The sequence below is a fragment of the Microbacterium sp. NPDC056003 genome, from assembly GCF_042274785.1.
Classification (GTDB): domain Bacteria; phylum Actinomycetota; class Actinomycetes; order Actinomycetales; family Microbacteriaceae; genus Microbacterium.
This window is the reverse complement of sequence record NZ_JBHJXQ010000002.1, coordinates 449,012-561,167: the sequence shown is the minus strand read 5'-3', so window position 1 is coordinate 561,167 and position 112,156 is coordinate 449,012. Positions and strand designations below refer to the sequence as shown.

General features: G+C 69.2%; 114 protein-coding genes (2 of these 114 cut by a window edge). 88 read left to right on the top strand and 26 right to left on the bottom strand.

Annotated features, from left to right (window positions below):
- The 3 genes from ACFC1W_RS12020 to ACFC1W_RS12010 form a co-directional block, all read left to right on the top strand.
- Positions 1-4, top strand: partial view of a cation transporter gene (locus tag ACFC1W_RS12020; RefSeq protein WP_375992715.1) — the final stretch only. It extends 572 nt beyond the left edge of the window; only the last 4 of its 576 coding nucleotides appear in the window; its start codon lies off the left edge, out of view; the stop codon is at positions 2-4.
- A gap of 64 nt (positions 5-68) precedes the next feature.
- A complete protein-coding gene (locus ACFC1W_RS12015; protein WP_375992712.1) occupies positions 69-428 on the top strand; it encodes an ArsR/SmtB family transcription factor in 360 nt (119 codons plus the stop codon).
- Complete coding sequence (locus tag ACFC1W_RS12010; protein ID WP_375992711.1) at positions 425-2,329, top strand: heavy metal translocating P-type ATPase; 1,905 nt, start codon at positions 425-427, stop codon at positions 2,327-2,329. The genes ACFC1W_RS12015 and ACFC1W_RS12010 overlap by 4 nt, the downstream gene beginning before the upstream one ends.
- A gap of 73 nt (positions 2,330-2,402) precedes the next feature.
- Here the strand turns inward: ACFC1W_RS12010 and ACFC1W_RS12005 are convergent, their stop codons facing one another.
- The 3 genes from ACFC1W_RS12005 to ACFC1W_RS11995 form a co-directional block, all read right to left on the bottom strand.
- On the bottom strand, positions 2,403-3,383 hold the full coding sequence (locus ACFC1W_RS12005; RefSeq protein ID WP_375992707.1) for an arsenic resistance protein: 981 nt from the start codon (positions 3,381-3,383) through the stop codon (positions 2,403-2,405).
- A gap of 32 nt (positions 3,384-3,415) precedes the next feature.
- Positions 3,416-3,727 (bottom strand): hypothetical protein, encoded by a 312-nt coding sequence (locus ACFC1W_RS12000; RefSeq protein ID WP_375992704.1) that lies wholly within the window; start codon positions 3,725-3,727, stop codon positions 3,416-3,418.
- A gap of 258 nt (positions 3,728-3,985) precedes the next feature.
- Positions 3,986-4,318, bottom strand: a complete 333-nt coding sequence (locus ACFC1W_RS11995) for a hypothetical protein (protein ID WP_060958844.1) — start codon at positions 4,316-4,318, stop codon at positions 3,986-3,988.
- A gap of 311 nt (positions 4,319-4,629) precedes the next feature.
- On the opposite strand from ACFC1W_RS11995, the gene ACFC1W_RS11990 reads away from it, so the two are divergent.
- The 19 genes from ACFC1W_RS11990 (at position 4,630) to ACFC1W_RS11900 (ending at position 21,732) form a co-directional block, all read left to right on the top strand.
- Positions 4,630-5,052 carry a hypothetical protein gene (locus tag ACFC1W_RS11990; RefSeq protein ID WP_375992701.1) on the top strand — a complete coding sequence of 141 codons (423 nt, stop codon included), beginning with the start codon at positions 4,630-4,632 and terminating at the stop codon, positions 5,050-5,052.
- A gap of 90 nt (positions 5,053-5,142) precedes the next feature.
- Positions 5,143-5,808 (top strand): DsbA family protein, encoded by a 666-nt coding sequence (locus ACFC1W_RS11985; protein ID WP_375992901.1) that lies wholly within the window; start codon positions 5,143-5,145, stop codon positions 5,806-5,808.
- 11 nt (positions 5,809-5,819) lie between these two features.
- Positions 5,820-6,827 carry a flavin-containing monooxygenase gene (locus tag ACFC1W_RS11980; RefSeq protein ID WP_375992698.1) on the top strand — a complete coding sequence of 336 codons (1,008 nt, stop codon included), beginning with the start codon at positions 5,820-5,822 and terminating at the stop codon, positions 6,825-6,827.
- 13 nt (positions 6,828-6,840) lie between these two features.
- A complete protein-coding gene (locus ACFC1W_RS11975; RefSeq protein WP_375992695.1) occupies positions 6,841-7,557 on the top strand; it encodes a copper resistance protein CopC in 717 nt (238 codons plus the stop codon).
- Entirely contained in the window at positions 7,554-7,829 is a 276-nt protein-coding gene (locus ACFC1W_RS11970) for a zf-TFIIB domain-containing protein (protein WP_045246902.1), read from the top strand. The genes ACFC1W_RS11975 and ACFC1W_RS11970 overlap by 4 nt, the downstream gene beginning before the upstream one ends.
- Before the next feature lie 77 nt (positions 7,830-7,906).
- Positions 7,907-8,443 carry a signal peptidase II gene (locus ACFC1W_RS11965; protein ID WP_375992692.1) on the top strand — a complete coding sequence of 179 codons (537 nt, stop codon included), beginning with the start codon at positions 7,907-7,909 and terminating at the stop codon, positions 8,441-8,443.
- Positions 8,440-8,775, top strand: a complete 336-nt coding sequence (locus tag ACFC1W_RS11960) for a DUF6804 family protein (RefSeq protein WP_060958837.1) — start codon at positions 8,440-8,442, stop codon at positions 8,773-8,775. Before ACFC1W_RS11965 ends, ACFC1W_RS11960 begins: the two co-directional genes overlap by 4 nt.
- A complete protein-coding gene (locus ACFC1W_RS11955; protein ID WP_060958836.1) occupies positions 8,772-9,371 on the top strand; it encodes a TlpA disulfide reductase family protein in 600 nt (199 codons plus the stop codon). Before ACFC1W_RS11960 ends, ACFC1W_RS11955 begins: the two co-directional genes overlap by 4 nt.
- Complete coding sequence (locus ACFC1W_RS11950; RefSeq protein WP_375992688.1) at positions 9,368-10,135, top strand: cytochrome c biogenesis CcdA family protein; 768 nt, start codon at positions 9,368-9,370, stop codon at positions 10,133-10,135. Before ACFC1W_RS11955 ends, ACFC1W_RS11950 begins: the two co-directional genes overlap by 4 nt.
- Complete coding sequence (locus ACFC1W_RS11945) at positions 10,116-11,804, top strand: cytochrome c biogenesis protein ResB (RefSeq protein ID WP_375992686.1); 1,689 nt, start codon at positions 10,116-10,118, stop codon at positions 11,802-11,804. The genes ACFC1W_RS11950 and ACFC1W_RS11945 overlap by 20 nt, the downstream gene beginning before the upstream one ends.
- Entirely contained in the window at positions 11,801-12,739 is a 939-nt protein-coding gene (locus ACFC1W_RS11940; protein ID WP_375992683.1) for a cytochrome c oxidase assembly protein, read from the top strand. The genes ACFC1W_RS11945 and ACFC1W_RS11940 overlap by 4 nt, the downstream gene beginning before the upstream one ends.
- A gap of 3 nt (positions 12,740-12,742) precedes the next feature.
- Positions 12,743-14,362 carry an apolipoprotein N-acyltransferase gene (gene lnt / locus ACFC1W_RS11935; protein WP_375992681.1) on the top strand — a complete coding sequence of 540 codons (1,620 nt, stop codon included), beginning with the start codon at positions 12,743-12,745 and terminating at the stop codon, positions 14,360-14,362.
- A gap of 56 nt (positions 14,363-14,418) precedes the next feature.
- Positions 14,419-15,762: a M23 family metallopeptidase gene (locus ACFC1W_RS11930; RefSeq protein WP_375992678.1), complete on the top strand. Its 1,344-nt coding sequence runs from the start codon at positions 14,419-14,421 to the stop codon at positions 15,760-15,762.
- 118 nt (positions 15,763-15,880) lie between these two features.
- Positions 15,881-16,660, top strand: a complete 780-nt coding sequence (locus ACFC1W_RS11925; RefSeq protein WP_375992675.1) for a M23 family metallopeptidase — start codon at positions 15,881-15,883, stop codon at positions 16,658-16,660.
- A 72-nt stretch (positions 16,661-16,732) separates the two neighbouring features.
- On the top strand, positions 16,733-17,743 hold the full coding sequence (ccsB, locus tag ACFC1W_RS11920) for a c-type cytochrome biogenesis protein CcsB (protein ID WP_375992672.1): 1,011 nt from the start codon (positions 16,733-16,735) through the stop codon (positions 17,741-17,743).
- Positions 17,744-17,788: 45 nt separating this feature from the next.
- Positions 17,789-18,481 carry a DUF3105 domain-containing protein gene (locus ACFC1W_RS11915; RefSeq protein WP_375992669.1) on the top strand — a complete coding sequence of 231 codons (693 nt, stop codon included), beginning with the start codon at positions 17,789-17,791 and terminating at the stop codon, positions 18,479-18,481.
- The gene (locus ACFC1W_RS11910) at positions 18,478-19,161 is read left to right on the top strand and encodes a DUF305 domain-containing protein (protein ID WP_375992666.1); all 684 of its coding nucleotides are present in this window, start codon (positions 18,478-18,480) and stop codon (positions 19,159-19,161) included. The genes ACFC1W_RS11915 and ACFC1W_RS11910 overlap by 4 nt, the downstream gene beginning before the upstream one ends.
- Positions 19,162-19,307: 146 nt before the next feature.
- Positions 19,308-21,305, top strand: a complete 1,998-nt coding sequence (locus ACFC1W_RS11905; RefSeq protein ID WP_375992664.1) for a cytochrome c oxidase assembly protein — start codon at positions 19,308-19,310, stop codon at positions 21,303-21,305.
- Between the two features lie 19 nt (positions 21,306-21,324).
- Complete coding sequence (locus ACFC1W_RS11900) at positions 21,325-21,732, top strand: DUF4307 domain-containing protein (RefSeq protein WP_375992661.1); 408 nt, start codon at positions 21,325-21,327, stop codon at positions 21,730-21,732.
- A gap of 4 nt (positions 21,733-21,736) precedes the next feature.
- Here ACFC1W_RS11900 and ACFC1W_RS11895 read toward each other — a convergent pair whose 3' ends face one another.
- Positions 21,737-23,773 carry a heavy metal translocating P-type ATPase gene (locus ACFC1W_RS11895; RefSeq protein WP_375992659.1) on the bottom strand — a complete coding sequence of 679 codons (2,037 nt, stop codon included), beginning with the start codon at positions 23,771-23,773 and terminating at the stop codon, positions 21,737-21,739.
- Between the two features lie 78 nt (positions 23,774-23,851).
- On the opposite strand from ACFC1W_RS11895, the gene ACFC1W_RS11890 reads away from it, so the two are divergent.
- The 10 genes from ACFC1W_RS11890 (at position 23,852) to ACFC1W_RS11845 (ending at position 35,280) form a co-directional block, all read left to right on the top strand.
- Positions 23,852-24,181, top strand: coding sequence for an ArsR/SmtB family transcription factor (locus ACFC1W_RS11890; protein WP_375992657.1), 330 nt, complete (start codon positions 23,852-23,854; stop codon positions 24,179-24,181).
- Between the two features lie 594 nt (positions 24,182-24,775).
- Positions 24,776-25,135 carry an ArsR/SmtB family transcription factor gene (locus ACFC1W_RS11885; RefSeq protein WP_375992655.1) on the top strand — a complete coding sequence of 120 codons (360 nt, stop codon included), beginning with the start codon at positions 24,776-24,778 and terminating at the stop codon, positions 25,133-25,135.
- Positions 25,132-27,036: a heavy metal translocating P-type ATPase gene (locus tag ACFC1W_RS11880; protein WP_375992652.1), complete on the top strand. Its 1,905-nt coding sequence runs from the start codon at positions 25,132-25,134 to the stop codon at positions 27,034-27,036. The genes ACFC1W_RS11885 and ACFC1W_RS11880 overlap by 4 nt, the downstream gene beginning before the upstream one ends.
- A 131-nt stretch (positions 27,037-27,167) precedes the next feature.
- Complete coding sequence (locus ACFC1W_RS11875; RefSeq protein WP_375992649.1) at positions 27,168-27,602, top strand: signal peptidase II; 435 nt, start codon at positions 27,168-27,170, stop codon at positions 27,600-27,602.
- A 91-nt stretch (positions 27,603-27,693) separates the two neighbouring features.
- Positions 27,694-28,296 (top strand): cadmium resistance transporter, encoded by a 603-nt coding sequence (locus tag ACFC1W_RS11870; protein ID WP_375992647.1) that lies wholly within the window; start codon positions 27,694-27,696, stop codon positions 28,294-28,296.
- Between the two features lie 468 nt (positions 28,297-28,764).
- Positions 28,765-32,241, top strand: coding sequence for a MobF family relaxase (mobF, locus tag ACFC1W_RS11865; RefSeq protein ID WP_375992644.1), 3,477 nt, complete (start codon positions 28,765-28,767; stop codon positions 32,239-32,241).
- An 82-nt stretch (positions 32,242-32,323) separates the two neighbouring features.
- Positions 32,324-32,674 (top strand): sulfate permease, encoded by a 351-nt coding sequence (locus ACFC1W_RS11860; RefSeq protein WP_375992641.1) that lies wholly within the window; start codon positions 32,324-32,326, stop codon positions 32,672-32,674.
- Between the two features lie 317 nt (positions 32,675-32,991).
- A protein-coding gene (locus ACFC1W_RS11855; RefSeq protein ID WP_375992638.1) for an IS3 family transposase occupies positions 32,992-34,184 on the top strand; the annotation gives its coding sequence in 2 pieces (ribosomal slippage) (positions 32,992-33,276 and positions 33,279-34,184; 1,191 coding nt in all).
- Positions 34,185-34,241: 57 nt separating this feature from the next.
- Complete coding sequence (locus ACFC1W_RS11850; RefSeq protein ID WP_375992636.1) at positions 34,242-34,853, top strand: ATP-binding protein; 612 nt, start codon at positions 34,242-34,244, stop codon at positions 34,851-34,853.
- Positions 34,854-34,926: 73 nt separating this feature from the next.
- Positions 34,927-35,280 carry a hypothetical protein gene (locus ACFC1W_RS11845; protein ID WP_375992634.1) on the top strand — a complete coding sequence of 118 codons (354 nt, stop codon included), beginning with the start codon at positions 34,927-34,929 and terminating at the stop codon, positions 35,278-35,280.
- Between the two features lie 59 nt (positions 35,281-35,339).
- Here ACFC1W_RS11845 and ACFC1W_RS11840 read toward each other — a convergent pair whose 3' ends face one another.
- Positions 35,340-36,455, bottom strand: coding sequence for an SRPBCC family protein (locus ACFC1W_RS11840; protein ID WP_375992632.1), 1,116 nt, complete (start codon positions 36,453-36,455; stop codon positions 35,340-35,342).
- 110 nt (positions 36,456-36,565) lie between these two features.
- Between ACFC1W_RS11840 and ACFC1W_RS11835 the strand changes: the two genes are divergently transcribed.
- Positions 36,566-37,159 carry a TetR/AcrR family transcriptional regulator gene (locus ACFC1W_RS11835; protein ID WP_375992629.1) on the top strand — a complete coding sequence of 198 codons (594 nt, stop codon included), beginning with the start codon at positions 36,566-36,568 and terminating at the stop codon, positions 37,157-37,159.
- Between the two features lie 126 nt (positions 37,160-37,285).
- Here ACFC1W_RS11835 and ACFC1W_RS11830 read toward each other — a convergent pair whose 3' ends face one another.
- The 3 genes from ACFC1W_RS11830 to ACFC1W_RS11820 form a co-directional block, all read right to left on the bottom strand.
- On the bottom strand, positions 37,286-37,720 hold the full coding sequence (locus tag ACFC1W_RS11830; RefSeq protein ID WP_375992626.1) for a hypothetical protein: 435 nt from the start codon (positions 37,718-37,720) through the stop codon (positions 37,286-37,288).
- Positions 37,721-38,098: 378 nt separating this feature from the next.
- The gene (locus ACFC1W_RS11825) at positions 38,099-39,676 is read right to left on the bottom strand and encodes an MFS transporter (protein ID WP_375992624.1); all 1,578 of its coding nucleotides are present in this window, start codon (positions 39,674-39,676) and stop codon (positions 38,099-38,101) included.
- Positions 39,677-39,786: 110 nt separating this feature from the next.
- Complete coding sequence (locus ACFC1W_RS11820; RefSeq protein WP_375992622.1) at positions 39,787-40,410, bottom strand: methyltransferase domain-containing protein; 624 nt, start codon at positions 40,408-40,410, stop codon at positions 39,787-39,789.
- Between the two features lie 143 nt (positions 40,411-40,553).
- On the opposite strand from ACFC1W_RS11820, the gene ACFC1W_RS11815 reads away from it, so the two are divergent.
- The 4 genes from ACFC1W_RS11815 (at position 40,554) to ACFC1W_RS11800 (ending at position 43,716) form a co-directional block, all read left to right on the top strand.
- Entirely contained in the window at positions 40,554-41,186 is a 633-nt protein-coding gene (locus ACFC1W_RS11815; protein ID WP_375992619.1) for a helix-turn-helix domain-containing protein, read from the top strand.
- 30 nt (positions 41,187-41,216) lie between these two features.
- Complete coding sequence (locus ACFC1W_RS11810) at positions 41,217-41,663, top strand: DUF2809 domain-containing protein (RefSeq protein ID WP_375992617.1); 447 nt, start codon at positions 41,217-41,219, stop codon at positions 41,661-41,663.
- Positions 41,664-41,707: 44 nt separating this feature from the next.
- On the top strand, positions 41,708-42,661 hold the full coding sequence (locus ACFC1W_RS11805) for a L,D-transpeptidase (protein WP_375992615.1): 954 nt from the start codon (positions 41,708-41,710) through the stop codon (positions 42,659-42,661).
- A 68-nt stretch (positions 42,662-42,729) separates the two neighbouring features.
- A complete protein-coding gene (locus ACFC1W_RS11800; protein WP_375992613.1) occupies positions 42,730-43,716 on the top strand; it encodes an aldo/keto reductase in 987 nt (328 codons plus the stop codon).
- Positions 43,717-43,727: 11 nt separating this feature from the next.
- On the opposite strand, the gene ACFC1W_RS11795 is transcribed toward ACFC1W_RS11800, so the two are convergent.
- The 5 genes from ACFC1W_RS11795 to ACFC1W_RS11775 form a co-directional block, all read right to left on the bottom strand.
- Positions 43,728-44,201, bottom strand: coding sequence for a DUF1294 domain-containing protein (locus tag ACFC1W_RS11795; protein ID WP_375992610.1), 474 nt, complete (start codon positions 44,199-44,201; stop codon positions 43,728-43,730).
- Positions 44,202-44,437: 236 nt separating this feature from the next.
- On the bottom strand, positions 44,438-46,318 hold the full coding sequence (locus ACFC1W_RS11790; RefSeq protein ID WP_375992608.1) for an adenylyl cyclase: 1,881 nt from the start codon (positions 46,316-46,318) through the stop codon (positions 44,438-44,440).
- A 208-nt stretch (positions 46,319-46,526) separates the two neighbouring features.
- On the bottom strand, positions 46,527-46,928 hold the full coding sequence (locus tag ACFC1W_RS11785; RefSeq protein ID WP_241110898.1) for a hypothetical protein: 402 nt from the start codon (positions 46,926-46,928) through the stop codon (positions 46,527-46,529).
- 106 nt (positions 46,929-47,034) lie between these two features.
- Positions 47,035-47,640 (bottom strand): GNAT family N-acetyltransferase, encoded by a 606-nt coding sequence (locus tag ACFC1W_RS11780; RefSeq protein WP_375992605.1) that lies wholly within the window; start codon positions 47,638-47,640, stop codon positions 47,035-47,037.
- Positions 47,641-47,821: 181 nt separating this feature from the next.
- Complete coding sequence (locus ACFC1W_RS11775; RefSeq protein WP_375992603.1) at positions 47,822-49,345, bottom strand: DUF222 domain-containing protein; 1,524 nt, start codon at positions 49,343-49,345, stop codon at positions 47,822-47,824.
- Between the two features lie 187 nt (positions 49,346-49,532).
- On the opposite strand from ACFC1W_RS11775, the gene ACFC1W_RS11770 reads away from it, so the two are divergent.
- The 4 genes from ACFC1W_RS11770 to ACFC1W_RS11755 all read left to right on the top strand — a co-directional run bounded on the left by ACFC1W_RS11770 (position 49,533) and on the right by ACFC1W_RS11755 (position 51,560).
- Positions 49,533-50,345, top strand: a complete 813-nt coding sequence (locus ACFC1W_RS11770; protein WP_375992601.1) for a glycosyltransferase — start codon at positions 49,533-49,535, stop codon at positions 50,343-50,345.
- Between the two features lie 62 nt (positions 50,346-50,407).
- Positions 50,408-50,833 (top strand): SRPBCC domain-containing protein, encoded by a 426-nt coding sequence (locus ACFC1W_RS11765; protein WP_375992599.1) that lies wholly within the window; start codon positions 50,408-50,410, stop codon positions 50,831-50,833.
- 25 nt (positions 50,834-50,858) lie between these two features.
- Positions 50,859-51,251 (top strand): hypothetical protein, encoded by a 393-nt coding sequence (locus ACFC1W_RS11760; protein WP_375992596.1) that lies wholly within the window; start codon positions 50,859-50,861, stop codon positions 51,249-51,251.
- A 9-nt stretch (positions 51,252-51,260) separates the two neighbouring features.
- Complete coding sequence (locus ACFC1W_RS11755) at positions 51,261-51,560, top strand: DUF1905 domain-containing protein (protein ID WP_241110891.1); 300 nt, start codon at positions 51,261-51,263, stop codon at positions 51,558-51,560.
- A gap of 69 nt (positions 51,561-51,629) precedes the next feature.
- Here the strand turns inward: ACFC1W_RS11755 and ACFC1W_RS11750 are convergent, their stop codons facing one another.
- The gene (locus ACFC1W_RS11750; RefSeq protein ID WP_241110890.1) at positions 51,630-53,297 is read right to left on the bottom strand and encodes a GspE/PulE family protein; all 1,668 of its coding nucleotides are present in this window, start codon (positions 53,295-53,297) and stop codon (positions 51,630-51,632) included.
- A 262-nt stretch (positions 53,298-53,559) separates the two neighbouring features.
- Here ACFC1W_RS11750 and ACFC1W_RS11745 point away from each other — a divergent pair, with 262 nt between their 5' ends.
- The 13 genes from ACFC1W_RS11745 (at position 53,560) to ACFC1W_RS11685 (ending at position 65,039) form a co-directional block, all read left to right on the top strand.
- The gene (locus tag ACFC1W_RS11745) at positions 53,560-53,934 is read left to right on the top strand and encodes a type IV pilin protein (protein ID WP_375992593.1); all 375 of its coding nucleotides are present in this window, start codon (positions 53,560-53,562) and stop codon (positions 53,932-53,934) included.
- A 71-nt stretch (positions 53,935-54,005) separates the two neighbouring features.
- Positions 54,006-54,413, top strand: a complete 408-nt coding sequence (locus ACFC1W_RS11740) for a prepilin-type N-terminal cleavage/methylation domain-containing protein (protein ID WP_375992591.1) — start codon at positions 54,006-54,008, stop codon at positions 54,411-54,413.
- Complete coding sequence (locus ACFC1W_RS11735; RefSeq protein WP_375992588.1) at positions 54,410-55,030, top strand: hypothetical protein; 621 nt, start codon at positions 54,410-54,412, stop codon at positions 55,028-55,030. Before ACFC1W_RS11740 ends, ACFC1W_RS11735 begins: the two co-directional genes overlap by 4 nt.
- On the top strand, positions 55,021-56,586 hold the full coding sequence (locus tag ACFC1W_RS11730) for a hypothetical protein (protein ID WP_375992585.1): 1,566 nt from the start codon (positions 55,021-55,023) through the stop codon (positions 56,584-56,586). Before ACFC1W_RS11735 ends, ACFC1W_RS11730 begins: the two co-directional genes overlap by 10 nt.
- On the top strand, positions 56,583-57,404 hold the full coding sequence (locus tag ACFC1W_RS11725; protein ID WP_375992582.1) for a prepilin peptidase: 822 nt from the start codon (positions 56,583-56,585) through the stop codon (positions 57,402-57,404). Before ACFC1W_RS11730 ends, ACFC1W_RS11725 begins: the two co-directional genes overlap by 4 nt.
- A gap of 31 nt (positions 57,405-57,435) precedes the next feature.
- Complete coding sequence (gene pilM / locus ACFC1W_RS11720) at positions 57,436-58,488, top strand: type IV pilus biogenesis protein PilM (RefSeq protein WP_375992580.1); 1,053 nt, start codon at positions 57,436-57,438, stop codon at positions 58,486-58,488.
- Positions 58,488-59,132 (top strand): hypothetical protein, encoded by a 645-nt coding sequence (locus ACFC1W_RS11715; protein WP_375992577.1) that lies wholly within the window; start codon positions 58,488-58,490, stop codon positions 59,130-59,132. The genes pilM and ACFC1W_RS11715 overlap by 1 nt, the downstream gene beginning before the upstream one ends.
- Entirely contained in the window at positions 59,129-59,830 is a 702-nt protein-coding gene (locus tag ACFC1W_RS11710) for a hypothetical protein (RefSeq protein ID WP_375992574.1), read from the top strand. Before ACFC1W_RS11715 ends, ACFC1W_RS11710 begins: the two co-directional genes overlap by 4 nt.
- Before the next feature lies 1 nt (position 59,831).
- Positions 59,832-60,971, top strand: coding sequence for a type IV pilus twitching motility protein PilT (locus tag ACFC1W_RS11705; protein ID WP_375992571.1), 1,140 nt, complete (start codon positions 59,832-59,834; stop codon positions 60,969-60,971).
- Complete coding sequence (locus ACFC1W_RS11700; RefSeq protein WP_375992569.1) at positions 60,971-62,209, top strand: type II secretion system F family protein; 1,239 nt, start codon at positions 60,971-60,973, stop codon at positions 62,207-62,209. The genes ACFC1W_RS11705 and ACFC1W_RS11700 overlap by 1 nt, the downstream gene beginning before the upstream one ends.
- Positions 62,210-62,307: 98 nt before the next feature.
- Positions 62,308-63,318 (top strand): YihY/virulence factor BrkB family protein, encoded by a 1,011-nt coding sequence (locus ACFC1W_RS11695; protein WP_375992566.1) that lies wholly within the window; start codon positions 62,308-62,310, stop codon positions 63,316-63,318.
- Positions 63,315-64,013 carry an NAD(P)H-hydrate epimerase gene (locus ACFC1W_RS11690; RefSeq protein WP_375992565.1) on the top strand — a complete coding sequence of 233 codons (699 nt, stop codon included), beginning with the start codon at positions 63,315-63,317 and terminating at the stop codon, positions 64,011-64,013. The genes ACFC1W_RS11695 and ACFC1W_RS11690 overlap by 4 nt, the downstream gene beginning before the upstream one ends.
- A 54-nt stretch (positions 64,014-64,067) precedes the next feature.
- Positions 64,068-65,039 carry a calcium/sodium antiporter gene (locus ACFC1W_RS11685; protein WP_375992563.1) on the top strand — a complete coding sequence of 324 codons (972 nt, stop codon included), beginning with the start codon at positions 64,068-64,070 and terminating at the stop codon, positions 65,037-65,039.
- 7 nt (positions 65,040-65,046) lie between these two features.
- Here ACFC1W_RS11685 and ACFC1W_RS11680 read toward each other — a convergent pair whose 3' ends face one another.
- Both ACFC1W_RS11680 and glgP read right to left on the bottom strand, forming a co-directional pair.
- The gene (locus tag ACFC1W_RS11680; protein ID WP_375992560.1) at positions 65,047-65,778 is read right to left on the bottom strand and encodes a glutamine amidotransferase; all 732 of its coding nucleotides are present in this window, start codon (positions 65,776-65,778) and stop codon (positions 65,047-65,049) included.
- A gap of 155 nt (positions 65,779-65,933) precedes the next feature.
- Complete coding sequence (gene glgP / locus ACFC1W_RS11675) at positions 65,934-68,486, bottom strand: alpha-glucan family phosphorylase (RefSeq protein WP_375992558.1); 2,553 nt, start codon at positions 68,484-68,486, stop codon at positions 65,934-65,936.
- Between the two features lie 117 nt (positions 68,487-68,603).
- Here glgP and ACFC1W_RS11670 point away from each other — a divergent pair, with 117 nt between their 5' ends.
- Both ACFC1W_RS11670 and ACFC1W_RS11665 read left to right on the top strand, forming a co-directional pair.
- The gene (locus ACFC1W_RS11670; RefSeq protein ID WP_241110874.1) at positions 68,604-68,837 is read left to right on the top strand and encodes a response regulator; all 234 of its coding nucleotides are present in this window, start codon (positions 68,604-68,606) and stop codon (positions 68,835-68,837) included.
- On the top strand, positions 68,824-69,471 hold the full coding sequence (locus ACFC1W_RS11665; RefSeq protein ID WP_375992555.1) for a CYTH domain-containing protein: 648 nt from the start codon (positions 68,824-68,826) through the stop codon (positions 69,469-69,471). The genes ACFC1W_RS11670 and ACFC1W_RS11665 overlap by 14 nt, the downstream gene beginning before the upstream one ends.
- Positions 69,472-69,571: 100 nt before the next feature.
- Here ACFC1W_RS11665 and lpdA read toward each other — a convergent pair whose 3' ends face one another.
- Together lpdA and ACFC1W_RS11655 are read right to left on the bottom strand one after the other, a co-directional pair.
- On the bottom strand, positions 69,572-70,969 hold the full coding sequence (gene lpdA, locus ACFC1W_RS11660; protein WP_241110872.1) for a dihydrolipoyl dehydrogenase: 1,398 nt from the start codon (positions 70,967-70,969) through the stop codon (positions 69,572-69,574).
- Positions 70,970-70,979: 10 nt separating this feature from the next.
- Positions 70,980-71,675: a copper resistance protein CopC gene (locus ACFC1W_RS11655; protein ID WP_375992552.1), complete on the bottom strand. Its 696-nt coding sequence runs from the start codon at positions 71,673-71,675 to the stop codon at positions 70,980-70,982.
- Positions 71,676-71,782: 107 nt separating this feature from the next.
- Here ACFC1W_RS11655 and ACFC1W_RS11650 point away from each other — a divergent pair, with 107 nt between their 5' ends.
- Entirely contained in the window at positions 71,783-72,184 is a 402-nt protein-coding gene (locus tag ACFC1W_RS11650; RefSeq protein WP_375992549.1) for a hypothetical protein, read from the top strand.
- Between the two features lie 9 nt (positions 72,185-72,193).
- Here ACFC1W_RS11650 and ACFC1W_RS11645 read toward each other — a convergent pair whose 3' ends face one another.
- Positions 72,194-72,541 (bottom strand): hypothetical protein, encoded by a 348-nt coding sequence (locus tag ACFC1W_RS11645; RefSeq protein ID WP_375992547.1) that lies wholly within the window; start codon positions 72,539-72,541, stop codon positions 72,194-72,196.
- A 168-nt stretch (positions 72,542-72,709) separates the two neighbouring features.
- Between ACFC1W_RS11645 and ACFC1W_RS11640 the strand changes: the two genes are divergently transcribed.
- The 3 genes from ACFC1W_RS11640 (at position 72,710) to ACFC1W_RS11630 (ending at position 74,569) form a co-directional block, all read left to right on the top strand.
- Entirely contained in the window at positions 72,710-73,219 is a 510-nt protein-coding gene (locus ACFC1W_RS11640; RefSeq protein ID WP_375992544.1) for an FHA domain-containing protein, read from the top strand.
- The gene (locus ACFC1W_RS11635) at positions 73,219-73,911 is read left to right on the top strand and encodes a MerR family transcriptional regulator (protein WP_375992541.1); all 693 of its coding nucleotides are present in this window, start codon (positions 73,219-73,221) and stop codon (positions 73,909-73,911) included. The genes ACFC1W_RS11640 and ACFC1W_RS11635 overlap by 1 nt, the downstream gene beginning before the upstream one ends.
- Positions 73,912-74,023: 112 nt before the next feature.
- A complete protein-coding gene (locus tag ACFC1W_RS11630; protein WP_241110866.1) occupies positions 74,024-74,569 on the top strand; it encodes a MerR family transcriptional regulator in 546 nt (181 codons plus the stop codon).
- A gap of 76 nt (positions 74,570-74,645) precedes the next feature.
- Here ACFC1W_RS11630 and ACFC1W_RS11625 read toward each other — a convergent pair whose 3' ends face one another.
- Complete coding sequence (locus tag ACFC1W_RS11625) at positions 74,646-75,857, bottom strand: trans-sulfuration enzyme family protein (RefSeq protein ID WP_375992539.1); 1,212 nt, start codon at positions 75,855-75,857, stop codon at positions 74,646-74,648.
- Positions 75,858-75,959: 102 nt separating this feature from the next.
- On the opposite strand from ACFC1W_RS11625, the gene ACFC1W_RS11620 reads away from it, so the two are divergent.
- Entirely contained in the window at positions 75,960-76,451 is a 492-nt protein-coding gene (locus ACFC1W_RS11620) for an Lrp/AsnC family transcriptional regulator (protein ID WP_375992536.1), read from the top strand.
- Between the two features lie 19 nt (positions 76,452-76,470).
- Here ACFC1W_RS11620 and ACFC1W_RS11615 read toward each other — a convergent pair whose 3' ends face one another.
- On the bottom strand, positions 76,471-77,280 hold the full coding sequence (locus tag ACFC1W_RS11615) for a ParA family protein (protein ID WP_056119365.1): 810 nt from the start codon (positions 77,278-77,280) through the stop codon (positions 76,471-76,473).
- A 73-nt stretch (positions 77,281-77,353) separates the two neighbouring features.
- Here ACFC1W_RS11615 and ACFC1W_RS11610 point away from each other — a divergent pair, with 73 nt between their 5' ends.
- From ACFC1W_RS11610 to ACFC1W_RS11600, 3 genes are read left to right on the top strand one after another with little or no spacing between them, the layout of a single operon-like run.
- Entirely contained in the window at positions 77,354-80,761 is a 3,408-nt protein-coding gene (locus ACFC1W_RS11610; protein ID WP_375992533.1) for a pyruvate carboxylase, read from the top strand.
- Between the two features lie 54 nt (positions 80,762-80,815).
- Complete coding sequence (locus tag ACFC1W_RS11605) at positions 80,816-82,354, top strand: MinD/ParA family protein (RefSeq protein WP_375992530.1); 1,539 nt, start codon at positions 80,816-80,818, stop codon at positions 82,352-82,354.
- A gap of 8 nt (positions 82,355-82,362) precedes the next feature.
- Positions 82,363-82,854, top strand: coding sequence for a peptide deformylase (locus ACFC1W_RS11600; protein WP_375992527.1), 492 nt, complete (start codon positions 82,363-82,365; stop codon positions 82,852-82,854).
- A gap of 154 nt (positions 82,855-83,008) precedes the next feature.
- Here the strand turns inward: ACFC1W_RS11600 and ACFC1W_RS11595 are convergent, their stop codons facing one another.
- Complete coding sequence (locus ACFC1W_RS11595) at positions 83,009-84,835, bottom strand: AMP-dependent synthetase/ligase (protein ID WP_375992525.1); 1,827 nt, start codon at positions 84,833-84,835, stop codon at positions 83,009-83,011.
- A gap of 152 nt (positions 84,836-84,987) precedes the next feature.
- Here ACFC1W_RS11595 and ACFC1W_RS11590 point away from each other — a divergent pair, with 152 nt between their 5' ends.
- From ACFC1W_RS11590 to ACFC1W_RS11580, 3 genes are read left to right on the top strand one after another with little or no spacing between them, the layout of a single operon-like run.
- Positions 84,988-85,923 carry an ROK family glucokinase gene (locus ACFC1W_RS11590; RefSeq protein WP_375992522.1) on the top strand — a complete coding sequence of 312 codons (936 nt, stop codon included), beginning with the start codon at positions 84,988-84,990 and terminating at the stop codon, positions 85,921-85,923.
- A gap of 2 nt (positions 85,924-85,925) precedes the next feature.
- Entirely contained in the window at positions 85,926-86,612 is a 687-nt protein-coding gene (locus tag ACFC1W_RS11585) for a lysophospholipid acyltransferase family protein (RefSeq protein ID WP_375992520.1), read from the top strand.
- Positions 86,613-86,663: 51 nt separating this feature from the next.
- Complete coding sequence (locus tag ACFC1W_RS11580; protein WP_375992517.1) at positions 86,664-88,001, top strand: class II 3-deoxy-7-phosphoheptulonate synthase; 1,338 nt, start codon at positions 86,664-86,666, stop codon at positions 87,999-88,001.
- Positions 88,002-88,041: 40 nt separating this feature from the next.
- On the opposite strand, the gene pknB is transcribed toward ACFC1W_RS11580, so the two are convergent.
- Positions 88,042-89,982, bottom strand: coding sequence for a Stk1 family PASTA domain-containing Ser/Thr kinase (gene pknB / locus ACFC1W_RS11575; RefSeq protein WP_375992514.1), 1,941 nt, complete (start codon positions 89,980-89,982; stop codon positions 88,042-88,044).
- A 69-nt stretch (positions 89,983-90,051) separates the two neighbouring features.
- Entirely contained in the window at positions 90,052-91,134 is a 1,083-nt protein-coding gene (locus ACFC1W_RS11570; RefSeq protein WP_375992511.1) for a LysM peptidoglycan-binding domain-containing protein, read from the bottom strand.
- Positions 91,135-91,428: 294 nt separating this feature from the next.
- On the opposite strand from ACFC1W_RS11570, the gene ACFC1W_RS11565 reads away from it, so the two are divergent.
- Positions 91,429-91,779: an Rv2175c family DNA-binding protein gene (locus tag ACFC1W_RS11565; RefSeq protein WP_375992509.1), complete on the top strand. Its 351-nt coding sequence runs from the start codon at positions 91,429-91,431 to the stop codon at positions 91,777-91,779.
- Between the two features lie 9 nt (positions 91,780-91,788).
- Here the strand turns inward: ACFC1W_RS11565 and ACFC1W_RS11560 are convergent, their stop codons facing one another.
- Positions 91,789-92,883, bottom strand: a complete 1,095-nt coding sequence (locus ACFC1W_RS11560; RefSeq protein WP_375992506.1) for a polyprenyl synthetase family protein — start codon at positions 92,881-92,883, stop codon at positions 91,789-91,791.
- 64 nt (positions 92,884-92,947) lie between these two features.
- Between ACFC1W_RS11560 and ACFC1W_RS11555 the strand changes: the two genes are divergently transcribed.
- The 10 genes from ACFC1W_RS11555 (at position 92,948) to ACFC1W_RS11510 (ending at position 103,901) form a co-directional block, all read left to right on the top strand.
- On the top strand, positions 92,948-93,313 hold the full coding sequence (locus ACFC1W_RS11555) for a DUF3040 domain-containing protein (protein ID WP_375992504.1): 366 nt from the start codon (positions 92,948-92,950) through the stop codon (positions 93,311-93,313).
- 198 nt (positions 93,314-93,511) lie between these two features.
- Positions 93,512-93,943, top strand: a complete 432-nt coding sequence (gene mraZ, locus ACFC1W_RS11550) for a division/cell wall cluster transcriptional repressor MraZ (protein ID WP_241110851.1) — start codon at positions 93,512-93,514, stop codon at positions 93,941-93,943.
- A 105-nt stretch (positions 93,944-94,048) separates the two neighbouring features.
- Complete coding sequence (gene rsmH, locus ACFC1W_RS11545) at positions 94,049-95,002, top strand: 16S rRNA (cytosine(1402)-N(4))-methyltransferase RsmH (protein WP_375992500.1); 954 nt, start codon at positions 94,049-94,051, stop codon at positions 95,000-95,002.
- A complete protein-coding gene (locus ACFC1W_RS11540) occupies positions 94,999-95,613 on the top strand; it encodes a hypothetical protein (protein ID WP_375992497.1) in 615 nt (204 codons plus the stop codon). Before rsmH ends, ACFC1W_RS11540 begins: the two co-directional genes overlap by 4 nt.
- Positions 95,614-95,617: 4 nt before the next feature.
- Positions 95,618-97,399 carry a peptidoglycan D,D-transpeptidase FtsI family protein gene (locus ACFC1W_RS11535; protein ID WP_375992494.1) on the top strand — a complete coding sequence of 594 codons (1,782 nt, stop codon included), beginning with the start codon at positions 95,618-95,620 and terminating at the stop codon, positions 97,397-97,399.
- 25 nt (positions 97,400-97,424) lie between these two features.
- Complete coding sequence (gene murF / locus ACFC1W_RS11530) at positions 97,425-98,840, top strand: UDP-N-acetylmuramoyl-tripeptide--D-alanyl-D-alanine ligase (protein WP_375992491.1); 1,416 nt, start codon at positions 97,425-97,427, stop codon at positions 98,838-98,840.
- On the top strand, positions 98,837-99,949 hold the full coding sequence (mraY, locus tag ACFC1W_RS11525) for a phospho-N-acetylmuramoyl-pentapeptide-transferase (protein ID WP_241110846.1): 1,113 nt from the start codon (positions 98,837-98,839) through the stop codon (positions 99,947-99,949). The genes murF and mraY overlap by 4 nt, the downstream gene beginning before the upstream one ends.
- Positions 99,946-101,499, top strand: a complete 1,554-nt coding sequence (murD, locus tag ACFC1W_RS11520; RefSeq protein ID WP_375992487.1) for a UDP-N-acetylmuramoyl-L-alanine--D-glutamate ligase — start codon at positions 99,946-99,948, stop codon at positions 101,497-101,499. The genes mraY and murD overlap by 4 nt, the downstream gene beginning before the upstream one ends.
- Positions 101,450-102,718 carry a putative lipid II flippase FtsW gene (ftsW, locus tag ACFC1W_RS11515; RefSeq protein ID WP_375992484.1) on the top strand — a complete coding sequence of 423 codons (1,269 nt, stop codon included), beginning with the start codon at positions 101,450-101,452 and terminating at the stop codon, positions 102,716-102,718. Before murD ends, ftsW begins: the two co-directional genes overlap by 50 nt.
- Positions 102,719-102,815: 97 nt before the next feature.
- On the top strand, positions 102,816-103,901 hold the full coding sequence (locus ACFC1W_RS11510) for a glycosyltransferase (RefSeq protein WP_375992481.1): 1,086 nt from the start codon (positions 102,816-102,818) through the stop codon (positions 103,899-103,901).
- 6 nt (positions 103,902-103,907) lie between these two features.
- Here ACFC1W_RS11510 and ACFC1W_RS11505 read toward each other — a convergent pair whose 3' ends face one another.
- Positions 103,908-104,279 (bottom strand): GntR family transcriptional regulator, encoded by a 372-nt coding sequence (locus ACFC1W_RS11505; RefSeq protein ID WP_375992478.1) that lies wholly within the window; start codon positions 104,277-104,279, stop codon positions 103,908-103,910.
- A 156-nt stretch (positions 104,280-104,435) separates the two neighbouring features.
- On the opposite strand from ACFC1W_RS11505, the gene murC reads away from it, so the two are divergent.
- The 10 genes from murC to ACFC1W_RS11455 form a co-directional block, all read left to right on the top strand.
- A complete protein-coding gene (gene murC / locus ACFC1W_RS11500) occupies positions 104,436-105,854 on the top strand; it encodes a UDP-N-acetylmuramate--L-alanine ligase (RefSeq protein ID WP_375992476.1) in 1,419 nt (472 codons plus the stop codon).
- Between the two features lie 6 nt (positions 105,855-105,860).
- Entirely contained in the window at positions 105,861-106,859 is a 999-nt protein-coding gene (locus ACFC1W_RS11495; protein WP_375992473.1) for an FtsQ-type POTRA domain-containing protein, read from the top strand.
- 167 nt (positions 106,860-107,026) lie between these two features.
- The gene (gene ftsZ / locus ACFC1W_RS11490) at positions 107,027-108,169 is read left to right on the top strand and encodes a cell division protein FtsZ (RefSeq protein WP_191766252.1); all 1,143 of its coding nucleotides are present in this window, start codon (positions 107,027-107,029) and stop codon (positions 108,167-108,169) included.
- Positions 108,170-108,199: 30 nt separating this feature from the next.
- A complete protein-coding gene (locus ACFC1W_RS11485) occupies positions 108,200-108,907 on the top strand; it encodes a YggS family pyridoxal phosphate-dependent enzyme (RefSeq protein WP_375992470.1) in 708 nt (235 codons plus the stop codon).
- 32 nt (positions 108,908-108,939) lie between these two features.
- Positions 108,940-109,401: a cell division protein SepF gene (locus ACFC1W_RS11480; RefSeq protein ID WP_191766594.1), complete on the top strand. Its 462-nt coding sequence runs from the start codon at positions 108,940-108,942 to the stop codon at positions 109,399-109,401.
- A 9-nt stretch (positions 109,402-109,410) separates the two neighbouring features.
- Positions 109,411-109,710 carry a YggT family protein gene (locus tag ACFC1W_RS11475; RefSeq protein ID WP_375992467.1) on the top strand — a complete coding sequence of 100 codons (300 nt, stop codon included), beginning with the start codon at positions 109,411-109,413 and terminating at the stop codon, positions 109,708-109,710.
- Between the two features lie 135 nt (positions 109,711-109,845).
- Positions 109,846-110,442 carry a DivIVA domain-containing protein gene (locus ACFC1W_RS11470; RefSeq protein WP_375992464.1) on the top strand — a complete coding sequence of 199 codons (597 nt, stop codon included), beginning with the start codon at positions 109,846-109,848 and terminating at the stop codon, positions 110,440-110,442.
- Positions 110,443-110,451: 9 nt separating this feature from the next.
- Entirely contained in the window at positions 110,452-111,066 is a 615-nt protein-coding gene (gene lspA, locus ACFC1W_RS11465) for a signal peptidase II (protein WP_375992461.1), read from the top strand.
- A 1-nt stretch (position 111,067) separates the two neighbouring features.
- A complete protein-coding gene (locus ACFC1W_RS11460) occupies positions 111,068-111,988 on the top strand; it encodes an RluA family pseudouridine synthase (RefSeq protein ID WP_375992459.1) in 921 nt (306 codons plus the stop codon).
- Positions 111,989-112,089: 101 nt separating this feature from the next.
- On the top strand, positions 112,090-112,156 hold the 5' portion of the coding sequence (locus ACFC1W_RS11455; RefSeq protein ID WP_375992899.1) for a GNAT family N-acetyltransferase. 455 nt of this gene lie beyond the right edge of the window; the window shows 67 of its 522 coding nt (coding positions 1-67); it begins with the start codon at positions 112,090-112,092; its stop codon lies off the right edge, out of view.

The window sequence follows — 112,156 nt, the reverse complement described above, 5'->3', positions numbered from 1 at the left end:
ATAAACTTGACCCGATTGTCGCCTCCGGGGCCCGCGGGTTTGTACATCGTTGGGTGTATAGTCATCGTATGCTGACTATTGCCGATCGACTCGACGTGATGAACCGGCTCGGACGGGCTATGGCCGACCCGACCCGCTCCCGAATCCTCCTGACCCTCCTGGCCGGCCCGAGCTACCCTGCCGTGCTGTCCCGGGAGCTGGGGCTGTCGCGCTCGAACGTGTCGAACCATCTGACGTGCCTGCGCGGGTGCGGGATCGTGGTGGCCGAGCCCGAGGGTCGGCAGACCCGCTACGAGGTCGCGGACCCGCACCTGACCCGCGCGCTGACCACGCTCGTCGACGTGACCCTGGCCGTCGACGAGAGCGTGCCGTGCATGGACCCCGACTGTGGGGTTGAGGGCTGCGTGGTGGGGGAGGCGAGCGCGTGAGCACGGTCACGGGTTCGCAGGTCGAGCGTGTCGACCTCGACGATGACGACGACGACGACCGGCCCTGGTATCGGAGTCCAAGCGTCCTGATCCCCATCGCCTCCGGCGTCGCGTTCGCCGCCGGCCTGATATGCGAATGGACTGGCGCGGAGACCGCCGGCCTGGTGCTGTTCTGGATCGGTCTGCTGCTGGGCGCGTACACGTTCGTCCCCGGTGCGCTGCGCAAGCTGTTCACCAAGGGCAAGCTCGGCATCGGACTCCTGATGACCATCAGCGCCACTGGCGCGGTGATCCTTGGCTACGTCGAGGAGGCCGCTGCGTTGGCGTTCCTGTACTCCATTGCGGAGGCGTTGGAAGACAAGGCAATGGACCGCGCCCGCGCAGGGTTGCGGGCACTGTTGAAGCTCGTACCCGACACCGCTCTGGTCAAGCGCGGCGACGCCACGGCCGAGGTCGAGGCGAAGGAGCTGCGCGTCGGTGACGTGCTCGTGATCCGGCCGGGCGAGCGGATCGCCACCGACGGCATCGTGCGGGCTGGCCGAAGCAGTCTGGACACGTCCGCGATCACGGGCGAGTCGATCCCGGTCGAGGTCGAGCCCGGTGTCGACGTGTCAGCCGGGTCGATCAACACGACAGGCGTCCTCGAAGTCGAGGCGACCGCCGCCGGCACCGACAACTCGCTCACCACGATCGTGGAGCTGGTCGAGCAGGCCCAGGCCGAGAAGGGCGACCGTGCCCGCCTGGCCGACCGGATCGCCCGCCCGCTCGTGCCCGGCGTGATGATCCTCGCCGTGCTCGTCGGCGTACTCGGCTCGCTGCTGAGCGGCGACCCCGAGCTGTGGATCACCCGCGCCCTGGTGGTACTCGTCGCAGCCTCCCCGTGCGCTCTGGCGATCGCCGTCCCGGTCACGGTCGTCTCCGCGATCGGTGCGGCGTCGAAGTTCGGTGTGGTGGTGAAGTCCGGGGCCGCGTTCGAGCGATTCGGCGGCATCCGCCACCTTGCCGTCGACAAGACCGGCACGCTGACCCGCAACGAGCCCACCGTGGCCCGCGTCGTGACCACTGCGGGCGCGACCGAAGATGAAGTGCTGGCGTGGGCGGCGAGCCTCGAAGGGCACAGTACGCACCCGCTGGCCGCCGCGATCACCAACGCCGCTCCCGACGCGCCGACCGCGCAGGAGGTCAGCGAGACCGCCGGGCACGGCATCGCCGGCACCCTCGACGGTGTCCGTGTCGCTGTCGGGAGCCCCCGCTGGCTCGCCGCCAGCACACTGGCCGACGAGGTGACAGTGATGGAATCCGAGGGGATGACCGTCGTCATCGTGTACCGCGACGACCGGCCGGCCGGCGCGATCGGGGTCCGGGACGAGCTGCGCCCCGAGGTTCCCGAGGTCATCGCCACGCTCAACCGCCGCGGAATCGGGGTGACGATGCTCACCGGCGACAACGCCCGCACCGCGGCGGCCCTGGCCGCACAGGCAGGTATCAGCGACGTGCGCGCCGAGCTGCGCCCCGAGGATAAGGCCAGCGCCGTCGCGGAGCTGTCCGCATCGCAACCCACGGCCATGATCGGGGACGGCATCAACGACGCCCCCGCCCTGGCGGCCGCGGACCTGGGAATCGCGATGGGAGCCAAAGGCGCGGACGCGGCGATCGAGTCCGCCGACGTCGCGTTCACCGGCCACGACCTGCGCCTCATCCCGCAGGCCCTCGCCCACGCCCGCCGCGGCCGAAGCATCATCAACCAGAACGTCGTGCTGTCCATCGCGATCATCGCGGTTCTGCTGCCGCTGGCGATCACCGGCATCCTCGGGCTCGCGGCAGTCGTGCTCGTGCACGAGGTCGCGGAGGTCATCGTCATCCTCAACGGGCTCCGCGCAGCTCGGCGCCCGCGCGCTTGACACGCGCGTCCCGCTGACGAACCGACCGTCGACGGCGAGAACACGGCAGACCGCATACCGAGGCAGATCGCTCCTAAGCCACAGCGACCACGGGATGTCTGTTCGGGATGAGCCGTGGGATGAGGCGGACGAACGCGACCATGACCAGGAGCTCGACGAGGGTCTGGGTGACCACGACGAGCGGCGCGAGGTCGAACGCGGGCGGCAGCGCAAGGACGAGCGGGAGGACGACGAGCGAGTTGCGGGTCGCGCCGCTGAATACGACCGCTCGACGGCCGGGGACGTCGAGTCGGGCGACGCTGCCGGCGAGGGCGCCGATCGGGATCATGAGGGCGGCGAAGAGCACGTAGACGGGGATCGTGAGCAGCAGCGATGCGATCTGCTGGCCGACGCCGGCGATCTGTGAGGCGACGACGACGGCCAGGGTGAGCATCATCAACGGCACCATCGCCCCGAGTACGGCGTCCTGCAGCCGTGCACCCCACGGGGTGCGGGCGGCGAGCTGTGTGAGTCCCGCCGCGATGAGCGGCAGCACGACGAGCAGCAGGAACGCCTCGACGAACGGGGCGAGGTCGACGCTTGAGACGAACTCGGCGCCGACGAAGAGCCAGAGGTAGAACGGCAGCAGCAGCATCTGGGCGATCATCAGCAGCGGCGCGGCCGCGAGCAGGCGGTCCTTCGCGCCGCCGGCGATCCCGGTGAACACGATCACGTAGTCCACGCACGGGGTGAGCAGCACGAACAGCACGCCGACGAGCAGCACCTGATCGTGGGCGACGATCCGCGACAACAGCCAGACCACGACCGGCACGAGGACGAAGTTGACGATCATGACGGCGGTGAGGAATCGCCAGTCACGGAACGCGGTGCCGATCTTCGCGAACGGCACACCGAGGAAGGTCGCGTAGAGCAGCAGCCCCAGCACCGGGTTGATCGCGAGCTCGGCCGGGTGGGCGACCGCGGGGATGAGCAGCCCGACCGCAGCTCCCAGGGCAAGGGCGGCGAGGTAGAGCAGCACCTGGTGTCGTTCCATCCACTCGACGCTCGCTCGCATCGTCCCATTCTCCCGGACGGCGGGATCGGGTCTCAGCAGGCGCAGTTCGCGTCGCCGCACCCGGATCCGCCGGCTGCGGCGCGTCGCTTCGCGATCTGGCGTCGGCGCAGCCACCACATGCCCAGGGCGAGAGCGGCAAGTCCCGCGGCGGCCGCGATGAGCGTCTGCTGCAGGACCGCGGCGCCAGCGCCGGTGACGATCCCGGCGACGATCAGGTACGGGAGTGCGCAGCAGCCCACGCAGGCCAGCAGAGCGAGCAGTCCGGCCACCTTCGTGCGCGTCGGCACGCCCTCCTCGGTGAGTGCCTTGCGCGCGCAGCTTGTCGTGGTTTCGGGGGCGCTCATGCGGGTGCTCCTTCGGGGTGCGCGATGTCGACATAGGGGATCGGGCAGTCGGCGCAGGTGCAGCCGGTCAGGCTGTCGCAGCGGGCTTCGACCACCTGCTGCAGCGACGCGCGGATCGCGGTGAGGTCGGCCAGTTTCTGCTCGATCTCGTCGATCTTCTCGAGCGCGCGGGTGCGCAGGTCTGGGGTCGCGGCGTCCGGTGTCGAGCAGCTCGGCGACCTCTTCAGAGCGAACCCGAGCCGTTGCGGAGCATCGTCGTCATCGCGCCGAGTCGGCGAGGCTCGTGAGCGCCGTGAGCACGTCGGCGTACTGCTCGGGAACCTCAATCGTCATCACGGCGCTGCCCCCGACCGGACTGGTCGTGAACGTGAAGAACGAGCAGCACGCCGTCTCGCGCTCCGCGAGATCTCTCGCCGTCGCCAGCGACTCCAGCGGAAGGGTCACCACCGCCCGAGTCAAGGAGGAGCGGGCGACGGTCTCCGTCGCGGTCGCGAAGAGCTCGGCGAACTCGGAGACCCGCAGCGGACGGTCCACCGTGGGCAACGTGCATGCTTCGGGAGCCTGCTCGAAGAGTTCCAGAAAATCGGTCATGCGCCAACGGTAAACCCGTACCCAAGTAGGGAATGCAACCCCTGCCGACCAAGGCGGCTCGGCCGGGATGAAGGTTCTCGATAGGAGTTGCAAAGTCCACGCGCTCTTTCGAGCAAGTTGCGAATTTGAACTTTGACGGGGCGCACCGGTGCTCGGATCGGACACGAATCATGGGAAGTGTCGGAGCGAGAGTTGTAGTTTCAGGTGAAGATGGCGTTGCCCAAGGGTCGACGGAACCCGGCTCAGAGTGGCGCTTGGGCGCGCACGGTAGGCTGTTGGCGATGGTCTCTTCGGCCCAGACTCCGCGCTCCGTGACGCTGAATGAGCAGTTGTTGATAATGAGGCTCATTACCAGCGTCGGTTTGGCGTTGCTGCTGATGCTGGGTCTGGCAGCGACTGGCCACACGGAGGCGGACGGTTCGTCTCCTGTCCCGCTGGTGATATCTGGGTTGATGGACCCGCACGTCGAGCCCGTGGCAGATGCCCCGGCCGAGCATGAAGCAGTCGCCGGTGGCGTCGCTTCTGGGCCGAACGCGTTGGTGGGCGCTGCGCTGTGCATGCTGGGCGTGTTGTGCGGGTTGACGTTCATGGTGGTGCTGCGGGGATTGTGGCGTCGGCGGATGCCTCCGGTTCTCGGTGACCGACCACGAAGGCCTTCGCTGCTTCCGGCGCCGGCCGCTCGTGCTCACCCGATTGTCTTCTCGTTGACGCAGTTGGGTCTTTCCCGAACCTGACATTTGGCACGCCGCCCTTTCGGGTGGCGCTTCGTCCCGGGTTGCGTGCCCGGGTTCTGTCCTGTGCCGTGTCTTGGTTTGGAGTACCCGATGAAAACCCCTGTGAAGGCGACACTCGTCACCATCGCCGTTGTGGTGGTGCTGGTGGGCGCCGCGTTGATCTACGTCCTTGTCAATCAGAGCCAGACCGCTCCACCATCTGGGGGCGGTGACGCATCCCCGCAGGTAGTGCGGGAGAGCTCGCATGTCCTCGACGACGGCGGGGAGGGCGCTGTCACCCTGGTGGAGTTCCTCGACTTCGAGTGTGAGGCGTGTGGTGCGTTCTTCCGGATCGTGGAGGATCTGCGGGAGCAGTTCGCGGGGGAGATCACGTATGTGGTCCGTTACTTCCCGCTGCCGGGCCATTTCAACTCGAAGAACGCGGCGGTCGCGGCGGAGGCGGCCGCGCAGCAGGACCGGTTCGAGGACATGTATGTCCGGCTGTTCGAGACGCAGGCGGAGTGGGGTGAGGCGCAGGAGTCTCGCGCCGACCTGTTCCGTGGCTTCGCGGAGGAGATCGGTCTGGACATGGCCGCCTATGACGCCGCCGTGGCGGACCCGGCCACGACGGAGCGGGTGGAGCTGGACTTCGAGGAGGGCCAGGCGCTTGGCGTGAGCAGCACCCCGACGTTCTTCCTCGACGGTGAGCTGCTCGAGCTGCAGGAGTGGGACGACCTCGAGAACGCCATCCAGGCTGCGGTGAACGGTGGCCAGTGATGAGGGCGGGTTTGACGCATCGGCGGGCGATCATCGTCGGCGCCGGGCAGTCCGGGCTCGCGGTTGCCGCGGCTCTGAGCGCGGAAGGGCTGCGGCCGCAGCACGAGTTCGTCGTGATCGACGCCGCCAGCACGGGGCAGCGTTCCTGGTCCTCACGGTGGCATTCGATGGAGCTTCTCAGCGACGCCCGGCATAGCGCGCTGTCTCCGCGGCGGCTGCTGGGTGACCAGCGCCGGCATCCGCGAGTGGACGAGATGGCGGACTACCTCACCTTCGTGGAAGCCGGGCTGGGCGTGGAGACGGTCTGGGGCATCCAGGCGACCGGGGTGGAGCACCGCGGGAACGGTTCGACTTTGCTGCTGTCGACGACGGCAGGGGAGGTGCAGACCCGCAACGTGATCTGCGCGACTGGCGCGGCCGCGCACCCGCGGATTCCGGAGTGGGCTTCTCTGCTGACGGTGCCCGGGGTGGTGCTGCACAGCAGCGAGTACCTGTACCCGAAGCAGATCCCCGTCGGCGACGTGCTCATCGTGGGCGGCGGGAACAGCGGTGTGCAGCTGGCCCGCGAACTGTCCGCGTCGCACACCGTGACGCTGTCCGTGCGAACCCGGCGGCAGCATCGCCCCGCGATGAGCTATCCCGTCGCGGCGGGGGAGAGGGTGCCGCTGTTCTCGCGGGAGCGTCGCCCCGAGCCGGTCTTCGGCGACAGCTATGAGCAGCTGCGCCGCGTCGGGGTCACGATCGCAGCTGCGGTGGAGGACGCTACCGGCGACGTGGTGATCTTCGCTGACGGCACGCAGGCATCCCCCCGGTCGGTGATCCTCGCCACCGGCTACACGCCCGGCGACGATTGGCTCCCGGAGCCGGCCCGCGTCGACCGGCCGCGGCGCACCCTGACCGGGCTGCCCGGGCTGTTCGTGGCGGGGATGCCGCAGTACGGCGGCCGCGGCTCCGACACCCTCGCCGGGGTGTGGAAAGACGCGACGACGATCGCCCAGCACATCATCAACCGGCCCTGAAAGGACCACCGCTTTGACCACGGTCACCGACCACGAACACCCGCACCGATCCGGCTCATGGAGACGCGTCCTCCTCCTGCCCGCTCTGACGGCGCTGCTGCTGGCCGCCGGGCTCCTGTTCGCCACCGCGGCGCCCGCAGCCGCGCACGATGAGATCGTCTCCTCGTCTCCGGAAGCCGGATCCACGGTCAGCGTGGTCCCGGGGGAGATCTCGCTGACGTTCAGCGGTGAGATCCTCACCGATTTCAGTGCGGTGATTATCGAGGTGGTCGCCGCGGACGGGCAGAACATCGCATCGGGGGATCCGGTCATCGACGGGACCACGGTCACCCAGGCTGTGCAGCCGGGTCGGACCGGGGTGTTCACGGTGCGGTGGCGGGTCGTGTCCAGCGACGGGCACCCGATCAGCAACGAGTACCAGTACACCGTCGAAGCGATCACCGTCCCCACCAGCGCCCCCACCCCCGAAGCGACCGAGGAGCAGACACCCGACCCGTCTCCGACGTCCACCGACACCACCGGGAACCCCGGTCACGGTGAGCCCTCCGGGGGTGGGGAGCTTCTGCCGATCTTGACTGTCGCCAGCGGCGTGATCGTGCTGGGCGGCGCGCTGGTGGTCGTGCTCATGGTGGCCAGAGAGCGTCGTCGCCGCGACCGAGCAGCCGCAGCCGCAGCCGCCGCGGATGGTGGACCCGCCGACGACCAGCAACAGAAGGAGAACCCCTCATGAAATGTCCGGTCGACGGGACCGCCCTGCTGATCACGGAACGCTCCGGGGTAGAGATCGACTACTGCCCGCAGTGCCGGGGCGTCTGGCTGGACCGTGGCGAGCTCGACAAGATCATCGACCGTGCCGCCGACCTCGCCGGCGGCGGCCGGCAAACCAGCACCGCCCCCTATCCGCGGGAGGGCGACCACCGTTCTGACCGCGACAGGGATCATCACGGTCGCTCCGGGCGTCGGCGGAAGGAAGGGTTCCTCGGTGACCTCTTCGACTTCTGACACCAAAGGTCTCTTCCTGATAGCCGGTCTGATGGCCGGGGTATCAGCGACCGCCGCGAACGCACGAGGAGCCGCTGATGGTTCGTGAGCAGACCCGGCGGTTCGCGGTCGCGTGCCTGGCCGCCGCTGTGGTGGTCCTGGTCGACCAGGCGACGAAGGCGGCCGCACTGGGAGGGTTGAGTCAGGAGGAGCGGATCCCGCTGCTGGGGGATCTGCTCGGGCTGCAGCTCGCGTTCAACCCCGGCGCGATCCTCTCTCTCGGAGCCGGGGTCACCGGGCTGCTCACTCTCCTCGGGGTCGGTGCCGTGGTGTTGCTGGTTGTGGCCGCCGCGCGGGCGCGGACCGGATGGTGGGCGATGGGGATCGGCCTGATCCTGGGAGGCGCGATCGGGAACCTGATCGACCGGCTGTTCTCCCCCCCTGGGTTCGGGGTCGGGCACGTCACCGACTTCCTCGCCTACGGGAACCTGTTCATCGGCAACCTCGCCGACGTCGCCCTCGGCGCCGGCGTCATCGTCCTCGGCCTGAGCCTGTGGGTCCGTCACCGCCGCGCCCGCGCGAGCGCGGCAACCGGTGCGTCGCCTGCGACGGGCTCCGTAGGGAGCGGGTCATGATGGCGAAGCAGCGGACTCCGTCCGTGTACCAGCGCAATGCGTTTGCGCCGGGGCTGCTCGCGGCGGCGGTGTTGTTCCTCGCGCCGGTGCTGATGGGTGGGGACTGGTTCACGGTGGTGCTGTTTGTCGCGGCGATCTTCGCGGTCATCGTGGGGTGGTTCGCGATCCAGGCGCGGCAGTGGTGGTGGCTGCCGGTGTTTGCGGTGATCGTGGTGATCTGGAACCCGGTGTTCCCGTTCCCGTTTTCCGGCCCGGTGTGGACTGCGGCGCAGCCGGTCGCGGCGGTCGTGTTCCTGGTCGCCGGCGCCCTGATCAAGGTCAAGCGCGCATGATCCGGCGCCGCGTCCTTGTCGCTGTGACGCTGGTCGCGGCGCTGCTGCTGGCCGGGTGCACGTCCAGCGATTCGCTTGCGCAGCAGTACCGGGACGGGAACGAGAAGGGCTACATCGCTGGCGACTTCCAGGTCGTCGAGATTCCGGATCCCGACCGCGGGGAGCCGGTGGTGTTCGAGGGGGTCACCGAGACCGGCGAGACGGTGTCCAGTGACGATTACCGCGGCGGGGTGCTGGTGGTGAACTTCTGGTACGCCGCGTGCGGGCCGTGCATCGTCGAAGCGCCCCTGCTCGAGGAGGTCTGGCAGGAGTACCAGGATCAGGGCGTCGCTTTCCTCGGGGTGAACACCTACGACCAGCCCGCCACCGCACTATCGTTCGCGAGAGACAACAACGTCACCTACCCGAGCGTGATCGACGTGAACGACGGACGGGTCAAGCTCGCGTTCGCGCAGGTCACCCCGATCCAGGCCACCCCCACCACTCTGGTCATCGACCGGGAGGGGCGGGTCGCGGCGCGGATCATCGGGCAGCTGGCCAGCGCGTCGATTCTGTCCACCCTGGTCGCCGATACCCTCGCCGAGGACAGCTCGTGAACCCGGGCCAGGTGATCGTCGACGGTGCCCTGTGGGTCGCGATCCCGGTCGCGATTCTCGCCGGGCTGGTCTCGTTCGTGTCCCCGTGCGTGCTGCCGTTGGTGCCCGGCTACCTCGGCTACCTCGGCAGCACCACCACGACGACCGCGGCCCCCACGGTGGACGGGGGGCGCACGGTGACGGCGGAGCGCGCGCGGCTGCTGCTGGGCGTGACATTGTTCATCGCCGGGTTCACCGTGGTGTTCGTCGCCGTCACGATCCTCGGCGGCACCTTCGGGTACCTGCTGCTGCAATACGCCAATGTGCTCACTCGCGTCTTCGGGGTCGTCATCATCGCCCTCGGCCTGGTGTTCCTCGGCTTCTTCGGCATTGCCCAGCGCACCCTCCGCCCTCGCGCCCAGGGTAGGACCGGGCTGATCGGGGCGCCGCTTCTCGGGTTCGCGCTCGGCGTCGGCTGGACCCCCTGTATCGGCCCGACGCTCGCAGCGATCATCTCTATGTCGTGGAACCTCGGTGACCCCGCCCGCGCGGGCCTGCTCGGGCTCGCGTACTCGCTGGGCCTGGGCATCCCGTTCCTGATCCTCGCGGCCGGATGGGGGTGGGCGTCCCGATCGGTGACGTTCCTGCGCCGCCACATCCGCGCCCTGAACATCATCGGCGGGGCCATGCTCATCGCCCTCGGCCTGCTGATGGTGACCGGGCTGTGGACGGCGCTGATGTCGCAGCTGCAACAGGTGGTGATCAATGTCCCCCTCCCGCTCTGACACCGGCATCGACGTCACCGCCGACCCGCTACGCCCCGGCGACCACGCCGACAGCGAATCCGCGACGGAGATCACCCAGCCGGCGCTGGGCATCACCGGGTGGTTGCGGTGGGCATGGCGGCAGCTGACCAGCATGCGCACCGCGCTGGTGCTGCTGCTGTTCCTCGCGATCGCCGCCGTCCCCGGGTCCCTGTTCCCGCAGCGCAGCGCCGACCCCAACGGTGTCATCCAGTGGGAGCGGGACAACCCCGACGTGTTCCCCCTCGCCGATGCGGTCGGCCTGTTCGACGTGTACCTGTCGCCGTGGTTCTCCGCGATCTATCTGCTGCTGTTCACCTCCCTGATCGGCTGCGTGATCCCGCGCGCCAAGCACCACTACAAGGCGCTCCGCTCCCGCCCCCCTCGCACCCCGGCCCGGCTGTCGCGGCTCTCGGAGTACCGGGAACTGACCTTGCCGAGAGAGGAAGGGAGGACCGACCCGGCCGCGCACGCGATCGACGTCGCGGCAGAGCAGCTGCGCAAGGCCGGATACCGGGTGGAGCGATACGACGCCCGCGGAGCCGCGTCGGTGTCGGCCGAGCGCGGCTACCTGCGCGAGACCGGCAACCTGATCTTCCACGTCGCCCTCGTCGGCGTGCTGGTCTCGGTCGCGATCGGCGGGTCGTTCGCGTATACCGGGCAGCGGGTGGTGGTGGAGGGCACCACGTTCGTGAACGCGCTCAGCGACTACTCCTCGTTCAACCCCGGCCGTTTCGTCGACGGCACGGGCCTTGCCCCCTACTCGCTCACCCTCGACGACTTCCAGGTCTCCTACCGGCTGCCCGGCACCCCCGGCGCAGGCCAGGCCGGAGACTTCTCCGCCGACATCACCATCCGCCAACCCGGGCAGGACGATCGGGCGCAGAGCGTGATCGTGAACTACCCGATCACCGTCGACGGCGATCGCATCTACCTGCTCGGCAACGGCTACGCCCCCACCCTCACGATCCGCGACGCCGCCGGCGAGGTGGTGTACAGCGAGTCGCAGCCGTTCCTGCCGCAGGACTCCAACATGACCTCGCTGGGGATCATCAAGATCCCGGACGGGCTGCCCGAACAGGTCGGGCTGGTCGGGTTCTTCTACCCCACCCAGGGGGTGTTGCCCTCCGGCGCGTTCACCTCCGTCTACCCGGACGTGGTCAATCCGGTGCTGACTCTCAACGTGTTCAGCGGGGATCTCGGCATCGACGACGGCACTCCGAGGTCGGTGTACACGCTCGAGGTCGACGGGCTCACCCAGCACACCGGCGGCGACACCGCCGCCGACTCCCTTGAGCTCACCCCGGGCGCCACTGTCGACCTGCCGAACGGGTGGGGCACGATTACGTGGGAGGAGGTTACGGCGGAGGAACCGGTGAAGCGGTTCGCGTCGCTGCAGATCCAACGCGACCCCAGCAGCGGCTGGGTGCTCGCGTTTTCCGTGCTCGCCACCCTCGGCCTGTTCGCCGGCCTGTTCGTGCCCCGCCGCCGGCTCTGGGTGAAAGCCCGCACCACCCCGGATGGTGTGCACGTCGAATACGCCGGCCTCGCCCGGGGCGAAGACCCCACACTGGCGCGCGCCGTCGACGAACTCGCCACCCGCCACGCGCAGGCCCTCGGCGTCGAGCCACCGGTGAAAGGCACCCCGTGAGCGTGTGGATCCCGGACGCCCCGCCGACTCTCGGCGGGTTCCTCACCCCGGCGCCGCTGCCGGCCCCGCTGCTGCCGATTCTGGCGGGGCTGCTCGCGGTCGCTTACCTGGCCGGCGCGATTCGCATGTGGGTGCGCGGCCGCCGATGGCCGATCTGGCGGACGAGCAGTTTCCTACTCGGATGCGTCGCCCTCGCGGCCGTCACCGGTCTGGCCGTGGAGAACTTCGGGTACGCCCTGTTCTCGGTGTTCATGTTCCAGCAGCTCACCCTGATGATGGCGATCCCTCCGCTGCTGGTCCTCGGCTCCCCCGGCACCTTGCTGCTGCGCGCCACCCCACACCACGGCCCCGGCCTCCTACTACTCCGCGTCGCACATGCCGGGCTGCGCAGCCGGACGGGACGGTGGCTGCTCAGCCCGTGGCTGGCGGTGCCGCTGTATCTGTTCGCGTTTTACGGCCTCTACCTGGCGAACTTCGCCGATCCGATCCTTGCGACCGTCACCGGCCATACCCTCCTCGAGGTCGGGTTCCTGGTCGCCGGGATGCTGTTCACCATCCCGATCCTGTCGTCGGACCCGCTGCCGGTGCGGATGAGCCACGGCGGCCGCGCCCTGGACGTGTTCGCCGAGGCCGCCCTGCACGCCTTCTTCGGCGTCTTCCTGATGATGGCCACCACTACCCTCATCGACGGGTTCGCCGGTCCGACGAGCGCGCTGGGCATCGACCCGATCGAAGACCAGCGCCTCGCCGGCGGGCTGGCCTGGTCCTACGGCGAGGCCCCCACCTTGCTGATGCTCATCTACGTCATGCACCGCTGGTTCCGCGACGACACCGCCCAAGCGGTCGCCGCCGACCGTCGCGCTGACGCGCACGGCGACCCTGAGCTCGACGCGTACAACGACTACCTCACCCGACTCCACCAGAAAGACACCTGACCGATGCGCACGCCTTTGCCGACACCCGCCCCGGCCGCCGCGCCGGAGCAGGAGACGCCGCGCCGCACCGTGGCGGCATGGTCGCTGCCGGTGTGGGCGGCGGTGCTGGCATCCGCGGCCGCCGGCCTGCTGCTGGATCTCGCCTCCGCACCGGTGGGGTGGTGGCCGTTGACGTTCGTGAGTGTCACGGTCGCCCTGGTGGCCCTGATCGGCCGCAGCATCGGCGGGGCGCTGCTGGTCGGCACTGTGTTCGGCGCCGTGTTCTACACGACCCATCTGGTGTGGGTGGGGGAGTTCCTCGGCCCGGTGCCGTGGCTTGCCCTCGCCGGGCTGGAAGCGGTCCTGTTCGGCGCGGGCGCGGTGCCGATCGCGCTCGCCTACCGGTGGACCGCCCGCTATCCGGCCCGCGGCCTCGTGCAGCTGCTCGCGGTACCGCCGCTGATCGGGGTTCTGTGGACGGCCCGTGAGGTGGTGATGGGTGCGTGGCCGTACTCCGGGTTCCCGTGGGCGCGCCTCGGGATGACCCAGGTGGGCGGCCCGCTCGCGGAGGCCGTGTCGTGGACGAGCGTGACCGGCCTGTCCCTGCTGATCGTCATTCTGTGCGCCTCTGTGGTGCAGTGGATCCGCGCCGGCGGCATCCGCTTCATGCTCGGGCTGCATCCTGCTGTGAGCGTCGCCGCTCTCCTGGTGATAGCGCCGCAGTTCCCCACCGCGCCGGCCGGGGAGTTCCGCGTGGGATGGGTGCAGGGCAACGGCCCCACCGGGTACTTCGACGACAAGGCGCCCGGCGATGTCCTTGCCGCGCAGACCGCCGCCACGGTGCCGCTGTACGGGCAGCCGATGGATCTGCTGGCCTGGCCGGAGGGCGGCGTCGACGCCGACCCGCTCAGTGATCCCGCCGCCGCCGAGGCGTTGGACCGGGTCGTGCGCTCGGCCGGGGCGCCGTTGCTGATGAACGCCGCCACCATCCGCGGCGCCGATGTGTTCAACACGTCCCTGTTGTGGACCGCGGATCCCACGGGCCGGCAGTGGCACGACAAGGTCAACCCGGTCCCGTTCGGGGAGTACGTGCCGGACCGGTGGTTCTACGAGCTGATCGTCCCCGACCTGGTCGGACTGATCCAACGCGAGTACACCCCGGGCACCAACCCGCCCATCGTGCAGGTCGGGGACGTCGGGGTGGGGTTGGCGATCTGCTTCGACGTGATCTACGACGCCGTGATCTGGGACGCCGCCCGCGTCGGCGCAGAAGTGTTCGTATTCCAGACCAACAACGCCGACTTCCGTGGAACCGATGAGAACCTGCAGCAGCTCGCGTTCGCCCGGATGCGCGCCATCGAAACCGGCCGCGCGGTCGTCAACGTCTCCACGGTAGGCACCAGCCAGGTCATCGCCCCGGACGGCACCACCGTCGACAGCATCGGTGTCGACACCGCTGACGCGTCGATCAGCACAGTCCCCCTGCGGACAGGCCTCACACCCGCCGTGATCCTGGGACCCTGGCTCACCGGTCTCATCGTCCTCACAGCAGTCGGTGGTCTCGCTGCTGCGGGTTTTTCACACGGTGCCCGCACTCGTGCTGGCCTCACAGATTGCTTGATTGATCGGGGGAGACGTTCGTGAAAACCTCAAGGTGGAGGTCTGTCAGGGGTCGCCTTGCCCCGGCGGTGGGAACGCAGGTGGCGGAAAGCAATGTGCCGGTTGTCGGTGAGCCACTGGCTGAGGAACGCGGATGCGCGCCGACGCCCGCCGAGAGCAGGACCTTCGGATACGGGGTGAGTCGACGCACTCTGCTGACGGCGGGGACAACGAGCCTGGTAGCGGTTGTGGTCGGCGGCCCAATGCTGCCGGCCGCATTCGCGGCGACCTATCCGTCGTGGGAGGACGTGCAGGCTGCGAAGGCCAACCAGGCGACCAAGGCCGCCGAGGTGCAACGCATCCAGGGCCTCATCCAGAGCCTCACCGGGCAGGTGGCGAGCACCCGAGCCGCCGCAGAGCAGGCGGCCGACGCGTTCTACACCGCCCAGCAGGAGTACTTCGACGCGTCCATCCGCGCGGACGCGTTGCAGGCCCAGGCCGATGAACAAGCAGCGAATGCGACTGACGCGGCGAACGAAGCCGGACGGGTCGCCGCGCAGCTGTACCGCGATGGAGGCGACAAGACCACCCTCGAGCTGTTCTTCGCAGGGTCGGCGGATACAGCGGACGACCTGCTTTCCCGGCTGGGCGTGATGGACAAGCTCCTCGAACGGAACCAGGTGGTCTACGCTGCGGCACTCACTGCTCGCGATGCGGCGCAAAGCCTCACCGATCAAGCCGTGGTGGCCCGTGAGGAGCGCGACCGGCTGAAGCAGACCGCCGAGCAGAAGATGATCGAGTCGCAGCGAGCCGCCGAAGCGGCGCAGGCCGCGCTGGACGCTCAGACACTTCACCTTGACGAATTGCGAGCACAACTGGCTGCCCTCGAGGACACGACGGCGAAGACTATCGCCGATTATCAGGCCGGGGTGGAAGCCGCCCGTATCGCCGAGGAGCGGCGGCGAGCGGCACAGCGCGCCGAAGCGGAACGGCTCGCGGCATCGGGCGGAGGTGGAGGTGTGGTCGCTTCCGGATGGGCGCGGCCGACATCCGGGCGGCGCACGTCCGGGTTCGGGCCGCGCAGCTCGCAGTGCGGCAACGGGTACTGCTCAACCAGCTATCACTACGGCGTCGATCTGAGCGGCGGCTGCAACTCAGGGATCTACGCCGCCGCAGCGGGCACCGTCGTCTACGCCGGCTACAACGGCGGCTATGGAAACTACATCAAGATCGACCATGGTGGCGGAATCGGCACCGGATACGCGCACATTCGTAACGGCGGGTTCCACGTGCGATATGGCCAACGAGTGAACGCGGGCGACCTGATCGGCAGCGAAGGCAATACCGGCAACGCGTTCGGCTGCAACCTGCATTTTGAGGCCTACGTCAACAATGCGCCGGTCAACCCGGTGCACTTCCTCGCCGCCCGCGGCGTCTCCATCTGACCCCGAACCGAAGGAGGAATTAGTGACTGAACCGATTACCCAGCGAGACGGCGCCCAGGCTCCGACGCCCCCCACGCGCCGCAGCCTCCGCCGCGCCCGACACCTGCGACCCACCAGCATGACCACGGACCCCGTGCGCAGGGTGCCGGCGGAGGCGCTCGCCCGCCGCAAGAGCATCGTGCTACGGCCGGTCCGGTCCCTGGCCGCTCTCGCGGCGGTCGCAGGCCTGGTCACGGCCTTCGCGCTCCCCGGATATGCTGCCTGGCAGCCCGCGGACGTCGAGGTCTCGACGCTGCAGCAAGTCGCGTCCGATAACGCCCAATCCTTGGTCGTCGCCTCCGACTCAGTCGAGACACAACTCACACGGGAGAGTTACGCGGCCACGACTCAGGCGGAGATCGACCAGAAGAAGGCGGCAGAAGCAGCCGCAGAGCGTGCGCGGGCCTCTGCAATGGTCGCCTCGGTGCCGTTCGACTACAGCATTGTGCCGCCAGGCAACGGATCAGTGCGGTGGCCGGTGGGCGGCCCGTTCACAGTAACGGACAGGTTCGGTTCTCGAGGCGGCGCGCATATGGGCACCGACATGGTTGCCGCTGGCGGAACCCCCGTCTACGCGTCGCTCGACGGTGTCGTGCGGATCTCGCAGGACAGCTATGGCGGCTACGGAGTCACCGTTGTCCTGGAGTCCGTCCTGAACGGGCAGCGGGTGAGCACGGTCTACCCGCACATGCGGACCGGAAGCCGGCAGGTCGTACCTGGCCAGGTTGTCGCAGCCGGGCAGCTGGTTGGACTCGTCGGCAGCACCGGACGCTCCACCGCGAACCACCTGCACTTCGAGGTGTACATAGACGGCACCGCCGTCGACTCTCTCGCCTGGCTGGAAGCGAACGCGGGCTGACCATGTCGTGGACGAAATCGTCGCGCGATCACGCCGATTCCTTGAGCGCAACGACGAAGTGGATGACTTCCTATGACCGGAACTGACGTGCTCTCCCTCGACGGCATCTCGCTGCTGCTGGTGTGGACGGCGATCGCCACCTACCTGTTCGCATTCATCGCGTACGCCGTCGATCTTTCCCAACGATCGGTCCCTGCCAGCACCCCGCGGCGGGAGCCGGCTCTGGTCGGCGCCGCTGCAACGGCGAGCCCCCAGACCGAGGGCACACGGAGTGGTCAGGTGGATAGCGTTCGCATTCTGCCCGCGCAGCGACCGCGGCTGCTGTGGGCGCGGATCGGGACGTCACTGACGGTCCTCGCGTTCCTGTTCCACCTGGCCGGAACCATCTTGCGCGGCGTCGCAGCTGAGCGCGTGCCCTGGGCGAACATGTACGAGTTCGCCCTCACCGGCACCGTCCTGATCGTCGCCGTCTACCTGCTGGTGCTGCTCCGCTACGACCTCCGCTTCCTGGGCGCATTCCTGATCGGAATGATCGTGCTGCTGCTGGGCGGGGCTACCATCACGTTCTACGTCGACGTGGTCCCGCTGATGGACCCGCTCAAGAGCGTCTGGCTGGTAATCCACGTCTTCGTCGCCTCGCTAGCCACCGCCCTGTTCGCGATCGCCTGCGGCCTCGCGGTCACTCAGCTCATGCAAACCCGCCGGGAACGGCGCGACCACGCAACCTCGGCTCGTGCCCGTGCCCCCCGTTTCCTGGCGACGCTACCGGCCGCGGACACCCTCGAGGCCCTCGCGTACCGGTTCGTGATCGTGGGTTTCGTGTTCTGGACCTTCACCCTGATCGCCGGCGCGATCTGGGCCAACGACTCCTGGGGACGTTACTGGGGCTTCGACACCAAGGAAGTGTGGACCTTCGTCATCTGGGTGCTCTACGCGGGGTACATCCATGCCCGCGCGACCAGAGGCTGGCGCGGCACCCGCTCCGCTTGGCTGTGCATCATCGGCTTCCTCACCGTGCTGTTCAACTTCACCATCGTGAACATGTTCTTCAAGGGATTGCACGCATACTCCGGCCTCAACTGAGTCCTCCTCCCTATTCCGCCCGACCCCCCGAACGAAAGCGCAAGCATGACCCCGAACGACTCGAATCCGGCCAACCGACCCCAGCAGGGCCAGCTGACCGTCAAGCAACAGCGCGAGCAGAAGCGCCAAGCGAAACTGGCCGAGTACCAGAAGCAGATCGCCAAACGCCGTCGCAGCAAGCTGGTTTGGTGGGTCGTCGGATCCACGTCAGCGGTTGTGATCATCGGCCTCGTTGTCGCCTCCGTTGTGCTCGCCCCGTCGCCGCCAAGACAGTACGAGGCGGGAAGCGAGGGGGCGACGATCGAAGGCGTCGAAACCTTCGAGAACACGGCTGAGCACGTCGAGGGTGTTGTCGAGTACGAGCAGAGCCCTCCGGCGGGCGGTCCACACAATGCTGTCTGGTTGAACTGCGGCATCTATGACCAACCGGTTCCGAACGAGAACGCTGTCCACTCCATGGAGCACAGCGCCGTGTGGGTGACCTACGACCCCGACGAGGTGGCGGGCGAGGAGCTCGCAGCGCTGAAGAGCCATCTGCCCTCCACCTATGTCGTGCTCTCCCCATATGAGGGGCTGGATGCGCCGGTAGTGCTGTCCAACTGGAACCAGCAGCTGAAGGTCGACTCGGCGGACGACGAGCGTATTGGCGCCTTCTTCGAAGAGTACTGGCGCAGCCAGAACGCCCCCGAGCCGAACGCCGCCTGCACCGGGGCGTACGACGCACCGGGAAAGCAATGAACCACATCGAAGACATCGACGCGTCCGCACCCCGGCGGTGGCGGCGGTGGGGAGTCGTCCTTCTCATCCTCATTGCGGTCGGCGCGCTGACCTTCGCTGTGGGACGCTTTTCGACCTTCGGATCGCAAGGCGCGGCCACGCCGGGTACCGACTCTCCCGAGGCGGGCTTCTCACGCGACATGCAGGTGCATCACGCGCAGGCCATAGAAATGGCCATGGAGATCTACCGCAAGACGACCGATGACGAACTGAGGATCCTCGCGTATGACGTCGCCACCGGGCAGGCTGGCCAGCGCGGCGAGATGTACGACTGGCTCGTGCAGTGGGGCCTGCCGCAGTCCGGTGGTCCGATGATGCAATGGATGGATGCCTCTCCAAGCGGCAGCGGCCACACGATGTCCGATGGTGCAGCCATGACGGAGGAACAGGCACGCATCGAAATGGGCATGGCGTCAGCTGACGAGATCGCCGCCCTCAAGGGTGCGACCGGGCCGCAAGCCGACTGTCTATTTCTCGAGCTGCTGATTCGTCACCACGAAGGCGCCATGCCGATGGCAGCGGCACTCTCCGAACTCGGCTCGGATCCGCGTGCCTTGGCTGTCGCAGAGAGCATCGAGAAGGGACAAACAGCCGAGATCAGCGCAATGAAGTCCATCCAGGCGCGAATGGGCTGCGAATAGCACCCGAGTCCACTCGCCTGCGGCTGGTGCAACGATCCGCGTGACCCCGTATGGCCCAGAACGGAAGAACAACCTTGACGACAACGCCGAAAGAGCATCGAAGACTCGTGGGTGGCGGGCAACCCGGTACACGCCGCGCCGACGTGATGCCGCGCAGCAATGAGGTGAATCACCGCACGCTGCGGGTTGCGGGGCCGATGATCCTCGTTGGAGCGGCACTCGTCTCCCTGGTCGGCGCACTAGCACTCGGTGGCGGCGCGGCGCCGCTTCCGCTCGGCGATGCCGGTCCGTTCGTGCGATGGGGGCTTCCGGTCGCGAAGCTGCTGGTGAACCTTGCCGCCGCCGGAATGGTCGGCGTTCTCGTGACGGCGCTGTTCGCACTCCGGTCCGGAGAGCGCGAGTTCGACGTCGCCCTCGATGCCGCTTCGATCTCCGCCGCCGTGTTCACCGTTGCGGCGGGCGCGACCGCGTTCCTCACGTTCCTCAGCGTGTTCAACCCTGCGATCGACGTCGGACCGCAGTTCGGTGCCCAACTCGGACAGTTCCTCGTGGAACTGGAAGTCGGCAGGACGTGGCTGATTACCACTGTCGCGGGCGCTGCACTCACTGTGCTGATCTTCGCGGTGCGGTCCTGGGTCGGAACGCTTCTGGTCGCCCTGCTGGCGGTGGCGTCGCTCGTGCCGATGGGGACGCAGGGGCACTCGGGTGATGACGCTCTTCATCACGAGGCGATGATGGCCCTGATCCTGCACATCATCGCTGCTGCGGTGTGGCTGGGCGGTCTGCTCCTGCTCGTCATCGTCCGTCCGGTCCTCGAGCGTCCCCGCGTTCCCGATGTGATCGCCCGATACTCGAGCATTGCCCTGGCAGCGTTCGTGCTCGTAGCCGTCTCCGGCACAGTACGCGCAGCCATCGGCCTGCAGGAGTGGTCGGACCTGCTGTCTCCCTACGGGGCGATCTTGACGGTCAAGGTCGTCGCGCTCATCGGGCTCGGGCTGTTCGGCGCGTGGTACCGCACGCGTTTAATCGTTGGCATGCGCCGCACTGACGCCGCATCTCGCCCGTTTTGGACTCTGGTCGTGTTCGAGCTCGCGTTGATGGGCGTCGCAAGCGGCGCCGCCGCGGCGCTAGCCCGCACCCCGCCGCCCAACCCGGCCGCGCCTCCCGAGGTCCCCTCGCCAGCCGAACGGCTCACCGGTGCGCCGCTGCCTCCGGAGTTGACGCCTGATCGCTGGCTCACCGCGTGGAACATCGACCTGCTGTGGGCCGTCGCCGCCGGGTTCGGCGTGTTCTTCTACCTCGTCGGCGTGTGGCGCCTGCGCCGCCGCGGCGACCGGTGGCCGATCTACCGCACGATCATGTGGGTCGCCGGCCTTCTGCTGCTCGTGTGGGTCACCGGCGGCGTGATCAACGTGTACCAGGACTACCTCTTCAGCATCCACATGGTCGGTCACATGCTGCTGACGATGGCGATCCCCGTGCTACTCGTGGCGGGCGCGCCCGTCACGCTCGCCGCACGCGCGATCCGCAAACGCGACGACGGCACGCGGGGCGGACGCGAATGGATCCTCTGGGCGGTGCACTCGCCGGTGGCGCGCGTGCTCACCAACCCCTTCGTCGCCGCAGGGCTGTTCATCGGGTCGCTGTGGGTCTTCTACTACACCGATCTCTTCCGCTGGTCGCTCTACGACCACCTGGGGCACGAGTTGATGGTGGCGCACTTCCTGTTCACCGGCTATCTCTTCGCGTTGACGCTGATCGGCGTCGACCCCATGCCCTACCGGCTGCCCTACCCGGGCCGCCTGTTGCTCCTCATCGGCATCATGGCCATGCACGCCTTCTTCGGCATCGCGCTCATGATGCAGTCCGGGCTCATGGTCGCGGAGTGGTTCGGCTCGATGGGGCGCACGTGGGGGCTGTCGCCGCTCGAGGACCAGTACCTCGGGGGTGGTGTCGCGTGGTCGATCGGCGAGATCCCGACCCTGATCCTCGCCATTACCGTCGCCATCCAGTGGAGCCGCACGGACGCGCGCGATCAGAAGCGGCGCGACCGCCACGCCGACCGGACGAACGACGCCGAGCTCGAGGCCTACAACGCCCACCTCGCTGAACTCGCGAATCGGGACGCTCCCGCTCGCGGCTGACCGTCCAAGGAGACCCCCCATGACGACGAAGAAGGAGCTCGACGAGCGCTACGGTCGTTCTCGGCGCCCCGTCCGCCGCCGCGTATTCTGGACCGTTGTCGCGGGCGCGGCGGTATTTTCCGTAATCGCTCTTTCGTGGCTGACCATTTCCAACTCACTCGACGAAGTCGGATTCGACGAGACGGGCTTCGAGGTGGTCGATGCACGGACCCTGACCGTGTCCTTTCAGGCCACCCCACCCGCCGGAGTTGCGTTCGCGTGCGCTGTCCAGGCGTTGGACGAGGACTTCGGCATCGTGGGCTGGCGGGTGGTTGAGTATCCGGCGTCGGAGGCGACCACGCGGGCCTTCGTTGAAACGATCCCGACCGTCGCAGCGGCGACGACCGGGACCGTTCATTCCTGCTGGGTCGTGTCCGCCGAAAGATAGCCGCTCAAGCGTTCGGCCTGTCCTCGTGGTCGATGCCATGGTGCTCCTTGTCCCGCTCGAAGTTGAGCAGGCGAAGTGCGTTGGCCACGACGATCAGGGTGGAGCCCTCGTGGATCAGCACGACGGCGCCGATGTTCAGTCCCAGGAAGGTGGCGAGGATGAGGAAGGCGACGATCGCGAGGCTGGCAATGAGGTTCTGCCGGATGATGCGGCTGGTCGCGCGGCTGAGTCGAAGGGCGAACGGGACGCGGCCGAGGTCGTCACTCATCAGGGCGATGTCGCAGGTTTCCAGTGCGACGGTCGAGCCCGCCGCACCCATCGCGATGCCTACGTCGGCGCGAGCCATGGCGGGGGCGTCGTTGACGCCGTCGCCGACCATCGCAATCGGTCGGTGGGATTCAGCAAGGCGGGTGATCTCGGCGACCTTGTCCTCAGGGAGGAGTTCGCCGATTGCCGTGTCGACGCCGACTTCCCGGCCGACCGCATCCGCGACGCGCTGGTTGTCTCCGGAGATCATCACGAGCTGCCCCACGTTCGCAGCCCGGAGTGCGCTGAGTACCTGAGCGGACTCGGCACGTGAGGCATCCATCACTCCTACGATGCCAAGGAATCGTTCACCTCGGCGGACGATCATCAGCGTCTGCCCGGAGTCCCGCGCCTCCGTGTACGCGTCGGCGAGACCGCCGGTAAGCGTGAGCTGTTGCTCGTCGAACATGCGCAGGTTGCCGACATCGACCCGCTCGCCGTCGATCGTCGCCGTAACGCCCCGGCCGACGACCGCGTTCAGGTCTGTCGCGGTGAGACGCTCGGCCGGGGGGACACGGGGCTCGAGGTCGCGGACGATCGCCTCGGCCAGCGGGTGATCGCTGAGCGCTTCGACGGCGACCAGAGTGCGGATCAGCTCCGTCTCTGGAACGTCGGTGGCAGGCGTGACGGACGTCACCCGGGGGGCACCCCAGGTCAGGGTGCCGGTCTTGTCGAACGCCATCGCCTTGACCCGTCCGAGCGTCTCGAGCGGCGCGCCGCCCTTGACGAGCACGCCGGCACGCGCAGCACGGGCTACACCCGCCAGCACCGCAGCCGGTGTCGCGATCGCGAGAGCGCAGGGGCTGGCGGCGACAAGCACCGTCATGGCGAGGTAGAACGCGTCGGGGAACGGTTGCGCGAACGCGAGCCAGGAGATCAGGAGCGTGACGGCGACCCCGAGGATCACGGCGGGCACGTACCAACGCTGGAACCGGTCGATGAACTGCTGTGTGGGGGAGGCGGCCTGGTCGGCGGAGCGGACGAGCTCGACGACCTTGCTGAGCGTCGAGTCCGCGGAGGTCGCGGTGACCTCGACCTCGAGCACGCCGGACCCGTTCACGGTGCCGGCGAACACGCGGTTGGCGGCGGGCAGGGTGTCGACGGTGCGCATCGCCCGCTCCGGGTCGGCGACCGGCTCCTTTTCCACCGGGATCGACTCCCCGGTGACCGCGGACTGATCCACCGCGGACACCCCGGAGATCACGAACCCGTCGGAGGGGATGCGGGAGTTCGGGCGGATGACGACGATGTCGCCGACGACGATCTCCTCCACCGGCACCTCTACCGGCTCGTCCCCGCCGCGGCGCACCAGGGCGCTGCGGGGGGCGAGCTCGGCGAGCGATTCGATGGACTTGCTGGCACGGCTGAGGGCGTACTCCTCGAGCGCGTGGCCGAGGCTGAACAGGAACAGCAGCACCGCCCCTTCCGCCCACCGGCCGATGAGGGCGGCGCCGATCGCGGCCACCAGCATGAGGAAGTCGACCTCGAACTTCCCTCGCATTGTCGAGGCGATCGCGGTGCGGAACGTGAAGAACCCACCGAAGAAGTAGGTGGCGAGGAAGAACACCAACGGCCACCCAACCATCGGCAGCCCCAACGCAAACTCGGCGATCATTCCGCCGGCGTAGGTCACGCCCGCGGCGATCGCGAACCACAGCTCCCATCGGGCCGAACCGTGGGAATGGTTGTGCGTCTCCGCAGCGGGCGCGGTAGTCGTCGGAGAGGAAGCAGTCATGTCAACAAGATACATCATAAGATCATGATATATTGTACTTGTGAATGATTATCGTGATCGGAGGGCACAATGGTGAGCATGGCCGGTACTGAGACGCGTCGGGAAGCGAGCTCCTTGTCCGTGGCGGATGCTGAGCGTCTCGCCGAGATCATGCAGGCGCTGGCCTCGCCTGTGCGGCTGCGCATTCTGAGCGCGCTGAGTGTTCAGCCGAGTACCGTGACCGACCTCAGCGAACAGCTGCGCATCGGCCAGACGACCACATCGAACCATCTGCGGCTGCTGCGGCATCTGAGCCTGGTCATTGGCACGCGCGACGGCCGGCACATCCACTACTCGCTCTTCGACGACCACGTCTCCGAATTGCTCGAGGAAGCTATCGGGCACCTCGAGCATCTGTCCGGGGTGTGAAAAGTCCGCTCCCGCCTAGGACTTCCGTTCGCGGAGCGTGTTCGAACACTGCAGCCGTCTACTGCGGCGCATCATCGCGGAGTCGGAGTGCGATCCAGAGGCCGCATCGACGGCATACGAAGCCAGCGCCGCCATTCAGCGCATGCACCTTGCGTCGCGGCAGAACTCTTCCGCAACAGGAGCACTCGACGGTCGTGTCATCGTTCACGGGAGTCGATCGCATCAATGAGCTGTTCAGTTGTGGGCAGTCCCGCCGGGCCTGTTGGTGTGGCGTAGACCCGGCATGCAAGATTGGATGTTCTACCATTGCCAGGAAACAGATCCTCACCGTCTCGAAGGATCGTGGGTGACCCAGCGAACAGCACGCGCTCAGCATCCTCCGGACCATTGACCCGTCGGTAAACAATCTCAGTCTCGTGGAAGCCGCAGGCGCGCAAAGCGTCCTGCAAGCGTCTGCCGGCTTCGACCCAGCTGGGGCAGTCGTCGATGTGAAGGACAACGAGATGCACACTGCCATGATCCTCCGATGTGTGATCCTCCGCACCTCGTGTGGCCCAGTACAGGACTATACATCGGTGGATGTATAGTCATCGGATGCTGACTATTGCGGATCGTCTCGACGTGATGAATCGACTCGGGCGGGCGATGGCCGATCCGACTCGCTCTCGCATTCTCCTGGCGCTCCTGTCGGGACCGAGTTACCCTGCGGTGCTGTCCAGGGAGTTGGGGCTGTCGCGTTCGAATGTGTCCAATCATATGACGTGTCTGCGTGGCTGCGGGATCGTGGTCGGCGAGCCCGAGGGCCGGCAGACCCGCTACGAGGTGGCTGACCCGCACTTGGCGCGCGCGTTGACGGCGCTGGTGGACGTGACTCTCGCTGTCGACGACAGTGTGCCGTGTCTGGATCCCGACTGCGGCGTCGAGGGATGCGTGGCAGGGGCGGCACGAGCATGAGCGCTGTCACGGGTTCACAGGTCGAGAACTCCGACCTTGATGACGACGATGATGACGATGACCGGCCGTGGTACCGGAGCCCGGGCGTTCTGATCCCGATCGCGTCCGGCGTCGCGTTCGCAGCTGGCCTGGTCTGCGAGTGGACCGGCGCGGAGACCGCGGGGCTGGTGCTGTTCTGGATCGGTCTGCTGCTGGGGGCGTACACCTTCGTACCCGGAGCGCTGCGCAAGCTCTTCACCAAGGGCAAGCTCGGCATCGGCCTTCTGATGACGATCAGCGCGACCGGGGCGGTGATCCTCGGCTTCGTCGAGGAGGCGGCCGCGTTGGCGTTCCTGTACTCCATCGCGGAGGCGCTGGAAGACAGGGCCATGGACCGCGCCCGTGCAGGGCTGCGGGCGCTGCTGAAGCTCGTACCCGATACCGCACTCGTCAAGAGGGGTGACGTCACGACGGAGGTCGAGGCGAAGGAACTGCGCGTCGGCGACGTCCTCGTGGTCCGGCCGGGTGAACGGATCGCCACCGACGGAACCGTCCGCGTCGGACGGAGCAGCCTGGACACGTCCGCGATCACCGGCGAGTCCATCCCGGTCGAGGTCGACCCCGGCACCGACGTGTCGGCCGGGTCGACCAACACGACGGGCGTCCTCGAGGTCGAGGCCACCGCCGCCGGCACCGACAACTCGCTCACCACGATCGTCGAACTCGTCGAGAAGGCGCAGGCGGAAAAGGGCGACCGCGCCCGTTTGGCCGACCGGATTGCCCGTCCCCTCGTTCCCGGCGTGATGATCCTCGCCGTGCTGGTGGGCGTGCTCGGGTCGCTGCTGAGTGGCGACCCCGAACTCTGGATCACCCGCGCCCTAGTCGTGCTCGTCGCCGCCTCGCCGTGCGCTCTGGCAATCGCCGTGCCCGTCACGGTCGTGTCCGCAATCGGCGCGGCGTCGAAGTTCGGCGTGGTCGTGAAGTCCGGGGCCGCGTTCGAGAGGTTCGGCGGCATCCGTCACCTCGCCGTCGATAAGACGGGCACCCTCACCCGCAACGAGCCCACCGTCGCCCGCGTGGTCACCACCGGTGCGAGCGAGACCGAAATTCTCACGTGGGCGGCGAGCCTGGAAGCTCACAGCACCCATCCCCTCGCCGCAGCGATCACCAACGCGGTGCCCGCCGCCACCGTTGCGCAGAACGTCACCGAGTCGGCCGGGCACGGCATCACGGGCACACTGGACGGCGTTCGGGTCGCGGTCGGCAGCCCGCGCTGGCTGGACGCCGGGACGTTGGCCGAGCAGGTGCACGCGATGGAATCCGAAGGGATGACGGTGGTGATCGTCCACCGCGAAAACGCCCCGGCCGGCGCAATCGGGGTGCGGGATGAGCTACGTCCCGAGGTTCCCGAGTTCATCGCGACACTGACGCGCCGCGGAGTCGGGGTGACGATGCTCACGGGGGACAACGCGCGCACCGCTGCCGCGCTGGCTGCACAGGCCGGCATCAGTGACGTGCGCGCCGAGCTGCGCCCGGAGGACAAGGCCTCGGCCGTCGCCGAGCTCTCCAAGACGCAGCCCACCGCCATGATCGGCGACGGCATCAACGACGCCCCCGCTCTCGCGGCCGCCGACCTCGGGATCGCGATGGGCGTCAAGGGCGCGGATGCCGCGATCGAATCCGCAGACGTCGCGTTCACCGGCCACGATCTTCGCCTGATCCCGCAGGCCCTCGCTCACGCACGCCGCGGCCGCAGCATCATCAACCAGAACGTCGTGCTTTCGATCGCGATCATCGTGGTGCTGCTGCCGCTGGCGATCACCGGAATCCTCGGTCTTGCCGCCGTCGTCCTCGTGCACGAGGTCGCGGAGGTCATCGTCATCCTCAACGGGCTCCGCGCGGCGCGGCGCACGAACGTATGACCGCTCCGGCAAACGGCCCCGCTCTGACCCCGGGAAACGAAAACGCCGTCAAAATGAGGTCCCCCGGCCCAGCGGCCCAGCGCGGTCGGGCCCGGCTGCTCCTTCTCGCGTGTGCTGTCGCAGTTGCAGCAGTGCTGATCGACCAAGGCTCCAAAGCACTTGCACTCGCGCAGCTCACCGAACGAGAGCGCATCCCACTCCTGGGAGACTGGCTCGGCTTGCAGCTCGCGTTCAACCCCGGCACCGTGATGTCGCTCGGTTCCGGTTCGACCTGGCTGCTCACCGTCATCGCGACGGTCGCATCTGTGGTACTGCTCATCGCCGCGACGCGCGCGCGCACCGCACGATGGGCGGTCGTGATCGGGCTGCTCTGGGGCGGCGCGGTCGGCAACCTCCTGGACCGGCTGTTCGCCCCACCTGGATTCGGCCGCGGCCACGTCACCGACTTCCTCGCCTACGGCAACCTGTTCATCGGCAACATCGCCGACGTCATCCTCGGCGTCGGCGTAGCCCTCGGCCTCCTGCTCTACCTCCGAGGCTCCCAGCACACCGGCGACGGGGGATGATGGGTCTCGAGCACCAAGTTCGCACGAATGTCGCCGACGCATGGTGGTCTGACATGAGGTCCGCGGGATGCGGTTGCCCGGGGGTGGGCGCATGATTCTCTCGTCGATCCTTCAGGCAATCGGTCTGTTCATGGCGACGAACATCGATGACATCATCGTGCTCTCGCTCTTCTTCGCCCGCGGCGCCGGCCAGCGCGGGACCACAGCCCGCATCCTGTTCGGACAGTACCTCGGGTTCGCCGGCATCTTGGCTGCCTCCGTCCTGGTTGCACTCGGCGCCGGGGCGTTCCTGCCCCCAGGGGTCATCCCCTACTTCGGGCTCATTCCCCTGGGATTGGGTTTATGGGCGGCATGGCAGGCCTGGCGCGATCGGCATGATGACGACGATGACGACGCGAAGTTCGAGGGCAAGAAAGTCGCCGTGTGGTCCGTTGCCGGAGTGACCTTCGCCAACGGTGGCGACAACATCGGGGTCTACGTCCCCGTCTTTCTCAATGTGGGCACAGCCGCCACGATCGCGTACTGCATCGTGTTCCTGGCTTTGGTCGCCGTGCTGGTCGGCCTGGCCAAGTTCATCACGACCCGCAAGCCGATCGCGGAGCTCCTCGAACGCTGGGAACACATCCTGTTCCCCATCGTGCTGATCGGCCTGGGCGTCTTCATCCTCATCAGCGGCGGTGCCTTCGGACTCTGACGACAAACGCGGCTGCAGTGCCACGAAACGAGTCGGACGTAGCGGGCAGCGGGCGTCGTCCGGCGCTTGGGACGTCGTGACTGCCGTCGCGCAGTAATGCTCCTACTGCGCTGGGATGTGTTCCCACGAGACGCTGTACGCGCGATGTGACTCTTCGATGTCTCCGAAGAAATACCGGCCCTGGTCACGGCTTGGTGAAGATCCGCTTGTCCCGCCGCCCCCACTGTCCGTGATGGTCCGCACGACGCGATGTTTCAGGGTCGTCCCCGTATCCGCTGGTCGGCTGTCCCTCATGTTGTGAAGCTAACACTCCGCCTCACCAATCCAGACACACCTTTGCGGCCCCGGGCTTGTCGGCGATCAGCCCACACGTCTTGCAGATCGAGGGCGAGCCCGCTGTACGGGCCTGGCTCGACCACCTCTCTGACAGCAGAGGGGCGGTGACGGGTGTCGGTGTCGATGCGGGTGATGAGCGCGGGGAATGGATACAAGTACCTCCTCCGCACCGTGGCTGCGGCCGACGGCGAACGGCCGCTCTCCACACCGCTGACCCGCTACTACGCCGAGGCCGGCACGCCGCCCGGCCGCTGGCTCGGGAGCGGACTTCCGGCGCTGGCAGTCGGCAGAATCGGCGCGGGGTCGCGGGTGTCTGAAGCTCAGCTCGAGCTGCTCCTTGGAATGGGTCGCGATCCCGGCACGGGCACCGCGCTCGGCCGGGCATATCCTGAGTACGCGGCATCCGAGGCCGGCGTCGAGCCTCCGAACGCACACACTTCACCGCCGACTCGCCGACGCGCGGTCGCCGGCTATGACTTCACCTTCTCGCTCCCCAAGTCAGCATCGGTCCTCTGGGCAGTCGCCGACGCCAACACCCAGGCCACAATCGCCGCCGCGCACCACAAGGCGATCGACGACGTTCTCGCCTTCATGGAGAGCAAACTCGCCGTGACCCGAGCCGGAGAAGCAGGCCGCGACGGTGCAGTGGCCCAGGTCGAGGTCGCTGGGCTCGTCGCTGCAGCCTTTGACCACTTCGACTCGCGCGTGGGCGATCCGCAGCTGCACACGCACGTCGTGGTGAGCAACAAGGTCCAAACAGTGTTCGACGGCAAGTGGCGCTCGCTCGACGGGCGCCCTCTGCACGCGGCGACGGTTGCGCTGTCCGAGCTGCACGCCGCTGTGTTTGCCGACCACCTGTCGCGTGCGCTCGGCGTCCGGTGGGAACACCGCGAGCGCGAAGCCGATCGCAACTCGGTCTGGGCGATCGCTACTGTTCCCGAGCACCTCGTCGCCGAGTTCTCGTCTCGCTCGCGTCACATCGACATCGAGAAGGACCGGCTCATCGACGAGTACATCGCGGCGCACGGTCGGGCGCCGTCGAAGGTGACGATCATTCGGCTTCGTCAGCAGGCAACGCTCGCGACCCGTCCCGAGAAGCAACTTCGATCGCTCGCCGATCTCACGCACGAGTGGCGCACGCGCGCGAGCCGACTGCTCGGCCGCGATGCGACCGCCTGGGCGCGCAAAGCGGTGAATCACGATGACACTCCACGGCCGTTGCGTGTCGAAGATATCGAGCGCGGCATCCTGAACCAGCTCGAACAGCGTGTCGTCGAAGCCGCGAGCGAGCGTCGCTCGACTTGGACGCGCTGGAACCTCTACGCGGAAGCCGCGCGTCAGACGATGGGGTGGCGCTTCGCTGCGACCGAGGACCGCGAGGCGATCGTGGGTATGATCACGGATGCTGCGGAGCAGCGCTCCACACGCCTCTCGCCACCTGAGTTCGCGGTCTCTCCCGCTGAGTTTCGGCGTGCTGATGAGACGAGCGTCTTCCGTCCGCGCAACTCCGCGCGCTACTCATCGATTGCGCTGCTCGACGCGGAGGAGCGACTGCTCGCCGCATCGCACGCGACCGATGCGCCGGTGGTCAGCGCTGCAACTCTCGAGCGCGCGGAGCGGGCGCGCCGCAATCGCGGGATCGTCCTCGGGGATGATCAGCGCACGGCCCTCCACTCGATCGCGACGTCAGCGCGCTCGCTCGACGTGCTGATCGGCCCAGCCGGTGCGGGCAAGACAACCGCGATGCACGCGCTCCGCCTTGCATGGGAGCACGAGCACGGCCGCGGCTCGGTCATCGGTCTCGCACCGTCGGCAGCTGCCGCGCGCGAACTCTCCGACGACCTCGGGATCACAACCGAGAACACCGCCAAGTGGTTGCACGAGCATAGCCATGGCCGCGTAGCGGCGCGCGCATCACAGCTCGTCATCATCGACGAGGCATCCCTTGCTGGCACCCTCACGCTCGATCGCATCAGCACGCTGGCGACGCGGGCGGGCGCGAAAGTGCTCCTGGTGGGTGACTGGGCGCAGCTGCAGTCGGTCGACGCCGGCGGTTCGTTCCGGATGCTCGTCGAAGCACGCCCAGATGCCCCTGAGCTCGCCGACGTGCACCGCTTCCGCAATGCGTGGGAGAAGGAGGCATCCCTCGACCTGCGCTACGGGCGACTGCAAGCCCTCGACACGTACGGCGCGCACGACCGGATCGTTGGTGGCGACGCCGACGCGATGGCCGACGCGGCCTACAGTTCTTGGCTCCACGACATGGTCGCCGGCACGTCGTCCGTGCTCGTCGCGGAAACCGGTGAAGCGGTCGCAACCCTCAACCGACGGGCGCGCGCCGAGCTGATCCTCGCCGGCGCTGTGGATGCCACGGCCGAAGCATCCCTGCGGGATGAGTCCGCAGCATCCGTCGGTGATGTTGTCATCACGCGCAAGAACGACCGTCGCCTGCGATCAGGCCCTGACTGGGTTCGCAACGGCGCACGATGGAAGGTCGTCGCGGTTCGTCGCGACGGCTCGCTACGCGTGCGAAACACCGACCGCGCCGGTGCTCGACCGATCAGCCTGCCGGCCGGATACGTCGCGGAGAACGTCGACCTCGGCTACGCCGTGACCGCCTACCGGGCGCAAGGGATCACGACCGACACCGCGCACGCCGTCATCGAGCCAGGAACGACGCGCGAGAACCTGTACGTCGCGATGACGCGGGGGAGAGAGTCGAACACGGCGTACGTGGTCGTGGCCCGCCCCGACGACAATCACTCCGCGCGGCATCCCGGTGAACGTCCCGATGCCACAGCCCGGGACATCCTCGCGGGCGTGCTCGGGCACGTCGGCGCCGAGCTATCGGCACACGAGACGATCGCCGCCGAGCAGGAGACCTGGGGATCGATCGCGCAGCTTGCGGCCGAGTACGACACGATCGCGGCGTCCGCCCAGCGGCCGCGGTGGACGAGTCTCATTCGGGTGTGCGGACTGTCAGCCGAACTGGCCGAAGCGGCGATCACCTCGGACGCTTTCGGCGCCCTGACAGCGGGCTTTCGACGCGCGGAGGCGGTCGGTTACAACGTTGGGACGCTGCTTCCGCGGATTGTCGCCGCGCGTGGGTTCGAAGATGCTCAGGATGCCGCGGCGGTGCTCCACGAGCGCCTCGAGCGAGTCCTCGCTCAGCCATTGAGCGGCAGCTCGCGGGGCAGCGGGGGGCGGCTCATCGCCGGCCTGATCCCGGCAGCGATAGGGGAGATGGATGCCGAGATGCGGCGCGCCCTCGACGAACGGGCAAACCTCATCGAGGAGCGTGCATCGGTGCTAGTCGAATCCGCGTTGACGTCGGGGGAGAGGTGGATCGCTTCGCTCGGGCGCGTCCCCGTCAGTCCGGCGCGAGCGGGTAGGTGGCGGCAGCAGGCGCGCATCATTGCGGCTTACCGTGACCGGTACAGCGTTTACGAGGATGACGCGCTCGGTGCTCCCGCTGCGTCGGCAAACCAGCGAATGGATGCCGCGGCCGCAGCGGTGGCGCGGGATCGGGCGATCTGGCTGTCGGGGACGGATGCTCCTAGACAGCCACACCGGCCACCTGCGCGCGCTCACGTTGTCCACAGCTTGTAGCGGGTGGTCCTATCGACGTCCGAGAGGCGGGCGTAGCCTGAGCGCAACTGCAAGCCCCATGCCTGAAGGAGAGGCTTGGCCGATGTTCCGACTGCTGATCGCCTTCGTAAGTCGCATCTACGCGTTCTTCCAGCGGACGATGCCGACGAACATGATCATCCGCGCCACGCACACTCGCCGCGGCCTGAAGTGGGGCGTGCCCGCGATGCTCTTCGCCGTCGTCTACCTCGTGCTCGCCGCCGCCCTCGCGCAGTGGGTCGCCGGCGGCGCTCCCGGATGGATCAACCTGCTCGTGCTGGTGTGCTTGTGGAACGCGCTGAAGTTCGTGGTGAACGGGCCGATCACCCTCGTTCGGCTGGTCCGCGTCCGGGCGCTCGAGCGTCGCTACCGCGGCGCGGGAGTGGCCTCGAACGAAACGATGACGGTCGGCTGAGACCGAACCGCGGACGCGACGACGTCAGCCGGCAGTCGCGGGTTCGAATGTCGCCCGCTCAAAGTTCATGTGTTTGCACGGGTCTTGCGGGTCAAATTATAGGGCGAAAGTCGCGAACCGGTAGGCGCATCGCATCCGCACTTGCGACGACCGACTTGCGGTCACGTTCGAGCCCACGCGCCCCAGGCAGGACGGGCGAACAAGGGCGGCGTACGCTGCCGACCTACCCATCACCATGAAACGCAGGGGGGACTGCTGCACGAGTAGGTGACATCTGAGCTGGCTTGCCCGTGGGGCGGGCCTGGAAGGATGTTGCTGTGCCCAAGCCCTACCCGAGCGAGTTCCGTGACGACGTTGTGCGCGTCGCGAGGAACCGCGAGCCCGGAGTGACGATCGAGCAGATCGCGAAAGACTTCGGAGTTCACCCGATGACGCTGCAGAAGTGGATGCGTCGCGCCGACATCGAGACGGGCGCCAAGCCTGGACAGTCGCGGACCGAGGCCGCCGAGATCCGCGAGCTGCGGAAGCGGAACCGGCTGCTGGAGCAGGAGAACGAGGTGCTGCGGCGGGCGGCGGCGTATCTGTCGCAGGCGAACCTGCCGGGAAAAGGTTCTACCCGCTCGTGACAGAGCTCGCCGGAGCGGGGATTCCTGTGACGGTGACGTGCCGGGTGCTCAAGCTCTCCCGCCAGCCCTACTACCGGTGGCTGGCCGATCCCATCACCCCGAGCGAGGTGGTGGAGGCGTATCGCGCGAACGCGCTGTTCGACGCCCACCAGGACGACCCCGAGTTCGGGCATCGGCTGCTCGCCGACGAGGCCCGCGACCACGGCGAGGCGATGTCGGATCGGACCGCGTGGCGGATCGCCTCAGCGAACGGCTGGTTCAGCGCGTTCGGGAAACCCAAGCGCGGCAAACATCGGCGACCCGGGCCTCCCGTGCACGACGACCTCTGCGCCGTCGTCGACGAGCACGGCCGGGTGAGGCATGTGTTCTCCGCCGACGCGCCGAACGAGCTCTGGCTGACGGACATCACGGAGCACCGGACCGCTGAGGGCAAGCTGTACCTCTGCGCGATCAAGGACGTCTATTCGGGTCGGATCGTGGGGTACTCGATCGACTCGAGGATGAAGTCGCGGCTGGCCGTTCAGGCGCTCGAGAACGCCGTCGCGATGCGCGGCGACGTCGCCGGCTGCGTGGTGCATTCGGACCGAGGATCTCAATTCCGAAGCCGGAAGATGCTCCGCGCTCTCAGCCGCCACCGCATGGTCGGGAGCATGGGAAGAGTCGGATCGAGCGGAGACAACGCAGCCATGGAGAGCTGGTTCGCGCTGTTGCAGAAGAACGTCCTCGACCGCCGAACCTGGACGACCCGCGAGCAGCTGCGCATCGCGATGGTGACCTGGATCGAGCGGACCTACCACCGGCGCCGCCGTCAGGCCCGCCTGGGGCGTTTGACGCCCATCGAGTTCGAGACCATCATGAACACGACCGTCGCACTGGCGGCGTGACTACAACCTGTCACCTATCCGTGCAGCAGTCCCCACCTCTCACCGCTCATCAAGCGCATGGAGACGCGCGTCCGGGACATCAAACGTGTCGTCGTTGCGGCCGATTCGATCGCGCCGACCGCTCCGCTAACCGTTGTTTCGCTCCGCGATGTCAACCTGGCGATGCGCAAAGTAGTTCCGATGCTCCTCTGCAAGCATCTCTACGATCGCAAGAAGGAAACGGACCTCGACAACTCGACCTATCTCAACTTGATCATCGATGAGGCGCACAACATCCTCTCGACGGAGTCAGCGCGAGAGAGCGAAGCTTGGCGGGATTACCGCCTGGAGACGTTCGAGGAGATCATCAAAGAGGGACGGAAGTTCGGCGTCTTTCTCACCATCGCAAGCCAGCGACCCCACGACATCTCGCCGACGATCATCTCCCAGCTCCACAACTACTTCCTCCATCGACTTGTGAATGAACTGGACATCCGTGCCGTTGAGAAGGCCGTTGCCTACCTCGATCGAGTCTCGTTCGAATCGCTTCCGATTCTTCCGGCCGGCGTGTGCGTCGTTGCTGGCGTGTCCGCACAGGTTCCGGTGATGGCGAAGGTCGGAACTATTCCCGAAGCGTTCGCGCCTAATAGTCGGACAATGTCCGTCGCTGGCGCCTGGCGCGAGGCTTAGCCGTCGGCTGGCATCTCACGCTCGAATTCTGCTTGAGTGGTTCCTCGCGGGATTGGCCGAGCAGAAACGCCACGTGTCCGTCCCTGTGAGCGCGGCGAACTCCGACGGCTACCTGGTGCAGCGCTACGCCGACCGGCTCGGGTCTGTGAAGGTGGGCGCGGCGGCGCTCACCTTCACGGCGATCGACCGGCTCCACCTCGAGGAGTTCCACGCGATGCGCCAACGAGCGCGCGAACTCGCTCCCGACGCAAATGGCAGGACTCGATCGGCCACCGTCCCGGTCTCCGGCACGAGGCGGGGCAAGTCGAATGCACCCGCTTCGCCCCGTGCGCGATCGTGGCCCCGCAATCGCACGGCCTGGAAACCGCCCGCGGCCTACCGCTACCGTGCCCTGCCCGCAAGGGGATCCGCAACCGAAGGACCGTGACCAGCGGCAGAACTGTCACAGGAGCTTCCAAGGCCGATTCCTTCAGTCGACTGCGTGGATCACACTGGTTCCGGCGCACGGTCCTTGATAACGGGCGGTGACGCATCGGCAGATGCGGTCAGCGGGAGCACCGGTCTGAACGGGATGGATGTCGCGAGTCCGACCACGACGATGGAGCCGAGTGCGAGTGTTCCGGCCCAGGCGCCGCGCGGGTCGCTGAAGGAGATGCGCCCGTCGCTGATCAGCGGGGTGAAAGCAACGAGAGCGATCGCCGCCCCGGCCGAGATGGCGCCGACGATGACGCGGAGCCATGCGCGCCCCAGGCCGCCGAAGGTGTAGCCGAGGCCGATGGCGATGAGCGCGACGGCCATCCCCGCGGTGCCGATGCCCTGCGCGAGTGCCGCGAGCGTCCCGGGCACGGTGAGGGGCAGCAGACCCAGGATAAGGGGCGAGAGTGCGAGCCACCGCCAGTGCGGCCGCCCGCCTGTGCGGCGAATGTGGTCGGCCCAGCCCATCAGTCCGCCGACGATGCCTGCGCCGCCGAGCACGACGCCGAAGGTCGCGTACCAGCCAAATACGGAATCGGGACCCGCGATCTCCGCCATGAAGGCCCGGAATCCGGCGGCCCAGGTAACCCCGAGGAGTGAGCCAATGAGGATGCTCAAGGTTGCTGTCCGCGCTCCGGGGCGGCCGTCGCCGGGGTCGAACCTCCTCGGTCGCGGAACACTAGGGTCAGGCGTTGCGGCCGATGCAAGGATGGCGGCGAGTCGGCCCTCGTCTTTGGACGTCTCGCGCACGAGCAACAGACGCAAGAACGGCTCGAGCACCCGCCATGCCCCACGGGCGCTGAACTGCATCGTGCTGATCAGCCGTGTGCCCCCCGTGACCGGCTCGACGAGGTACGCGGCGCGGCCGGACAGCCATGCTCCGGGCACCTCGAACTCCACCAGGTGCCCAGGTTCGAATCGTACGAATCGATTGCGACTGGTGAGAATTCGGCCAGCGAAGGTGCGAGTGAATTCGTGCTCTGTTCCAACGCCGATGGGTCCAGCCGTCAGCCGACGTACCTGCTTGAGCCCCGACTGCCAGCGCGGTGCGTTGGTCTGATCGGCGACGAACCGGAATACCGCGTCGGGCTCTGCGGCGATGATGCTCCGTGTCGTGACGGTGAACATGCCTGCCTCCCCGGGAGGTCTCACACTAGAGCGGTACTCTAGTGTTTGAGTGCAATATAGTTCCCCTCATGAGTGTTGTCAAAGGGCCAGCGCGGCGAGATCAATCACGGATGACGCGCCGGCGCATCCTGGATGCCGGCAAATCCGAGTTCATCTCGAAGGGCTACCACGGTGCGACGATCGCTGCGATCGCGCGGCGAGCCGAGGTCGCTCCGCAGACGGTGTATTTCGTGTTCCACAACAAGCCAGAGCTGATAAGCGCGGTCATCGACGACGCCGTTCTGGGCACCGACGCGACGCCCCCTGAGGCAAGCGCGTGGTGGGCGGAGATGCGCAGCGCAGCCACCGCGGCGGACGCTCTTACTGCCTTCGTGCGGGGCGCCGCACCCTTGCTGGAGCGCGCCGCCTTCGTCTCCGTGGTGCTGAAAGCGGCGGCCCTCGCCGACCCAGAGGTCCAGGCGATCCAGGACAAGCACGACCGGATGCAGGAAGCAGGATACCGACAGGTCATCGACACCGTCGCCGCGAAAGGGCCGCTCCGCGCTGACCTGACCCCAGCGACTGCCACCGATGCGCTGCTGATGCTGTGCGGCGACAGCACCTATGTGCAACTACGCCATGACCGGCAATGGACCCACGACCAGATCGTGGCCTTCCTCGACCGCATAGTCGTCGATTCCATCCTCCAAGATCAGAGCCACTGAGTCATGTGGTCCAAGCGACCACGACGACGTGCTCTCATTGAGACGATGCTCAACCGTGCCGTGACCCCTGCCCGCTAAGGGATCGTGCATGCGTGACTCCCGGTCCGGATCCGTTGTCTGTGAGGCTCACAGTCGGATCTCGTTGGGGCGGCGTGTACTCCGGTGTCTCTCGAATCCGAACTGCTCCGGTGGCGCCACGCACACGCTCCTGATCTCGACCACAGCATCGAAGTGGCGAAGGAGCGACACATACCCGAATTGATAGTTGTACATGAGCGCGTAACCGGAGACGTTGTCGTGGACAACGCGGTCGGTGGGACTCTCCGGGACTTCGTCGTACACGTATCCGTTGTCCAACGCGGCATCCCGCGTCTTGTCCCCGTAGTCCGATCGGGACAGATGGTGGATCGCAGCCTCCGGCCCGTTCCTATCGATCATGTCAAGGACGGTGTCGGCTTCCTCGCCCTGCATGAAGACGACGGTCATCCAGCGTCGCCCGGCCGGTGGTGCGACCGACGACTTGGGCGAGGCGGCTGTCGCCTTCGTGGTGATGCTGTTCATCTCGAGCTCCCTTCTCTGCAGGGAAGGTGCGCGGACATTCACCGTGGTGCGACGGGGGAGTGGGGCCACCGTCTTGCCACCTCAATCACCCAGGGACGACCCGAGTTGACCGGATACAATCGGAGAATTCGAACCGTCCGGTTCCCTGTCAACACAAGGGAATGCGAGGGTTCTCAAGACATCCGGTGAGGTTCGGAAAACGCCCGAACTCTCCAAGGGGTCGCAGGTTCAAATCCTGTCATCCCGACCAGATGGACCGTCAGCAGAACTGATGGCAAGACGGTCGGAAACGAGAAGGGCACTGGCTTCGAGCCGGTGCCCTTCTCGTTTGCCCGCCTGTTCTCGGCTCAGTCGACCGGGGAGAGCGGCACGGCTCCGTCATCCACGCGATTCAGGGGTAGCGGAATGCAGGTCGGGCTCCGAGCCGCGGCTCGGGCCGCAGAAGGCCACGTAGACCACGAGGACGCTCATGACGGCGACTCCGACCCACATCGCCTGCTGCCACCCCGCGACGAACGCCTGGTTCGCCGCGGCGAGGATCTGGTCGGCGTACCCGCCGGCGTCCTGACTGAGGGCGCTGGCGTTGGCGATGCCTTCGCGCGCCGGGGCCGCCAGCCTTTCGGGGACACCCGTGAGCAGTCCCGCTATCGTCGTCTGGTATCCGGCGACGAGCACGCCGCCGAGGAGGGCGATACCGAGTGCTGCTCCGAGCTCACGCGTGAGATCGTTCAGGGCCGACGCGACGCCCTGGTGCTCGCGGGGGAGTGATGAGGTGATCGCCTCGGTGGAGGGAGTCATCGCCACACCCGCGCCCAGGCCCATCGCGATCAATCCCGGGAGCACGGTCAGGTATCCGCCTTCGGCGGATACGAGGCTCGCCATGAGCGCGAGCCCCGTCGTCGCGATGATGAGCCCTGCGACCATCGTGGCGCGCGGTCCGATGCGAGTGGCGAGTCGGGGCGCGAGACCGGAGGCGAGCATCATCAGCACGGCCATCGGCATCAAGGCGAGGGTGGAGAGCAGCCCGCCCCACCCGAGCACGACCTGGAAGAACGGGTAGAGCACGAGCGAGACACCACCTTGCACGCCGAACAGCACGAGCAGCAGCGTGGTGCCGGACGAGAGACTGCGGCTGCGGAAGTGCCGGACGTCCAGCAGCGGCGAAGGGGTGTGCAGCTCCCACACGATGAAGACGACGGTGGCGATGACGGCCGCGATCAGCGGGATCAGCACGGTCGGGTCCGTCCACCCCAGAGAGGGTGCCTCGTGGAGGGCGAAAGTCAGACCCACGGCCGCGACGATCGACGTGAGCGTGCCCACGGCGTCGAACCGGCCGGGAACTCCGTCGTGAGAGTTGGGGATCGCGCGGCTGCCGATGAGCAGTGCGGCCACGGTGAGCGCGATCGGCAGCGCGAACAGCCACCGCCACGACGCCACATCGACGAGCAACGCGGAGAGATACATGCCGAGGATGCCACCGCCTCCCGCCACGGCCGTCCACATCCCGATCGCGCGGGAGCGTTCGCCGTCGGGGAAAGACGAGGTGATCACCGAGAGGGTGACGGGCATGATCAGCGCCGCACCGACGCCGCTGAGCACGCGCGCGGCGAGCATGACCTCCACGATCGGCGCGACGGCGGCGACGACGTTCGCGATGCCGAAGACGATGAGGCCCGCGATGAGAACGGGCTTGCGCCCGAGCCGGTCGCCCAGTGCCCCCATCGGGAGGAGGAGCGCGGCGAGGGTGAGAGTGTACGTGTTGATGATCCACAGCACCTCCCCCTGGGAGGCGCCGAACGTCGTCGCGAGCTGGGGTTGCGCGACATTGAGGCCGGTGACCGAGGCGACGACGGTCATCAGGGCGATGCAGACTGCCCAGAGGATCGCGCGCCTGCGTCGCGGGTCGTCGATGATGAGCGCAGCATGATCTGCGTCGCCGCGTGTGGTGGAAGCCATGGTGGGGTGTGTTCCTTTCTTGGATGCGTGCCGCGCGGCAGGTGTCCGCGAGCAGCGTGAAACCGGGACAGGGGCCGGAGCCCCTGCACGGAGTGGGTGCGACCGGCGGGTCAGGCGATTCGCTGGGCGCGGACGATCACGTCGTGCAGCTGCATTGCAGAGACGCCGGGGTGAACGATGCGGGTGCGCTCGTAGGCGGCGTCGATGCGCCACTCCGGGGCAGGGAACAGGTCCGTGATCGCCTCGGAGGTCACCGTTGCACCCTCGGGGTGACGGTGCCCATGCGCGTCCGCGTGATGCGGGTCGGGGAGGTGCCCGACGATCAGGAGCGTGCCGCCCACGGCGACCCAGGAGGCGATGCGCTGATACAAGGGGAGCTGCCCGATCTCGGCGTGTGCGTAGCTGGTGACCACAAGATCCCATCTCCGCCCCGGCTCCCATCGGGACAGATCGGCTTCCCTCCAGTCGACGCGCTCGCCCGCCGGTGTCGTGGCCGCTCGGGCGCGGGCTACCGCCAGCGCTGACCGGGAGATGTCGACGGCCGTGACCTGCCACCCCTGCTCGGCAAGCCAGAGCGCTTCGACCCCGTGACCGCAGCCGGCGTCCAGAGCCGTACCGCCGCGAAGGTGCGCGGTCTCGGCCAACAGGTAGGGATTGACCGGGAGGCGCCGCTCATCGTCCGAGGCGACCGGCCCCCAGTGGCTCTCCCAGTAGGCCTGGTCGAATTCGGCCATCACGCACCCTCTCGATGAGGATCGCCCGGGCCGACGTGCGTGCCAACGTCCACGTGTCGTCTCCTTGTGCTCGTGGTGTCGAACCAGAATGACTCGCGAAGGGCATGGTGGCAATCATTCTTGCTGAATGGCAAAATAGAACAATGAGCGACCATGACGATCAGACCCTCGACACCGTGGGTCCGCGCCTGAAGCACCTCAGATTGCGGCGTGACATCACGCTGACGACCCTCGCCGGCGAGACCGGCATCTCCACCAGCACCCTCTCGCGCCTCGAAGCGGGCCTGCGACGGCCGACTCTGGAGCAGCTGCTTCCCTTGGCCCGGTTCTACGGCGTCACCATCGACTCCCTCGTCGGCGCGCCCCGCACCGCCAACCCCCGCATCGACCTGCGACCCATGTCGTGCGCCGACGGATCGATCATCATCCCGCTCACACGCCGACCGGGAGGAATCCAGGCCTACAAGTTCGTCCTCCCCACCGGTGACGACGCCACGGTGCCCGATCTGCGATCCCACGAAGGGTTCGACTGGGCCTACGTGCTCAACGGAACCCTGCGCCTCGTGCTCGGTGACCAGGACCTGCTCCTGCAGGCGGGGGAGGCAGCCGAGTTCGACACCCGCACCCCGCACTGGTTCGGTGCCACGAGTGCCGGCCCCGTCGAATACCTCAGCCTCGTCGGCAGACAAGGTCAGCGCGCCCACATCCGTGCGTCCGGCAGAGACCACGACCACGCCCACGACCACGACCACGACCACTCCTCGCCGTTGCCGTAGTCGCCCGATACGTAGGGAAGAATCGACCGGATGGATGCTTCCGCCCCGCGCCGCCCGGCACGCCGCGTCATTGCGGCTGTGCTCCTCGCCGGCGTGATCGGCGCCGGCCTAGCCGTCCATGCTCTGCTGCCCGACACGGCGATGACCGACATCGCGGGCGACTCCCTGTATGCCGGCGCGGCATACCTCGCGGTCGCGATCGTCGCCCCGCGCCTCGCGCCCCTCGTCGTCGGTGCGCTCGCCGCGGCGTGGTGCATCGCCATCGAGCTCTTCCAGCTGACCGGCATCCCGATGCAGCTCGGCGCGATCTTCCCTCCGGCGATGCTCGTGTTCGGCACGGTCTTCGACGGCCGTGATCTTCTCGTCTACGTCGTGACCCTCGTCGTCCTGGTCGGGGCGGACGCAGTGGTCGCGGTCCTGCGGGGCACCGCGACGACCGACCCGCGCCGGCCGGAGGAGTCGGCGACACCGACATAGCGCTCAGGTTGCGGCATCCGTCACCCGCACCGACCATGGAGTGCATGGGGGATGCCGCACCACGGAGCGCCGGTCCGGGTGAGCCTGCCGGGCCGTCCGCCCGCGCGCGTCGTAGGCGCACCGGCGGGCTGCTGCTGGCGGCGATCGTGCTCGTGGCCGCGGGAGTGGTCACGGCTGCGCTGCTGGCGAGCCCGGAAGCGCCGTCCGCGGCGGCGCCGTCTCCGATGTCGACCCCGACAGTGACGCCCGCACCGACACCGACGCCCACTCCGACGCCGACCGGATTCCCCGCGAACACAGCGCGGTACGACGTGACGCAGCTCCCGCAGGTGGACGTGTTCGCCGTGATACCGAAGCTCCCGCTCGACGACGATCCGTTCGCGGAGGCCCCCGGCGAGACGGCGCTCGCACTCGGGATCGGCGCGCCGGTCTGGGCAGATCCCACGGGGGAGCCCGTGGCCTACGTGCCGCGCGAGTTCCCGTACGACGGCACGACGCTGCCGGTCGTCGAGCGGCAGGACCACTGGGTCAAGGTGCTGCTCACGGGGCGGCAAGCAGTGCCGTCGGAGGGTGACGCAGCCCAGGTGAGCGGCTGGCTGCGGGTACAGGACGTCGAGTTCGGCGCGACCGACGCCGTGGTCGAGGTGAGCATCGCGGCACGCACCGTCGACATCGTGCGCGACGGCGTGCCCGAGCGCATCGCGACCGACTTCGGCTGGGGCACCGACATCACCCCGACGCCGCTCGGCCGCACGTTCATCATGACGACCCGCGTCGTACCGGAGCTCTGGTACACCCGCGGGCATCCGATCATCTACCTCGGCGTGCAGTCACCGACCCTCGACGGATTCGGGGGAGCGGATGCCGCGGTCACGGCCTTCCACTACCACGATGAGCATTCCGGGCCGATCTCGAACGGCTGCATCCGGCTCGATCCCCACGCGATCGCCCGGCTCGCCGAGCTGCCGCAGGGGACGCCGGTCATCATCAACCCCTGACCTCCGGCAACCTGGCATGCTGGATCGCGGTGCCTCGTTCGAGGAGGCCCTCATCGGAAGGATCCCCCATGAAGCAGCGCCCGCTCGGCCGCACCGCACGTCAGGTCTCGGCGATCGGCCTCGGAACGTGGCAGCTCGGCGCCGACTGGGGCGCGGTCAGCGAGGAGGACGCGACGGCTGTGCTCGCGGCATCCGCTGATCACGGCGTCACCCTCTTCGACACGGCCGACGTGTACGGCGACGGGCGGAGTGAGTCGATCATCGGGCGCTTTCTCGCGGGGCGCACCGACATCACGGTCGCGACGAAGATGGGACGCCGGCTCGCGCAGGAGCCCGGGAACTACACGCCCGACAACTTCCGTGCGTGGACAGACCGGTCGCGCCGGAACCTCGGCGTCGACACGCTCGACCTGGTTCAGCTGCACTGCCCGCCGTCGGCCGTCATCGAGGACGATGCGACGTACGAGGCGCTCGACGCCCTGGTTGCCGACGGCAGCATCGCGGCGTACGGGGTCTCGGTCGAGACGTGCGCTCAAGCGCTCGCCGCGATCGCGCGGCCGAATGTCACCAACGTGCAGATCATCTTCAACCCGTTCCGCCTGAAGCCGCTCGACGAGGTGCTGCCCGCAGCCGAGGCCGCCGGCGTCGCGATCTTCGCGCGCGTGCCGCTCGCTTCGGGGCTGCTGTCGGGCAAGTACACCTCGTCGACGACGTTCGCCGAGAACGATCACCGCACATACAACCGTCACGGTGAGGCGTTCGATCGCGGAGAGACGTTCTCGGGCGTCGACTATCAGGTGGGAGTGGATGCTGCAGCCGAGCTGGCTGCGTCGCTGCCCGAGGGCGTCTCGCTCCCGGCGGCGACCTTGGCGTGGATCGCGTCGCGCCCGGGAGTGACGAGCGTGATCCCCGGTGCGCGCAACGTGCGCCAGGCGACGTCGAACGCCGAGGCGGCAGCCCTGCTCGAGGGCGGGTTCGATGTAGAGGCGTTCGACCGGGTCGTGCGCGCGGTCTACGACCGCGACCTGCGCGAGGCCATCCACCCGCTCTGGTGAACTCGGCGGGGTCAGCTCGCGAGGACTGAGCCGAGGTCGGGCAGCCAGCCTGGCGTGAGGTCCCAGCCTCGGAGGGTCGCGAGCGTGAGGAGCGCCGCAAGCAGGAGCACGTTGAGGACGACGGTCCGCCAGAAGGCGCGGCGGAACGTGCGCTTGCGCGTCTTGTGTCGGAGCACGTGCTGGGCGACGAGCGCGCCCGGCCAGCCGCACAGGATGCCGAGCGAGAGCAGCGTCTGCTCTGAGATGCGCTGGGCGCTGCGACGGGCCGCCGCCTTGTCGAGAGCGTACGCAGCGAAGGTGATCAGGCTCATCGCGACGTAGAGCGCGGGCATCCACCACGGCAGGTCGAGCACGGCGAAGGCGATCGCGAAGGCTGCGGCGAACACGAACAGCACCGTCCAGCTCAGGGCGGCGGGGAGCGGGCGCGAGAGGTCACGCGGGCGCTCGACGGAGTGGGACACGCGTCGGTCCGGGGCGAGGGACATGCGCCTGATCCTAGAGCGCCGACGTCGTGTCCCAGAATCAGGAGGCACGCCGCCGCGGGCGGATTCCGGGTGCGGGCGTGTCTCCTGACGATGGCGCGCGATTGGGCTTGCCCGTTCGCTGACGATGGCGCGCGTTCGGCCCGCCCGTTCGCACGGCGACGGTGGCGCGCTCGACGACCGGGCATACGGATGCCCCGGCCCCGCGGGGGGAGCCGGGGCCGGGGCATCCGATCCTGTTACGGCGCGGGGTAATCCACGAGGTATTGCGGCACGCCGGTGTTCGTGTTGTCTGCCTGCCCGCCGACGCCGTTCACGACGTGCTGGATCGTGCCGGCGCTGAGGTTCACCGTCATGATGTGGTGAAGCTGCACGCCGGGCGTCTCCGGCACCGAGAATCCGTTCGCCGTGATGATCGACGGGTTGTTCTGGTTGAAGACGTACACGCCGGCTCCGTCGAGGCGGTGGTTCTTCACCTTCGCGTCGACGACGTAGCCCGGGTAGCCGAGCGTGCCGTCCGGCTGCGTCCAGTCCGCCTGGGTGGGCGGGTCGTACGGCAGCTCGTTCTGGTACAGGATCACGCGGCCATTCTCGCCCTTCCAGAGGGTGTTGTACTTCTGGAAGTGCTCGACGAACAGGCCCGTCGCCGTGACGTTGTCGCCGTTGACGATGACGCCGTTCGTGCCGGTGTTCGTGGCCCAGCGCTCGTTGTCGCCGTTGACGCCGTCGGCCGGGTCGAAGCCCTCGATGCCGTGGTCGCCGCGCCACACCCAGGTGTGATCGATGAGCACGTTGTCGGAGTTCACCTCGAGCGCGGTCGTCGTCTTGCCGATGTGCGGCCCGCCGACGCGGAAGTACACGTCGCTCAGCGTGATCGGGTTCGCGGCGCCCAGCGGCTTGCCGCCCTTCGCCTTGCCGACGCGGAGAAGCACCGGCGAGAGCTCGGCGCCGGCGTCGATGGTGACTCCGGCGACGACGATGCCCGGGGCATCCTTCACCTCCAGCGGAACCGCCCCGCCCACAGCCGTGAGCGTCGCGTGGCCGAGGCCGAGCACCACCGTGTCGGCGCGCTTGACGTCGATCGTCTGGGCGATGTCGTAGACGCCGGGTGTGAGGAGCAGATGCTGGCCGCGGGCGAGCGCGTTGTTGATGTCCTTCACCGAGTCACCGGGCTTCGCGATGAAGAAGTCGGTGATCGGGATGCTGCGCCCCGCCGTCATGCCGTCGGCCCAGCTCACCCCGCGGGTATCGGACTGCGCCTTGGGCACGCGCACGTTGTAGCGACCCTCGTCGTCGACGTAGAGGTACGGCTTCTCGCGGCTGAGCGGAGTCTCGTCGATGGTCGTGTACGGCGGGTTGGGGAAGCCGGCGTCATCCGGGGCGCCGACGACGCCGGAGAAGACCTGGTTCCAGACGCCGTTCGACCAGCCGGCGACCTCGCTGTTGCGCGTGAGCCACTGCTGCTGTGAGCCGCTCACGACGAACGGCAGACGGGAGTCGGCGATGAACCCGCCGCTCGCGAACTGCGGGCCCGCGGTGCAGTAGTCCATCAGCGACAGGTTGGCGCCCGAGATGTCGAGTCGGCGCATCGATACGGCCTGCGACACCGCCCAGAAGTTCGCGCTGGCGCGGCATCCGTCGTCATCGAGGCTGTTCACCTGCAGCGAGAGGTTCGAGATCGTCCGCCAGAAGTTGACGAGCGCGATGCAGTTGTCGGCGGTGAGGCAGCGGTTGTAGACCTCGATCGACCCGTTGATGTCGACGTCGGTGGGGGACGCGCCGAGCCCGGCGACCTCGGTGTAGTAGCCGACATCGAACTGCAGCGGGTTGTCGGCCGTGCCGTACTGGCCCGGCAGGAAGTAGACCGCGCGGCGCACCGAGCTCATCTCGGCGTCGCGCTGCTCATCGGCAAGCGCGTCGAGCTCGGCTTCGATCTGGTCGGCGGGGGTGTCGGGGCTGTACACGGTCACGTTCGGCCCGAAGTCGGGGTTGAACGGGTCGATCGCACGTGGCGGTGCGGCTGAGGCCGGGGCGGCCGTGAGGGCTCCGGCGATGAGGGTCGCGCCCGTGACGACGGCCGCGATCCGTGTTCTCCGGCGGTGGTGCGTGGGGGTGGTCATGCGAATGTCTCTCTTCGTCGAGGGATGTCGCGCGGCAGGTATGCCGCCTACTTACAGGACAGTAACCAAACTGTGGGAGCGGTTTCAAGGGTCACTTTCTCGGCGAACGCTTGCCCGGCTCGGACGCAGATCGCGGTCGCGGTAACAAGGGAAGGACGCCGCACCCTGGCCGGGTACGGCGCCCTTCATGGTCGGCGGACGGCTGCGATCAGCCCTCCTGGAGCTCCCGGCCGTGCACGGTCAGGGCGTAGATGATGATCACGTCGAGCGCGATCACGATGAGCGCCCACCAGGGCTGCACGCTGAAGAACGCGAGCTGGCTGATGGCGTTGAGGGCGACGAGGATGACCGCGATCACCCGGGCCCAAGTGGCCCCGCGGAGCACGAAGATGCCCACGATGAGGATCACGATGCCCAGGATGAGGTGCCACCATCCCCAGATCTCGACGTCGAACAGGAAGGTGCCCGCTTCGGAGGACACCGCCCACTTCTCGACGGGCGACAGGACGGCGTTCAGGCCGTTGAGCGCCGCGAGGGCTCCAGCGATGATCATGAGGATGCCGGCGAAGACTGCCCAGCCCGCCCATCCGGTGCGCTGCGTGTTGGACATGATGTCGATCCCTTCGGAACGGTGAGATCGGCGAGGGTGCGATCTCTGGCGACTACATCGTTCTCCTTGCCGTTGCGGCGGTGCGTCACCCGCCTCGGGTGAAAGGTCAGAGGTCCATTCGCATGACGATTCGGCGCTTCGTGGGGTGTGCGACCTCGCGGAATCCTGCGGCCAGGAACGGGCCGACGGGACCGACGTTCAACTCGTCCCAGATCACCTGCGCGCCGCCTGTCACGAGTGGATAGCCCTCGATCGCCGATGCGCCGCGTTCGCGCGCGAACTCGACGGCAGCAGCGACGAGCGGGTAGGTGAGGCCTTCGCCGCGGTGGCCCTTGCGCACGATCATGCACGCGATCGCCCAGACGGTCTCGTCGTCCTTGTCTTGGGTGCGTCCCTTCCACGGCACGGGGGAGCCGCGCAGCCGGCCGTACACCGCGCGGCGGTCGACCGCGCACCACGCGACGGGCTCATCGCCCTGATAGGCGACGATGCCGATGGTCTCGGTCGCCCGTGGGTCGCCGCAGTGGGTCTCTTCGCGCAGGATCGCGGCGCGCTCGCTGACGGGCATGTACCACCAGTCATGGTCGCCGAGTCGCTGCCGCTGGCACTGGCAGTGCCCGGCGGCGCCGGTGAGGATCGCCTGCAGGTCGTCCCACGAGGCTTCGTTCGCGGGGACGATGTGCAGGTCAGGCGTGGTGCCGGCCGCATCCATGGGGTCAGGGTAGCCCCCGGCATGGACAGTCGCGTCAGTCCCGGTGAGAGCCGCCCCGCACACGCCTGCCACCGACGCCGCCCGCCGTGCCTGCGCCTGCCTCCATACGCCCGCCACCTGCGCCTGCCACCTGCGCCTGCCTCCATACGCCTGCCGACTACTCCCGCCACAGGCCCGTCGCCTACGCCGCCCACCCGAACCGGGCCTTGCCCCCGAGTCTCGGAACCCTTCCCGGATCGACGTGCGGCGGCGGGATGAACCACACCCGTCCGTCGATGCCGCGGCCTTCGATCCGGATCTCCCACCCGTTGTCGTGAATTCGATGGTGGCAGGTCTCGCAGAGCAGGATGCCGTTGTCGAGGTCGGTGGGTCCGGCATCCCGAGCCCACCATCGGATGTGATGCGCCTTCGTCATGCCCGGCGGCAGACCGCACATCGCGCAGCCGCCATCGCGCTCAGCCAGAGCCAGCCGCTGGGTCGGGGTGAAGAGGCGCCTGCGGCGTCCCCAGTCGAGGATCTCGCCGCGGGCTCCGAAAACCCACGGGATCACGCCGCCCGACGCGGCCAGGCGCCGGGCCGTGGCGATCGACACGGGGCGATCGATGCCGTCGATGGTCGCGCTGCCGGTGCCGTCGCGGAGGTCGGCGAGAGTGACTCGGACGATGACCGTCGCACCCTCGATCGGCTGATCGGCGGAGCCGCAGCCCAGCAGACGCGAGGCGAGGAGCACGAGGGCGTCGGCCTGGCGCTGGGGGAGTGTGCGACCTGGCGTATCGGCATCGGCGGGTGACACAACCGAGGCCGCCCCCGCGCCGGAGCCATGGTCACCGACGCCGGGGTCACCGACGCCGTGCCCGCCGGAGCCGTGGTCACCGATGCACTGGTCGCCGACGCCGAGCCCACCGGCACCGCGCGCACCGTCCGCATCCCCCTCGTCCGTGCCGACGCCACCGGCGCCTGCGCGCTCGCTGCGGAACTCCGCCGTCACGATGGCCTCGATCGCGGCCTTCACCGGCGCAGCTGATTCGGGGTCGAGCTTGGCGTTGAGGTGCACCATGCCGCCGCGTTCGAACATCAGCAGGCTGCGCTCGCCGCGGAGCTGGTGTTCCTGCGGCTCGAGGCCGTCGGGGTCGAGCCATGCTTCGGCGCGTGCGACGACCTTGCCTACCTGGTCGAGTGCGAGCCCCTCGGCCTGCGCGCACAGCATGCGCTCGGCCTGGTCGCGCTGTTCGATACCGGCGCGCAGCGCCACCCGGTCGAGCATCGAGATGATGACCGACGCTGCGGGCATGCCGATGCGCCCGTCAGAGAGGGCCTCGGCGACATGAGGGTGGCGGGGCGGGGCATCCGCTCCACTGAACGTGCGACGGGGAGCGGTGGCCTCGCCGACGGCGACGAGTCGTGCGGCGTCGCCGACCGTGGTGCCGGTGGTCGCGGCGATGAGCACGGCGGGGCTGCGGTAGCCGTTCTTTTTGGCGAGCCCCTCGGAGCCGAGTTCCGGGCGTGACTGCCGCGCGATCTCAGACGCCACCCGCGCGTGCACAGCTTCGACGCGTCGGCGCAGCGCGCCGATCGCGTTGTTGAGGGACACCAGTTCGGCGTGGTCGAGCGTGTCGACATCGACGTGGGAGCCGTGGGGATCGGCGGGCCAGGCATCCGTCACCATGGCCAACGTATCGGCGAGACCGCCGATCGGATCGTCCATAGATTCGAAAATGAGAGTGCCTTCCGCCTGCGCGCGATCACTAACCTGTCGCTATCGGGCCGCTTCTTCGGCGGTTGGGCACTCCGACAAGAACAAAGATACTAATGTGCACGGCACAGCGCAAGCATTTGTCGAAAACTTCCGCGCCGAACCCGGACCCCTCTCGTGGCGAGAGTATGGTGTGCGTGTGCCCCTCGTCCCACGTGTCACGGTCGTCATACCGTGCCGGAACGATGCCGATTTCCTCGATCCCTGCCTGACCGCGCTCGAGGCGCAGACCCATCCGGCCGACCGCGTGATCGTCGTCGACAACGGCAGCACGGATGACTCAGCCGACGTCGCGCGGCGGCACGGCGCAGTCCTGGTCGAGGAGGCGAGGGTGGGGGTGTGGCCGGCCGCGGCACGCGGCTACGACGAAGCGATGGCCGACGCCGACATCATCGCCCGGCTCGACGCCGACTCTCGGCCGCATCCTGACTGGATCGCCCGGCTCGTTCGTGCGTTCGTGGCGGATCCGGGGCTCGGCGTGCTCACCGGCGGAGCGGAGTTCTACGGCGGCAGCCCCCTCACGAACTACCTCGGCGAGAGGTGGTACATCGGCGGCGGGCACTACTGGGTCCGCAAGTGGCTGGGTGTGCCGCTCGTGTTCGGCTCGAACTTCGCGATGCGCTCGACCGTCTGGGAGCGCGTGCGAGATCGGGTCGATCGCGACAACGGCGCGATCCACGACGACCTCGACCTCTCGATCCGGCTGCGTCCTGCCGACGGCGTGCGCTACGACCCGCAGCTGCTCATGCCGGTCTCGGCGCGCCCGCTGCAGACGGTGGGCGGACTCTCACGCCGCATCTTCAAGGTCGCGACGACCTTCGCCGCGAGCTGGCCCGAAGGCGCGTCGTGGCGCCGCCGTGAAGAGCGCAGGCGCAGAGCGGATGCCGCGGCCGGCGTCACCGACGAGTGGACGCCCGACACCGACGACTGGACGCCTGAGTTCGGGCGCTGACCTCACAGCATCGCCAGATCGGCCCTGCCGCGGTGTCGGTACGCTGCGCTACGGTGACGGGCATGTTCGAGATGACCGAGAGCGCACTCGTGGCGGCATCCGTCGAAGAGGTCTGGAGCGATCTGACGGATGCCTCGCGGCTGGCTGACTGGTACTGGCCGCCGCGCCTCGAGGCCGAGGTCGTCGTCGAGCCGGCCGAGCTGGGGCGGTGGGAGATCCGCTCGCAGGTCGCCGGCCTCGCGGTGCTGGGCCGCGTGCTCGCGATCGAACCCCCGTCAAGGCTGCGGCTGGAGTGGCGGTGGGAGGGGGAGGACCACGCGACCGACGCCGAGGTCACGCTCGAGGGAGCGGCGGACGCCTCGACCCGCGTGATCGTGCGCCACTCCGGGTTCGTGTCGGCCGACGAGCGCGACAACCACATCGAGGGCTGGTCGAACTGCCTGCAGCGGCTCGTCGATCGCCATGGCGGGGTCGCGGCGTTCGGGTAGAGAGCACCCGCGACTGTGGGGGCGGGTGCTCTTCGCGCTGATCTGGATCGTCGGCGTGCTCGGCGCGCTGCTGCTGCTGTGGTGGGGCATCTACCGGCTGCGCCCGGTCGAGATGCAGCCGCAGGTGTGCGTGGTCAACGATGCGATGGTGCTGATGATCGGCGCGTTGGCGCTTGCGCTGGTTGCTGCGATCGGCTGGCTGATCATGGGGTCGGGCGCCTGGTGCACGATGGTGGCGGCCCCGGGCTTCGTCACGACGGCGCTCGTGCTGGCGTTCCCGTGCTCGTTCCTGCCGCAGCTCGTGCTGCCGTTCCTGTCGATGGTCGCGGTCGGCTCGATCGTTCCCATCGTCTGGCTCTACTTCGCGGGCACCGGCGGACCGGCTACCGGCTCGGCCGGCGTCGGCGGCGGTGAGTAGCCTCGGAGCATGATCATCGAGTTCGAGGGCGAGATGTTCCGGTGGGACGCCCGCGACGACTCCGCCTGGTTCTTCACGGCGGTGCCGCCCGAGCTGAGCGAAGACATCCGCGAGATTCCGCGGCCGTACCGCGGCTTCGGGTCGGTGCGGGTGCGTGCGCGGGTCGGCGGGTCGGAGTGGTCGACCTCGATCTTCCCGTCGTCGCAGAGCGGCTCGTACGTGCTGCCGCTGAAGAAGGCGGTTCGGGATGCCGAGGGCTTGGTCGACGGCGGTCCGGTGCTCGTCCGGCTCGACGTGCTCGACGGCTGAGACGCGGCCGCGCGAAGCGCGCCGGGCAGGGCGGACTGGCTGTGAGGCACCGGGGATGATGTGACTTCGTCACACAGAGACGCGCAGGACCTCTTCGATCGTCGTGAGTCCCTGGGTGACCTTCGACCAGCCGTCCTCGCGGAGCGAGACCATGCCTTGCTGCAGGGCGACCTGGCGGATGTCGCTACCCGTCGACCGAGTCACGACGAGCGACTCGATCTCGTCGCTGAGCGTCATCACCTCGTGGAGAGCCACGCGTCCGCGATAGCCGGTGTTCGAGCACGCGGGGCAGCCCACCGCCCGGTAGAGCTGCGGCACATCGCGCGGGTCGTGCGGGAAACCGAGCGACGACAGCACCTCGGTGGGCTCGACCATGGGCTCGCGGCACTTCATGCAGAGGCGGCGAGCGAGGCGCTGCGCCACCACCGCCGAGAGTGCGGTAGCGACGAGGAACGGCTCGCAGCCGATCTCGGTGAGGCGGGTGAGCGCCGACGGGGCATCGTTGGTGTGCAGCGTCGAGAGCACGAGGTGACCCGTGAGGGCCGCCTCGATCGAGATCGTCGCGGTCTCGTTGTCGCGGATCTCACCCACGAGCACCACGTCGGGGTCGCTTCGCAGGATCGACCGCAGCGCCGACGAGAAGGTCAGGCCGGCGCGATTGTTGACCTGCACCTGATTGATGCCGGCGATGCGGTACTCCACCGGGTCTTCGACGGTGATGACGTTGATGCGAGGGTTCGCCACCGCCCGGAGTGCCGTGTACAGCGTCGTCGACTTGCCCGAGCCCGTGGGGCCCGTCACGAGGATCATGCCGTGCGGCTTCATGATCGCCTCGCGGAACCGGCGGTCGTTGACCCCGGAGAAGAGCAGATCGCGCATGGTCATCGTCTGACCGCTGTTGTCGAGGATGCGCATGACGATCTTCTCGCCCCACACGGTGGGCAGCGTCGCGACGCGGAGGTCGACCGAGCGGCCTTCGTGGGTGACCGAGAGGCGGCCGTCCTGCGGCTTGCGCTTCTCGGCGATGTCGATCGCCGACATGATCTTGAGGCGCGAGATGATGCCGTCCTGAATGGCGCGATCGGCTTTCTGCATCTCGTGCAGCACGCCGTCGATGCGGAACCGTACGGTCAGCTGCTTCTCACCGGGCTCGACGTGGATGTCGCTCGCACGGTCGTTGATCGCCTGGGCGATGAGCAGGTTGACGAACCGGACGACGGGCGCGTCGGTGTCCTGTTCCTCGAGCGACTCGGTGAACGCCGCCTGATTGGTCTCGGCGGACTCCTCGATCGTCATCGACAGCTCGCTGAGCTCTTCGTCGGAGCGGAGGAATCGCTCGAACATCTGCGCCAGCGCGTCCTGCGCGACGACGACCGGCTCGACGAACAGGTCGGTCACGCTCGCGACATCATCGAGGGCGACGATGTCGGTGGGGTCGAGGATGCCGACGGTCAGCCGCTCGGCGGTCTTGTCGACCGGGATCAGCTGGTACTTGCGGCAGAGATTGCCCGGGACGAGCGCGACGATATTGGGATCGAGCGGCAGGTTCGCGAGGTCGATGAAACGATGCCCCGTCTGCAGCGCGATGGCCTCGGCCAGCTGGCTCTCGGTGACGAGTTTCGACCTCACGAGCAGCTGCGGCAGCTCGGGCCCCTCGCCCACCTCAGCCATGGCCGCCGACATGTCCGCTGCGCGCACCGCACCGGTGAGCACGAGCGTCTGGGCGAGTCCTCTCATGGCATTCCCCTTTTTCCCCGTCGCCATCCTATGGCGGGAGAGCCGTGCGGAACCTTCCTCAGCAAACCCTCAGGAAACTGCTTGCCCAATCTTGGGGAAAACCGACTTTGATTCCGTATGAGAAGTCTCTAATGTAATCGGCGGGGAAGGAGCCATGCAGACGCATGGATCCAGAAGTTTGCCTCTGAATCGACTGGCCGACTGGGCGAAAACGCGGTCTGATCAGGGATATGTGTATCCACAGATCAAGAAAGCGGTCGCCATGCGCACGTTCATCAGCAACTACATCCAGTCCGAGAAGGCCCGTCGTGAGGAGAACGGCGACGCCGGCTTCTCGCTCATCGAGCTCATCATCGTCGTCGTGATCCTCGGCATCCTCGCCGCCATCGCGATCCCGATCTTCCTGAACATCCAGGACGACGCCAAGCAGAGCTCCGCTGACGCGGTGGCGGCGAACGCAGCCACCCAGTGGGCTGCCGCGACCGCGCAGGGCGAGACCACCACCCCCGCCGCGGACTTCTTCGACAACCTGGAGACCGATTCCGTTCCGGTCGTCACCGGCACGTCGATCGACGACTTCTGCGTGACCGTCGTCGTTGAGACCAAGACCGGGACGTCCGGCCCCGGCTGCCCGTAAGACCCCTCAGATTCGCCGGGGCCGGTAATGCCTGGCCGGCCCCGGCGTACATTCGCGCGAAGGGGGAGCCGATGCGTGACTCCGAGGGCTTCAGCCTCGTCGAGGTGATCATCGCGATGTTCCTGCTCATGGTGCTCGCGCTCGCGGTGCTGCCGCTCATCATCGGAGCCACCAACACGAGCGTGGTCAACCGCGACCTCGTCGCGGCGACCACGTTCGCCAACGCACAGCTCGCCCCCATCAAGGCCTCGTTCCCGAACGACCCGTTGACGCCGACCAGCTGCGCGACCCTCGGAGCCCGTGCCGCGACCGACGTCGTCGACACAGCCGGAACGGGGCTGCAGGCGGACCTCACGATCGGCACGTGCCCGGCCGCCTACCCGGGCATCGTTCTCGTGACGGTCGCGGTTGAAGACTCGGCCGCCCCCGGAACCGCCCTCGTGCGGATTCCGACCCGCGTCTCGGTGTCGGCGCCGTGAACGCAGACGACGACGGCATCACGCTCATCGAGCTGATCATCTACATCGTCGTCACCTCCCTCTTCCTAGGACTGCTGGCCCTCATGTTCGTAAACGGACTCCGCGCGCAGGCGCAGACGACCGATCGCGATTCCGCGACCGGTCAGTCCGTTGTGGTCAGCAACTCCATTCAGACGTCGTTGCGCAATGCCACAGCCTTCACGATCACTTCGGCCAACAGTGCGCTGATCGCGAAGGTCTCGACCCCGGGGGGCGGTCGGGAGTGCCGGGCATGGGTCGTGACGACCGGTGGAGATGTGCGGTACCGGGTCGCAGCATCCGGTCCCATCTCCACCTCGAACACGAGCACGTGGACCGTACTCGTGGACGGCGACGCGGCGAGCGGCGACGGTGCGCACCCGTCGCTGTCTCGCCGCGACGGCAACGACGCGAGCGGCAAGCCCAAGTTCGTGCCGATCGACGCCGATGGCGACGGGCTCACCGACGCGTTCTCCCGCAACGGCCAGACGCTCTCGTACGGCCTGGAGGTCACGCGCGGCGACGCCACCGTCGTCGTGTCGAACGGGGTGACCGCGCAGGCGGCGATCGAAGGGACGGACACGCTCACATGCTGGTGAAGCTCTCCGCGCGCCGCGTCGCCCTCGGCGACCGAGGATCGTCGCTCGTCTCGGTGCTCGTCATCATGCTGGTGCTCAGCATCGGCGGGCTCGCCCTCGCGGCCATCGTCACCAATACGACCTCCGTGCTGTCCGACAGCCGCAGCACGGCGCAGGCGCGTTCGGCCGCCGATGCCGGTCTCGCCGACGCGGTGACGGCACTCCGCCGCGGTACCCTCGCGTGCCCGGGCGTAGTCAAGGACGTGAAGGTCGATGCAGCGGATGCCTCGTCCCCGACCTACAGCTACAAGGTCGCGTGCGGTGCAGGCATCGCCACGATCACCGCGACCGGCACGGCGGGTTCGGGCATGACGACGACCCAGGCGATCTACGCGTACACCGAGACGCCCGCCGGCGCCGGCGACATGGTGTTCTTCGGCACCGCCGAGGTGAAATTCACCGAAGAGGTGAAGACCGCCGGCATGGGTCGGCTGCTCGACATCATCGTGCCCCAGGCGACGTTCACGTGCCAGAGCTTCATTCCGGCGAACTTCACGATCGGCGGCGACATCAAGACGAGCGGCGGCTGCACGATCAAGGGGAACGTACGCGCCACCGGAGTCCTCAACGTCTGCTGCGCGGCCGACATCTTCGAAGGCGACGTGGCGACGTCCGGAACCGGCACGGGAAGGGTCGAGGGGACCATCCTCGGCAACCTGCACGCCAACGGTGCGCTGAACTTCGGATGGGGCAACAAGCGAGTCGGGAAGTCAGTCACGACGACCGGCAACGTCGGTCTGGGAAACGTGCGGATCGACGGAACGCTGACCCTCCCCGCCTCTCGAACGCTGACGATGAACAGCGGGGCCGCCGCTGGCGGCATCTCGAGGCCGCCGTCCGTCTCGGGCCCGACCCCGCCCACGCTGCCGCCGTGGTTCGAGTACAAGTACAAGGCGTCCGACTGGCCGGGCTTCAGCGTCGTGACGCTCGTGAACTCGGGAAGCGGACCCGGCACGTGCTCGTACTTCAACAGCTCTCCCGGGACGGGCTGGACGACCTTGCCTTCGTACACCGGAGCGACGATCCTCGACGCTCGCGCGTGCTCGACGCTCTCGTCCAACAACGGCTCTAACCCGAACCTCGCCATTCGCACCAACCTCGTGATCCTGGCCAAGGGCATGGATCTCACGACCCTGACGATGAAGGCCGCCTCGGGGCTGACGTCGAAGCCGAAGGTGTGGTTCATCACCGAGGATGTCACGCCGGGCGATACCAAGCCGACGTGCGGGTCGGGATACAGCCCCATCATCATCAACGGCACGGTCACTGACACGAGCATCACGGCGATGGCGTACACGCCCTGCAAGATCGATGTCGGCGGCGGCGCCGGCGGCATCGACGATGCCTGGAACGGCGCCTTCTACGGCGGCGGATGGAATTACGGCGGCGGCCTCACCTTCACGGCTGATCCGATCGGCGTGCCCGGGATGACCTCGGGTGGCGCCGGCGGCAGCGGATCGGGCACGCTCGGCACGCTCGTCTCGCAGCGCGACATCCCGCCTCAGGTGATCTCGTGAGCACTGGACTCTTCGCATTCGCGCTCGTCTTCGCCGGCCTGCTGGGGCTGGTGATCGGCTCGTTCCTCAACGTCGTCATCTACCGCGTGCCCGCCGGCATCCCTCTCACCCGCGAGAGTCGCTGCCCGGCGTGCGACGCTGCAGTGCGGCCCTGGCAGAACGTGCCCGTCCTGTCATGGGTCGCGCTGCGCGGCCACTGCGCGTCGTGCGGAGCACCCATCTCGCCGCGCTACCCGCTTGTCGAGCTCGCGACGGGGCTCGCCTTCGCCGGGGTCACGTGGCTCTTCCTCGCGCAGAGCGCCCTGCCGGCGGCAGCGTCGGTGGTCGTGACGATCGCATTCCTCTACTTCGCGGCGATCACGATCGCGCTCGGGCTCATCGACATCGACACCCACCGCCTTCCCAACAGCATCGTGCTGCCGAGCTATGCCGTGGTGACCGTGCTCTTCGCGCTCGCCTGCGTGCTCGGCGTCGACTGGGCGGCGCTGCTCCGCGCCGCGATCGGTGCGGTCGCGCTGTACCTCTTCTACTTCGTGCTGCGCGTGGTGCGTCCGGGCGGCATGGGGGGCGGCGATGTCAAGCTCGCCGGAGTGGTCGGGGCGTACCTGGCGTGGCTCGGCTGGGGAGCGCTGGCCGTCGGTGCCTTCGCCGCCTTCCTGGTCGGAGGCGTGTTCGGCGTCGCGCTCATCCTGATGCGGCGCGCCGGACGCAAGACCGCGATCCCGTTCGGGCCGTTCATGCTCGCCGGCGCGTGGATCGGAATCCTTTTCGGCGAGACCCTCGCCGGCTGGTACCTGGGGCTGTTCGCGATCGCCTGAGCGATCGCGCGGAACAAGAGAGGAGAGGGTCATGTCGAAGACGGTCATCGGTCTCGAGATAACCGAGGAGGGCGTGCGCGCCGCCGAGGTGACGACCGGTCGCACCCCGACCCTCGTCGCGTACGGGGCCGTGCCGCTGCCCGTCGGGGCTGCGAAAGACTCGGAAGTGCTCGATCCGGATGCTGTCGCGCTCGCGCTGCGCCAGCTGTGGACCCGCGGGCGGTTCTCGCATCGGCGCGTGGTGCTCGGCATCGGCAGCCGCCGCATTCTCGTGCGCGAATACACGACGCAGGCGCTACGACCCGACCTGCTCCGTCAGGCGCTCCCGTTCCAGGTGCAGGATCTCCTGCCCGTGCCCGCTGATCAGGCTGTGCTCGATTTCTACGCGTCCTCGCAGGAGGGCGACCAGATCACCGGACTGCTCGTCGCGGCGGTCGCCGAGACGGTCGAACAGCTCGTGACGGCGGTGGGGAAGGCCAAGCTCACGGTCGACACCGTCGACCTCGCGCCGTTCGGGCTCGCCCGCGGGGTGAGCCGTCTCGCGGCACCCGGGGAGTCGGTCGCGGCACTGCACCTCGGCGACCACACCAGCTACGTCGTCATCGTGCGCGACGGCGTGCCCCGGTTCGTGCGCATCCTGCCGCTCGAGATCCTCACCGATGCCGTACGCGAGCGCGAGGCTGCCGCGGCTCCCGCGGTCGAAGAGGCCGAGGCGCCGGTCGAGGAGCTCGTAGGCGTCGGCGCCGGATCGGGCGGCCCGCGTCGTCGCCGGTACTCGTCGTCGCGCGGCGAGCGCGTGGCCGGCATGACCGAGGCCGCGCTGGCCGACCTCGTCGGCCGCATGCGCAGCACGCTCGCGTTCTACGCGGGCCGTACCAACGATGTGCCGGTAAGCCGCGTCATCCTCACCGGTGCGGGCGCATCCGCTCCGGAGGTCGGCGAATCGCTCGCGGCCAGCCTGCCGCTGCCGGTCGCCTACGCCGGCGCGGCCGAGATCGTCGCGATGAAGACCGACGCGCCGCAGGGCACCGTGGGCCTCGATCTGCTCACGACCGTCGGCCTCGCGCTGACCGAGGGGCGCTGATGTCGATCGCGAAGACGGCGGCGATCGCCATCGGAGGGACGCCCTTCGTCAACCTCATCCCGCCGTCCGAGACAGCGCGGCGGCAGAGCGCTCGCTTGCTGCGACGCTGGATCCTGGCGCTGGTCGCGGTGATCCTCGTCGTCGCCGCCGCGACGGCCGGCGTCTTCTGGCTGCAGCTCACCGCCGCCCAGCGCTTCGCGGTCGAGAGCCTCCGCACGCAGACCCTCCTGTCTCAGATGGCCGCGCTATCGGACGTGCAGGCTCAGCTCGACCTGCAGTCCGAGCTCGCGGCGTTCCGCAGCGGGGCGATGGCCACCGACATGCGGTACGGAGGACTCGTCAACGCCATCGGCGGTGTCCTGCCCGGGGGCTCGGTGATCGCCGGCTTCAGCATCGCGCCGGGAGGCATGCCGCAGGGCGACGACCCCACGCTCGAGGTCGGGGCCACCGGCACCGTGACGGTCGCCAGTCCCGCCCCGCAACTCGTCGTGCCGATCGTCCGCAATGTGCGAGCCCTGCCGGGTGTGCTCGAGGCCGACGGCTGGGAGGTCGAGGCGACCGAGAGCGGGTACGAGTACGAGCTGCGCGTCGTGTTCGACCAGTCGGTGTACACCGGTGCCTACAACGAGGAGGCGGCGGAGTGAACGTCCCCCGTCAGATGATCAACCTGCTCGGCATCGTCGTGGTGGTCGCGCTGCTCGTCGCCGGCCTGACGATGGTCGTGCTGCCGATGTACAGTTCGGCGCGAGCGATCGACAGCGACACCGCGAACGTCGCACAGACCAATCAGCTGTACGACGTGCGGGTCTCGCAGCTCACCGCGGCCCAGGCCGAGCTCGAGACCCTCACCGGCGACGTCACCGCACTGCGGCGCCAGATCGCGGCATCCAGTCAACTCGATGACGTCATGCAGATCGTCGTGGACTCGGCTCGGGTCACCGGCGCCACGATCGAGAGCGTGGTGGCCGCCGACGCTGAGCCATGGGCGCCGCGCAGCGGCCTCGAGGGCGACGAGGACGCCGGCACCGCCCCGGCCGACACCGCGCCTGCCGAGGGTGAGACCGCCCCGGCTGAGGGTGAGACGACGGAGACCGCCGACGCAACGACGGACGCCACGACCGGCGCCGGCGCAGGCGAGACCTCGACCGAGACCGAGCCGGCGGTCTCACCGCAGCAGCAGATCCCGGTGACGATCACCGTGGAGGTGTCTGACGCCCGGTCGGCGGCGGCGTTCATCGACGCGCTCAGCCGCGGACCCCGCCTGCTCGCCACCATCGACGGAACCCTCGAGGAGGGCACGCTCACCGTGACTGCCCTCGCCCTCGTACGCACGGAGGACTGACATGACCGCATCCGAAGATCTGACCTCGATGCTCGGCGTCGCCCAGCGGTCGCGGGCCTCGGACGTGCACCTGACGGCTCGCCAGCCAGCGCTCATGCGCGTGGACAGCGACCTCACCGGCATCCCCGGCTGGGCCGAGCCCACCTCGTCGGCCTGGCTCGACGAGGCTGTGGGCGGCCTCATGTCGCGCGAACAGCTGGAGGAGTTCCGCACCCATGGCGAGGTCGACCTCTCGTACACGGTGCCGCAGGTCGCCCGCTTCCGCGTCAACGTCTTCCGTCAGCTCGGTGACGTCGCCGTGGCGATGCGCTTCATCCCCGACCGGATCCGCCCGCTCGAGGAACTGGGCGTGCCGGCAGCGGCGCGCGATCTCGTGCTGCGCCCCAGAGGGCTCGTGCTCGTGACGGGGCCGACCGGCTCGGGTAAGTCGACGACGCTCGCCTCCATGATCGACGTCGTCAACCGCACGCTCCCCGCGCACATCGTGACGGTCGAGGATCCTGTCGAGTTCCAGCACACGAGTCGCCGCTCTCTCATCCATCAGCGCGAGATCGGCAGCGACACCGCGTCGTTCGCCGAGGCCCTCCGGCGCGTACTCCGTCAGGACCCCGACGTCATCCTCATCGGTGAGCTCCGGGATCCGGCATCCATCTCCACCGCCCTGTCCGCGGCCGAGACCGGTCACCTCGTGCTCTCGACTCTCCACACGCAGAGCGCGGCGAAGTCGATCAACCGCATCGTCGACGCCTTCCCGCCCGACCAGCAGGCTCAGGTGCGCACCCAGCTCGGCGACACGCTGCAGGGGATCATCAGCCAGACTCTGCTGCCGCGCGCCCAGGAGGACGGCCGCGTGATCGCCACCGAGGTGCTCGTCAATACGCCCGCCATCGCGAACCTGATCCGCGAGGGACAGGTCAGCCAGATCTACTCGATGCTGCAGGCCGGGGGCAGCCTGGGTATGCACACACTCGATCAGGACCTCAAGCGACTCGTCGAGGACGGATCCATCTCGATGCAGCTCGCGAAGAGCTACGCGGCCGACGCCGCCTCGTTCGACGACGTGCGGGTGCGCCCGCGCGACCTCGACGCCGACGCGTGGTCGGCCCACGCAGACATGCAGTCGGTCGGCTGGACGAACTGATGGCGCTCATCGAGGAGTACTCGTACCGGGCGATCGATGCCACGGGCGGCGGGATCGTCAAGGGCACGCTCGAAGCCTCCGGCGCGAACGGAGTCACGGCGAAGCTGCGCGCGCAGGGCCTCACGCCACTCGAGGTGACGCTCACCTCGAAGACCGGGCTCAACCGCGACGTCTCGATCCCCGGGTTCGAGCGGCGGGTGAAGGTCGGCACGCTCGCAGTGTTCTCGAAGCAGATGGCCGGGCTGATCAACGCCGGCCTCCCGCTCATGCGCACGCTGGCGATTCTCATCGAGCAAGCCGAGGACAAGAAGCTGCAGAGCTCGCTCGTCGGCGTGCGGGCAGCCGTGGAGTCGGGCTCGTCGTTCTCGGCGGCCCTTGCGGCGTACCCCGATGTGTACCCGCCGCTCATGATCAGCATGATCCGGGTGGGCGAGTCGGGCGGATTCCTCGGGGAGGCGCTGGCGACCATCGCCGAGACCTACGCGGGCGAGGCCGAGCTCCAGGGCAAGATCAAGTCGGCGACGACCTACCCGATCATCGTCTTCGTGATCGCGATCCTCGGCGTGGTCGCGATGGTGACCTTCGTCGTGCCGATCTTCGAGGGCATGTTCACGGGCCTGGGTTCGGCGCTGCCGCTGCCGACGCAGATCCTCGTGACGCTGTCGAACAACATGCTGTGGATTCTGCCGATCATGATCGGCGGGGGCGTCGCCGGCTGGCTGTGGTGGGTGCGCAACCGGCGCGAGGAGAAGGTGCGCCGGGTGGTCGACCCGTGGCGGCTGAAGCTCCCCGTCGTCGGTCCGCTGACCACCAAGATCGCCGTCGCGCGGTTCGCCCGCAGTCTGTCGATGATGCTCGACGCCGGTGTGCCGCTGGTGCAGGCGCTCTCGATCGTGGGCGCGGCATCGAACAACTGGAAGATCGAGCAGGCGGTGCGCGAGATCCAGGAATCGGTCAAGCAGGGCCGGTCGTTCTCGGGACCGCTCGCCAAAGCCGAGGTCTTCCCGCCGATGGTCGCGCAGATGATCTCGGTCGGTGAGGAGTCGGGCACGCTCGCCGAGATGCTCCGCAGCATCGCCGACTTCTACGAGAACGAGGTCGAGACGGCGACCTCGCAGCTCACGGCCTCCATCGAGCCGATCCTCATCGTCGGCATCGGCATCATCATCGGCGGCATGGTGATCTCGCTGTACATGCCGATCTTCTCGATCTACGGCGAGCTCGGCCAGACCGGCTGAGCCTGCGGCGCGACTCGGACCACCCCGGCCGTGTGCACCGTGTTCGGGCGCCGTGTCAACCGGGTCGAGTGCCGACGGCGCCCGGATAGCCTGGCGACATGGCTGACCTCATCGCGAAACTGACGGCGTGGGCACTGAGTCTCCGGCCGGTGCGGGTCTGGTTCCACTTCCTCGAGCGGCGCGGAGCGATGCTGGCGGACAGCATCACCTACCGCGCGCTGTTCTCGGTCTTCGCGGGCGTGCTGCTGGGCTTCTCGTTCGCGGCGCTGTGGCTGTCGGGGAATCCCGCAGCTTGGCAGGCGCTCGTCGACGCGGTCGACTCGGCGATCCCCGGACTGCTCGGCGAGGACGGACTCATCGAAGTCGACAAGATCCAGGCTCCCGCCGGCCTCACGGTGACCGGCATCCTGTCGCTCGTCGCTCTGGTCGGCGCGGCGATCGGTGCGATCGGCTCGTTGCGGGCGGCGCTGCGCACGCTCGCCGACGAGATCCACGACGACGTCTTCTGGATCTGGGTGATGCTGCGCAACCTGCTGCTGGCCATCGCCATCGGCGGCGGGTTCGTGGCCTCGGCCGTCGTCACGTTCTACGGCTCCACGTTCATCGGGTGGGTGGGGGACTGGCTCGGCATCGAAGGATTCGTGGCGGATGCCGCGACCCGCGCCCTCGCGATCGTCGTGGTCTTCCTGCTCGACGCAGGCCTGATCGCGCTCGCCTTCGTGGTGCTGAGCGGCGTGAAGGCCCGCCCGAAGACCCTCTTCACCGGCGCGCTGATCGGCGGCATCGGCCTCACCGTGCTGCAGCAGCTGTCGGGCATGTTCGTCGCCGGAGCCGGGTCGAACCCGCTCCTCGCGTCGTTCGCCGCCCTCATCGCGCTGCTGCTGTGGTTCAACCTCTCGGCCCAGGTGATCCTGCTCGCCTCGACCTGGATCATCATCGGCGTCGCGGAAGACGCCGACCGCGTGCGCGAGCGCTTCGGCGCCACGTCCTTCGAGGCGCGTCGCATCAAGCGCGCCGAGGACGCCGTGCGCGTGGCGTCCGAAGAGCTGCGCCTCGCGAACGAGGCCGCCGAGAAGTCGCGCCGCGCGGCCGACGCGAAGCAGGCGTGACCGTGCGCGTACCGGCGTACACCGCGGCGCAGGTGCGCGCGGCGGAGCGACCGCTTCTCGATGCCGGCCAGCCGCTGATGCGACGTGCGGCGACGGCGCTCGCGGGGGTGATCGGAGAGCGACTGACGGATGCCTCGGCCCCGCACGCGCTCGTGATCGCGGGCAGCGGCGACAACGGCGGCGACGCCCTGTACGCGGCGTCCGAGCTCGGCGAGGGGGTCGAGGTCGACGTGCTCGCGGTCGGGAGCCGCGTGCACCACGACGGACTGGTGGCCGCGGTCGAGGCCGGGGCGCGGCAGGTCTCGGTCGACGAGGCCGTGGCCGTGGCCGCGGCATCCGGATACACCGTCGTCGTGGACGGGATCCTCGGCATCGGCACCTCGCCCGACCCGGCGCTGCGCGGCGCCGCCCGCGAGGCGGTTTCGCGCCTGCTCGACGCGATGGGCGACGGGATGCCGCGCACCGTCGCCGTCGATCTGCCGAGCGGCCTGCAGCCCGACACGGGGGTCGCCGACGACATCGTGCTGCCGGCCGCCGTGACGGTGACCTTCGGCGCAGTGAAGGCGGGCCTGGTCGTCGGGCGCGGACCCGACCTGTGCGGCGATCTCGTGCTCGTCGACCTCGGGCTGGGGCCCGGCCTCGCCGACGAAAAGCCGGCCGGCGAGGCATCCGTCACCCGCATCCTCGAGGCGTGAGCCCGTGCGCCCACGCCGGACGGCGCGCGGGCGAGGTGCCGATACGGTGGCCGCATGATCCCGTTGCTGGTCGTCGCGCTGGGGCTCATCGCGCTCGTCGTCGGAGCCGAGCTGGTCGTGCGCTACGGTGCGAAGCTCGCGCGGCGGATGGGCATCCCTCCGATCATCATCGGGCTCACGGTCGTGTCCGTCGGCACGAGCGCCCCCGAGCTCGCCGTCGGCATCGACGCGGTGCGGTCGGGGGCGGGCTCCCTCGCCATCGGCAACATCGTCGGCACCAACATGGTGAACCTGCTCCTGATCCTCGGCATGACTGCGGCCATCCGGCCGATCGTGATGCACGCGCAGACGCTCAAGCTCGACCTGCCGGCCATGGCCGTGGCATCCGTCCTCCTCTTCCTGCTGTCGTTCGACGGGGCGCTGTCGGTGCTCGACGGCGTGCTGCTGTTCGTCGCGGCGCTGGTCTACATGGCGCTGCTCGTGCTGCTGACCCGGCGCGAGTCGACGCGAGTCCTCGAGGAGTACGAGCACGAGTATCCGAGGCAGGACGTGCACGGGAGTCGGCGGTGGGCGGCCGTCGAGCCCGCCCTGCTGGCTCTCGGCATCGTCGTCATCGTGTTCGGCGCGGACTGGCTGGTTCGCGGGGCGGTCGAGCTCGCTGCGGCCGCCGGCGTCTCGAATGCGCTGATCGGCCTCACGATCGTCGCGATCGGCACGTCAGCGCCGGAGCTCGCCACGACGATCGTCGCCACGATCCGCGACGATCGCGACATCGCGGTGGGCAACCTGATCGGGTCGAGCATCCTCAACCTCACGTTCATCCTCGGCGCCTCGCTCTTCTTCGCGCCGGGACAGGTCGCCGTCGAACCGAGCCTCGCCTACATAGACATGCCGATCATGGTGCTCGTGTCGCTGCTGTGCGTCCCGGTGTTCCTGACCGGCAGACGGGTGACCCGCGTCGAGGGTGTCCTCTTCGTCGTCGCCTACGCGGTGTACCTGACGTACCTGATCGTCGCGCGCACGTAGACGCGGTTCAGCGCGCGTAGCGCTCGACGAACGTGCGCAGGATGCGGCTCGGGTGGGACACCGCCGCGCGGCGCACCGCGGCGAGGGTGAGCTCGAGCTCCTCGGCGGCGAAGTACCCATAGCCGGCGTACGCGTGGATGCGCGTCGTGATGCCGTCGACGTCCAGCTCGGGGTGGAACTGCGTGGCGTACACGTTCTCGCCGACCTTGAACATCTGCACGGGGCAGCCGGGCGACGAGGCGAGCAGCGCGGCCGTCGCGGGGAGTGTCGCTATCGCCTCCTTGTGACCGACGAAGGCCTCGAACTGCGGCGGCATGTCGCGCAGGAGGGGGTCGGATGCCCCGGCCGCGGTGAGCGAGACGGGAACCACGCTGATCGGCTCGGGGTAGGTGCGGTCGATGACGGCGCCCTGGTGCGTGCCGAGGGTGCCGATGCCGTAGCAGGCTCCGAGGAACGGGAAGTCCCGGGCGACGACCTCGTCGAGGAGCGTTTGGAACTCGGCCTCGACCCGGTGCTGCACCGCCGACTTCGTCTCGGCCGGGTCGGAGGCGTTGAACGGCCCGCCGCCGACGAAGATGCCCGAGAGGGCGTCGAGGTCGAGGCGCGGCATGGGCTCGGCCTCGAGCCGGACGCGCACGAGGTCGCGCTCGTCGAGCCCGGAGTACCGCAGGAAGAGCTGGTACTCCTCGTCGGCGGGGACGTCTTCGGCCCGCGTGGCGAGGAGGACGAACGGCTTCACCCCCCAAGCCTACGGCCCGCCCGCCGGGGTCCCCGGCGGCGTCGCAGTGCCGGAGATCCCGGCCGACACGCCGCCGCCGGGTCGCGGTGGACGGCGTGTCGCCGACGATCTCCGATTGTGCGACGTCGGGAGCCCCCGCGCGGGGTCAGGCGGGGTCAGGCGGGGTAGGTCACCAGGCCGAGCTCGACCGGGGACACCAGCTGCGGGTGCGAGGGCACCACGCGCACGGTGTAGCCGAACGTTCCCGTCACCGTGAGGGGGAGCGCGCCCGTGAACGTCGTCACGCCGTCGACGGCCGGGCCCGCGGGTGCGAGCCGGTGGACGGAGTGGTCGCGCGCGAGCGCGTCGTCCTCGTTCGTGCGCCCGTAGGCCAGCTCGACGGCGACGTCGTCGGGCGAGAGCCCGTCGAGCCGCACCTCGGCGCGCACCTCGAGCGTGTCGCCCGCCTGCGCCTGGGCCGGGATGCCCGAGGAGTCGACACCGGCGATCGAGACGCGGGGCCAGGCATCCTTCACCCGCTGCACGAAGTCCGCGAGGGCACGGGCCTCGGCGAAGCCGGCGGCGCGCAGGGCGCCGTCGTGCTCGGCGGCCGGCACGTACAGGCGCGTCACGTAGTCGCGCACCATGCGGTCGCTCGTCGCCTTCTTGCCCAGCTCGGTCATCGTGTGGCGCACCATCGAGAGCCAGCGCAGCGGGATACCGCCCTCACGCTCGTAGAACCGCGGCACGAGCTGGTGCTCGATGAGGTCGTAGAGAGCGGATGCCTCGGCATCGTCGCGCTCCTCGTCGTTCGACGCGGTGTCGGCGGTCGGGATGGCCCAGCCGTTCTCGCCGTCGTACCACTCGTCCCACCATCCGTCGAGGATCGAGAGGTTCAGCACGCCGTTGAGCGCGGCCTTCATGCCGCTGGTGCCGCACGCCTCCAGCGGACGCAGCGGGTTGTTGAGCCAGACGTCGCAGCCGGGGTAGAGGCCCTTGGCGAGCGAGATGTCGTAGTCGGGCAGGAAGACGATCCGCCCGCGCACCTTCGGGTCGCGGCTGAAGCGCACGAGCTGCTGGATGAGGATCTTGCCCGAGTCGTCGGCCGGGTGCGACTTGCCGCCGATCACGATCTGCACCGGGCGCTCGGGGTCGGTGAGGAGCTTCGTCAGCCGCTCGGGGTCGCGCAGCATGAGCGTGAGCCGCTTGTACGTCGGCACGCGCCGCGCGAAGCCGATCGTCAGCACCTCGGGGTCGAGCAGATCCGCGATCCACGACGGGGTGTGGCCGTTGCCGACGCCGGCCGCGACGCGCCGCCGAGCCTCGGCGACGAGCTCGCCCTTCATCTGCTGGCGCACGCCCCAGAGCTCGGCGTCGGTAACGGCCTCGCGGTTCGTCCAGTCATGGGCGTCGGTGTGGGCGTCGCCGAACGCGCGCTCGCTGACCGCCTTGAGGGCGGGGTGCACCCAGGTCGGGGCGTGCACGCCGTTGGTGATCGAGGTGATGGGCACTTCGTCGGTGTCGACGCCGGGCCACAGCATCCCGAACATTCCTCTGCTGACCTCGCCGTGCAGCTCGGACACGCCGTTGGCGTGCTGGCCGAGATGCAGGCCGAGCACCGCCATGTTGAAGACGCCCTGGTCGCCGCCGTCCCACGTCTCGAGACCGAGCGAGATCGCGCGGCCCGCGTCGAGGTTCTGGAACAGCCCGCTCGCGAGGAAGTCGGCGATGAGGTCGCGGGGGAAGCGGTCGATCCCGGCGGGCACGGGGGTGTGCGTCGTGAAGACCGTGGATGCCCGCACCTGCGCCAGCGCCGCGTCGAAGGCGAGACCGTCGTGGGTGATGAGCTCGGACATCCGCTCCAGTCCCTGGAACCCGGCATGCCCCTCGTTCGTGTGGTAGACGTCCGGCGTGGGGCGGCCGGTGATGCGGCAGAACGCGCGCACCGCGCGCACGCCGCCGACACCGAGGAGGAGCTCCTGCAGCAGGCGGTGCTCGCCGCCGCCGCCGTAGAGGCGATCGGTCACCCGTCGCATCTCCTCCGAGTTCGAGGGCGTCTCGGAGTCGAGCAGCAGCAGCGGGATGCGGCCGATGTCGGCCACCCACACGCGCGCGTGCAGGCGCCGGTCGGCGGGGAGGTCGAGGGCGATCTCGACGGGGGAGCCGTCGGATTCGCGCAGCAGCGTGAGGCCGAGGCCGTACGGGTCGAGCAGCGGGTAGCTCTCGCGCTGCCAGCCGTCGTCGCCGATGGACTGGCGGAAGTAGCCGGCACGGTAGAACAGTCCGACGCCCGTGAGCGGCACGCCCAGGTCGGAGGCGCTCTTGAGGTGGTCGCCGGCAAGGATGCCGAGTCCGCCCGAGTACTGGGGGAGCGATCCGTCGACCCCGAACTCGGGGGAGAAGTAGGCGATGTGCGCAGGCTTGGGCCCGTCGAGGTGCTGGAACCAGCGGTCGCCGTCGAGATAGGCGGTGAGGCGCTCGTCCTCGGCGTGCACGCGCTGAACAAAGGCATCGTCGCGCGCGAGCTCGTCGAGGCGCTCCTGGCCCAGAGCGCCGAGCATGCGCGCGGGGTTGGCGCCCACCTCATCCCACAGCGCCGGATCCATCGAGGCGAAGAGGGCGTGGGTCGCGCGGCTCCATGACCAGCGCCAATTCGACGCGAGGCGGTCGAGCGGGGCGAGGTTTTCGGAGAGGACAGGGCGGACGGTGAACGTTCGGATGGCCTTCACGCGAGTGATTCTAGGGCGAGAAGATGAAAACGCTTGCACTCGTGGGGTCACCGCAACGCGGGAAACGCCCGCGTCAAGGGCGGGTCTCGCGCCCCGGCGCGGGTCTAGGCTCGGCACATGGCTATCGCACGACTTCACGGAGGTCCGCTCGACGGGCAGCTCCTGCCGCTCGAGAACCCCGACCTCGACCGCCTCATCGTCCCGTACAGCGAGACGCAGGTCGTCTACGCCCGCAAGGGCGAGCTGGAGCGCACCGGGGAGGCCGACGGCCCGACCGAGGCCGAGTTCTGGTTCGTCGAGGCGCAGGACGACATCGACCCCTACACCGACTCGGCGAGTGAGCGGCGCTGACCCCCGTCCCGAGACCGCGCCCTCGCGCACGGTCGAGATCGAGCTGAAGTTCGACGTCGACGACGGCGTGGCCCTGCCGGACTGGTCGGGGCTGCCGGGCGTCGCATCGGTGAGCGCAGGCGAGCCGCGGTCGCTCGACGCGACCTACCTCGACACCGCCGATGTCGCACTGGCTCGTGCCGGCTACGCCCTGCGGCGTCGCACCGGCGGGCCCGACGCCGGCTGGCACATCAAGGGCCCGCGCGGGGCGGATGGCGGACGCGTCGAGCTGCACTGGCCGCTCGGCGAGGCAGACGAGGTGCCGGTCGGCGCCCGCGCGGAGCTCGAGACGGTCGTCGGTGACGCGGCACTCACACCGCTCGCCCGCATCCGCAACGAGCGCGTCGCGTATTTCCTGCTCTCGCCTGCGGGTGAGGTCGTGGCGGAGGTGGCGGACGACCACGTGCGGACGCGCGACGAGCGCTCGGGGATCGAGCACGACTGGCACGAGTGGGAGATCGAGCTCGGCCCTGCCGGGCCCGCCGATCCCGAGCAGCGCCGGGTGTTCTTCGCGGCGGTCGCGGACACGGCGCACGCCGCCGGCGCGCGGGCCGCGGCATCCGATTCGAAACTCGCGCGAGCGCTGGGGCACTGACGGCGCGGCGCGGCCCGTTCCGCCTTGCGGCGCCCGTCCGGCGACCGGTGACGACGAAGGCCCCGGCGCAGTGCCGGGGCCTTCGTGTCGATCGGATGACCTAGAGGTTGATCATGTGGCCGGCGAGGCCGTGGAACGCCTCCTGCACAGCCTCCGACAGGGTCGGGTGGGTGTGGACGTTGCGGGCCGCCTCGAGGGCGGTGAGGTCCCACTTCTGCGCGAGGGTGAGCTCGGGGAGGAGCTCCGACACGTCGGGTCCGATGAGGTGGCCGCCGAGAAGCTCGAGGTGCTCGCCGTCGGCGATGAGCTTGACGAAGCCGACGGGCTCGCCGAGGCCGTTGGCCTTGCCGTTGGCCGAGAACGGGAACTTCGCGACCTTGACGTCGTAGCCGGCGTCGCGCGCCTGCTGCTCGGTGAGGCCGAACGAGGCCACCTGCGGCGAGCAGAACGTCGCGCGCGGCATCATGCGGTAGTCGCCCAGCGTCATCGTCTCGGCCTTGCCGATGGTCTCGGCGGCGACCACGCCCTGCGCCTCGGCCACGTGGGCCAGCTGCAGCTTGGCGGTCACATCGCCGATCGCGTAGATGTGCGGCACGTTGGTGCGCATGTGGTCGTCGATGTCGATCGCGCCGCGATCGGTGAGCTTCACGCCGGTCTTGTCGAGGCCGAAGCCCTCGACGTTGGCGGCGAAGCCGATCGACATCATGACCTTGTCGGCGTCGATCGAGCCGGCGGTGCCGTCCTTGGCGGTGTAGGTCACGGTGACCTTGTCGCCCTGGTCGGTGACGGTCTCCACCTTGGTCGAGGTGAGGATGTCGACGCCGTACTTCTTGTACTGCCGCGCGATCTCCTTCGAGACGTCGGCGTCTTCGTTGGGCAGCGCACGGTCGAGGAACTCGATGATCGTGACCTTGACGCCGTAGTTGACCATCACGAAGGCGAACTCCATGCCGATGGCGCCGGCGCCGACGATGACGATCGACTCGGGCAGGTCGCGGGCGAGGATCTGCTCCTCGTACGTGACGATGTTGCCGCCGAGCTCGACGCCGGGCAGCAGGCGCACCTTGGAGCCGGTCGAGATGATCGCGTTGTCGAAGGTCACCTCGTCGGTGGACCCGTCGGCCTTGGTCACCGTGATGGCGTTGGGTCCGGTGAAGGAACCGCGCCCCTCGTACTCGGTGACCTTGTTCTTCTTCATCAGGTAGTGGATGCCCTTGACGTGCGTCTCGGCCACGGTGCGGCTGCGGTCCCACGCCACGCCGAAGTCGAACTTCACGTCACCGGAGATGCCGAACAGATCGGCCTTGTGGGTGAACTGATGCGCGAGGTCGGCGTTCTTCAGGAGGGCCTTCGAGGGGATGCAGCCGACATTGAGGCAGACACCGCCCCAGTACTTCTCTTCGATGATGGCGACGGAGAGGCCGAGCTGTGCGCTGCGGACGGCCGCGACGTACCCGCCGGGGCCCGCGCCGAGGATAGCGACGTCGTAATGGGGCATGACTGCAAGCCTATCGCTCGGCGGAGGCGTCGGAGTCGGGCCGGGGAGCCCCTCCGCGCGCCCGCTCGCGGTTGTCGGCGAGGGCCTTCTCGCGGCGTGCGCGCGACACGAGCAGGTACGTGATGCCGCCGCCGAGGGCGATCACCACGATGCCGATGAGCACCCAGGGCCACACGTCGGAGCCGGTCGTGCCGGAGTCCGCCGGCACGGTGGCCGACGGCGACGCGGAGGGCTCCTGGGTCGGCTCGGACGTCTCGGTCGGCGTCGGCGTCGGCGTGGCGGTGTCCGTCGGTGTCGGCGTGGGCCCGGACGTCACGGTGAACGCGAACTGGCCCGAGATGGGGTGGCCGTCGCTCGAGACGACCTTCCACAGAACGGTGATCTCACCGGATGCCTCGCCCGTGAGCGGCTGGGTCAGCACGTTGTCCTGCGCGGTCGGAGCGCCGTCGATGAGCGATGCGCCCGCGGCATCCGTCACCGCCACGTCCGAGGCCCCTGCATCGGTCGCGATCGCACCGCTGAACGTCAGCGTCAGCTGCGCCGGAACGGCCTCGACGGTCGAGCCGGCGGAGGGAGTGCTGCCGATGAGCTCGTCGTGCGCGTGAGCGGGGGATGCCGGCACCAGCAGCAGCGCGAAGGCCACGAGCAGGGCCGCCGCGAGGGCGAGGGCGCGGGCCGGGAGGGCCGTGTGAATTCCTTGTGACATCACATGATTCACCCTAGCCAAGACCTTCTCAGCCGCCGGACGCGCGAGTAGCCTGACCGCAGGCGGGCACCCCTGCCCGCGGACGAACACGGAAGCGAGGTGGGCAGATGGACTCCATGATGATGGACGCCATGTCGAAGGACATGATGTCGATGCCCGGCATGGCGACGATGGACATGTCGGTGCTGCAGGCCTGTATGGACGCCTGCTCGGCCTGCGAGCAGGCGTGCACGGTGTGCTCCACGCAGATGATGTCGTGCGCCCCCGCGTGCATGAACTGCGCGGACATGTGCAACACGATGATGCGCGCCATGATGCGGATGCAGGGGATGACACCGGCATCGATGATGGCGATGCTCGACGCCTGCATCGCGATGTGCCAGACCTGCATGGACGAATGCATGGAGCACGCCGACCACAGCGAGGTCTGCAAGATGTGCGCTCAGTCGTGCAAGGCCTGCATGGACGCCTGCATGGCCGTCAGGGACATGATCATGAAGGCGGCCTGAGCCGCGGCCTCACCGCGCGATGTTGAAGTGCTCGCGGCCCACCGCGAGCACGCTGTAGCGGCCGTGGACCGCCACCGGCGTGCCGGGCGTGAGCACGCGTGCCGCGCCCGCGCCGTTCCACACCGTGATGGGGGAGGCGCTCGTCAGATCCCGCACGACGATGGTGCCGGTCGTGGCATCCGCCGACTCGACGATCGCGTCGCTCCAGTCCGAAGGCGTCGCCGACGCCAGGCGCGACTGGATGAGGTGCAGCGCGTGCCCGGGCGCATACGAGGAGCACGCGTCGCCCCGGTCGCACATGCACGCCGCACGCTCACGCACCTGGAGGGGCGGGATGTGGCGGTGCGGGCTCGACACGGTGGGGCTCCTTCTCGTAGCTTCGGTGTTCACCACGTTAGGTCGGCGGCACGCCCGAAGCACGCGGCCCGACATGAGGCGAAACAAAGCGGATCCGCGCGTCGAGCCGATTCCCGCCCTTTCGCCGGCGAGGTGATCGGATAGGCTTGCACGCAGAGGAGGATCACCGTGGAGGAACACCGCCGACCTGACGAGGGCGACATCCGCCGGGCATCCGGTGCACACCCCGAGTCGGCCGAGTCCGATCGCGGGACCGACACGACGCAGACCTTCGGACATGATTCCGACCTCTCGTTCGTGCCGTTCGGAAGTGAGCTGGCCACTGCCGAGCTCGAGGCGATCGACGCCCTTCCCACCGGCGCTGCGCTGCTCCTCGTGCGATCCGGCCCGACCGCCGGGGCCCGCTATCTGCTCGACACCGATGTGACGACGGTCGGCCGGCACCCCGAAGCCGACATCTTCTTCGACGACGTCACGGTCTCGCGCCGTCACGCCGAGATCACGCGCACCGGCACCTCGTTCGAGCTCGTCGATCAGCGCTCGCTCAACGGCACGTACGTCAACGGCGAGCGGGTCGACCGCGCGGTCCTGCGCAACGGCGCCGAGCTGCGCATCGGCAAGTTCCGCCTCAACTTCTTCGTCTCGCCGGCCGATCTCGCTCAGTCCGCGGACGGGTGATGCCGGCTGCATCCGCCCGCGAACGATCGTCGTCCGCGGGGCTTCTCAGCATCGGCCAGGTCCTCGCGCGCCTGTCGCCCGAGTTCCCGTCGCTGACCTCGAGCAAGCTCCGCTTCCTCGAGGTGCAGGGCATCGTCACGCCCGTGCGCACCGAGTCCGGCTACCGCAAGTTCTCACAGGCCGACCTCGAGCGGCTGCGCCTGGCGCTCACGCTCCAGCGCGACCATTACCTGCCGCTCGTCGTCATCCGCGAGTACCTCGAGGACGTCGACGCCGGGCGCGAGCCGGCTACGCCGACAGCGGTCTCGCCGCCGTCGATCGTGCCCGCGCCGCGCCGGTACCGCCGTGACGAGATGCTCGCCGCCGCGGGCGCTGCGCCCCAGCTGCTCAACGACGCCATCAGCACCGGTGTGATCGTCGGCTCCGACTCGTACACCGAGCAGACCGTCGCGCTGCTCCGGGCGCTCGTGGCGCTCGACCGCCACGGCATCGAGCCGCGCCACGTGCGCGCGCTGCGTCAGAACGCCGAGCGCGACGTCGCCCTGGTCGAGCAGGCGCTCTCGCCTCTGCTGCGGCGGACGGATGCCTCTTCCCGGGGCCGCGCCGGAGAACTCGCTCCGGAGCTGGCCAAGCGGCTCGACGAGGTGCGCGCGATCTTCGTCCGTTCGGCGCTCGACCGGCTGCTCACCTGAGCGATCCCAGCCGCCGAGCGCGCGACACGCCGAGGCCGTAGGTGCCGATGTCGTAGACGGAGCGGGGTGGCTCATCTAGCGTAGAAGTATCCGAGTCCGGAGGGGGGCGAGCATGACTGCTCGAGAAGCGGCCGACAATGAGCCGTTCGTGGCGGAGCTCCTCTTCACCGACGGACTCCCCGCCATGGACGACGAGGTCGGCTACCGCGGTGCGGTGGCAGCACGCGCCGCCGGCATCACCTACCGCCAGCTCGACTACTGGGCCCGCACCGAGCTCGTCGAGCCGACGGTGCGCGGCGCGAGCGGATCCGGATCCCAGCGGCTCTACGGGTTCCGCGACATCCTCGTCCTCAAGCTCGTGAAGCGCCTGCTCGACACCGGCATCTCGCTGCAGCAGATCCGCACCGCCGTCGATCAGCTCCGTGCCGCCGGCATCCGCGATCTCGCCGGCACGACGCTGATGAGCGACGGCGCCTCCGTGTACCTGTGCACGTCGAACGACGAGGTCATCGACCTCGTGAGCCGCGGTCAGGGCGTCTTCGGCATCGCCGTGGGCAAGGTGCTGCGCGAGGTCGAGACCGAGCTCGTGGCCTTCGAGGCGCAGGCGCCGGACGCGCTCGACGAGCTCGCGGTACGACGCGCCGCACGCTCCGCGTAGCGGCTCGAGCGCCGACGAAGAAGGCGGGCCCCGTGTGGGGAGCCCGCCCTTTCCGTCTCCGGATGCCGCTTCGGCGTCAGACGCGCTCGGCCGCCGAGCGCTCGAGGACCCGCGAGCGGGCGAACGCCTGGTCGAGGTCGGCGATCAGGTCGTCGGGGTTCTCGAGCCCGATCGACAGGCGCACCAGCGCGTCGGACGGCTTGGCCTCCGACTGCACCGGGCGGTGGGTGAGCGCTGCGGGGTGCTGGATGAGCGAGTCGACGCTGCCGAGCGACACGGCATGCGTGAAGAGCTCGACGGCGGCGGTCAGCTCGCTCGCGGCGTCGAAGCCGCCGGCGAGCTCGATCGCGATCATCGCGCCCGGACCCGACTGCTGCGTGCCGATGAGGCCCTGGGGGTCGCACTCGGCGAACTCCGGGAAGTGGACGCGGGCGACCTCGGGACGCGTCGTCAGCCAGGTCGCCACCGCGCGGGCGCCCTCCTGCTGCGCGCGCATCCGCACGGGCAGCGTCGTCAGGCCGCGGTGCAGCAGGTAGGCCGCGAGCGGGTGCATGATCGCGCCCGTGATGGCGCGCGTGCGGCGCAGAGCCGCCGCGGTCGTTGCGTCGCACGCGATGACGCCGCCGACGACGTCGCCATGACCGCCGAGGTACTTGGTCGCGCTGTGCAGCGAGATGGCTGCGCCGAGATCGAGCGGATGCTGCAGCACGGGCGTCGCGAACGTGTTGTCGACGAGCACGGGCACGTCTCCCGCGGCGGCGACGACCGCGCGGATGTCCACGAGCTCGAGTGACGGGTTCGCGGGGGACTCGAGGATGACCAGGGCGGTGTCGGGACGCACGGCGGCGGCCACGGCATCCGGAGTGCAGTAGGTGGCCTCGACGCCCAGCAGGCCCGATGCGAGCAGGTGGTCGGTGCCGCCGTACAGCGGGCGCACGGCGACGACATGACGCTTGCCCTGCTCGTGCGACAGCGCGAGGAGCGCCGCGGTGACGGCGGCCATGCCCGACGAGAATGCGACGGCCTCCTCGGCGTGCTCGAGCCGGGCGAGCGCCTGCTCGAACCGCGCGACGGTCGGGTTCCACAGCCGGGCATAGACGTTCGACCCGCCCTCGAACGGGTGGCCGCCGGTGGCGAGCACCTCGTAGGAGAGACCGCCGACGTCGATGCCGGGGAGCGGGTTCGTCGACGAGAGGTCGAGGGGGAGCGCGTGCACTCCGAGCTCGGCGAGGTCTTCGCGGCCGGCGTGCACCGCAAGGCTGTCAGGGTGCAGCGAGTTCGGTGTCATGCCCTGATCGTCGGCGATATCGCAGTCCCAGGCAAGTGGAATCGCGACTGTGATGCCGTATCGTCATCGGTGATTGCAGAATCCGCAGAGTGGGGGCATCCGGTGGTCTCGTCTTCGAAGAATCCGCAAGCGGTCTCGCTCGACGCGTTCGGCCGCGCGATCCTCGCCGCACTCGTCGAGGACGGGCGCATGACCAACGCGGCGCTGGCGGCGCGTGTCGGACTCGCCGAGTCGACGTGCGCCTATCGGGTGCGCGCGCTGCGCGAGAGCGGCGTCATCTCGAGCATCAGCGCCCGCATCGACCTTGCGGCGATCGGGCGCCCGATCCAGGCGGTCGTGCAGGTGCACCTCTCGAGTCACAGCCGCGTCCACATCGACGAGCTGTTCGACCGGCTGGTCGAGATCCCGGGGGCGCTGTCGGTGGTGCACGTCGCCGGCGACAACGACTTCCATCTGCACTTGGCGGTGGCGAGTCCCGAGCGCCTGCGCGACCTGATCCTCGAGCACATCACCAGCCATCCGGCGGTCACCAAGACCGAGACGCAGCTGGTCTTCGAGGTACGGCGGGGCGCAGGCGCCCTCGGGCCGCTCTGACGCGGTCCGGTCCGGCGGATCAGGCGCGCGCTTCGCCCGGCACGGGGATGCGCCCGGTGCGCATCACGCGGTCGAGCAGCGAGTCGAAGTCGGCTGCGAGCTCCTGCGCCGAGTCGCCCGGCCAGATGTGCAGCGGCTTGGCGGCGCCCTGCGCCTGCTGGAGCGAGGTGCGCTCGGGCAGCTGCGGGCTGAGCACGAGCGGACCGAACATGTCGCGGAGCTCCTTGATGCGGAACTGGTGCTCGATCGACTGCGGGCGCACGCGATTGACGACGATGCCGAGCGGCTGGAGGCGGGGGGAGAGGCCGCGGCGGATCTCCTCGATCGCGCGGAGGGCGCGGTCGGCGGCGGCGACAGAGAACAGGCCGGGCTCTGTGATGACGATCACGCGGTCACTGGCCGCCCACGCGGTGCGCGTGAGGGCGTTGAGCGACGGTGCGCAGTCGATGAGGACCAGGTCGTAGTCGGCTTCGATCGTCGCAAGCGCCTCTTCGAGCTTCCACACGTCGCGGACGCTCGGGTGTGGCCCATCGAAGTTGATCGCCGAGGGGCTGCCGATCATGACGTCGATGGTGCCCGGGTGCACCTTGGCCCACCCGCTGGAGGTGATGGCCTGGCGGACCGTCTTCTCCTTGGGGTTCGCGAGGACATCGGCGACATTCAGGCGGCCTGCCACCTGGATGTCCATGCCCGTCGAGACGTCGGACTGCGGGTCGAGGTCGACGACGAGCGTGCGGACACCGCGGGCGAAGGCCGCCGACGCGAGTCCGAGGGTCACGGTCGTCTTGCCGACGCCTCCCTTGAGCGAGCTGACGGAAAGGACGTGCACAAGGCACCACGTTACCGTCCCCTAGGCTGAGAACACACTCAGGCCCGCACGCACTGCCGCACCCGGAGGTCGAATGTTCCGCAAGATCCTCGTCGCGAACCGAGGCGAAATCGCCATCCGAGCCTTCCGCGCCGCCTACGAACTCGGTGCGCGCACGGTTGCAGTGTTCCCGTTCGAGGATCGTGGTTCGCTCCACCGGCAGAAGGCCGACGAGTCCTACGAGATCGGCGAGAAGGGGCGTCCGGTCCGCGCCTACCTCGACGTCGACGAGATCATCCGCGTCGCGAAGGAGTCCGGCGCTGACGCCATCTACCCCGGCTACGGCTTCCTCTCCGAGAACCCCGACCTCGCCGACAGGGCGGCCGCGAACGGCATCGCCTTCATCGGCCCGCCCGCCCAGGTGCTCGAGATGGCAGGCAACAAGGTCACCGCGAAGCACCACGCGGTCTCCGCCGGCGTTCCGGTGCTGCGCTCGACCGAGGCGTCCGACGACGTCGACACGCTCCTCGCGCAGGCGGACGACATCGGCTTCCCCATCTTCGTGAAGGCGGTCGCGGGCGGAGGCGGCCGCGGCATGCGCCGCGTCGAGCAGCCCGGCGAGCTCGCCCCCGCCCTCGCCGAGGCCATGCGCGAGGCGGGCAGCGCGTTCGGCGACGCCCGCGTCTTCCTCGAGCAGGCGGTGCAGCGCCCGCGGCACATCGAGGTGCAGATCCTCGCCGACACGTCCGGCGAGACGGTGCACCTCTTCGAGCGCGACTGCTCGGTGCAGCGCCGCCACCAGAAGGTCATCGAGATCGCCCCGGCCCCGAACCTCGACCCCGAGGTCCGCGACGCGCTGCACGGGTACGCCGTCGCGTTCGCGCGGTCGATCGGCTACCAGAACGCCGGCACGGTCGAGTTCCTGCTCGAGACGGCCGGCCCTCGTGCCGGCGAGGTCGTCTTCATCGAGATGAACCCGCGCATCCAGGTCGAGCACACCGTCACCGAGGAGGTGACCGATGTCGACCTCGTGCAGTCGCAGATGCTCATCGCCGCCGGCAAGACGCTCGCCGATCTGGGCCTCACGCAGGACCGCATCCAGCTGCGCGGCGCCGCGCTGCAGTGCCGCATCACGACCGAGGACCCGTCACAGGGCTTCCGCCCCGACACCGGACGCATCACGACGTACCGGTCGCCGGGTGGCGCCGGCATCCGCCTCGACGGCGGCACGACGGCCGCGGGTTCGCAGATCAGCCCGCACTTCGACTCGATGCTCACGAAGCTGACGTGCCGCGGCCGTGACTTCCCGGCCGCCGTCGCCCGCGCCCGCCGCGCTCTCGCCGAGTTCCGCATCCGCGGCGTCGCGACGAACATCCCGTTCCTGCGTGCCGTGCTCGACGATGCCGCCTTCGTGGCCGGCGACGTGAGCACGTCGTTCATCGACGAGCGCCCCGAGCTGCTCTCGAGCAACCCGTCGCGCGACCGTGCGACGAAGCTCCTGGCGTGGCTCGGCGACGTGACGGTCAATCGGCCGTACGGCGAGAAGCCGGTGTCGGTCTCGCCCGGCAGCAAGCTGCCCGCGATCGATCTGGCGGCCGCACCGCCGGCGGGAACGCTCGACCGGCTGCGCGAGCTCGGGCCCGAGGGCTTCTCCCGTGCGCTGCGCGAGCAGAGCGCCCTCGCCGTCACCGAGACGACGTTCCGTGACGCGCACCAGTCGCTGCTCGCGACCCGGGTGCGCACGCGCGACCTCGTGCGCGTCGGTCCCCACGTCGCGCGCATGACGCCGCAGCTGCTCTCGGTCGAGGCGTGGGGCGGTGCGACGTACGACGTCGCGCTGCGCTTCCTCGCCGAAGACCCGTGGGAGCGCCTCGAGGCGCTGCGGACCGCGATGCCCAACATCCCGATCCAGATGCTCCTGCGCGGACGCAACACGGTGGGCTACACGCCGCGCCCGGTCGAGGTGACCCAGGCCTTCGTACAGGAGGCGGCGACCACCGGCGTCGACATCTTCCGCATCTTCGACGCGCTCAACGACGTGTCGCAGATGCGCCCGGCGATCGACGCCGTGCGTGCCACCGGCACCGCGATCGCCGAGGTCGCGCTGTGCTACACGTCCGACCTGCTCGATCCGTCGGAGAAGCTCTACACCCTCGACTACTACCTCCGGCTCGCGGAGCAGATCGTCGAGTCGGGCGCACACATCCTCGCGATCAAGGACATGGCGGGGCTCATCCGTCCCGCCGCCGCAGCGAAGCTCGTCACCGCGCTGCGCGAGAGGTTCGACCTGCCGGTGCACCTGCACACGCACGACACCGCCGGAGGACAGCTCGCGACGCTGCTGGCGGCAAGTGCCGCGGGAGTGGATGCCGTGGATGCCGCGGCCGCACCCATGTCGGGCACCACCAGCCAGCCGTCGCTGTCGGCCCTGGTCGCCGCGCTGGCGCACACCGACCGCGACACCGGGCTCAGCCTGCAGGCGGTGAGCGACCTCGAGCCGTACTGGGAGGGCGTCCGTCACCTCTACCGGCCGTTCGAGTCGGGCCTGGCTTCGCCCACCGGTCGCGTGTACCACCACGAGATCCCCGGCGGGCAGCTGTCGAACCTCCGCCAGCAGGCCATCGCGCTCGGCCTGGCGGACGACTTCGAGCTCATCGAGGACATGTACGCTGCGGCCGACCGCATCCTCGGTCGCATCCCGAAGGTCACGCCGTCGTCCAAGGTCGTCGGCGACCTGGCCCTCGCCCTGGTCGCGGCCAAGGCCGACCCTGCCGACTTCGAGCAGAACCCGCGCAACTACGACATCCCCGACTCGGTCGTCGGGTTCATGGCCGGCGAGCTGGGCGATCTGCCGGGCGGATGGCCCGAACCCTTCCGCACCAAGGTGCTCGAAGGCCGCGAGGTGTCCATCGGCGTGCCGCCGCTCACCGACGAGGAGCGCGCCGGGCTGGCCGGCGACGGCGCCGACCGCCGACGCACGCTGAACCGGCTGCTGTTCCCGGCGCCCGCCCGCGAGTTCGAGAAGAACCGTGCGACGTACGGCGATCTGTCGGCACTCGGTACTCCCGACTACCTCTACGGTCTCAAGCCGGGGGAGGAGCACGTGGCCGAGATCGACCCGGGCGTGCAGCTCTATGTCGGCCTCGAGGCGATCGGCGAAGCCGACGCGAAGGGCATCCGCACCGTCATGACCACGCTCAACGGCCAGCTCCGGCCGGTGTTCGTGCGCGACCGCAGCATCAAGGTCGACGTCGTGCAGGCAGAGCGCGCCGACACCTCGAAGCCCGGTCAGGTGGCCGCGCCGTTCGCGGGCGTCGTCACGGTCAAGACCGCGGTCGGCGCCACCGTCAGCGCGGGTCAGCCGATCGCGTCGATCGAGGCGATGAAGATGGAAGCGGCCATCACCGCGCCCGTCGACGGCGTCATCGAGCGCCTCGCGATCGCCGAGACGAAGCAGGTCGACGCCGGCGACCTTTTGGTCGTCATACGTCCTGCGCAGTAATCTGGAGGGTGGCACCCGCCCGAAATCGCCTCCCCTGTCTTGGAGAACTCCGCAGTGACGCCTGATCGACCCGACCACACGCCCGAAGAATCCGAGAACGGCGTGCTGTCCGACACGGGCAGCCTCGAGACCGCGGGCTTCGGCATCCTGAACGGGGCGACCGCGCAGGTGAGCGTCGAGATGCCGTCCGGGTCGGATGACGACCTGGTCGACGACGACGTCATCGGCGACGAGGTTCCGTTCGTGGTCGAGATCCCGGCAGACACGGCCCAGGCCGAGATCGTCGAGACCGCCGCAGGTGCGGAGGACTGGACGGTCGAGGACGAAGCCGCGGACTGGGAGCCCATCGAAGACATCGCCGACGCCGACGAGGTGTTCGAAGAGACCGAGGTGATCGCCGCCCCCGACGGAACCCCGGCGGCCGCGGCATCCGCTCCCGCATCGTCGTTCGACGACATCACCGCGCCCGCCGCCGCCGCGCCCGCCGCCGCCGCGACCGCTGTGCCCGCCCCGGCGCCCGCCACCCGCCCGGCCGCGCAGAGCGAGGCCGCCGACCGCCCGCAGGCGGTCGAGCGCGCGGGCTACCCGCGCCCCGACGTCACCCTGACGTCGAAGCGCCTGGGGGAGTTCGAGGCCGACCGCGAGACCGCCGACCTGCTCACTGCCGACCGCCTGCTCGACCCGCACCACATCGTGCGCTCCGAGCCCGAGGGCTACTGGCAGCACCTCGTGTACTCGATCTCCGGCCGTCGAATCAACCTCGGCGACGGCAAGCGCGCTCGCGCTCGCAAGGAGCTCGACCGCCGCATCGCCGCACCGCTCGCCGGCGGCGCCCGGTTCGTTCCGGTGGTCTCGCGAAAGGGCGGCGTCGGCAAGACCACGGTCACGACGCTCCTCGGCATGGCGCTGGCCGACGCACGCGACGACCGGGTCATCGCCGTCGACGCGAACCCCGACCGCGGTACGCTCGCCGAGCGCATCGCCCGTTCCAGCGGCAAGACCGTCCGCGATCTCGTGCGCATCCGTGGGGAGGTCGTGGGCTTCAACGACCTGTCGGGCATCGTCGCGCGCGACGAGACGCGCCTCGACGTCGTGGCGTCGGACTCCGACCCGCGCGTGTCCGAGGCCTTCAGCGACTCCGACTACCGCGACGTGGCCGGCCTCGCCGCGCACTACTACTCGATCGTCCTCACCGATACCGGCACCGGCATCGTCCACTCCGTCATGGAGGCGACTCTCGAGCTCGCCGACCAGCTCGTGATCGTCGCCGGCCTGAGCGTCGATGAGGCCCGGCTGGCATCCGAGACGCTCACGTGGCTCGAGACGAACGGGCACGCGGCCAAGGTGCGCAACGCGATCGTGGTGCTGAACAACTCGCGCCCGGGCACTCCGCTGGTGCAACTGGAGGAGCTCGAATCGCACTTCCGCACCCGCGTGCGCGGAGTGGTGCGCATGCCGTACGACGCCCACATCGCCGCGGGCAGCGCGATCGTGTTCCGCGACCTGCACCCCGAGACGCGCCTCGCGGCCCGCGAGCTCGCCGCCTCGGTGGTCGAGGGCCTGCGCTCCGTCCCATCGGCCTCGGCCGCCTGAGGCTCGGCGTGTCGGTCCGTCCGATCCGGGTCTTCGGCGACCCGGTCCTCACCTCCGTGTGCGCGCCCATCGACGAGGTCGATGACGGCGTGCGCGCGCTCGTTCGTGACCTGCTCGACACCGTCGAGCTGCCCGGCCGTGCGGGTGTCGCGGCGCCCCAGATCGGCGTCGGCCTGCGCGCCTTCAGCTACAACGTCGACGGCGTGATCGGCTACGTGCTCAACCCGGTGCTCGTCGAGGTCTCGGGCGACCCCGAGGCGATCGGCGAGGGATGCCTGTCCGTGCCAGGACTGTGGCACGACGCCGTGCGCTATCCGCATGCGAAGGTCGTCGGCACCGACCTCGACGGGAACGAGGTCGTCCTCGAGGGGGACGGGCTGATGGCCCAAGCGCTCCAGCACGAGACCGACCACCTCGACGGCATGCTCTACCTGCGGCGGCTCACGCCCGAGGAGCGCAAGATCGCGATGCGCGAGATCCGAGAGTCGGACTGGTTCTGACACCCCGCTGACGTTCTTCGTCGGCGCGAGCGGTACGTCTCGCGTCCCTCGCGCGCGGCCGACGTTGTGAGGCGATTCACCTCGCGTCACGCGCCCGGCGCGAATGACGAAGCCCCGGACCTCGTGGATGGAGGTCCGGGGCTTCGTCATGGGGTCACTTGAGCGAGACGTTGCTCGTGTTCACGGGTGCGCTGTAGAGCTCGACGATCTCGTCGGCGAAGTCCTCCATGATCACGTTGCGCTTGATGCTCATCTTCGGCGTCAGGTGCCCGCTCGCCTCGGTCCACTCGGTGTCGAGGATCGTGAACTTGCGGATCGACTCGGCGCGCGAGACGGACTTGTTGGCGTGGTCGATCGCCCGCTGCACCTCGGCGCGCACGTCGGGGTTCTTCGCGGCATCGGCGAGCGACATGTCGCCCGGCAGGTTGTTGTTCGCGAGCCACGTCGGCAGCATCTCGGGGTCGAGCGTGATGAGCGCCGAGATGAACGGCTTCTGGTCGCCGACGACCACCACCTGTCCGACGATCGGGTTGGCGCGGATCGGGTCTTCGAGCGCGGCGGGCGCGACGTTCTTGCCGCCGGCCGTCACGATGATCTCCTTCTTCCGGCCGGTGATCTTGAGGAAGCCCTCCTCGTCGAACGAGCCGATGTCGCCCGTCTTGAACCAGTCGCCGTCGAATGCCGCAGCCGTGGCCTCGGGGTTGCGCCAGTACTCCTTGAACACGTTGATGCCGCGTACCTGGATCTCGTCGTCCTCCCCGAGACGGATGCCGACGCCCGGGAGAACCGGACCGACGGTGCCGATCTTCGACTTGGTCGCGAGGTTGACCGTCGCGGGGGCGGTCGTCTCGGTGAGGCCGTAGCCCTCGAGGATCGTCACGCCGAGGCTGTGGAAGAAGTGGCCCAGGCGCGGACCGAGCGGAGCCGAGCCCGAGACGGCATACTCGACGTTGCCGCCCATCGCAGCACGCAGCTTGCTGTAGACGAGCTTGTCGAAGAGCGCGAACTTGATCTTCGTCATGAACGGCACCTTCTTGCCGTCCTGCAGCAGCGTCGAGTGCTCCACGGCGGTGTGGGCGGCGGCGCGGAAGATCTTGCCCTTGCCGCCGGCCTCGGCCTTCTGCTCGGCCGAGTTGTAGACCTTCTCGAAGACGCGCGGCACGGCGAGGAGGTACGTCGGCTTGAACGAGCCGAGGGCGGGAAGGAGCTGCTTCGTGTCGGGCTGGTGCCCGGTCTTCACCCCGGCGTGGATGTTCAGCACCGAGATGAAGCGGGCGAAGATGTGCGCCGTCGTGATGAACAGCAGCGTCGAGGCGCCGGGCTTGGCGACGACCTCCGACAGCGCCTTCGCCGAGTTGCGGCACAGCTCGACGAAGTTGCTGTGAGTGAGCACGCAGCCCTTGGGGCGGCCGGTCGAGCCGGAGGTGTAGATCAGGGTGGCGATGTCGGCGCCGTTGGCGAGGTGACGGCGGCGCTGGATCTCGTCGTCGGTGACGTCCTTGCCGGCGGCGACGAGCTTGTCGAGGTCGCCGCGCGCCATCTCCCACGTGGAGCGGATGAGCGGCAGCTCGGAGCGCACCTCGTCGAGACGCGCAGCGTGGTCGGGCGACTCGCTGATGCACGCGATAGCACCGGAATCGGTGAGGATCCACGAGATCTGCGACGGCGAGCTCGTCTCGTACACCGGGACCATGACCGCGCCGGCATAGAACAGCGCGAAGTCGACGAGCGTCCAGTCGTAGGTGGTGCGCGCGATGAAGGCGACCTTGTCGCCGGGCTCGATGCCGGCGGCGACGAACCCCTTCGCCAGGGCGATCACCTGCTTCTCGAAATCGGCGGCGCTGATGTCGCGCCAGCCCTCGCCGTCCGGTACGGCGAACAGGGCGAGCTGCGGGGTCGCCTTGACCCTGTCGGCGAGCAGATCGGTGACGTTCGCCTGTGGGTCGGCGGGGACGATCGCGGGGACTTCGAATTGGACCACGGCAGCTCCTTCGGTACCGGAAACAAGAATCTCGGGTGGATCTCATCCGAGTCTAATCGGCTGGCGGCCGCGGACCAGCAGGGGTGTGGACGCTGACTCGCCGATAGACTGCAACGCGCCGTCGCGCCTGCGCCGGCCGGAGAGGGAGTGCGGTGCTCAAGGTCGGGATCGACATCGGCGGGACGAAGATCGCGGGAGGCGTCGTCGACCAGGACGGCCGCATCCTCGAGAAGGTCCGCGTGGACACCCCCGCAGACACCCGCGCCCTCGCAGACGCCGTCATCGACATGGCCCGTCACTTCCGTGCCGGGCACGAGGTCGCGGCGGTCGGCGTCGCAGCCGCGGGCTTCATCGACCGCGACCGGGCGACGGTGATCCACGCGCCGAACATCGCGTGGCGCAACGAGCCGCTCAAGGCGACGCTCGAGGCCGGCATCGACGTGCCCATCGCGATCGAGAACGACGCCAATGCCGCCGGCTGGGCCGAGTTCCGCTTCGGCGCGGGCCGTGACGTCGACAACATGGTCATGCTCACGATGGGCACCGGGGTCGGCGGCGCGATCGTCCTCGACGGCGAGCTCTTCCGCGGCGGCCACGGCATCGCCGCCGAGCTCGGCCACACCCGCTTCACCCGCGACGGTCTGCCGTGCGGCTGCGGACAGAACGGATGCCTCGAGCAGTACGCCTCCGGCCGCGCACTGCAGCGCGAGGCGAACGCCATCGCCGACGCCGGCGGGATCGGCACGGCGCTGGCTGAGCTGCGCGCAGAGACCGGCACCATCAGCGGTCCCGCGGTCTCGCGACTCGTGCTGGCGGGCGACCCTGGGGCGACGGAGGCGCTGCGGCGCGTCGCGACCGCGCTCGGCGAGGCCTGCGGAGGGTTCCAGGCCGTGCTCGACCCCGAGCTCTTCGTGATCGGCGGGGGAGTGGCCCAGCTCGGCGAGGACCTGCTCGCGCCCGTGCGGCTGGCATATGAGACGTCCCTGCCCGGGTACGGCGACCGCCCGGTCGCCGAGTTCGCGATCGCGCAACTCGTCAATGACGCGGGTCTCATCGGTGCGGCTGATCTGGCGGGCCGGGAGGTCTAGCGATGTTCTACTGGCTGATGAAGTACGTCGTGGTCGGACCGATCGTCAAGGCGATCTTCCGCCCGTGGATCGTCGGCCGGCGCAACGTCCCCGCCGAGGGAGGCGCGATCCTCGCCAGCAACCACCTGTCCTTCGTCGACTCGGTCATCCTCCCGCTCATGATCGACCGACGCGTCGCGTTCCTCGCGAAGAGCGACTACTTCACGGGCAAGGGCCTCAAGGGCTGGGCGACCCGGATGTTCTTCAAGGGCACCGGCCAGCTGCCCATCGACCGCTCCGGCGGCAAGGCGTCCGAGGCATCCCTCAACACCGGCCTTCAGGTGCTGGGCGGCGGAGAGCTGCTGGGCATCTACCCGGAGGGCACGCGCAGCCCCGACGGCAAGCTCTACCGGGGGCGCACCGGCATCGCCCGCATGGCGCTCGAAGCCCACGTGCCCGTGGTGCCGGTCGTGATGGTCGACACCGACACGATGATGCCGATCGGGCGGCGACTGCCCAACGTCGTGCGCGTCGGAGTCGTCATCGGCGAGCCGCTCGACTTCTCGCGCTTCGCCGGCATGGAGGGCGACCGGTACATCCTGCGGTCGATCACCGACGAGATCATGGTTGCGCTGCAGCGGCTCGGCGAGCAGCAGTACGACGACGTCTATGCGTCGACGGTGAAGGACCGTCTCACGTCCGCGCGCTGAGCGCTCGTCACACGGCGGCAGGCCACCGTCCGCCGCGGATAGACTCGAGGGATGCTCCAGCAGCTCGACAGCCTCGACCACTGGCGGAACCTGCCCATCAAGCAGCAGCCGTCGTGGCCCGATGCCGACGCCGTCGCCGCGGTATCGGCGGAACTGGCCACCCTGCCCCCGCTCGTGTTCGCCGGTGAGGTCGACAACCTGCGCGAGAAGCTCGGCCGCGCCGCATCGGGGCGGGCGTTCCTGCTCCAGGGCGGCGACTGCGCCGAGACGTTCGCGGGTGCGACGGCCGAGCAGATCCGCAACCGCATCAAGACCGTCCTGCAGATGGCCGTCGTGCTCACGTACGGCGCGTCGATGCCGATCGTGAAGATGGGGCGCATGGCGGGCCAGTTCGCCAAGCCGCGTTCGAGCGACACCGAGACCCGCGGCGACGTGACACTGCCCGCTTACCGCGGTGACATCGTCAACGGCTACGACTTCACCGAGGGCTCGCGCCAGGCTGACCCGCAGCGGCTGCTGAAGGGGTACCACACGGCCGCGTCGACCATCAATCTGATCCGCGCGTTCACTCAGGGTGGCTTCGCCGACCTGCGCGAGGTGCACTCCTGGAACAAGGGGTTCGCGCAGAACCCGGCCAACCAGCAGTACGAGCGCCTCGCCACCGAGATCGACCGCGCGATCAAGTTCATGGAGGCCGCCGGCGCCGACTTCGACGAGCTCAAGCGCGTCGAGTTCTACACCGGTCACGAGGGTCTGCTCATGGACTACGAGCGTCCGATGACCCGCATCGATTCGCGCACGAGCCTGCCGTACAACACGTCGGCGCACTTCCTCTGGATCGGCGAGCGCACGCGCGACCTCGACGGCGCGCACGTCGACTACTTCTCGAAGATCCGCAACCCCATCGGCGTGAAGCTCGGCCCGGCGACCTCGCCCGAGACGGCGTTGGCGCTCATCGACAAGCTCGACCCGAACCGCGAGCCGGGGCGCCTCACGTTCATCACGCGCATGGGCGCGGGCAAGATCCGCGACGCGCTGCCGCCACTGCTCGAGGCCGTGCGCGACTCGGGTGCGACCCCGCTGTGGGTCACCGACCCGATGCACGGCAACGGGATCACGACGCCGACCGGCTACAAGACCCGACGCTTCGACGACGTCGTCGACGAGGTGCGCGGCTTCTTCGAGGCTCACCGTGCCGTCGGCACGTTCCCCGGCGGCATCCACGTCGAGCTCACCGGCGACGACGTCACGGAGTGCCTGGGTGGCTCCGAGCACATCGACGAGGCCACCCTCGCGACCCGCTACGAATCGCTGTGCGATCCGCGACTGAACCACATGCAGAGCCTGGAGCTGGCCTTCCTCGTCGCCGAGGAGCTCGAGAAGCGCTGACGGATGCCGCGGCACGCGGCAACCCGCTCTGATCGGCGGCTCAGCCGCTGACGGTGATCTCGATGTAGACGCGTGTGCCCTTCGTGAGCATCGATCCCGCGGCGGGATCCGACAGGGTGACCTCGGTGATCTCATCAGGGAACGGCGTCCACAGCGCCGAGTAGTCGACCTGGAATCCGGCGGCCTCGAGCTCTTGGATCGCCTGATCGCGGGTCTTGCCGGCGACATCCGGCACCGGGAACAGCGGCGGGCCGGTAGACACGATCAGCGTCATTTCGTCGCCAGGCCGCCACGCGCCGCCGCCCTCGCGCTCACTCACGCCGATCACGAGTCCGGCGGCGATCTCCTCGTCGGGTCGCTCGTCCACGCCTTCGGCGACGACGAGGCCTGCGCCGGTGAGCGCACTGCGCGCATCGTCGACGGACAGTCCGCGCACGGCGGGGAGCTTTCCGAGCGAGACCGAGAGCGTGGCGGTGTCGCCCTCGTGAACCGTGCAGCCTTCGCCGCAGGCGACGTCGTCGCCTCCTGCGCGGGGGTGGATGCGCACGCCGATGACGGTGTCGGGTGCAGCGTCGTTGAACAGCCCGGTCTCGCCGTCGACGGCGATGCGGTGGGAGTCGAGGATGCCGGTCACTTCGGTCTTGTCCTTGCCGACCAGAGACTCGACCTGCGCCTCGGCCGGGCCGAGCGAGATCAGCACCGTGACCTCGGATTCCTTCTCGACGCGCGTGCCCCATCGCGGATCGGTGCCGATCGCGAGGCCTGCCTCGACGTCGAGACTCGTCTGGCCCTGCTCGACCGCGACCAGCGAGTCCTCGGCCAGGCGCGCCTGCGCGTCGGCGAAGGCCAGACCTGACACATCGGCGACGGTGACCATCGAGCCGGGACCGGAGCCGAACCACCAGCCGAGCCCGCCGGCGAGTGCGGCCAGCAGGATCACCAGGACGATGAGCCAGCCGCCCTTCGCGCGGCGGCGGCGCGCGGCCGCGCGGAGCGATGTGGCGTTGTCGACCTCCTCGACGGCGGCCGTCGGCCCGGTGCCGGGCGAGGGGAGCACGGCGGTCAGGTCGCCGGACGGTGCGCCGTCCTCACGCATCATGCCGAGGGGCATGGCGCGGGTCACATTCGGCGTGATCCCGAGCTCGCGCTCGATCTCGCGCAGGCGGTCGAGCATCTCGCGGGCGTCGGACGGCCGGTCGTCGGGGGTCTTCTCGGTGGCCCACAGCACGAGCTCGTCGAGGGGCTCGGGCACGCCGGGGTTCTTCACACTCGGGCGGGGGACGGAGTCGGTGGCGTGCTGGAAGGCGATCTGCATGGGCTGCTCGCCCTTGTACGGCTGCTCACCGGTGAGCATCTCGTAGAGCATGATGCCGAGCGCGTAGATGTCGCTGCGCGCGTCGGCGGTTCCGCGGGTCACCAGCTCGGGCGCGAGGTACGCGATGGTGCCGAGCAGCTGGGCGCCCGTGGCTGTGTTGGCCGTGGTCGCGCGGGCGAGCCCGAAGTCGCCGATCTTGATGCGTCCGTCCTCGGCGAGGAGCACGTTCTCGGGCTTGACGTCGCGGTGCACGATGCCGGCACGGTGGGCGGCGGCGAGCCCCGACAGGATGGCGTCGAGGATCGACACCGCCTGGGGGACGGTGAGCCGGCGCTGCTCGCGCAGGAGCTCGCGCAGCGTGATGCCGGGCAGGTACTCCATGACGAGGTACGCCATGTCGCCGTCCTGGCCCTGGTCGAAGACGTTGACCACGTGCGGATCGGCGAGTCGCGCGGCGGCGCGGGCCTCCTGGATGAACCGGCTCTGGAACACGGTGTCGTCGCTCAGGTGACCGTGCATCACCTTCAGCGCGACCCGGCGCTCGAGGCGCAGGTCGGTGGCGACGTAGACCGTGGCCATTCCGCCACGGGCGATGCGAGCGCGGACGCGGTACCGGGCGTCGACCAGACGCCCGATCAGCGGGTCCGTCTGCTGGCTCGTGCTCACGGGGAGAGTCTACGGACGCAGACCTGCGAGCCCGCGGAACGGCTCACCCTGCGGGCGCTCGTTCTCGGCCTAGCCGAGCGCCGCGAGCCAGGCGTACGCAGGTTTCTCCCAGCGGGCGTAACGATCGGGATACGCCGAGATCTGCACGGACTGCGCAGCCTGCGCGAACGTCATGTTCCGCCATCCCGGGATGTCGAGCAGGCCGCGGGTGCGTGAGCCGTTCGGATCGGACGGGCCGCCGTAGAAGGCCTTGATCGACCGCACGCGGTCGCGGATCTGCGCCGCCGTTCCCCAGCCGGTGCTCGGACGCTGCTGGAAGAGACCGAGCGAGTCGCGATCGCCCCAGTCGAGGTTGCGGATCCAGGACTCCTGCATCGCCGTGCCGAGGGCGATGGCGATGCCCCGGTCGGGAACGCCGAGCTCGCGGCCGACACGGATGATGAGGCGCGCGTTCTCCTGCTGCGCGGCGTCGAGGCCGGTGGCTGCCGCCTTCGCCGGGATCGTGAGCTTCTGGCCGGGGTAGATGATCGACGACATGCCGAGCTGGTTGGCGGTGAGCACCGCGCCGACAGAGACGCCGTGGCGCGCGGCGATCGCGCTGATGGTCTCGCCCGCCGCGACGACATGGCTGCGGGCGGTCGACGGGGCGGGTGCTGCGGCAGCCTTCGGAGGCGCCGCTTTCGCGGGCGCCGTCGCCGCCGCCCGGACCATGCCGGGGACCGTGAGCTTCTGGCCGGGATAGATGATCGACGACCAGCCCAGCTTGTTGGCAGACAGCATCGCCGCGGTCGAGACCCCGTGCCGCTGTGCGATGGCGCTGATGGTGTCGCCCGGCTTGACCGTGTAGGTGCCGGATGCCGCGGCCTTCGCCTTCTTGGCGGGTGCCGGCTTCGCGGGTGCCGGCTTCGCGCCGGCTGAGAGCGTGAGGACTTGCCCCGGATAGATCGTCGACTTCCAGGTGAGGCCGTTGAGCGTGAGCACGTCGACGGTGCGCAGGCCGAAGCGCGCGGCGATCGCGCTGACGGTGTCGCCGCGCTTCACGGTGTAGGTCCTGGGGGTAGCGGCCATGATCCGGGTGCCGGTCGTGACCACCGTCGCAGCCTGCGCCGCTGCGGCGGCCGGCAGAGCGCGGAGGGGCAGGGGGCGCGGCATCCGCTCTTCTGCCGCTCGTTCCTGAGCATGGGCGGGAACACCCGACAGGACGAGGGCGATCGAGCCGAGGATTGCTGCGGGAACCCCCGCGGAGATCACCTTCGGCGCGTGGGCACGATGGGTGCGGGTATCAGGTCGCAAGAGATTTCCCCCCTCTTCGGACTTCCAGAACCGTGTCACGGATGTAAACCAGTGTCAACGGAAGGGAAATGAGAGTTGGATGTGACTGGTGTGACGCACGCGTGGTCGCGCGGGACCGTGCGAAGGGCACCGGGGGAGTGCGATAGTTGCTGGGTGACCGCTGACGACGCCCCGCGCATCGAGACCGAATGGCTCACCCTGCCCGAACTGGTTGAGGTGCTGGGCGAACCGCTCGGACGCATCCGCCGCTTCCTCGACGAGTCCCAGCTGGTCGGCTCACGACGCGAGGGGGCGCTCAAGGTGCCCGCCGTGTTCATCGTCGACGGACACCCGCTCGCGTCGCTGCGCGGCACCGCGATCGTGCTGCACGACGCCGGATTCTCCGACGACGAGGTCATCGACTGGCTCCTCACGCCCGAGGAGTCGATCGGCGTCCCGCCCATCGAGGCGCTGCGGGCCGGACGCAAGGCGGAAGTCCGCCGCGTCGCCCAGACGATGGCCTGACACTCCGCGTCAGGTCACGCGGACTGTCGCGGCCCGAGCGAGATCGCGCAGCTCGCCCACGGCGGCATTGCCCAGCCGTGCCCCCGAGAGGGAGCGCTCCGCCTCGCGCGCATACGCGCCGATGAGGCTCTCGACGCGTTCGAGCGCGCCCGATTCGACGATGGTGCGCTGCAGCGACGCGATCTGCGCCGCGTCCAGGGTGCGGTCGCCGACGAGCTCGTCGACGATGCGCCGGGCCGGCGGGGCGAGCGACTCGCGCGCGTAGGCGATGAGCACCGTGCGCTTTCCCTCGCGGAGATCATCGCCCGACGGCTTTCCGGTCTCGCGCTCGTCGCCGAATACGCCCAGCACGTCGTCCCGCAGCTGGAACGCCATGCCGAGCGGATGCCCGAACGCGGCGAGAGCGGCGACCTGCGCGGCATCCGCTCCGGCCAGCGCCGCACCGATCACGAGCGGCTGCTGGATGCTGTAGCGCGCAGACTTGAGCGACGCCACCCGCAGCGCGCGGTCGGCGTGACGGTCGTCGTCCTCGGTGACGAAGGCGGATTCCTCGGCGATGTCGAGGAACTGCCCGATCGTGACCTCGCGGCGCATCGTGGCGTATTCCGCTCGCGCGGCCGACGCCCGTGCCGTGAGGGAGACGGCGAGTCCCTCTTCGAAGAGGTCGTCGCTCCAGGCCACGAGCAGATCGCCGAGGAGCACGGCTGCCGAGCGACCGAAGGCCGCGGCATCCCCCGCCCAGCGGGCATCGCGGTGCGACGCCTCGAGGGCGCGGTGCGCGGCGGGGCGGCCCCGGCGGGTGTCGGAGTTGTCGATCACGTCGTCGTGCACGAGCGCCGCGGCGTGGAACACCTCGAGCGCGGCGGCGGCGGTGACGACCTCGGCGGGCAGCGTGGGAGCGGGGCGCGATGCCTCCTCCACCGCCCTCCACCCGGCGACACAGAAGCGGCCGCGCAGACGCTTTCCGCCCTCGACGGTCGCAGCGGCCGCTTCGACGAAGGATGCCGCCTCGGCGCCGAGGTCGGCCGCGTGGAGCCGTTGAGCCGTGACGAAGATGTCCAGACGCTGGGAAATGGCTTCGACAGGATCTGGAGAGGCTGACACGGGCCTAGCCTAGTGATCTACGGCACGCGTAGAATCGGTGCAAGCGAGCTAAAGAGGGGGATGCATGCCACTCTCCGAACAGGAGCAGCGTCTGCTCGACGAGATGGAACGCCATCTGATGCGCAACGACGCAGACGTCGTCAGCGCGCCCAGTGACGGACGCAGCCTCAGCTACCGCAACATCGTCTACGGGACGATCCTCGTGCTCCTCGGCCTCGGCGGACTCATCGTCGGCGTCTCGCAGCAGCTCATCGTGGTCGGCGTGATCGGGTTCGTGGTCATGCTGGCGGGGGTTCTGCTCGCTGTGACTCCCACCCGCGGCACAGGCCGCGTGCGTGTCGAGTCCGAGAAGCCGGCGACCGCCCGCCAGGGGTCGTCCTTCATGGACCGCATGAACAACCGCTGGGACAGGCGTCAAGAGGGGCGCTGACCCGCCCCACCCGCTGACGACGGGAGACGAGCACCGACCTTCGGGTCGGTGCTTTTTCTTTGCCCGGGAACCGCGTCATCGCGCGCCGAATGGAGGCGCAGTGGAGTGTCGCGCGATGAACGGGTGACAAAGTGGAGGGAAGTGGAGTAAAGTGGCGTACACCCAGGGGGGCCGGGATGAAGGGGGAGTGATGAGCCGATGCTGTTGGGCACGCACTCTCCCAAGCTCGATGACAAAGGCCGCGTCATCCTTCCCGCGAAGTTCCGCGACGACCTCGGTGGAGGCGTCGTGGTGACTCGCGGACAGGACCGCTGCCTGTATGTCTTCAGCACGCAGGAGTTCGAGCGGGTGCACGAGCGCATCCGCGAGGCGCCGCTCGCCAACAAGCAGGCGCGGGACTTCCTGCGCATGTTCCTCTCCGGCGCGAGCGCCGAGAAGCCCGACAGCCAGAACCGCATCACGATCCCCCCTCCGCTGCGCGCCTATGCAGGCCTGGAGCGCGACCTCGTCGTCACCGGCGTGGGCGCCCATGCCGAGATCTGGAACGCCGACGCGTGGAACGCCTACGCCGACGCGAACGAAGAGAGCTATGCCGAGCTGGAGCAGGAGGTGATTCCGGGGCTCTTCTGAGAGCCCTCGGTCCTGACTCCCAGCTGCTCGTGCCCTGACATCACTTCCCCGGTGGCAGGTCGGAGCGGATGGGGATCAGGACCGAGGGACACGGCCCCGCACGACATGAACCTCCGTGACATCCACACCCCGGTCCTTCTCGAGCGCTGCGCCGAGCTGCTCGCCCCCGCGCTCCAGCGCGACGGCGCCGTGTTCGTCGATGCCACGCTCGGCATGGGCGGCCACTCCGAGGCCTTCCTCGAGCGGTTTCCGGGCATCCGTCTCGTCGGTCTCGACCGCGACACCGACGCTCTGCGCATCGCCGGCGAGCGTCTGGCGCGCTTCGGCGACCGCGTCACGCTCGTGCACACGGTCTACGACGGCATCGCCGACGCCGTCGCTTCATCGGGATACGCCGCGGCAGACGGCATCCTGTTCGACCTCGGCGTCTCGTCGCTGCAGCTCGACGTCGCAGACCGCGGCTTCGCCTACTCGCAGGACGCCCCTCTCGACATGCGCATGGACCAGTCCGCCGGCACGACGGCCGCCGACATCCTCGCGACCTACGGCGAGGGCGACCTGCGACGCATCTTCGAGCGCTACGGCGAAGAGAAGCTCGCCGGTCGCTACGCCCGCGCGATCATCGCCGCGCGCGCCGAGGAGCCGATCGAGCGGTCCGGCCGCCTGGTCGAGATCCTCGTCGCAGCCACGCCGTACGCGGCCCAGCGCACCGGGCATCCGGCCAAGCGGGTGTTCCAGGCCCTGCGCATCGAGGTGAACCGCGAGCTGTCGGTGCTCGAGCGCGCCATCCCGGCGGCCCTGGGCACGCTGCCGGTGGGCGGCCGCATCGTCGTGCTGTCGTACCAGTCGCTCGAGGACCGCCTGGTCAAGCGAGCTCTGGCCGAGGCCTCGGCCTCCACCGCACCCGCGGGGCTGCCGGTCGAGCTGCCCGAGCACGCACCCAAGTTCAAGCTCCTCGTCAAGGGCGCCGAACTGGCATCAGACGAAGAACGCGCGGTCAATCCGCGCGCCACCCCCGTGCGCCTGCGCGCGGCCGAGCGGGTGCGGGAGGACGCATGAGCACCGCCACCGCACTGGGCGCCGTCGCCGCGACCACGCCGGCGATCGCCCCCGAACGTGGCGGGCGGCCCGATCGCCGGCTGCGCGTCGTCGAGGCACCGGCGCGCCGCCGTCGTCCGAAGCTGCTCTACGGCGTCGTCGCGGTGCTGGGCGCCTTCCTCATCGCCGGTGCGCAGATGGTGCTGTCGATCATGACGACCCAGAGCTCCTACGAGCTGTCCACGCTCACGCAGCAGCAGCGCGACCTGACCTACGAGAAGCAGATCCTCTATGACGACGTCGCGGGTCTCAGCTCGCCGCAGTATCTCGCGGCCAACGCGGCCGCGCTGGGCATGGTGATCGACGAGTCGCCCAGCTACCTCCGGCTCAGCGACGGCGCGCTCCTGGGAGCGGGGGAGGTCTCGCTCGGATCCTCGTCGGTCGACGCCATCGGCCGTGGTGCGGTGCCGAACGCCCTCATCACCGACACGCCGCTCGTGACGGAGCCGGACGCGACGATCGGCGGAAAGCCGGTGGTGCCGGTCGACGCCGGAACGGGCGCCGGCGACGGCGGAGTCGGCAACACTCCGCCTCCCATCACCGACGGACTCCCGACGCCGAGCACACACTGATTCCATGACGACACGCAGCACCCGCAGCCCGCGCCGCCGGACCGTCGTCGCACTGGCCGTCGTCCTCGCGGTCCTCGCCGGTTTCATGGTGCGGCTCGTCGACATCCAGGTCGTCAACGCCGACGAGCACGTGGCCGACTCGCTTGAGATCGCGCTGCGCGGCTCGCAGACGCTGTACGGCACGCGGGGGCAGATCGTCGACGAGACCGGCCAGACGCTGGCGGGCAGCATCCTGGAGTACGACTGCCAGCTCGACCCGCTGCTCATCACACAGATCGACGCGCAGGTGCTCGACGAGAAGTCGGACGCGCGACTCTGGGCGGAGGTGTCGGATGACGTCGCCGAGATCCTCGAGACGACGCCCGATGCCGTGCGCGAGATCGTCGGCGCCGCCCTCGCCGCCGACCCGGGGAGCCGCTACGCCGAGCTGGAGCGCGGGGTGTCGACCGAGCAGTTCCGCGCCCTCGCGGACCTCGGCACGCCCTACATCGTGTGCCTCCAGCACCCGGCGCGCGCGTATCCCGACGGGGCGGTCGCGGGCAACCTCGTGGGCTTCGTGGGCACCGACGGCGACGCGCTCGAAGGCCTCGAGAAGTCGTACGACGACTGCCTCACGGCGACCAACGGCAAGCGCGCCTATCAGAAGGGCAAGGACGGCGTCATCATCCCGGGCACGAAGGTGCAGCAGGATGCCGTCGACGGCGGCACGCTCGAGCTGACCATCCACCGCGATCTGCAGTGGTACCTGCAGCAGCTGATCGGCGAGCAGGTGCAGGACATGCGGGCCGAGCGCGGTGCCATCCTCGTCGTCGAGACGGCGACCGGGAAGATCCGCGCCGCGGCCGAGTACCCCACCGCCGACCCCAACGAGCCCGGCGCCGTCGAGGGCGTCCGAGGCAGCAAGATCTTCGAGGGCACGTTCGAGCCCGGCTCGACGTTCAAGGCGCTGACCGCGGCGACCGTCATCGACGCCGGCGGGCAGACGCCGGCCTCGACCGTGGTGGCGTCGAGCCTCGAGAACTTCCCCGGTGGGGCGCGTGTGCGCGACGCGTTCCAGCATCCGGCGTACACGTACACGCTGGCGGGTGTGCTGATCGACTCGTCGAACGCCGGCATCTCGAAGTTCAGCGAGCGGGTGCCGTCCTCGACCCGCTACGAGTACTTCAAGAAGTTCGGCATCGGTTCGGGATCGGCCGTGCAGTTCAGCGGCGAGGAGTCCGGCGACATCCACCCGGTCGACGAGTGGGGCGCGCAGACGACCTACAACACGTCGTTCGGCCAGGGCCTCACCACGACGATGCCGGAGCTCGCCGGCGCCTACGGGGCGATCGCCAATGGCGGGCTGCGCATGCCGCTGTCGCTGATCGAGTCCTGCACCACGGCGGACGGCACGGTGGTCGAGCCCGAGCTTCCCGAGCCGACCCGTGTGATCAGCGAGTCGACCTCCGCGCAGGTGCGCGCGATGCTCGAGAACGTGTTCCTGCAGGCTCCGTACGCCAAGGCGGTCGAGATCCCCGGCTACCGCATCGGAGGCAAGACCGGAACCGGTGAGAAGTCGGACGGCAAGGGCGGCTACAAGGCCGGCGTCTACTACACGACGATGGTGGGATTCGCGCCCGCCGACGACCCCGAGTACGTCGTCGTCGTCACGCTCGACGAGCCCAAAAAGGTAACATCGTCTGCGGCCAACGCGACCGCGTTCCAGAAGGCGATGACCCAGGTTCTCAAGACCTATCGCGTCATGCCCTCGACGACGGCGCCGAAGCTGTTGCCCAAGTTCGGGTGACGCTTCCGATCCGGCCGGAGACCACATGATCCCCCTCACCATCGCCCAGCTCACCCGTGCCGTCCGGGGTCAGGCCGTCCTCGCGGACGGCGACTCTTCCGAGACCGTCGTCTCGGGCACCGTCGACACCGACTCCCGCCTGATCGCCCGCGGAGACATCTTCGTCGCCAAGCCGGGGGAGGAGACCGACGGGCACCTGTTCGTCGGCGCCGCGGCTGAGGCGGGCGCATCCGTCGCCATCGTGGAGCACCCCGTCGAAGGGGCGGCCCTGACGCAGATCGTGGTGCCCTCGGCGGTGGACGCGCTGGCCGACCTGGCCCGGACGGTCGTCGCGCAGGTCCGCGACCGCGGTGCGCTGCGGGCCGTGGGGATCACCGGCTCGAACGGGAAGACGACCACCAAGAACCTCCTCGCCCGCATCCTCGAGGGCGAGGGTGAGACGGTGTCGCCCAAGGCATCGTTCAACAACGAGGTCGGCGCTCCGCTGACGATGCTGCGCGTGACCGGAGACACGAAGTACCTCGTGAGCGAGTTCGGTGCGAGCGCACCCGGCGAGATCGCCCGGCTCGCCGGTCTCGTCGAGCCCGACATCGGCATCGTGCTCATGGTCGGCATGGCACACGCAGGCGGATTCGGCGGCATCGAGGCGACCTTCCTGGCGAAGTCCGAGCTCGTGCGCTCCATCCGCCCCGGCGGGCTTGCGGTGCTCAACGCCGACGACGCCCGTGTGGCCGCGATGGCGAAGATCGCCGCCGAGCGCGGCGTCGACGTGCTCTGGTTCGGCCGCGGGCCCGACGCGCAGGTGCGCGCGGACGACGTGGTGGTGACGGCATCCGGAACCTCCTTCCAGGTCACTGCCGGCGGCGTGACCGCGCCCTTGAAGCTGCGTGTGCTCGGTGAGCATCACGTGATGAACGCGCTGGCCGCCATCGCCGCAGCGACGGCGCTGGGCGTCTCGCTGGAGGACTGCGTCACCCGGCTCGAGACCGTCGAGATCGCGGAGCGCTGGCGCATGCAGCCGCTCGGGTCCGACCGCGTGCGCATCATCAACGACGCCTACAACGCCAGCCCCGACTCGATGGCCGCTGCACTGCGGACGCTCGCGCAGATCACCGGCCCCGGCGAGCGCACCGTCGCCGTGCTCGGCGCCATGAGCGAACTCGGCGAGCACGCCGAGGAGGAGCACGATCGCGTCGGCCTGCTCGCGGTGCGCCTGGGGATCAAGCGGATCGTCGTGGTCGGCCAGGACGCCCGTCGCATGTACCTCGAAGCCGTCGCGCAGGGGTCATGGGACGCCGAGGCCGTCTTCTTCGCGACCGCCGACGAGGCGTTCGAGTACCTGAAGGGCGAGCTGCGCGACGGCGACCGGGTTCTGGTGAAGTCGTCGAACTCGGCGGGTCTGCGGTTCCTCGGCGATCGTCTGGGAGAATCGTTCTCGTGAGATCACTCCTGACTGCAGCCGCGATCTCGCTGGCATTCACGCTGTTCCTCACCCCTGTCTTCCTGCGGCTCTTCCGCAAGTGGGGCTGGGGACAGGTGATCCGCACGCCGGAAGACATCCGCAACCCCAATCACAAGGCCAAGCGCGGCACGCCCACGATGGGCGGGACGATCTTCATCGTCGGCACGATCGTCGGCTACCTCGTCGGCGGGATGGTCGGCAACAACCCGCCCACCGTCTCGGGCCTGCTCGTCATCTGGATGATGGTGGGCCTCGGGGCGGTCGGCTTCATCGACGACTACATGAAGGTGCGACAGCAGCGCTTCATGGGACTCAGCGGCTGGCGCAAGGTCGTCGGCCAGGTGATCGTCACGGTGCCGTTCGGCGTCGTCGCGCTGATGTTCCCGAACGGGTTCGACGAGACACCGGCATCGCCGTACGTCTCGATCTTCCGCGACGTCCCCGTCCTCGGGTTCATGACCTTCGGCCTCATCGCCGGATGGATCCTCTACCTCGCATGGATCACGTTCATCGGCGTCGCCTTCTCGAACAGCGTCAACGTCACCGACGGGCTCGACGGCATGGCCGCCGGCGCCGGCATCTTCGTCACCGGCGCGTACAGCCTCATCGCGTTCTGGCAGTTCAACCAGGCCTGCTGGGGCGGCGACGGCCTGTCGGAGGCGGCCAAAGCCGCGTGCTACCCGACCCGCGACCCGTTCGACCTCGCGATCATCTCCGCGGCGTTCGTCGGCGCCCTCGTCGGCTTCCTCTGGTGGAACGCGCCGAAGGCCAAGGTCTTCATGGGCGACGTCGGCTCGATGGCGATCGGCGGCGTGATCGCCGCGATGGCGATCCTCACCCGCACCGAGCTGCTCGCCGTGCTCGTCGCCGGAGTCTTCATCATCGGCCCCGGCTCGGTGATCCTGCAGCGCCTGTACTTCAAGGTCACGCGCGGCAAGCGACTCTTCCTCATGAGCCCGTTCCACCACCACCTCGAGCTGCGCGGATGGTCGGAGGTCACCATCGTGGTGCGCATGTGGATCATCGCCGGTCTGCTCGCCGTGTCGGGCGTCGGCTTCTTCTACGTCGAATGGCTCTCGCGCACATGACCTCACAGCGTCTCGACTCGCTCACCAGCTGGTACGCGGACTGGAAGGGGCGGCGGGTCGCCGTGCTCGGCCTCTCGGTGACCGGCTTCTCCGTCGCCGACACCCTCGCCGAGCTGGGCGCAGAGGTGCTCGTCGTGAGCGAGAAGGCCGACGAGGAGTACGCGAGGCTGGTGCCGGTGATCGGCGCCCGGCTCTGGACGGGCGCGCTCGACGTCGTGCCGCAGGAGCTCGCAGACTTCGCGCCCGAGGTCGTCGTCGCCTCGCCCGGCTTCGCGCCGGGGCATCCGCTCATCTCCTGGGCCCGCGACGCGGGCATCGCGCTGTGGGGCGACATCGAGCTCGCATGGCGCGTGCGCGACAAGGTCACCCGGCCGGACGGCACGCCCGCCGAGTGGGTGCTGATCACCGGCACGAACGGCAAGACCACCACCGCACGGCTGACCGCGTCGATGCTCGTCGCCGGCGGGCTGCGCGCCGCGCCGGTGGGCAACATCGGCACCCCGGTGCTCGACGCGGTGCGCGACCCGAACGGCTTCGACGCCCTCGTCGTCGAGCTGTCGAGCCACCAGCTCTGGTACCTCGGCCTGCAGGACGGGCCCGCACCGCTCTCGCCGCATGCCGCAGTGTGCCTCAACCTCGCCGATGACCACCTCGAGTGGCACGGGTCGTTCGAGGCGTACCGCGACGCGAAGGCCCACGTGTACGACAACACGCGGGTCGCATGCGTGTACAACAAAGCGGATGCCGCGACTCGCGCCATGGTCGAAGACGCCGAGGTGGTCGAGGGCGCACGCGCCATCGGCTTCGACCTCGGCGTGCCCGGGCCGAGCGACCTCGGCGTCGTCGACGGGATCCTCGTCGACCGCGCGTTCCTCGAGGACCGTCGCACCAGCGCGCTGGAGCTCACGACGGTGTCCGAGCTCGCCGAGCTCGGCCTCGCCGCGCCGCACGTCGCGGCGAACATCCTCGCCGCAGCGGCGCTGGCCCGCTCGCTCGACGTGGCACCTGCCGACATCCGCGACGCCCTGCGCGGCTTCCGGCTCGATCCCCACCGGATCGAGGTCGTCGCGCAGCACGCCGGCGTCACATGGGTCGACGACTCGAAGGCGACCAATCCGCACGCCGCGGCCTCCTCGCTGACGGCCTACCCGGGTGCGGTGTGGATCGTCGGCGGTCTGCTGAAGGGCGTCGACATCGCGGCACTGGTGTCGGAGCGGGGCGCGAGCGCCAAAGCCGCGATCGTGATCGGCACGGATCGCACCGCCATCGTCGCCGCGTTCGAGCGACACGCGCCCGCGGTGCCGGTCTGGGAGGTGGACGACGCGGAGACTGAAGAGGTCATGACGCGGGTCGTCGAACTGGCGGCCGGGATCGCGCGTGACGGGGACGTCGTTCTGCTCGCCCCCGCCGCGGCATCCTTCGACCAGTTCTCGTCCTACGCGGACCGAGGCCGGCGCTTCGCGGCGGCGGTGAGGGAACGGATCGGAACGGGGGCCGGCGATGAGCACGACGCAGTCGCGGACCCGTCAGACCCCGACGACGCCGCCTGACGCCTCGTTCCGCGGCGGCGGCCTCGCCGCGCGGGTGTCGCTGGGGCGCGTGTTCGCCCCGGTGCCCAGCGAGTTCCTGCTGATCTCGTCGACGGCGCTGCTGCTGACGTTCTTCGGGCTGGTGATGATCCTGTCGGCCACGTCCGCCGTGGCGACGGCCGCCGGGCTGCCTCCGTATGAAGCCGTGCTCAAGCAGGCGGTCTTCGCCATGATCGGCGTGCCGCTGATGTTCATCGCGAGCCGCGTGCCGGTGTCGTTCTGGAAGCGCATCGCCTGGCCCGCGCTGATCGTCGCGACGGCGTTCCAGCTGCTGGTGTTCACGCCGCTCGGCGTCGACAACGACGGCAATCGCAACTGGATCAACATCGCCGGCATGCAGGCGCAGCCGTCGGAGTTCCTCAAGCTGGCACTCGCGCTGTGGCTGGGGTTCATCCTCTTCCGCAAGCAGACGCTGCTGAGCAAGTGGCAGCACGTCTTCATCCCGATCGTGCCGGTGTCGGTCGCGGTGTTCGCGACGGTCCTCGCCGGTCACGACCTGGGTACCGTGATCGTGCTCGTGCTGATCCTGCTCGGCGCGCTCTTCTTCTCGAACGTGAAGCTGCGGCTGTTCGTGATCCCGCTCATCCTCGCGATCGTGGGCATGGCGGTGTTCGCCGTGACCAGCCCCAACCGCATGCGGCGCATCATGAGCTTCCTCGACCAGAACTGCATCGCGGACTACCTCGACTCGTGCTACCAGCCGCTCCACGGAATCTGGGGGCTCGCCAACGGCGGCGTCTTCGGACTGGGCCTCGGCAACTCGCGCGAGAAGTACGACTGGCTGCCTGCCGCCGCGAACGACTACATCTTCGCGATCGTCGGCGAAGAGGTCGGCCTCATCGGCTGCGCCGTCGTGCTCGCCCTGTTCGCGCTCTACGCCGTTGGCGCGTTCCACGTGATCCGCAAGACCGATGACCCCTTCGTGCGCATCGTCGCGGGCGCCATCACGGTGTGGATCGTCGGCCAGGCGCTCATCAACATCGGCGTCGTGCTCCGCGTCTTCCCGGTGCTCGGCGTGCCGCTCCCGTTCATGTCACAGGGCGGCACGTCGCTGGTCTCGGTGCTCGTCGCCTCGGGCGTGCTGCTGTCGTTCGCCCGCACTCTGCCCGCGGCGGTGGCCAAGCGCCAGGCCGCGATCGAGGCGGCACGCGCCTCACGGGCCGCCCGCGCGGCCCGCTGACGCTGCGGACGCGACGCGCCGACAGCCGTCGGGTGCGCCCGGTCGGGCGCCCGACCGGGCGGCTTCGGGCGCCCGACCGGGCGGCTAGGCTCGTCGGGTGACGACGTATCTGCTCGCCGGCGGCGGCACCGCCGGACACGTCAATCCTCTTCTCGCCGTGGCCGATGCGCTGCGGGCGCAGGATCCCGGCGCCGAGGTGCTCGTGCTCGGCACCCGCGAAGGCCTCGAAGCCCGGCTCGTGCCCGAGCGCGGCTACGAGCTGCTCTTCGTCGACAAGGTGCCCTTCCCACGTCGTCCCGACTCGGCGGCCGCCGCCTTCCCGGTGCGGTTCCCGCGCGCGGTGAACCAGGTGCGCTCGCACATCGCCACGCGCGGCGTCGACGTGGTCGTCGGCTTCGGCGGCTACGCGTCGGCGCCCGCGTACCTCGCCGCCCGCCGCGCACGCGTGCCGTTCGTCGTGCACGAGGCGAATGCGCGGCCGGGTCTCGCGAACGTGCTCGGCGCGCGCACCGCGGCCGCCGTCGGCGTCGCTTTCGACGGCACTCCGCTCAAGCGCTCGCGCGTGGTCGGGATGCCGCTGCGTCGCGAGATCGTCGAGCTCGACCGCGCCGCGCGCAGGACCGAGGCGGCGGCGCACTTCGGGCTCGCCCCAGACCGCCCCGTGCTGCTGGTCTTCGGCGGTTCGCTCGGCGCGCAGCGCCTCAACGAGGCGTTCGGCGAGGGCCACGGCGCGGCCTGGCGCGACGTGCTCGCCGCCGGCTGGCAGCTGCTGCACGTGACGGGGGAGCGGTCGACGCTCACCGACCCGGGCGAGCCCGGCTACGCCGTGCGCCGCTACGTCGACCGGATGGACCTCGCGTTCGCCGTCGCCGACCTCATCGTGTCGCGCGCCGGCGCCGCGACGGTGAGTGAGATCGGCGCGCTCGGGATCCCCGCCGTCTACGTTCCGTACGCCGTCGGCAACGGCGAGCAGGCCCTGAACGCCTCGTCGGCCGTCCGCGCCGGCGCGGCCATCCTCATCGCGGACGCCGACTTCACCGCCGACCGCGTGCGCAGCGACATCGTGCCGCTGCTGGCCGATGAGAGTCGTCGCGCGGCCATGACGGCGGCCGCGGCATCCGTCGGCACTCGAAACGGCACCGAGAACGTGATCGCCCTCATCGACATGGCCCTCGGGCGCTGAACGGGGTCAGGCGCTCTCCGGGCCACCGCCGCGCAGCGCCGCAGCGACGAGAGCGAGGGCTTCGTCGGGGTCGAAGCGCAGACTGCGGATCTGCTCGGCGAACATCGTCGCCGCCTGCTGCGCGGCCCGGTGCGCGGGATCGCCGCTGAACGACACGAATGTCCCGTTGCGTCCGCGGGTCTCGATCACACCGGATGCCTCGAGCTCGCGGTACGCGCGGGCGACGGTCCCGTGCGCCAGGCCGAGGTCTTCGGCCAGTCGTCGCACCGTGGGCAGGCGCTGCCCCGCCGGGAGCTCGCCGGACGAGATCGCGTCGACCAGTCCGCCGCGCAGCTGCTCGAACGGCGGGACGGGCGACGCGGAGTCGATGGTGATCATGCGGGACCTCCTGCAGGCGGTGCTCGATGTGGCCCACGGTAGCGCGGCCGCGGCACGAGACGATCGTCCCGAGAGGTCCCACGCACGTTCGATCGCGATGGGGGACGGGCGCGCCGGGGCCACGGCATCCCGACCCCAACTTAGGATTGACGGGTCATGATCAGACCTGACCTCACCCTGCCCATCCCCGAGAACATCGAGGCCGCCCACTTCATCGGCATCGGCGGCTCCGGCATGTCGGGCCTCGCCCGCATGTTCCTCGCGCGCGGCATCCGCGTCTCGGGCTCGGACCGCGCGGACAGCGCAGGCCTGCGGGAACTGGCCGCGCTGGGTGCCACGGTGCACGTGGGGCATGACGCCGCGAACCTGGGCGACGACGTCGACACCGTCGTGCACACCGGCGCCATCTGGCCCGAGAACCCCGAGTTCCTGCTGGCCAAGCAGCGCGGGCTGCATGTCATCCACCGGTCGCAGGCGCTCTACTGGCTCATCGGCGGCCGCCGCCTCGTCTCTGTCGCGGGCGCCCACGGCAAGACGACTTCGACGGGCATGATCGTCACCGCGCTGCGGACGCTCGGCACCGATCCCACGTTCGTCAACGGCGGCGTCATCGCCCAGCTCGGGGTGTCGAGCGGCAGCGGCACCGACGACCTCTTCGTCATCGAGGCCGACGAGTCCGACGGCACGTTCCTGCTCTACGACACGTCGGTCGCGCTCATCACCAACGTCGACCCCGACCACCTCGACCACTGGGGCTCCGCCGACGCGTTCTACGACGCCTTCGCCCGTTTCGGCAACGAGGCCCGTGAGGCCGTCGTCATCTCGTCCGACGATGCGGGTGCACGCCTCGTCACCGAGAGGCTCACGCACGAGCGCGTGGTCACCTTCGGCGAGGCGTTCGACGCGGCGGTCCGGGTGGCCGACATCCGCACGGAGGGTCCGGTGTCGTTCACGATCAGCCACGACGGCGTCGCGGTCGCCGGCCGGCTCCCCGTTCCCGGCGCGCACAACGCGATCAACGCCACCGGCGCCGTCGCGGTGCTCCTGACCCTCGGCTTCGAGCTCGAGCCCGCCGTCCGCGCGGTCGAGGAGTTCGCCGGCACGGTGCGCCGCTTCGAGCTGCACGGCACGAAGCGCGGCGTCAGCGTGTACGACGACTACGCCCATCACCCGACCGAGGTCGCCGCGGCGCTGGCGGCCGCGCGCACGGTCGTCGGGGAGGGCCGCATCATCGCGATCCAGCAGCCGCACACGTACTCGCGCACGCAGGAGATGTACCGCGAGTTCGCGGAGGTGCTCGAGACGCACGCCGACCACACCGTGATGCTCGACGTCTACGGCGCCCGCGAGGATCCGGTCCCCGGTGTGACCGGCGAGCTCGTCAGCGGCGCCTTCGCCGACCCGGCTCACGTGCACTATGTGCCCGACTGGCAGGAGGCGGCCGACTACGCCGCGTCGGTCGCGCGCGACGGCGACTACGTCATCACCCTGGGCTGCGGCAACGTCAACCTCATCATCCCGCAGGTGCTCGACGCCCTCGAGCGCTCCACGTCCCTCGACAACCCGGGGGAGTAGCAGCCGATGCGCCGGCCGTCGCCGCTCCCGCCGCCCGTCAGCGGCGAGACCCGGCGTGCCGCCCCTGCGGGCGACGCGACGTCAGCGGTCGATGACACCGACCGCGCGGTCGAGGAAGCCGGCGACGCGGCGGTCATCCCGATCGACTCCGCTGAGGCGATCGGGAGCGCGGGCCGCGCCGCTCCCGTCCCGCTACCGGCGGGGGACGCGAACGGTTCGGACGCCTCCTTCGCCGACGACGCGGTGGGGATCCGCGAGGTGTGGCGCGCCGCGCGCGCCCGGCGCAAGGCCCTGCGCGCCGAGGTGCGGCGATTCACGGCCCGGCAGCGACGACGCCGTGCGGTCTGGATCGGTGTGACGGCATCCCTCCTCGTCCTCGCCCTTTCGACGATCGGCGCGGCGTACAGTCCGCTGTTCGCCGTGGAGACCATCACCGTCGAGGGCGTCCAGCAGCTCGACGAAGCCGACGTGCGGGCTGCGCTCGGCGACCAGCTCGGCACGCCGCTGCCGCTCGTCGATGAGAGCGCGGTGAAGGCGGCGCTCGTCACCTTCCCGCTCGTGCAGTCGTACACGCTCGAGGCGAGGCCGCCGCACGAGCTCGTCGTGCGCATCGTGGAGCGCCTGCCGATCGGCCTGATCGAGACTCCTGCCGGCTACACACTGGTCGATGCCGCCGGTGTCGCGCTGTCCACCACGCAGACCCCGATGACCGGCGTGCCGCTCCTCGACATCCGCGGCGGCGTCTCGTCCGACGCGTTCACCGCGGCCGGGCGGATCATGCACGCGCTGCCTGACGAGATCCGGTCGCAGGTCACGGGCGTCACGGCCTCGACCCCCGACGACGTGAGCCTGCGTCTCGGGGGCACGAGGACGACCGTGGTGTGGGGGAGCGCCGACGACTCCGCGATGAAGGCACTGACCCTCGGCAAGGCGATGGTGTCGCGCCCGCCCGCCGGTGTGAGCGTCTACGACGTGTCGTCTCCCACGGCGATCGTCATCCGCTGACCCCTCGCGACACCGTTATCGGACGAGATGTCGCGACACGCCCACCCCGGTCCCGGCCGGGTGGCGGCATCCGCTTACCTTCAATTCAGGAATTGCATACCGGGCAATTCTTTATACCTCTACTAGAGGTTGAAGGTTTCGACAGGTCCAGGGCTACGGAGGCCGGCATGAGCCAGAACCAGAACTACCTCGCCGTCATCAAGGTGGTCGGGGTCGGCGGAGGCGGCGTCAACGCCGTCAACCGCATGATCGAGCTCGGCCTGCGCGGCGTCGAGTTCATCGCCATCAACACCGACGCCCAGGCGCTGCTGATGAGCGACGCCGACGTCAAGCTCGACGTCGGCCGCGAGCTCACCCGCGGCCTCGGCGCCGGCGCCGACCCCGAGGTCGGGCGACGTGCGGCAGAGGATCACGCCGAAGAGATCGAAGAGGCGCTGCGCGGCGCCGACATGGTCTTCGTGACCGCGGGCGAGGGCGGCGGCACGGGCACGGGCGGCGCGCCGGTCGTGGCCAAGATCGCCAAGTCGATCGGCGCCCTCACCATCGGTGTCGTCACCAAGCCGTTCTCGTTCGAAGGCCGCCGGCGTCAGCAGCAGGCCGAGACCGGTGTCGGCAAGCTGAAGGAAGAGGTCGACACCCTCATCGTGGTGCCCAACGACCGCCTCCTCGAGATCAGCGACCGCGGCATCTCGATGATCGAGGCGTTCGCGACCGCCGACCAGGTGCTCCTCGCCGGTGTGCAGGGCATCACCGACCTCATCACGACGCCGGGCCTGATCAACCTCGACTTCGCCGACGTGAAGTCGGTCATGCAGGGAGCGGGGTCGGCCCTGATGGGCATCGGGTCGGCGAGGGGAGCGGACCGCGCGATCAAGGCGGCCGAGCTCGCCGTCGAATCGCCGCTGCTCGAGGCCTCGATCGAGGGCGCGCACGGCGTGCTGCTCTCGATCCAGGGCGGCTCGAATCTCGGTATCTTCGAGATCAACGACGCCGCGCAGCTGGTGAAGGAAGCGGCGCACCCCGAGGCGAACATCATCTTCGGGACGGTGATCGACGACACCCTCGGCGACGAGGTGCGCGTCACGGTCATCGCCGCGGGCTTCGACGGTGGCGAGCCGCAGCAGCGGATCGAGCCGATCACCGCTTCGCGGATCGTGACGACGCCCGCCGTGCCGGCGCTGCCCGCCGACGAGGCGGCCGCGCAGGAGCGCGAGGCCGAGCCGGTGTCTGTCGGCGCCGCACTTCCCGAGTCGTCGTTCGACTCGGCGTTCGGCGACGACGACCTCGACATCCCCGACTTCCTCAAGTAATCCGTCGACGAGCTCAGAGACCGACACACCGTGCCAGACACCCCTGAGCTCGCAGGAGCGCTCGTCGATCGTCTCTCAGACGTCGACGAGCGGATTGCGGATGCCGCGCGCGCGGCCGGGCGAGACCCGGCCGCGCTCACGCGCATCGTCGTGACGAAGTTCCACCCCGTCTCGCTCGTGCGCGAGCTGTACGCGCTCGGCGTGCGCGACGTGGGGGAGAACCGTCAGCAGGAGTTCTCGGCCAAGGTCGCCGAGGCCGGCGACCTCACCGACCTGCACTGGCACTTCATCGGGCAGGCGCAGACCAAGAAGGCGCGGGCGATCCGGGCCGCGGCATCCGCTGTCCACTCCGTCGATCGCGCGAAGCTCGCCGATGCCCTGCATGCGGCCGCCGGGCCGGACGCGCCGGTGCTCGACGTGCTCCTTCAGGTCAACCTGACGGACGACCCCGGCCGCGGCGGCGTCGCTCCGGTCGACCTCGAGGGTCTCGCCACCCACACCGCCGCGCTGCCCAGCCTGCGCGTGCGGGGCATCATGGCGGTCGCACCGCTCGATGTCGCGCCCGAGGCCGCCTTCGCGCAGCTGCCGGGCCTCGCCGACACCGTCCGGGCGGTCGTGCCGGACGCCGACTGGATCTCCGCCGGCATGACGGCGGACTTCGCCGAAGCGATCGCCGCAGGCGCGACACACCTGCGGATCGGCTCGGCAATCACGGGCCCACGGCCCCTGCACGGTTAATCTCGGAACAGATGAGCACTACGGAGGATGCGATGTCGAACCCGCTCAAGAAGACCATGGTGTACCTGGGCCTCGCCGACGAGGAAGAGGTCTACGACGAGCCCGCGCCGCAGCCGCGCAGCCGCAAGCCCGAAGCGGTCGTCGAGAAGGCCGCCCCGGTCACCCCGCTGCACCGCCCCGCCGTCGTGCGTCAGCCGGCGCCGACCGCGATCAGCGAGATCCTCACGGTGCACCCCAAGCAGTATCGCGACGCCCAGGTGATCGCCGAGAACTTCCGAGACGGGATCCCGGTCATCATCAACCTGTCGCAGATGAGCGACGCCGACGCGCGCCGCCTGATCGACTTCGCGAGCGGGCTCTCGCTCGGCCTCTACGGCCGCATCGAGCGTGTGACCAGCAAGGTCTTCCTGCTCTCGCCCGAGAACGTCGCGGTGTCCGGTGACGGAGCGGTCGCACAGGCCGACCCGGAGTCCGTTCCCTTCGCACAGCCGTAGTCTGGATCCGTGGCCGTCGTCCAACTCATCGCCTCGATCCTGAATCTGGCACTGCTCCTCTACGTCTTCCTGTTGCTCGCGCGGCTGATCATCGACTGGATCCCGTTCTTCAACCGTGAATGGCGCCCGAAGGGCGCGGGACTGGTCGCTGCCGAGATCGTCTACACCGTCACCGATCCGCCCATCAAGCTGTTCCGCAGGTTCATCCCTCCGCTGCGGGTCGGCGCGATCGCGATCGATTTCGGGTTCGCCCTGACGATGCTCCTGTGCTTCATTCTGCTGAGCGTCACGCGCGCCATCGCGATCTGACGAATCGGCTGCGGGAACGCCGTCGTACTTCGACACTCTCGGGAACCCGCGGCTATGCTTGCTTGATACGACCAGCCGCCGGCGGGTCGGCCCCGACATCGGCCAGCGACCTGAGCGCTCGAAAGAGGAATCACCATGGCATTGACCCCCGATGACGTCGTCACCAAGCAGTTCCAGCACGTCCGCTTCAAGGAGGGGTTCGACCCCGACGAGGTGGACGACTTCCTCGACGAGATCGTCGTCGAGTGGCGCAAGGCCCTCGCCGAGAACGAGGAGCTGAAGGCCAAGCTGGCTGCCTACGAGTCGGGTGCCGCTCCCGCTCCCGCTCCCGCCCGCGCCGCCGAGCCGGTTCCCGCTCCGGCGCCCGCGCCCGCCGCCCCTGCTGCCGCCGAGTCGGCGCCGAGCGGTGCCGCCAGCGCCGGCATCATCGAGCTCGCTCAGCGCCTCCACGACGAGCACGTCGCCGAGGGCCGCGCACAGCGCGACCAGCTCATCGCCGACGCCAAGGCCCAGGCCGCACAGATCGTCTCCGAGGCCGAGTCGCGCGGCCGCGACGAGGTCGCCAAGCTCGACCGTGAGCGCGCTCAGCTCGAGTCGCGCATCTCGGAGCTGCGCAACTTCGAGCGCGACTACCGCGCGCAGCTGCGCAGCTACATCGAGGGCCAGCTGCGCGACCTCGAGACCACGTCCACGTCTTCGGGCTCGACGCCGGTCTCGGCCATCGGCCTCTAGGCCTGCCCTTTGGCAGACCGGCCCCCCCTTCGCAAGGCGGCGGCCGGCGCCATCATCGCGTTCCTCGCGGTGGTGGTGCTGGCCGCCGATCAGTTCACCAAGCAGCTCGCCCTCGAGAACCTGCCGTACGAGCAGCCGGTTCCCGTCATCGGCGACTTCCTGATCTTCTATCTCGTCCGGAACCCCGGCGCCGCGTTCTCGCTCGGCGAGGGTGTCACCTGGATCTTCACCATCGCACTGGCCGCCGTCGCCGTGGCGATCGTGTGGCTCGCCGCCACCCGCGTGAGGTCACGGCTGTGGGCGGTCGCGCTCGGACTGCTCCTGGGCGGCGTGCTCGGCAACCTGGCCGACCGCATGTTCCGCGAGCCGGGCTTCCCGGTCGGCCACGTGATCGACTTCATCAACACCCCGTGGATGATGCCGGCCATCTACAACATCGCCGACATCTTCATCGTCTCGATGATGATCGGCGTCGCGCTCCTGGTGCTCGTCGGCCTGCACCTCGACGGCACGCGCGAGGCGCGAAAGGCGGCCGCGACCGGCGGCGGTGCCGGCGCGAGCGCCGGCGGCGCAGGCGGCGACGGAGAACCGGATGCCGCGGCATCCGATTCCGCAAAGGACTGACGTGGAGTCGCGCAGTCTTCCCGTCCCCGACGGCCTCGACGGCACCCGCGTCGACGCGGCCCTCGCCAAGATGCTGGGGTTCTCGCGCACATTCGCGGCCGACGTCGCCGACGCCGGCGGCGTCACGATGGACGGACGCACTCTCGCGAAGTCCGACAAGCTGCGGGGCGGCGCGTGGCTCGACGTCTCGTGGACGCCCAAGGAGGAGCCGCGCATCGTCCCCGTCGAGGTGCCGGACCTCGGCATCGTGTACGACGACGACGACATCGTCGTGGTCGACAAGCCCTCCGGCGTCGCGGCGCACCCCTCGCTCGGCTGGGAAGGACCCACGGTGCTCGGCGCCCTGGCCGCGGGCGGCTACCGCATCGCGACCACCGGCGCCGCGGAGCGCCAGGGTGTGGTGCATCGCCTCGACGTCGGCACGAGCGGTCTGATGGTCGTCGCGAAGACCGAGCACGCCTACACCGTGCTGAAGCGCGCGTTCAAGGAGCGCGAGGTCGACAAGATCTACCATGCCATCGTGCAGGGGCATCCCGACCCGCTCGCGGGCACGATCGATGCACCCATCGGCCGTCACCCCCACCATTCGTGGAAGTTCGCGGTGACCCCCGACGGCAAGGACTCGGTCACGCACTACGAGACGCTCGAGGCCTTCCCCCGGGCATCCCTCCTCGAGGTCCACCTCGAGACAGGGCGCACCCACCAGATCCGCGTGCACATGGCCGCCCACCGGCACCCGTGCGTCGGCGATCCGCTGTACGGGAGCGACCCGACCCTCGCGGCGCGCCTCGGACTCACGAGGCAGTGGCTGCACGCGCACGAGCTGTCGTTCGCGCACCCGTCGACGGGGGACTGGGTCACGTTCGCGTCGCCCTACCCGCCCGATCTGGCCCGCGCCCTCGAGGTGCTGCGCGGCGACTGACGACACGGTCCGATACGCGTGTCGGACGCCGGTGCCAGGCTGAGACGGTGACGTCATCGATCAGGGTCGTTCCCGCCACGAAGTTCGCCGATCTGCGCACGATGGTCGGCCCGAAGAGGCCCGACGCCGACGTCTGCTGGTGCCTCAGTTACCGCGTGCCGAGCAAGG

Coding starts and splice junctions, on each gene's coding strand:
- ACFC1W_RS12015 (WP_375992712.1), top strand. CDS start 69: ATGCTGACTATTGCCGATCGACTCGACGTGATGAACCGGCTCGGACGG.
- ACFC1W_RS12005 (WP_375992707.1), bottom strand. CDS start 3,383: ATGCGAGCGAGCGTCGAGTGGATGGAACGACACCAGGTGCTGCTCTAC.
- ACFC1W_RS12000 (WP_375992704.1), bottom strand. CDS start 3,727: ATGAGCGCCCCCGAAACCACGACAAGCTGCGCGCGCAAGGCACTCACC.
- ACFC1W_RS11995 (WP_060958844.1), bottom strand. CDS start 4,318: ATGACCGATTTTCTGGAACTCTTCGAGCAGGCTCCCGAAGCATGCACG.
- ACFC1W_RS11985 (WP_375992901.1), top strand. CDS start 5,143: ATGAAAACCCCTGTGAAGGCGACACTCGTCACCATCGCCGTTGTGGTG.
- ACFC1W_RS11970 (WP_045246902.1), top strand. CDS start 7,554: ATGAAATGTCCGGTCGACGGGACCGCCCTGCTGATCACGGAACGCTCC.
- ACFC1W_RS11965 (WP_375992692.1), top strand. CDS start 7,907: ATGGTTCGTGAGCAGACCCGGCGGTTCGCGGTCGCGTGCCTGGCCGCC.
- ACFC1W_RS11960 (WP_060958837.1), top strand. CDS start 8,440: ATGATGGCGAAGCAGCGGACTCCGTCCGTGTACCAGCGCAATGCGTTT.
- ACFC1W_RS11955 (WP_060958836.1), top strand. CDS start 8,772: ATGATCCGGCGCCGCGTCCTTGTCGCTGTGACGCTGGTCGCGGCGCTG.
- ACFC1W_RS11945 (WP_375992686.1), top strand. CDS start 10,116: ATGTCCCCCTCCCGCTCTGACACCGGCATCGACGTCACCGCCGACCCG.
- lnt (WP_375992681.1), top strand. CDS start 12,743: ATGCGCACGCCTTTGCCGACACCCGCCCCGGCCGCCGCGCCGGAGCAG.
- ACFC1W_RS11925 (WP_375992675.1), top strand. CDS start 15,881: ATGACCACGGACCCCGTGCGCAGGGTGCCGGCGGAGGCGCTCGCCCGC.
- ccsB (WP_375992672.1), top strand. CDS start 16,733: ATGACCGGAACTGACGTGCTCTCCCTCGACGGCATCTCGCTGCTGCTG.
- ACFC1W_RS11915 (WP_375992669.1), top strand. CDS start 17,789: ATGACCCCGAACGACTCGAATCCGGCCAACCGACCCCAGCAGGGCCAG.
- ACFC1W_RS11910 (WP_375992666.1), top strand. CDS start 18,478: ATGAACCACATCGAAGACATCGACGCGTCCGCACCCCGGCGGTGGCGG.
- ACFC1W_RS11905 (WP_375992664.1), top strand. CDS start 19,308: ATGCCGCGCAGCAATGAGGTGAATCACCGCACGCTGCGGGTTGCGGGG.
- ACFC1W_RS11900 (WP_375992661.1), top strand. CDS start 21,325: ATGACGACGAAGAAGGAGCTCGACGAGCGCTACGGTCGTTCTCGGCGC.
- ACFC1W_RS11895 (WP_375992659.1), bottom strand. CDS start 23,773: ATGACTGCTTCCTCTCCGACGACTACCGCGCCCGCTGCGGAGACGCAC.
- ACFC1W_RS11890 (WP_375992657.1), top strand. CDS start 23,852: ATGGCCGGTACTGAGACGCGTCGGGAAGCGAGCTCCTTGTCCGTGGCG.
- ACFC1W_RS11885 (WP_375992655.1), top strand. CDS start 24,776: ATGCTGACTATTGCGGATCGTCTCGACGTGATGAATCGACTCGGGCGG.
- ACFC1W_RS11880 (WP_375992652.1), top strand. CDS start 25,132: ATGAGCGCTGTCACGGGTTCACAGGTCGAGAACTCCGACCTTGATGAC.
- ACFC1W_RS11870 (WP_375992647.1), top strand. CDS start 27,694: ATGATTCTCTCGTCGATCCTTCAGGCAATCGGTCTGTTCATGGCGACG.
- mobF (WP_375992644.1), top strand. CDS start 28,765: ATGAGCGCGGGGAATGGATACAAGTACCTCCTCCGCACCGTGGCTGCG.
- ACFC1W_RS11860 (WP_375992641.1), top strand. CDS start 32,324: ATGTTCCGACTGCTGATCGCCTTCGTAAGTCGCATCTACGCGTTCTTC.
- ACFC1W_RS11850 (WP_375992636.1), top strand. CDS start 34,242: ATGGAGACGCGCGTCCGGGACATCAAACGTGTCGTCGTTGCGGCCGAT.
- ACFC1W_RS11840 (WP_375992632.1), bottom strand. CDS start 36,455: ATGTTCACCGTCACGACACGGAGCATCATCGCCGCAGAGCCCGACGCG.
- ACFC1W_RS11835 (WP_375992629.1), top strand. CDS start 36,566: ATGACGCGCCGGCGCATCCTGGATGCCGGCAAATCCGAGTTCATCTCG.
- ACFC1W_RS11830 (WP_375992626.1), bottom strand. CDS start 37,720: ATGAACAGCATCACCACGAAGGCGACAGCCGCCTCGCCCAAGTCGTCG.
- ACFC1W_RS11825 (WP_375992624.1), bottom strand. CDS start 39,676: ATGGCTTCCACCACACGCGGCGACGCAGATCATGCTGCGCTCATCATC.
- ACFC1W_RS11820 (WP_375992622.1), bottom strand. CDS start 40,410: ATGGCCGAATTCGACCAGGCCTACTGGGAGAGCCACTGGGGGCCGGTC.
- ACFC1W_RS11815 (WP_375992619.1), top strand. CDS start 40,554: ATGAGCGACCATGACGATCAGACCCTCGACACCGTGGGTCCGCGCCTG.
- ACFC1W_RS11810 (WP_375992617.1), top strand. CDS start 41,217: ATGGATGCTTCCGCCCCGCGCCGCCCGGCACGCCGCGTCATTGCGGCT.
- ACFC1W_RS11805 (WP_375992615.1), top strand. CDS start 41,708: ATGGGGGATGCCGCACCACGGAGCGCCGGTCCGGGTGAGCCTGCCGGG.
- ACFC1W_RS11800 (WP_375992613.1), top strand. CDS start 42,730: ATGAAGCAGCGCCCGCTCGGCCGCACCGCACGTCAGGTCTCGGCGATC.
- ACFC1W_RS11795 (WP_375992610.1), bottom strand. CDS start 44,201: ATGTCCCTCGCCCCGGACCGACGCGTGTCCCACTCCGTCGAGCGCCCG.
- ACFC1W_RS11790 (WP_375992608.1), bottom strand. CDS start 46,318: ATGACCACCCCCACGCACCACCGCCGGAGAACACGGATCGCGGCCGTC.
- ACFC1W_RS11785 (WP_241110898.1), bottom strand. CDS start 46,928: ATGTCCAACACGCAGCGCACCGGATGGGCGGGCTGGGCAGTCTTCGCC.
- ACFC1W_RS11780 (WP_375992605.1), bottom strand. CDS start 47,640: ATGGATGCGGCCGGCACCACGCCTGACCTGCACATCGTCCCCGCGAAC.
- ACFC1W_RS11775 (WP_375992603.1), bottom strand. CDS start 49,345: ATGGACGATCCGATCGGCGGTCTCGCCGATACGTTGGCCATGGTGACG.
- ACFC1W_RS11765 (WP_375992599.1), top strand. CDS start 50,408: ATGTTCGAGATGACCGAGAGCGCACTCGTGGCGGCATCCGTCGAAGAG.
- ACFC1W_RS11755 (WP_241110891.1), top strand. CDS start 51,261: ATGATCATCGAGTTCGAGGGCGAGATGTTCCGGTGGGACGCCCGCGAC.
- ACFC1W_RS11750 (WP_241110890.1), bottom strand. CDS start 53,297: ATGAGAGGACTCGCCCAGACGCTCGTGCTCACCGGTGCGGTGCGCGCA.
- ACFC1W_RS11745 (WP_375992593.1), top strand. CDS start 53,560: ATGCGCACGTTCATCAGCAACTACATCCAGTCCGAGAAGGCCCGTCGT.
- ACFC1W_RS11740 (WP_375992591.1), top strand. CDS start 54,006: ATGCGTGACTCCGAGGGCTTCAGCCTCGTCGAGGTGATCATCGCGATG.
- ACFC1W_RS11730 (WP_375992585.1), top strand. CDS start 55,021: ATGCTGGTGAAGCTCTCCGCGCGCCGCGTCGCCCTCGGCGACCGAGGA.
- pilM (WP_375992580.1), top strand. CDS start 57,436: ATGTCGAAGACGGTCATCGGTCTCGAGATAACCGAGGAGGGCGTGCGC.
- ACFC1W_RS11715 (WP_375992577.1), top strand. CDS start 58,488: ATGTCGATCGCGAAGACGGCGGCGATCGCCATCGGAGGGACGCCCTTC.
- ACFC1W_RS11705 (WP_375992571.1), top strand. CDS start 59,832: ATGACCGCATCCGAAGATCTGACCTCGATGCTCGGCGTCGCCCAGCGG.
- ACFC1W_RS11700 (WP_375992569.1), top strand. CDS start 60,971: ATGGCGCTCATCGAGGAGTACTCGTACCGGGCGATCGATGCCACGGGC.
- ACFC1W_RS11695 (WP_375992566.1), top strand. CDS start 62,308: ATGGCTGACCTCATCGCGAAACTGACGGCGTGGGCACTGAGTCTCCGG.
- ACFC1W_RS11685 (WP_375992563.1), top strand. CDS start 64,068: ATGATCCCGTTGCTGGTCGTCGCGCTGGGGCTCATCGCGCTCGTCGTC.
- ACFC1W_RS11670 (WP_241110874.1), top strand. CDS start 68,604: ATGGCTATCGCACGACTTCACGGAGGTCCGCTCGACGGGCAGCTCCTG.
- lpdA (WP_241110872.1), bottom strand. CDS start 70,969: ATGCCCCATTACGACGTCGCTATCCTCGGCGCGGGCCCCGGCGGGTAC.
- ACFC1W_RS11655 (WP_375992552.1), bottom strand. CDS start 71,675: ATGTCACAAGGAATTCACACGGCCCTCCCGGCCCGCGCCCTCGCCCTC.
- ACFC1W_RS11650 (WP_375992549.1), top strand. CDS start 71,783: ATGGACTCCATGATGATGGACGCCATGTCGAAGGACATGATGTCGATG.
- ACFC1W_RS11635 (WP_375992541.1), top strand. CDS start 73,219: ATGCCGGCTGCATCCGCCCGCGAACGATCGTCGTCCGCGGGGCTTCTC.
- ACFC1W_RS11630 (WP_241110866.1), top strand. CDS start 74,024: ATGACTGCTCGAGAAGCGGCCGACAATGAGCCGTTCGTGGCGGAGCTC.
- ACFC1W_RS11625 (WP_375992539.1), bottom strand. CDS start 75,857: ATGACACCGAACTCGCTGCACCCTGACAGCCTTGCGGTGCACGCCGGC.
- ACFC1W_RS11610 (WP_375992533.1), top strand. CDS start 77,354: ATGTTCCGCAAGATCCTCGTCGCGAACCGAGGCGAAATCGCCATCCGA.
- ACFC1W_RS11585 (WP_375992520.1), top strand. CDS start 85,926: ATGTTCTACTGGCTGATGAAGTACGTCGTGGTCGGACCGATCGTCAAG.
- ACFC1W_RS11580 (WP_375992517.1), top strand. CDS start 86,664: ATGCTCCAGCAGCTCGACAGCCTCGACCACTGGCGGAACCTGCCCATC.
- ACFC1W_RS11570 (WP_375992511.1), bottom strand. CDS start 91,134: ATGCCGCGCCCCCTGCCCCTCCGCGCTCTGCCGGCCGCCGCAGCGGCG.
- ACFC1W_RS11555 (WP_375992504.1), top strand. CDS start 92,948: ATGCCACTCTCCGAACAGGAGCAGCGTCTGCTCGACGAGATGGAACGC.
- mraZ (WP_241110851.1), top strand. CDS start 93,512: ATGCTGTTGGGCACGCACTCTCCCAAGCTCGATGACAAAGGCCGCGTC.
- rsmH (WP_375992500.1), top strand. CDS start 94,049: ATGAACCTCCGTGACATCCACACCCCGGTCCTTCTCGAGCGCTGCGCC.
- ACFC1W_RS11540 (WP_375992497.1), top strand. CDS start 94,999: ATGAGCACCGCCACCGCACTGGGCGCCGTCGCCGCGACCACGCCGGCG.
- ACFC1W_RS11535 (WP_375992494.1), top strand. CDS start 95,618: ATGACGACACGCAGCACCCGCAGCCCGCGCCGCCGGACCGTCGTCGCA.
- murF (WP_375992491.1), top strand. CDS start 97,425: ATGATCCCCCTCACCATCGCCCAGCTCACCCGTGCCGTCCGGGGTCAG.
- murD (WP_375992487.1), top strand. CDS start 99,946: ATGACCTCACAGCGTCTCGACTCGCTCACCAGCTGGTACGCGGACTGG.
- ftsW (WP_375992484.1), top strand. CDS start 101,450: ATGAGCACGACGCAGTCGCGGACCCGTCAGACCCCGACGACGCCGCCT.
- ACFC1W_RS11505 (WP_375992478.1), bottom strand. CDS start 104,279: ATGATCACCATCGACTCCGCGTCGCCCGTCCCGCCGTTCGAGCAGCTG.
- murC (WP_375992476.1), top strand. CDS start 104,436: ATGATCAGACCTGACCTCACCCTGCCCATCCCCGAGAACATCGAGGCC.
- ACFC1W_RS11495 (WP_375992473.1), top strand. CDS start 105,861: ATGCGCCGGCCGTCGCCGCTCCCGCCGCCCGTCAGCGGCGAGACCCGG.
- ftsZ (WP_191766252.1), top strand. CDS start 107,027: ATGAGCCAGAACCAGAACTACCTCGCCGTCATCAAGGTGGTCGGGGTC.
- ACFC1W_RS11480 (WP_191766594.1), top strand. CDS start 108,940: ATGTCGAACCCGCTCAAGAAGACCATGGTGTACCTGGGCCTCGCCGAC.
- ACFC1W_RS11470 (WP_375992464.1), top strand. CDS start 109,846: ATGGCATTGACCCCCGATGACGTCGTCACCAAGCAGTTCCAGCACGTC.